Annotated in this window: 69 protein-coding genes and 1 tRNA gene; 27 read left to right on the top strand and 43 right to left on the bottom strand. The window is 39.8% G+C overall.

Annotated elements, in window-relative coordinates; genetic code table 11:
• Nucleotides 1–345: 345 nt before the first annotated feature.
• From NCWK1_RS19440 to NCWK1_RS19405, 8 genes are all read right to left on the bottom strand, one after another.
• A complete protein-coding gene (locus NCWK1_RS19440; RefSeq protein ID WP_103125857.1) occupies nt 346–972 on the bottom strand; it encodes a Uma2 family endonuclease in 627 nt (208 codons plus the stop codon).
• A 31-nt stretch (nt 973–1,003) separates the two neighbouring features.
• Complete coding sequence (locus NCWK1_RS19435) at nt 1,004–2,152, bottom strand: glycosyltransferase family 4 protein (protein WP_103125856.1); 1,149 nt, start codon at nt 2,150–2,152, stop codon at nt 1,004–1,006.
• 338 nt (nt 2,153–2,490) lie between these two features.
• Nucleotides 2,491–4,074 carry an MFS transporter gene (locus NCWK1_RS19430; RefSeq protein ID WP_096584482.1) on the bottom strand — a complete coding sequence of 528 codons (1,584 nt, stop codon included), beginning with the start codon at nt 4,072–4,074 and terminating at the stop codon, nt 2,491–2,493.
• The gene (gene recO / locus NCWK1_RS19425) at nt 4,061–4,972 is read right to left on the bottom strand and encodes a DNA repair protein RecO (RefSeq protein WP_096584480.1); all 912 of its coding nucleotides are present in this window, start codon (nt 4,970–4,972) and stop codon (nt 4,061–4,063) included. Before recO ends, NCWK1_RS19430 begins: the two co-directional genes overlap by 14 nt.
• 128 nt (nt 4,973–5,100) lie before the next feature.
• Nucleotides 5,101–5,781 (bottom strand): deoxyribose-phosphate aldolase, encoded by a 681-nt coding sequence (deoC, locus tag NCWK1_RS19420; RefSeq protein WP_096584478.1) that lies wholly within the window; start codon nt 5,779–5,781, stop codon nt 5,101–5,103.
• A gap of 179 nt (nt 5,782–5,960) precedes the next feature.
• Nucleotides 5,961–7,112 carry a DNA cytosine methyltransferase gene (locus NCWK1_RS19415; RefSeq protein ID WP_103125855.1) on the bottom strand — a complete coding sequence of 384 codons (1,152 nt, stop codon included), beginning with the start codon at nt 7,110–7,112 and terminating at the stop codon, nt 5,961–5,963.
• Nucleotides 7,113–7,140: 28 nt separating this feature from the next.
• Complete coding sequence (locus NCWK1_RS19410) at nt 7,141–12,765, bottom strand: trifunctional serine/threonine-protein kinase/ATP-binding protein/sensor histidine kinase (protein WP_103125854.1); 5,625 nt, start codon at nt 12,763–12,765, stop codon at nt 7,141–7,143.
• A 535-nt stretch (nt 12,766–13,300) separates the two neighbouring features.
• Complete coding sequence (locus tag NCWK1_RS19405; protein ID WP_103125853.1) at nt 13,301–13,951, bottom strand: response regulator; 651 nt, start codon at nt 13,949–13,951, stop codon at nt 13,301–13,303.
• Nucleotides 13,952–14,285: 334 nt separating this feature from the next.
• Here NCWK1_RS19405 and lipA point away from each other — a divergent pair, with 334 nt between their 5' ends.
• Nucleotides 14,286–15,191 (top strand): lipoyl synthase, encoded by a 906-nt coding sequence (lipA, locus tag NCWK1_RS19400; RefSeq protein WP_096584470.1) that lies wholly within the window; start codon nt 14,286–14,288, stop codon nt 15,189–15,191.
• 135 nt (nt 15,192–15,326) lie between these two features.
• Nucleotides 15,327–15,464: a photosystem I protein PsaX gene (psaX, locus tag NCWK1_RS19395; protein WP_096584468.1), complete on the top strand. Its 138-nt coding sequence runs from the start codon at nt 15,327–15,329 to the stop codon at nt 15,462–15,464.
• 20 nt (nt 15,465–15,484) lie between these two features.
• Here the strand turns inward: psaX and NCWK1_RS19390 are convergent, their stop codons facing one another.
• Complete coding sequence (locus tag NCWK1_RS19390; RefSeq protein WP_096584466.1) at nt 15,485–16,351, bottom strand: branched-chain amino acid ABC transporter permease; 867 nt, start codon at nt 16,349–16,351, stop codon at nt 15,485–15,487.
• A gap of 190 nt (nt 16,352–16,541) precedes the next feature.
• Here NCWK1_RS19390 and hrmK point away from each other — a divergent pair, with 190 nt between their 5' ends.
• Nucleotides 16,542–18,344: a hybrid histidine kinase/response regulator HrmK gene (hrmK, locus tag NCWK1_RS19385; RefSeq protein ID WP_103125852.1), complete on the top strand. Its 1,803-nt coding sequence runs from the start codon at nt 16,542–16,544 to the stop codon at nt 18,342–18,344.
• A 71-nt stretch (nt 18,345–18,415) separates the two neighbouring features.
• The gene (gene larE / locus NCWK1_RS19380; RefSeq protein ID WP_103125851.1) at nt 18,416–19,246 is read left to right on the top strand and encodes an ATP-dependent sacrificial sulfur transferase LarE; all 831 of its coding nucleotides are present in this window, start codon (nt 18,416–18,418) and stop codon (nt 19,244–19,246) included.
• Between the two features lie 26 nt (nt 19,247–19,272).
• On the opposite strand, the gene NCWK1_RS19375 is transcribed toward larE, so the two are convergent.
• Entirely contained in the window at nt 19,273–19,635 is a 363-nt protein-coding gene (locus NCWK1_RS19375) for a DUF4864 domain-containing protein (RefSeq protein WP_096584460.1), read from the bottom strand.
• 5 nt (nt 19,636–19,640) lie between these two features.
• Complete coding sequence (locus tag NCWK1_RS19370) at nt 19,641–20,783, bottom strand: SGNH/GDSL hydrolase family protein (protein ID WP_096584458.1); 1,143 nt, start codon at nt 20,781–20,783, stop codon at nt 19,641–19,643.
• A gap of 673 nt (nt 20,784–21,456) precedes the next feature.
• Between NCWK1_RS19370 and NCWK1_RS19365 the strand changes: the two genes are divergently transcribed.
• Entirely contained in the window at nt 21,457–21,669 is a 213-nt protein-coding gene (locus tag NCWK1_RS19365; protein ID WP_015113380.1) for a hypothetical protein, read from the top strand.
• A gap of 43 nt (nt 21,670–21,712) precedes the next feature.
• Here the strand turns inward: NCWK1_RS19365 and NCWK1_RS19360 are convergent, their stop codons facing one another.
• The 3 genes from NCWK1_RS19360 to NCWK1_RS19350 all read right to left on the bottom strand — a co-directional run bounded on the left by NCWK1_RS19360 (nt 21,713) and on the right by NCWK1_RS19350 (nt 24,165).
• The gene (locus NCWK1_RS19360; protein ID WP_096584456.1) at nt 21,713–22,618 is read right to left on the bottom strand and encodes a DNA-methyltransferase; all 906 of its coding nucleotides are present in this window, start codon (nt 22,616–22,618) and stop codon (nt 21,713–21,715) included.
• A gap of 199 nt (nt 22,619–22,817) precedes the next feature.
• Nucleotides 22,818–23,906: a DUF6745 domain-containing protein gene (locus NCWK1_RS19355; protein ID WP_245894948.1), complete on the bottom strand. Its 1,089-nt coding sequence runs from the start codon at nt 23,904–23,906 to the stop codon at nt 22,818–22,820.
• Nucleotides 23,872–24,165, bottom strand: coding sequence for a hypothetical protein (locus NCWK1_RS19350; protein WP_096584454.1), 294 nt, complete (start codon nt 24,163–24,165; stop codon nt 23,872–23,874). Before NCWK1_RS19350 ends, NCWK1_RS19355 begins: the two co-directional genes overlap by 35 nt.
• Nucleotides 24,166–24,603: 438 nt before the next feature.
• On the opposite strand from NCWK1_RS19350, the gene topA reads away from it, so the two are divergent.
• The 6 genes from topA to NCWK1_RS19325 all read left to right on the top strand — a co-directional run bounded on the left by topA (nt 24,604) and on the right by NCWK1_RS19325 (nt 32,832).
• A complete protein-coding gene (topA, locus tag NCWK1_RS19345) occupies nt 24,604–27,258 on the top strand; it encodes a type I DNA topoisomerase (protein WP_103125849.1) in 2,655 nt (884 codons plus the stop codon).
• Between the two features lie 359 nt (nt 27,259–27,617).
• Nucleotides 27,618–27,716, top strand: coding sequence for a DNA topoisomerase I (locus NCWK1_RS29660; RefSeq protein WP_162491113.1), 99 nt, complete (start codon nt 27,618–27,620; stop codon nt 27,714–27,716).
• Nucleotides 27,717–27,740: 24 nt separating this feature from the next.
• Nucleotides 27,741–28,193, top strand: coding sequence for a type II 3-dehydroquinate dehydratase (aroQ, locus tag NCWK1_RS19340; RefSeq protein WP_096584450.1), 453 nt, complete (start codon nt 27,741–27,743; stop codon nt 28,191–28,193).
• A gap of 132 nt (nt 28,194–28,325) precedes the next feature.
• Nucleotides 28,326–29,264 (top strand): ADP-ribosylglycohydrolase family protein, encoded by a 939-nt coding sequence (locus NCWK1_RS19335; RefSeq protein ID WP_103125848.1) that lies wholly within the window; start codon nt 28,326–28,328, stop codon nt 29,262–29,264.
• A gap of 202 nt (nt 29,265–29,466) precedes the next feature.
• A complete protein-coding gene (locus NCWK1_RS19330; RefSeq protein ID WP_103125847.1) occupies nt 29,467–32,178 on the top strand; it encodes an HD family phosphohydrolase in 2,712 nt (903 codons plus the stop codon).
• A 78-nt stretch (nt 32,179–32,256) separates the two neighbouring features.
• Entirely contained in the window at nt 32,257–32,832 is a 576-nt protein-coding gene (locus NCWK1_RS19325) for a Uma2 family endonuclease (protein WP_103125846.1), read from the top strand.
• Nucleotides 32,833–32,853: 21 nt separating this feature from the next.
• On the opposite strand, the gene NCWK1_RS19320 is transcribed toward NCWK1_RS19325, so the two are convergent.
• From NCWK1_RS19320 to NCWK1_RS19310, 3 genes are all read right to left on the bottom strand, one after another.
• Nucleotides 32,854–34,095 (bottom strand): DUF445 domain-containing protein, encoded by a 1,242-nt coding sequence (locus tag NCWK1_RS19320; RefSeq protein WP_103125845.1) that lies wholly within the window; start codon nt 34,093–34,095, stop codon nt 32,854–32,856.
• Between the two features lie 112 nt (nt 34,096–34,207).
• Nucleotides 34,208–34,900: a bifunctional demethylmenaquinone methyltransferase/2-methoxy-6-polyprenyl-1,4-benzoquinol methylase UbiE gene (ubiE, locus tag NCWK1_RS19315; RefSeq protein WP_103125844.1), complete on the bottom strand. Its 693-nt coding sequence runs from the start codon at nt 34,898–34,900 to the stop codon at nt 34,208–34,210.
• Nucleotides 34,901–34,980: 80 nt separating this feature from the next.
• The gene (locus NCWK1_RS19310) at nt 34,981–35,937 is read right to left on the bottom strand and encodes a response regulator (protein WP_103125843.1); all 957 of its coding nucleotides are present in this window, start codon (nt 35,935–35,937) and stop codon (nt 34,981–34,983) included.
• Nucleotides 35,938–36,179: 242 nt separating this feature from the next.
• Here NCWK1_RS19310 and NCWK1_RS19305 point away from each other — a divergent pair, with 242 nt between their 5' ends.
• Complete coding sequence (locus NCWK1_RS19305) at nt 36,180–37,265, top strand: RuBisCO accumulation factor 1 (protein ID WP_103125842.1); 1,086 nt, start codon at nt 36,180–36,182, stop codon at nt 37,263–37,265.
• A gap of 62 nt (nt 37,266–37,327) precedes the next feature.
• On the opposite strand, the gene NCWK1_RS19300 is transcribed toward NCWK1_RS19305, so the two are convergent.
• Nucleotides 37,328–38,983: a glycosyltransferase family 39 protein gene (locus tag NCWK1_RS19300; RefSeq protein ID WP_103125841.1), complete on the bottom strand. Its 1,656-nt coding sequence runs from the start codon at nt 38,981–38,983 to the stop codon at nt 37,328–37,330.
• 211 nt (nt 38,984–39,194) lie between these two features.
• On the opposite strand from NCWK1_RS19300, the gene NCWK1_RS19295 reads away from it, so the two are divergent.
• Nucleotides 39,195–41,627, top strand: a complete 2,433-nt coding sequence (locus NCWK1_RS19295; RefSeq protein ID WP_103125840.1) for an ATP-dependent helicase — start codon at nt 39,195–39,197, stop codon at nt 41,625–41,627.
• Nucleotides 41,628–41,923: 296 nt separating this feature from the next.
• On the opposite strand, the gene pruA is transcribed toward NCWK1_RS19295, so the two are convergent.
• On the bottom strand, nt 41,924–44,932 hold the full coding sequence (pruA, locus tag NCWK1_RS19290) for an L-glutamate gamma-semialdehyde dehydrogenase (protein ID WP_103125839.1): 3,009 nt from the start codon (nt 44,930–44,932) through the stop codon (nt 41,924–41,926).
• A 349-nt stretch (nt 44,933–45,281) separates the two neighbouring features.
• Here pruA and NCWK1_RS19285 point away from each other — a divergent pair, with 349 nt between their 5' ends.
• Nucleotides 45,282–45,599 carry a hypothetical protein gene (locus NCWK1_RS19285; protein ID WP_187308187.1) on the top strand — a complete coding sequence of 106 codons (318 nt, stop codon included), beginning with the start codon at nt 45,282–45,284 and terminating at the stop codon, nt 45,597–45,599.
• 219 nt (nt 45,600–45,818) lie between these two features.
• Here the strand turns inward: NCWK1_RS19285 and NCWK1_RS19275 are convergent, their stop codons facing one another.
• The 3 genes from NCWK1_RS19275 to NCWK1_RS19265 all read right to left on the bottom strand — a co-directional run bounded on the left by NCWK1_RS19275 (nt 45,819) and on the right by NCWK1_RS19265 (nt 48,287).
• Nucleotides 45,819–46,382 carry a hypothetical protein gene (locus NCWK1_RS19275; RefSeq protein ID WP_146034010.1) on the bottom strand — a complete coding sequence of 188 codons (564 nt, stop codon included), beginning with the start codon at nt 46,380–46,382 and terminating at the stop codon, nt 45,819–45,821.
• 139 nt (nt 46,383–46,521) lie between these two features.
• Nucleotides 46,522–47,307 (bottom strand): type I methionyl aminopeptidase, encoded by a 786-nt coding sequence (map, locus tag NCWK1_RS19270; protein ID WP_096584410.1) that lies wholly within the window; start codon nt 47,305–47,307, stop codon nt 46,522–46,524.
• 5 nt (nt 47,308–47,312) lie between these two features.
• Nucleotides 47,313–48,287, bottom strand: a complete 975-nt coding sequence (locus tag NCWK1_RS19265) for a Gfo/Idh/MocA family protein (RefSeq protein WP_103125837.1) — start codon at nt 48,285–48,287, stop codon at nt 47,313–47,315.
• 296 nt (nt 48,288–48,583) lie between these two features.
• On the opposite strand from NCWK1_RS19265, the gene NCWK1_RS19260 reads away from it, so the two are divergent.
• Nucleotides 48,584–48,883 (top strand): ferredoxin, encoded by a 300-nt coding sequence (locus NCWK1_RS19260; RefSeq protein ID WP_096584404.1) that lies wholly within the window; start codon nt 48,584–48,586, stop codon nt 48,881–48,883.
• A 203-nt stretch (nt 48,884–49,086) separates the two neighbouring features.
• Here the strand turns inward: NCWK1_RS19260 and NCWK1_RS19255 are convergent, their stop codons facing one another.
• Nucleotides 49,087–50,754, bottom strand: a complete 1,668-nt coding sequence (locus tag NCWK1_RS19255) for a SpoIID/LytB domain-containing protein (RefSeq protein WP_103125836.1) — start codon at nt 50,752–50,754, stop codon at nt 49,087–49,089.
• A 115-nt stretch (nt 50,755–50,869) separates the two neighbouring features.
• Between NCWK1_RS19255 and NCWK1_RS19250 the strand changes: the two genes are divergently transcribed.
• The 4 genes from NCWK1_RS19250 (at nt 50,870) to NCWK1_RS19235 (ending at nt 53,293) form a co-directional block, all read left to right on the top strand.
• Nucleotides 50,870–51,133 (top strand): ParB N-terminal domain-containing protein, encoded by a 264-nt coding sequence (locus NCWK1_RS19250; protein WP_015113358.1) that lies wholly within the window; start codon nt 50,870–50,872, stop codon nt 51,131–51,133.
• Nucleotides 51,134–51,229: 96 nt separating this feature from the next.
• Complete coding sequence (locus tag NCWK1_RS19245) at nt 51,230–51,721, top strand: Dps family protein (protein ID WP_015113357.1); 492 nt, start codon at nt 51,230–51,232, stop codon at nt 51,719–51,721.
• A gap of 77 nt (nt 51,722–51,798) precedes the next feature.
• Nucleotides 51,799–52,461, top strand: coding sequence for a nucleotide exchange factor GrpE (grpE, locus tag NCWK1_RS19240; protein WP_096584398.1), 663 nt, complete (start codon nt 51,799–51,801; stop codon nt 52,459–52,461).
• 505 nt (nt 52,462–52,966) lie between these two features.
• Nucleotides 52,967–53,293: an STAS domain-containing protein gene (locus NCWK1_RS19235; RefSeq protein ID WP_096585757.1), complete on the top strand. Its 327-nt coding sequence runs from the start codon at nt 52,967–52,969 to the stop codon at nt 53,291–53,293.
• On the opposite strand, the gene NCWK1_RS19230 is transcribed toward NCWK1_RS19235, so the two are convergent.
• The 4 genes from NCWK1_RS19230 to NCWK1_RS19215 all read right to left on the bottom strand — a co-directional run bounded on the left by NCWK1_RS19230 (nt 53,294) and on the right by NCWK1_RS19215 (nt 57,213).
• On the bottom strand, nt 53,294–54,430 hold the full coding sequence (locus NCWK1_RS19230) for a PP2C family protein-serine/threonine phosphatase (protein ID WP_103125835.1): 1,137 nt from the start codon (nt 54,428–54,430) through the stop codon (nt 53,294–53,296).
• A gap of 42 nt (nt 54,431–54,472) precedes the next feature.
• Nucleotides 54,473–55,240, bottom strand: a complete 768-nt coding sequence (locus NCWK1_RS19225; RefSeq protein ID WP_103125834.1) for a DUF1350 family protein — start codon at nt 55,238–55,240, stop codon at nt 54,473–54,475.
• 312 nt (nt 55,241–55,552) lie between these two features.
• Entirely contained in the window at nt 55,553–56,284 is a 732-nt protein-coding gene (locus NCWK1_RS19220; RefSeq protein WP_187308186.1) for a hypothetical protein, read from the bottom strand.
• 155 nt (nt 56,285–56,439) lie between these two features.
• Entirely contained in the window at nt 56,440–57,213 is a 774-nt protein-coding gene (locus tag NCWK1_RS19215; protein ID WP_103125833.1) for an MlaE family ABC transporter permease, read from the bottom strand.
• A gap of 606 nt (nt 57,214–57,819) precedes the next feature.
• Here NCWK1_RS19215 and NCWK1_RS19210 point away from each other — a divergent pair.
• Nucleotides 57,820–59,565 (top strand): fasciclin domain-containing protein, encoded by a 1,746-nt coding sequence (locus NCWK1_RS19210; protein ID WP_103125832.1) that lies wholly within the window; start codon nt 57,820–57,822, stop codon nt 59,563–59,565.
• 73 nt (nt 59,566–59,638) lie between these two features.
• Here NCWK1_RS19210 and NCWK1_RS19205 read toward each other — a convergent pair whose 3' ends face one another.
• The 8 genes from NCWK1_RS19205 to NCWK1_RS19170 all read right to left on the bottom strand — a co-directional run bounded on the left by NCWK1_RS19205 (nt 59,639) and on the right by NCWK1_RS19170 (nt 69,342).
• Nucleotides 59,639–61,030, bottom strand: a complete 1,392-nt coding sequence (locus NCWK1_RS19205) for a UDP-glucose dehydrogenase family protein (protein WP_096584383.1) — start codon at nt 61,028–61,030, stop codon at nt 59,639–59,641.
• Nucleotides 61,031–61,194: 164 nt separating this feature from the next.
• Nucleotides 61,195–62,130, bottom strand: coding sequence for a UDP-glucuronic acid decarboxylase family protein (locus NCWK1_RS19200; RefSeq protein WP_096584380.1), 936 nt, complete (start codon nt 62,128–62,130; stop codon nt 61,195–61,197).
• Nucleotides 62,131–62,476: 346 nt separating this feature from the next.
• The gene (locus NCWK1_RS19195; protein ID WP_103125831.1) at nt 62,477–64,612 is read right to left on the bottom strand and encodes a cation:proton antiporter domain-containing protein; all 2,136 of its coding nucleotides are present in this window, start codon (nt 64,610–64,612) and stop codon (nt 62,477–62,479) included.
• Nucleotides 64,613–64,758: 146 nt separating this feature from the next.
• On the bottom strand, nt 64,759–65,415 hold the full coding sequence (locus NCWK1_RS19190) for an HAS-barrel domain-containing protein (RefSeq protein ID WP_096584374.1): 657 nt from the start codon (nt 65,413–65,415) through the stop codon (nt 64,759–64,761).
• Between the two features lie 85 nt (nt 65,416–65,500).
• Nucleotides 65,501–65,701, bottom strand: a complete 201-nt coding sequence (locus tag NCWK1_RS19185) for an NAD(P)H dehydrogenase subunit NdhS (RefSeq protein WP_096584371.1) — start codon at nt 65,699–65,701, stop codon at nt 65,501–65,503.
• Nucleotides 65,702–65,903: 202 nt separating this feature from the next.
• Nucleotides 65,904–67,286 (bottom strand): rod shape-determining protein RodA, encoded by a 1,383-nt coding sequence (rodA, locus tag NCWK1_RS19180; RefSeq protein ID WP_103125830.1) that lies wholly within the window; start codon nt 67,284–67,286, stop codon nt 65,904–65,906.
• A gap of 275 nt (nt 67,287–67,561) precedes the next feature.
• Nucleotides 67,562–68,635, bottom strand: a complete 1,074-nt coding sequence (locus tag NCWK1_RS19175; RefSeq protein WP_103125829.1) for an Mrp/NBP35 family ATP-binding protein — start codon at nt 68,633–68,635, stop codon at nt 67,562–67,564.
• Between the two features lie 182 nt (nt 68,636–68,817).
• The gene (locus NCWK1_RS19170) at nt 68,818–69,342 is read right to left on the bottom strand and encodes an SRPBCC family protein (RefSeq protein WP_096584362.1); all 525 of its coding nucleotides are present in this window, start codon (nt 69,340–69,342) and stop codon (nt 68,818–68,820) included.
• A 441-nt stretch (nt 69,343–69,783) separates the two neighbouring features.
• On the opposite strand from NCWK1_RS19170, the gene hemF reads away from it, so the two are divergent.
• Entirely contained in the window at nt 69,784–70,827 is a 1,044-nt protein-coding gene (hemF, locus tag NCWK1_RS19165) for an oxygen-dependent coproporphyrinogen oxidase (RefSeq protein WP_096584359.1), read from the top strand.
• 400 nt (nt 70,828–71,227) lie between these two features.
• Nucleotides 71,228–71,596, top strand: a complete 369-nt coding sequence (locus NCWK1_RS19160; RefSeq protein ID WP_015136575.1) for an STAS domain-containing protein — start codon at nt 71,228–71,230, stop codon at nt 71,594–71,596.
• An 83-nt stretch (nt 71,597–71,679) separates the two neighbouring features.
• Here the strand turns inward: NCWK1_RS19160 and NCWK1_RS19155 are convergent, their stop codons facing one another.
• Nucleotides 71,680–72,297 (bottom strand): chromophore lyase CpcT/CpeT, encoded by a 618-nt coding sequence (locus tag NCWK1_RS19155; RefSeq protein WP_096584356.1) that lies wholly within the window; start codon nt 72,295–72,297, stop codon nt 71,680–71,682.
• A gap of 324 nt (nt 72,298–72,621) precedes the next feature.
• On the opposite strand from NCWK1_RS19155, the gene psb29 reads away from it, so the two are divergent.
• Nucleotides 72,622–73,329 carry a photosystem II biogenesis protein Psp29 gene (gene psb29 / locus NCWK1_RS19150; protein ID WP_103125828.1) on the top strand — a complete coding sequence of 236 codons (708 nt, stop codon included), beginning with the start codon at nt 72,622–72,624 and terminating at the stop codon, nt 73,327–73,329.
• A gap of 43 nt (nt 73,330–73,372) precedes the next feature.
• Here the strand turns inward: psb29 and NCWK1_RS19145 are convergent, their stop codons facing one another.
• Together NCWK1_RS19145 and NCWK1_RS19140 are read right to left on the bottom strand one after the other, a co-directional pair.
• Nucleotides 73,373–74,161, bottom strand: coding sequence for a hypothetical protein (locus tag NCWK1_RS19145; RefSeq protein ID WP_187308185.1), 789 nt, complete (start codon nt 74,159–74,161; stop codon nt 73,373–73,375).
• A 381-nt stretch (nt 74,162–74,542) separates the two neighbouring features.
• Nucleotides 74,543–74,842: a 30S ribosomal protein PSRP-3 gene (locus NCWK1_RS19140; protein WP_015113334.1), complete on the bottom strand. Its 300-nt coding sequence runs from the start codon at nt 74,840–74,842 to the stop codon at nt 74,543–74,545.
• 198 nt (nt 74,843–75,040) lie between these two features.
• Between NCWK1_RS19140 and NCWK1_RS19135 the strand changes: the two genes are divergently transcribed.
• On the top strand, nt 75,041–75,829 hold the full coding sequence (locus NCWK1_RS19135; protein WP_096584348.1) for a TIGR01548 family HAD-type hydrolase: 789 nt from the start codon (nt 75,041–75,043) through the stop codon (nt 75,827–75,829).
• A gap of 165 nt (nt 75,830–75,994) precedes the next feature.
• On the opposite strand, the gene NCWK1_RS19130 is transcribed toward NCWK1_RS19135, so the two are convergent.
• The 3 genes from NCWK1_RS19130 to ruvB all read right to left on the bottom strand — a co-directional run bounded on the left by NCWK1_RS19130 (nt 75,995) and on the right by ruvB (nt 79,118).
• Entirely contained in the window at nt 75,995–76,801 is an 807-nt protein-coding gene (locus NCWK1_RS19130; RefSeq protein ID WP_103125827.1) for a tetratricopeptide repeat protein, read from the bottom strand.
• A gap of 289 nt (nt 76,802–77,090) precedes the next feature.
• Entirely contained in the window at nt 77,091–77,933 is an 843-nt protein-coding gene (locus NCWK1_RS19125) for an Rpn family recombination-promoting nuclease/putative transposase (protein ID WP_096584343.1), read from the bottom strand.
• Nucleotides 77,934–78,017: 84 nt separating this feature from the next.
• Nucleotides 78,018–79,118, bottom strand: a complete 1,101-nt coding sequence (gene ruvB, locus NCWK1_RS19120) for a Holliday junction branch migration DNA helicase RuvB (RefSeq protein ID WP_103125826.1) — start codon at nt 79,116–79,118, stop codon at nt 78,018–78,020.
• A gap of 157 nt (nt 79,119–79,275) precedes the next feature.
• Here ruvB and hisF point away from each other — a divergent pair, with 157 nt between their 5' ends.
• From hisF to NCWK1_RS19105, 3 genes are all read left to right on the top strand, one after another.
• A complete protein-coding gene (gene hisF, locus NCWK1_RS19115) occupies nt 79,276–80,049 on the top strand; it encodes an imidazole glycerol phosphate synthase subunit HisF (protein WP_096584337.1) in 774 nt (257 codons plus the stop codon).
• 104 nt (nt 80,050–80,153) lie between these two features.
• Complete coding sequence (locus tag NCWK1_RS19110; RefSeq protein WP_015113328.1) at nt 80,154–80,345, top strand: hypothetical protein; 192 nt, start codon at nt 80,154–80,156, stop codon at nt 80,343–80,345.
• Between the two features lie 96 nt (nt 80,346–80,441).
• Nucleotides 80,442–80,514, top strand: a tRNA-Ala gene (locus NCWK1_RS19105).
• Between the two features lie 192 nt (nt 80,515–80,706).
• Here the strand turns inward: NCWK1_RS19105 and NCWK1_RS19100 are convergent.
• On the bottom strand, nt 80,707–82,068 hold the full coding sequence (locus NCWK1_RS19100; protein ID WP_103125825.1) for a TniQ family protein: 1,362 nt from the start codon (nt 82,066–82,068) through the stop codon (nt 80,707–80,709).
• Between the two features lie 102 nt (nt 82,069–82,170).
• Nucleotides 82,171–83,666 (bottom strand): TniQ family protein (locus NCWK1_RS19095; protein ID WP_222838801.1); only part of this gene is annotated, 1,496 nt, incomplete at its 5' end.

Below are 83,666 nucleotides of genomic sequence, written 5' to 3'. Positions count from 1 at the left end.
TGCAAAAGAGACTTAACGGGAAAAGTCAGTTGTATAAACAAATTGAAGCTTTAGCTGTCAAAGAAAATATTTCTATTGAACAACTGGTAGCTATTTCCTTATCAGCACAGTTTTCCGCATGGATGACTAAAGACTATTTAGAAGAAAAAGCTAAACGTGGTAGTTGGGAGAGATTTTAGCAAGTTTTGAGTAAATTTCCTGACGTAGAACCAGAAGAATAGGATAAACAACTGATGGACAGTTAGCTTGCAGCCACACCAAAATTCTTTCTAGAGCTTGTGTAAGTAGTGACATAATATATAGCATCAATTCGCTCCCAATCAGTTTGGAAGGATCGTGCTTCCATCACTCAATAACACAGTGAAAAATTTGCTGAACAGTGAGATTTAAATCTAAGAATGTTGGCGACTCTATACGGTCATCGCCTCTAAACTGTTTACCACGATATTCTCCCTCATCACTTAAAGAGTAAATTGTGATTGTTGGCTGTTTGGGGTCGCCTATCAATTCCTTACTACCCAAAGCTGCATAATCCACAATCCAATATTCTGGGATACCCATTTCTTCATAGTCAGCAAACTTTTTATGATAATCATCTCTCCAATTAGTGCTGACTACTTCAATTACTAATGGGATTGAATCTGGGTAACTCAGGACTGATTGTTTCTCCCACAATGGTTCATTGCTCAAGTTAGAAAAATTCATTAATAAAACATCTAGATAGTACCCTGATGTTTTATTTTCTGGCTTCACTGTAGCAGTTTTAGGTATACCGTAATTAAGTCTCAGACGAAGACACTCATACCCTAAAATCATTGTTAAAAATGCCACTATTTGCTCATGTTGCCCTGGTGGTGGCGGCATTTGAATAATATCTCCATCGTGTAATTCATAACGAATATTCTCTGGTTGCGTTGCCAAAAAATCTAAAAATTCATCAAATGTAAATATTTTTTGGAGAGATTGTGTCATGATTTTTACGTTGGTTTAGGGATGAACTTTTTTAAGCTCCCCAACTCAGATGTACAGGTTGCTGTAATAAAACTTCCTTATACAATTCTTCTAGCTGTGTAATATTTTTCGTGAGGGTATAGCGTTCTAAAACACGATTTCTCGCTTTTTGTCCTAGTAGAGTTGTTAACTCTGGATGATCTTGACACAGTGGTAAAAGGGTTTTTAATTGCGATCGCACTGTTTTCGTACTTAATACTATACCAGCCCCTTTTTCCAATACTTCTCCGTCTGCACCTACATCTGTCGCTATACAAGCTAGTCCACTAGACATTGCTTCTAATAAAGAAAGGGACAGTCCTTCTACTAAAGAAGGCAAAATAAATACATCTGCACCCCTTAATATATTGATACGTCGTTCTTCTTCAGCCACAAACCCTAACCAAAAGATGCCGTATTCTGCACCATAAAATTGCTCTAAAGAAGGTCTTAAAGGGCCATCTCCGACAACTAATAACTTACTTTCTGACCTCATATCTGACTGCTTCCAAGCCCGCAGTAAAGCTTCAACATTTTTTTCTGGGGCTATCCTTCCTTGGTAGACAAATAAGCGTTCAGCTTTAAATTCCGTTTTAATGGTGGAATATCCTGGAGAATATTTAACTGTATCTACACCATTGGGAATGACGGCGATATTTTCTTCCCGTACACCCATACGTGCAAGTAGTTCTCGCTGAATTTGCGAAAATACAATCACGCGATGATAGTTATCTAAAAAAGGTGCATACAACTGATAGGCTATCAGTTGGGTTCCTGATATGAGTTTTGCACCTTTCCCGGCAAATGGTGTGTGGAAAGTGGCAATTAAAGGCAAATTAAGTTGTTCGCAAATTTCTGGTAAAACAAAGTCAAGCGGCGATAAAGTTAAGGAAGCATGAACGATATCCGGCTTGATTTCTCTTAAAGATTCTGTTAAAACTTTTGTCGCTTTTAGCGCCGGAATTGTATAAACCTGAGATTTATAAATGAAGGGTAAAGATACTTCTTGGAATTTTGGCCAGTTGTCTGGTTCAGGTTCTTCTTGGGCAAAGTGAAGAAAACTAACTTCATGTCCCCTGTCTAGCAAAGCATTCGTTATCTCTCGACTGTAGGTGACATTGCCACAAAAGGGTGATTTTTTTCCAATCCAGGCTATACGCATTCTTTAAAGTTAGTTATAAGAAAGCTAGTTTTATTTATTAGTTTTGCGCCTTGGCTGTATTTGACTTGAGCCTGATTTTACTTGATAATGCTGAACTCAAAAATACCGATATAAGCTATTGTTCAAACTGCCTATCAGCTAATGAAAACAATAGATTTTCGGTTTGATTTATTTTAATGAATAAGTTGCTAATTTTTAACTTGGAATACAACTTAGTTCGGTGTAATCTCAGGTTTATTCCCAGCGAGTTAGGCACTAAATTATTGCTGAGTTCAGTTTACCATGAAATCAAAGTCAATAATAAATTCTTGCTTTTGTCAAGTGATGCAGAAATTTGTTTATGAATACTGACGGGAGTTATACCAGGTTAAGATACCACCAAAAAAGACGATCGCAGCTAATCCCAAAAAAACAGCTTTCAATCCGACAAAAGTTTCTGCTACACCCGCTAGTGCTAAAGGTAAGGTCAAAGCAATATTAATTACATTATTTTGCAGTCCAAAAACTTTACCACGCATTTCTGGGGGAGTTTCTGTTTGAATCGCCGTTTGCATCGGAATTCCCACTAATGACCCAAAAATTCCCAATATCGCGATAAATAATAAGACTAGCCATAATTGCGTAGTAAATAAGGCCAAACCAATTAAAGATGCTGCCATTCCTAAACAACCATACAAACCCAGTTGAGAATAGGAGAAGCGTTGCCCAAACTGTCCAAGAATTGTCGCTCCAGCAGCAATTCCCACGCCACCTGCTGCTAGTAAAAAGCCAAATTGTGAGGCTTTCAAGTTAGGAATTACTTCTGCCATCCGCACTGCTAAAACAGTTAAAGCGGCAAAGACAGAAAACAAAATAATCAGTCTTACTAACGCGTTACGAACGTGATGATTATCTTTGAGGTAAGCAAAACCATCCTTTAAATCTGAGAAAACGTGAGGAAATTCGGTATCGGGTGCATGGGGTTTTTCTTTTGTGGCTAACAACATTAAAATTATGCCAGCGATCGCATAACTGCCACCTACTAAAATTTCTTTACCCAAACCATTGTTACCACCAAACTGCGCCCATATACTATCTGCGATCGCTAAAATGGGTTCCCCTATAGCAAATCCAATAATCACCGATGCCATCATCGTTGTTGTGTAAAGGGAATTAGCCGACAGTAAATGCTGTTCTTCCACTACTAAGGGAATTGCTGCTTGTTCTGCTGGGGCAAAAAACTGTGTCAGTGTAGAAACTAAAAAAGTCACGCCCAAAATAATTGCAAAACCTACTGGCAAAACTCCGATGGGTTGCCAATCATGAGTTAACCACAACAAAAAAGGAATTGCTAAAACTAAAAGACCACGCCAAATATTTGTTGCTACCAAAACCGCTTTCTTCGACCAACGGTCTACAAATACCCCAGCTACAGAACCAAACAATACGGCTGGGATTGTAAATGCCATCATTAAAGTTGATACCCAAGCACTAATGCTTTGACTGCCTGCTTGAAAGTGAGTATTAATTAAAGCAATCATCAATACTAAATACACTTTATCAGCCAGTTGGCAAAATACTTGGCCACCCCAAAGTGCTAGGAAATTAGGGTTTTTTAACACAGGGAAGAATCCCTGTTGTACATTCTCTGATTTCGCTTCTCCACCAGAGCCATTCCAAGCTGCTTTTTCTGGTGCAGTGTCTACTGGCAAACTATGCTCTTTGTTGCTAGGGGCAACATTGATTAATTTTTCGGATGTCCGCTGTTGACCATTGCTCGAAATATCTGGTTTGGAAATTTCGTGATTGTAAATTTGACTATTTGTAGATGAAGGAACCGATTTCAAATGATTAGTCACAGCAGGAGTTGTTGGCCTACTCTGCTTTTTCGTATGGCTTGGTGATAAAGGTAGGATTTTTCTATCCAAATCAGATGGTTGCATCATGGTTGGCAGCAAAATAAGAATCGATCAGGGTTGCGGAGCGAATAGAGTGACCTAAATGATACTGAGCATACTGGCGTAAAATCTGCTCAATAGATAACCAGCCATTATCTCTAATTCCATCAATTTGCATTATCTCTGGTTGTGGCAGTTGTTGGAGCAGAGCGAATTCTCTGGCGCTCAGTCGATAAGAAATCACTGGGATTTCTTGTCGATGAACAACAGTCTCGTAGCTAGGGATAGAAGAATTTACTGATGGTGAAAACTCGGAATACTCTTTATTTTCCCATTTTTCTATCTCCCGTTTTCGGCGTAAACTTTCCCACGCCTCCAAACAAATCACACCACCAGTAGGAACACTAAATCCCACTTGCCAGTTGGGATTGGCAAAGTCTGGCTTTAGGGAGCCTTGAGTTAAACAACATACTTGGATTTGAGGAGTTAGTCCCGCTAAGACTAAAAGTTGAAATACTCCAAGAGCCAGGGATGCGTAAATAGCTGATGTTTCGGCTTTCGGTAGAATTTCTAACTGGTGAAGGTGTTCATTGAGTAACTCATAAAGTTCCTCTTGAGGTTGTTCACTTAAAGCCTGACACAAGGCTATTTCTGCTAAATACTGACCTGCGGCTAATTTCCCTAAGTCTTTAGCTAAACCGGGATATGTTTTTAACGTCTGTGCTTGAGTAATTTTATCGAGCGATCGCCCTTTAGCAATCAGTAGTTCATTGACCACAAACATTCCACTCCGACCACCAAGGCTAGAGTTGTGTTTGCGTGCGCCTGGCGCAACGGCTCGAATCAAACCGAACTCTCGTGTCAAAATTGTCACTATTCTGTCTGACTCTCCTAGCACCTGAGTTTTTAGATTAATACCAGTTGCTTTATAAGTTTTACTCATGAATCATTAGCCATCAGTCATTAGTCATGAGCCATTTGTTGTTAGTCATTAGTTGAGGAGGACACCACTTGCTACAAGCCGAGGAACCCGTCTAATCCAGTGGCTCATAAATGACAAAAAACAAATGACTATTCCCCTTTCTCCAGATTATCTCGCTGGCGGATCAAATCGATACCACGAGATGTCCCTAATCTTGTAGCACCTCCTAGAATTAAGTCTAGGGCTTGCTCGTGTGTCCGAATACCCCCAGAAGCTTTAATTCCTATTCTTTCTCGGACTACTTCTTTCAAAAACCCCACATCTGCTACTGTGGCACTACCATTCCAACCTGTACTTGTTTTGAGGAATGCTGCACCTGCATCCATACATATTTCTGCCGCTAGTCTTTTTTCGGCATCTGTCAGCAGGCTGGTTTCCAAAATCGCCTTGACTGTTTGCCCAGTTTCTTCACAAATCTCGGCAATTTCTTGGTGAACTTCCTTGGTTTTTCCCACCTTCAACCAACCTAAGTTAAGCACAACATCTAACTCAGTAGCTCCATTTTCCACCGCTTCTTGAGCTTCATACAGCTTAACGGCTGAAGTTGTTGCTCCATGAGGAAAGCCAATCACCGTACAAACTTTTGGCGTTTTCCCTTTGAGAAGTTCTGCTGCTTGCTTAACATAGGTGGGGTAAATGCAAACCGCCGCAAAGTTAAATCTATATGCTTGTTCACACCATTGCTCAACCTGCTCTGGAGTAGCCGTTGGCGTTAACAGGGCGTGATCGATAAATGGCGCAATATCAATATCTGGATAGTCTGCTGCCATTGAGCTTTTGCCTATGAATGATTATTAAGCTTTATAAAAAATTAAGACATTTATTATATATTAAACCACATTGACTACGAATTGATCCCCAAGCTAGGCTAATTATCTAGCTCAATAAGTAAAGTGATTTCAAGTTTATTTAATTATTGTAACTAATTCATTAACCTTGAGGCAGTTTACTATTGAGGTAAATCAAAAGTTTTGTCTGAGTTAATTCCAAAAAAATCAAGCATAGTTTTAGCTAATGCTTTGGATACCAAGTACGGTACACCATTGCCAATTGATTTAAACATATTAGTCAGAGACATCTGCTCAGGAAATACAAAATTTTCTGGTAAAGATTGTATAGCTAAAGCTTCTGCTACAGATATTCTTCTTGCTTTATAAGGATGTAAATGTACTTCATTATTGCCATAGCAAGCCGTCGGAGAGTAACGCCATCTGTGCAGACGTTTGAAAGATTTTTTAGAATCATCTCCTTCATTCACAGTTATAAATTTCTGAATGCCGGCTTTTGGTTGAAAATAATGTTCAGCGTTAGGATGATGCAGAACATTATTTTTTCTAAACCAGAATTCAACTGTTAATTCTTGAATAATGTTATCAGGACAAGGCAATATAGAATTTTCTTGAAATAATTGCGATCGCGGCCAATAATCGGCCAAAACTTTTGCTTGAGAATAGATAATTTGTTTTTGCCAATCAAAAATATTTTGATAATGTTTTATCTCGATTTTCTTAATACAATGATTGTGAAATCCTACAAGAATAATTCTGGCTCTATCTTGTGGTACTCCATATTCAATGGCATTAATCAAGCGTTCAGTTAAAAAATAACCGGCTTGCTCTAACCGTCTTTTTAATGATTCAAAAAATATCCGATGTTTTTTTGTTTTCCATAAACCCTTAACATTTTCAAATAAAAAGAAATCAGGCAGATTTTGACAAATAATTTGAATATAAATAGAAGAAAGCTTACCATTATTCCCCAAATATCCTTTATTCTTACCCCCAATAGAAAAATCTGGGCAAGGTGGCCCACCAATAAAACCTACAATCTGATGAGACTTGCGACAATCATGGACTAGTTCTAATAAACGTTGTGCTTGTACTCCTTCAACAAGCTGACTTACGTCTCCTGCTTCTCCATGATGATATCCATATTCTGGCAGGGGTAATTTGAGTAATTCTCTGGAATAACGATATGATGCCATGAAAGGGGAAAAAATTTCATTGACATAAACAATATTAAAGCCGTGAGCTTCAAAGCCTAAATCCAGGAAACCTGCACCAGCAAAAAATGATAAAATGGCAGGGCGATCGCTAGTCATGATCTATTTTAATTAGTACACATTAAATTTATCGCATTGGTATTTCAATTACAAACTCAGTTCCTTGATTTAATTCAGAATTACAAATTAAATTTCCTTGATGTTTGTCAACTACAATCTGATAACTAATGGATAAACCTAAACCAGTACCGCTTCCTACAGCTTTAGTGGTAAAAAATGGGTCAAATATTTTTTGACGAATATCTTCTGGTATTCCATTCCCATTATCAGTAATTTTAATTTTAATAGTCTGATATTCTGTTAATTCTGTACAAATCATAATTTGAGGATGATCATGATTTTGCTTACTTTGATTATTTGCGAAACTACCTCTTAAAGCATCAATAGCATTACTCAGAATATTCATAAATACTTGATTCAATTGACCTGCATAACAAGTTACTTGTGGTAAAACTGAATATTCTTTAATTAATTGTATTTCGGGTAAGTTGCTTTTTTCTTTTAATTGATTTTGCAAAATCATCAAAGTATTTTCGATACCTTCATGAATATCAACAGGTTTCATTTCTGCTTCATCTAAGCGAGAAAAATTACGCAAGCCTAAAATAATATCACGAATGCGCGAACTTCCCATTTTCATAGAATCGATAGTTTTTGGTAAATCCTCTACTAAAAAATCAAAATCTATTTCCTCAAATTTTTCAGTAACAATTGGTGTTGGATGAGGATATTCTTGTTGATATATATCTACTAATTCAAGTAAATCAGCAACATAGTCACTGGTATGAATAATATTGCCATGAATGAAATTAATTGGATTATTAATTTCATGGGCAATGCCTGCTACCATTTGACCTAAAGAAGACATTTTTTCACTTTGAATTAATTGTGCCTGAGTTCTTTGTAGCTCTTGTAATGCTTGTTGTAAGCTATAGTTTTTATCTTTAAGTTCGTTTGTTCTTTCTGCAACTTTATCTTCCAAATTATGGTTATATTCTTCTAATTGCTGCTTAGTTTGGTTTAAATTGTCATAAAGTTTAGCATTTTCAAGAGAGATTGTAGCCTGGCTAGTTAAAAGTTTGAGAACTTCTAAGCGATTATTTGTAAATGCACCAGTAGCCAAATTATTTTCTAAATAAAGTATCCCCAGCAATTGATTTTGATTAATCATAGGAATACACAACAGACTCTTAGGTTGTTCACGGAGAATATATGGGTCTGTTGCTAAAAATGCTTGAGTTATAGCATCATCAATCACTAATATTTCTCGACTACGTTTAACATAGTTGATTACAGAGATTGGAACATCATTGCAAAACTCTAAAGAAATTAAAGGAAATTCTGTATGAATAAATTCTAAATTAGTAAGAGAACTGATAGCACTAACAGTAAAGCCTGAGTTATCAGCTTCATTCAAAACTAAAACACATTTAGAAGCACCTGCATTCTCCATTACAACTGTCATCAAAGTTGACAACAAATCTTTAAGATTAATCTCTCCTGACAAAGCTTGCGAAGCTTTAATGACAGATGCCAAATCTAGCATATCTGAAATACTAGTGTGAGAACTAACAACAGTTTCATTACTGCTGAGAGAAGTTTGTATATTGTGAGTTAGAGATGTATGTAAATCTACTTCGCTATGTTGGTTGAGATATTGGCTGAGTTTTTCTTCTTGGATAATGCCAACAAGTAAATAAGGATAGCGTTTCTGCAAATATTGAGCTTTAGTTAATGCTCCCCAGCGCACATAAGCATAATAAGCATCAATCAAGTAAGGTTTAGCAATCTTTTCTTTACCCCAAACCAAATAAAAATTAGCAGCCAACTCATTCGCTAAAGCTTCTTCATGGATAAATTCATTTTCCTTTGATAGAGAAATAGCGAGATCATAGAAATCTATTGCTTCAAGATACTGGTTTAAAACTCGACATCTCTCAGCTTCTACTAAATAAAATTTATTTAAATAATTTGTTGGAGCATTGAGCGACCATTTCCGCATTTTTTCTTGACTAGCTGAAACCTTAGTCAATATTTGGGTTTGTTTAGATAGCTCAACATCATGATATATAGCCAACCAAGCTAGAGAATCATAAAAGAAAAATTGAGGCAATGCAAATTGACCTATTCCCCCACTTAAATACTGTTTCGCATTTACAGCATGATCAATTGCTTGAGTATATTCTCCTAGTAAATAACATAAATGCAGCTTACATAAATATAAATAGAAAAGAGCATTGATATCATTAGCCTGTACATGAAGAGAAATTAATTTTTCTTCATTGTAAGCATCACCAATTAAATAGCAAGGATTTTGAACATTATCTTTTAAATTTAAAATAGTTTGTCGATAAATTTCAATCCAGTAAAATACCCTATCTTGTTTGATTTGCTTGGAGGCATAACTGTAGTTTGCTATTTCCTTTTCTAGAGAAATTAGTGTTTTACCACTAAAGTAGGAAATATAGCAAGATGCCTTTAAAGAATATGCCGCAAATTCTAAATCTCCTACTTCTAAACCAGCAGAGTAAGCTTCTAAAAGAGGCTTTAAAGATTCACGAACAGGATCTTGCCAGTGTCTGACATGGGCAGAAAATGTCTGAATAACTTTAGCTTTTATTTCTTTGTTATTTAATTTAGATAATAATTTTGTAGCTAATTCCCCAAATTTATAGCCAGATTCAATATCTTCTATTACACCACATAATATGAGTCCGTAACAAACATACGCATAGGTAGAGAAAGAAGAGTTCCCATATTCAATAGATAAATTTATCTGTTTCAAAACCATTAAGGGAAAAAGTTCAGGAATTACAGTGTAGGCTAATGCAATAATACTAGATAAAATACGCATTATTGACAGTGCTTCTGCATCCTCCATATTTGGCAGATTTATTAAACTATCGATACTTCGATTAATAAAATATGTGGCTGTTTCATTGATTGCTTGTTCAATATCTGACGTGCTAGGTTCTTCTGGAAATTCAACTCTATATAACTTCAGAAAATCTAGTCCAGCTTTAACACCTTCCCATGCTTTGTTTTGCGCTCCGTATGCCTGAATAGTAATGTCAATTACTTTTACTTTATCTAGTATGGTTTTAGCATTTAACAAAACTATTTGAACAAGTTTCTCTGTTTGTTCAAAATCACCATTTAAATATGCCGCCTCTGCTGCTGTTTCGCAGAGAGCTAAAGTCAGTTCATATTGATTAGCCCAACTATTTTCTGGGAGTAGTTTAATTCCTGTATCTAAATATTTAAATGCTGCTGAGTAAGCTGTTGAAGCTAAAGCTTTACGTCCAGCAGTGAGATTCATTATGGCTAGTTCATCACGCTGGGTCTGATTGGTAATAAACTCTACTGCTATATTAAATTGATTAACCAGTTCAAAAATCTTTTCTTCTCTTTCTTCGATTGGGATGTTGTTTAATAGAAGCAAGCCAATTTTTAGATGAATTAATTGCTTTTGTTCCTTGGCAATTAAAGAATAAGCTGCTTGTTGTACACGGTCATGAACAAATTTATATTTAGGAAGTTGGTAATCATTAATTGTTGATTTATTTATAGTAGAATGGTTAATTATCTCTAATTTATGACAATCATCATTCGCTAAAAAAATATATCCATCATTTTGAGGTATTATTAGACCATCGATTAATGATGGCCATAAATCTGATGCAGTATCTATAACAGATTTTTCAAAGACAATTGCGAGAGTTTTTAAATCAAATTCATGACCAATACAAGCAGCAAGCTGTAGAATATTCTGAGTAGTTTGTGGTAATTTCTCTATTTGGATTGCCATAAACTCTACGACATCATCTGTAAATGTTATATTTTTAATTTTTCCTAGATCATATTGCCAATATCCAAGTTCAAAATTTAAACTTATAAGTCCATCATCATATAATCCTTTAAGAAACTGCGTAGCAAAAAATGGGTTTCCTTGAGTTTTAGTAAACACCATTTGTGTTAAAGGTATAGATAAGGCTTCAGAACAACGAAGCGTATCAGCAATCAAATAGTTTAAACTAGATTGATTTAATGGTAGAAGTTGAATCTGATTAAGTGTAGTTCCCGATTCACTAATTTCATTTAATGCCAAAACTAAAGGATGTATATTAGAAACTTCATTATCTCTATATGCACCAATTAGTAAGATATTACCTTGGTTTTCATCTATATCATGTGTTTCACTAACAATATCTGAAGAGTTATTTGCACTCATTAATAATTGAATAAATTTTAAAGAAGCATTATCTGCCCATTGTAAATCATCGAGAAATATGACTAGAGGATGGTCTTTTGTTGTGAAAATTTGAATAAATCTTTGAAATAATAAGTTGAAACGATTTTGGGCTGCACTGCCATATAGCTCTACAATCTGTGGTTGTTTACCAATAATTCTTTCTAATTCAGGAATCACATCAATGATTATCTGACTTTGTGTTCCTAGTGCTGACAAAATTTTATCTTTCCATTCTTGAATATGGGCATCATTTTCTGCCGATAATTGCCCAATTAAATTTCGTAATGCTTGGATTAAAGCTGATAATGGTATATCACGTTGAAACTGATCAAATTTACCTTTAATAAAATAACTACGTTGCCGAACAATTGGTTTATGGATTTCATTAATTACCGCAGTTTTACCAATACCAGACGACCCTGTGACTAAAATTATTGCTGTTTGATTACTAGCTACATGGTCAAAAGTACTCAGTAAAGTTTCGATTTCACGTTGTCGTCCATACAGTTTTTCTGGAATAACAAATTGACTAGATATATCCTTGAGTGCTAATGTAAAAGGCAAAATTTTTCCAGTTTCTAGCCATTGATTTTGACAGATTTCTAAGTCATGTCTGAGTCCATGAGCGCTCTGATAGCGATCTTCGGCATTTTTAGCGATTAATTTACTAATAATCTCAGAGAGAATTGATGGAATATTGGCATTAACAGTATTTGCTTTTGGTGGCTCTTTGGCAATATGAGAATAAACTAGCTCCATCGGTTCAGAACTGATGAATGGTAAATTTCCAGTCAGGAGTTCGAAAAAAGTTATACCTAAAGAATAAAAATCACTACGATAGTCAATACCTCGATTCATCCGTCCCGTTTGTTCGGGAGAAATATAAGCTAAAGTACCTTCTAAAATATTAGGGTTAGTAAGTGATTGAATTTCTTTTGGTAAAAGTGTAGAGATACTGAAATCAATTAGTTTGATTTCTCCAGTGATTGGGTGAATTAAAATATTAGCAGGTTTAATATCTTTATGAATAATCCGATGGCGATGGAGTAGTTCTAAAGTTTTTGTGACTTTAATAGCAATATCAAAAAATTCGTTTAATGAAAGAAAAATCTCACCGATTGCATATTTTGTTGAACGCCATTCTTTGAGAGATATACCACCAAAATCTTCCATGATCAAAACATAGCCGTTACGGTAGTTTTCGAGGCTATAGTGTTTGACTATTCCAGGAATTTCTAGATTTTGAGTAATAGTGTATTGATTACGAAATTGAGCAATTTCTGTAAATGTCGGATATTCATTCCGCATCAGTTTGAGAATAACAGCTTTTTGATCTTGTTCTCTAACACCACGATAAACTATGGTTTTGCTACCAGAGTATATTTGCTCAGTAATTTGATAGCCAACTATAGGATATATCGTGTCTGATACTGTTAACATCTCAGCTTGTGCCTAAGTTTAATTACTATTATTTCAGTATTCCCATAAATCAATTCTTAATCTCATAGGGAAAGCAAAATTGTTCTTTAAATTAATTATAAAAATTTTGGGTTATGCAATTAACACATAAACTATTAATAAAAACTAAAAAATATGTATTATTTAATAATATTTTTAATACCAATTTAATATAAGACTATACCAGATAAATCATGTAGAGACTTTGTATACAACGTCTCTACAACAACTGATAAATTGCATCTTTATTAAGGGTATAAGTTAAAATAAAACCAGCATTAAATAAATTTTTATCTTCAAAAATATAATTTAGTAGAGATAATGTATGGTAATACCTCTACTAAATTAAGAATCCCAAGCATTCGCTACTAGTAATGTTATTACTTTCAAGAAATTTACGCATTGCTAGTACTTATTCTAGTTTTTAACTAGAAAAGACTGCTCTTTTAACCCAAATTGAATGAGAATTTTGACAACAAACTATTAAATGTAACAGAGATAAAATTCAGTTTGAATTTTACTTAATTTTCTGTTTAATAAAGGTTACGACCTGAGCTAACTGCTTTTTCAAACCATCTATTTCAGCTTGCATTTGAACTATTTTCTCATTCAGCGCTTGAATTTCTGCTAAAGAAGCTGTTTCAACATTAGGTGTTGTTTGTAAAGGAGAGTTGTTAACATTAACCGTAGCTATTGTGTCATGATCAGCGATCGAACTTGTACTAGCTACACCTGTATTAACACCATTTTTAGCCGCAACGGCTCCCACTAAAGCTGGTTCTTGACGCGGTAGCTTGGCCTTAGCCATAGCTGATTTAATTGCATCAATCAATTGCTTTTTATCAAATGGTTTCCCTAGAAAATCAAAGTATTCAAATGGTTCCGGGATTTTTTCGGTAACTTCTTCCTTACGACCAGACATGATCACTAAAGGAATCTTTCTTAAATCAGGATGGGCTTGAATTTGTTGAAAAACTTCCCAACCACTCATTTTTGGTAGTAGGAAATCTAACATGATCAAGCTGAGTTTTTCTTGACGAATAAAATTGAGACCTTCCACCCCGTCTTTAGCTTCTAATACCTCGAAATTACCCGGAGGTAACATTTCTCGTACTTTTACCCTGACAACGGTAGTGTCATCGATAACTAAAATTTTGTTGCTGGCCACGACTGATTTCTCTAACAGAAACTTTAAGTTTAATCACGGCTATGCCGCTTGACCTTGAGAGTCATCCCACTATATCTAAATTTTTTATGGATTGGGGGATAGTATATTTCGGTATAAATAGCTTTGTTAACAGTATTTTCTAAAATTTGCTCCCGTACATGGAGTAGTTTATGTCGTGGTGATATTTAAACCTGGAAATTTGTTTTATTGATAAAACTGAGGCAGTGAGACGAAAAATCCAGGGGTGTGAGATTATCGGTGAGGAAAACCCGGAAACATCAGCCTGAATGTAGAAAAACCTACCTCAGCTTATCTTGGAATTTACTTAGGATTTATGACTTCGTTACAACCAGGCCAATTTAAGTCAGAAATTATAGCCATGCCTAGCTGGTTACGTCGCCCTATTGGCAAAGCCAGCGAAATTTCCACCGTTCAACATATTATTAAGCAGCGCCAAATTCATACCATCTGTGAAGAAGGACGTTGCCCTAATCGGGGAGAGTGCTATGCCCAAAAAACGGCTAGTTTCTTACTAATGGGGTCAACTTGCACCCGTGCTTGTGCTTTTTGTCAAGTTGATAAAGGCCATGCACCAATGCCGCTGGACTCAGAAGAACCACAAAAGGTAGCAGAGGCAGTGCAGCTTCTGGGATTGCGTTATGTAGTTCTGACTTCTGTGGCACGAGATGACTTGCCAGACCAAGGTGCTGGACACTTTGTCAAAACAATGGCAACTATCAGGCAGTTAAACCCAGAAACCCAGATTGAAGTATTAACACCTGATTTTTGGGGTGGCGCAGGTGCAACAGAGGTATTACAAAGTCAACGAATTGCCATAATTGTCGCAGCTAAACCCGCTTGTTTTAATCACAATATTGAGACAGTACAAAGGTTAACAGGCCCAGTGCGTCGGGGGGCAAAATACGATCGCTCACTACGAGTCTTGGCTATAGTTAAAGAAATTGACCCGACTATTCCCACCAAATCTGGTTTAATGCTGGGACATGGAGAGACAATAGAAGAAGTCATCCAAGCAATGGCAGATTTAAGAACTGTAGGATGCGATCGCTTAACTATTGGTCAGTATATGCGTCCTTCTTTAGATCATCTGCCAGTACAAAGATACTGGACTCCAGAGGAATTTGAGCAGATGGGCAGCCTAGCATGGAAAATGGGATTCAGCCATGTTCGTTCCGGGCCGCTGGTTCGCAGTTCCTATCATGCAGGAGAAGATACTTAACTCAGCACGGACTGAACGCCCCGCTACCGCTAACAGCACTTTTCCCTCGCTAGACAAATATTTTTAACGAATGTGGCTAATTGGTGCAGCTATTTGGTATTTCTGAAAAAGTCATGACATTTAGGAGAACCCTTTATGGCTACTCAAAGCAAGAATTCCCCCGTTGCAGACAGTGGAGCAAAACCGCCCTACCCATTTCGTACAGGTTGGGCATTGCTGCTTTTAGCTGTTAACTTCTTAGTAGCAGCCTACTACTTCAACATCATTCAATAGTCAGAATGAGTTGGTGCTGCTCAAATTGTGCCTTTAAATAAACCTTTAGGACGGATGAGCAGCACCAAAATCATCATCAGTAAGGCAATACCTTGTTTGTATTGAGAACCCAGCCAAATAGTGCTAACTTCCTGAGCAATACCAATGATAAAAGCTGCGGCGATCGCTCCGTAGGGATTCCCAATTCCTCCTAAAATTACTGAAGCAAACAAAGGCAAAATCAAAAACCATCCCATATTTGGACGCACAGCTGTAATTAAACCGTACATACTGCCTCCCAAAGATGTGAGCGTCCCAGCAATCAGCCAAGTCCAAAGGATCACTTGCTCAACATTGATACCCGAAACTCTGGCTAAATCTAAATCATCTGCCACGGCTCGCATTGCTTTACCAATCTTCGTGTTTTGTAAGAGATAATGCAGCCCTACAATTGCTAAAACGGCTAGACCTAACACCAACAATTGATTTTGTGGGATTTTGACACCAAACAAATCCCAAGCAGAGGTGACAGGAACATTGTAATTTTGGTTTTTGCCTCCCCAAAGCAAGATAATGCCATTGCGGAGGAATAAGGCTAGACCAATAGAAATAATGATCAGTGTTGTGGAAGTAGCACGAATCAAGCGCATCTTTGACCACAGCAACTTCTCTGATAACAGCATTGCAGCAACTGTTCCTACTACTGCCAAAATCATTGATAGCCAGATATTTACTCCAGCAGCATTTACCAACAAAGTCAAATAAGCACCTAAAGTCAGAAAATCACCATGAGCAAAATTCGATAACCGTAAAATCCCGTAGGTAAGAGTCAGACCAACAGCAGCTAGAGCAATAATGCTCCCCAAAGCAATACCATTAACAATTAGTTGTATAACTTGTGTATCCATGATTTTTTACGAAATAAGTTCCTCTAAAAAAATTAGACTTGAGTGATTTATTCAAAAACTATTGTTACGTCTGTTACCATAAACAGTAAAAGTTAGAGTTTGTGAACAATAAAGATTTGTGAGCTAATATACATAGAATCTTGTTCGCAATTTTGCGCCAGGCTAAACTTGTTCAGCGGTCTAGTTGACCATGCAGCAGTATTCAAGCTTACCAGAACAAAACTCACAGGTAGATACAACGCCAACACTGTTGGCAACAATTCAACAACTCCGTGCGGAGTTATGGTTAGAGAGCAGCTTGAACAAGTTGCAAAGTCGCCTGAATGATTACCTACTTTCAGCTTCTGCGTCTACTGTACAGGTAGAAGCTACAGAAGCTGAGATTTTTCAAACAGTGGTCGATGAACTCGACATTGCTTTGAACAATAGTAGAGTAGCGATCGCTCTACCTCAACCACAAACAACATCTGTTAAAGTTGGTTATATTTCTTCTTCTCCATCTCCAGTCGTAGAAGTCGTGCCTCAAAAAGGCAAAAAACTGCAATTAAAATTGACACAGGTGATGGAAATTGAGGATTTGCAACATCTTGTAAATCAGCAACCGCCTAGTGCTTGGCCTTTAACCATCGATTCTGACATTATTGGCTGGTTAATTATTGCTAAAGCACCGCGTGAACTGCTAACAGCATCACAGATACAACTTAAGTCACAATTATTCACCAGAGTCGCCCAACAGTGTACTGATGCTCTGGTACAACTTAAACAAATACAATCTTGGCAGCAATTCTCTCAAAATATAGGGAGTTCTAATCAAGAACTAGAAAGAACAAATCAACTCAAAAATCAATTTTTGGCCAATACCAGCCACGAAATTCGCACACCATTGAGTTCTATTATCGGGTTTACCCATTTACTGTTAGCTCAAGGTTACGAACCAACCAGAGAACGTCATCAAGAATATTTAAATATCATTCAGTCTAGTGGCAAACACTTGTTAGCACTGATTAATGACATTTTAGACCTCTCCAAAATTGAAGCCAATCAGTTAGAAGTACAACAAGAAGAAATAAATGTACCAGAACTGTGTCGTAATGTTTTGGCATTAGTCAAAGAGAAAGCGGCTAACAAAGGTTTAAAACTGCACTTAGAACTAGACTCTACAGTTAAAACTTTAATTGCTGACCCCTTACGGCTCAAGCAAATGCTGTTAAATTTACTATTTAATGCCGTTAAGTTTACTTGTACCGGAGAAGTGGGTTTACAAGTTGTACCTCAAGGTGAATTTGTCAGTTTCACAGTTTGGGATACGGGGATTGGAATTTCCAAAACAGACCAAGCGCAACTTTTTCAACCTTATTTTCAGATTGCTAACTCTGTAACTACTCGTGATGAAGGTACAGGCTTAGGTTTAGTTGTGACGAAGAAACTCGCGGAAATTCACGGCGGTTCTGTGGAAGTAGAATCGGATGTTAACTGTGGTTCGCGTTTTACTATTATCATTCCTGTTAGACCACTCACAGAAGTGGAGGAAAATAGGCAAGCTCAAATAGATGCAGAAGATATTACACCTGTATCTTCAGATGTCGTTCCTAGTTCTAACTTCAGCATTTTGTTAGTGGAAGATGATCTACCTAATGGTAAGTTGATGCAAACTTATCTGGAGAGGTTGGGTTATCAGGTAACTTGGATTAAAAATGCTACAGAAATGAAGGCGATTCTTTCACAACACAAACCAGGACTAATTTTAATTGATATTCAGTTACCAGATGAAAACGGATTGAAGGTAGTGCAGCAACTACGTCAGCAGTCTGAATATCGCATGATTCCGGTAATTGCTCAAACTGCAATGGCGATGAAAGGCGATCGCGAAATTTGCATAGTATCTGGAGTAAATGAATATATCTCAAAACCTCTGGACTTACCACTTTTGGCGGCTTTGGTAGCTAAGTATATTAAATTACCACCTCAAGAGTCAGCAACTGAGAACAGCTAAAACACAGATTTTCTTTACACCCCTAAAATGGAATTTGTGGGGAAATGTAAAGCTTTTGTCAGGAATTCAAAATGAAATTAACTGAAAAACTAGAGCAATTAAAAGCCTTATTTGGCGAAATGGAACGCGCCTTAATTGCCTATTCTGGTGGTGTGGATAGCACTTTGGTTGCCAAAATTGCTTATGATGTCTTAGGCGATCGCGCAATGGCTGTGACAGCAGTTTCGCCTTCGCTGTTACCAGAAGAATTAGAAGACGCAAAAATTCAAGCCGCAACTATTGGGATTTCCCATCAAATTGTTCAAACCTATGAGATGGAAAATCCTAATTACACAGCAAATCCTGTAAATCGCTGCTATTTTTGCAAAAGTGAATTACACGACACTCTCAAACCATTAGCTATCCAGTTTGGCTACCCCTATGTAGTGGATGGGGTGAACGCCGATGACTTACACGATTATCGTCCGGGAATTCAAGCCGCTAAAGAACGTGGTGCGCGATCGCCTTTAGCAGAAGTTGGTGTGTCAAAATTAGAAGTCCGCCAACTCTCACAACACCTTGGTTTACCTTGGTGGGACAAACCTGCTCAACCTTGCTTAAGTTCCCGCTTTCCTTACGGTGAGGAAATTACAGTAGCTAAATTACAAAGAGTTGGTAGAGCCGAAATTTATCTACGAAAACTCGGATGGGATAATTTGCGTGTACGTTCTGAAGGTGATACCGCACGTATTGAATTAGCACCAGAAAAAATCAAAGATTTTGTTTTAGCAATTGATTTACCAATTCTGGTTTCTGCATTTCAAGAATTTGGCTTTATTTACGTCACCCTTGACTTAGAAGGTTATCGCAGCGGCAAGTTAAATCAAGTCTTAAATAAAGAAATTTTAGGAGCTAAAATATAATCCAGGTTTGACTATTGACTAAATAATTAAATAATTTCCGCTTCTACCGATACTAAAATGCAACCGTTGATTCTCCAAGAATCATCAAGTTGCTGTTCCATAAAATACAATGCTCTCAAAGGTACACCATGAGGACTCAGCAATAACACAGGCTGAGTAATATTTTCTTGAATAGTAGTAATTTTTTCAAAAACTACTGAGCGAGGACGGTATACAGCCGGGTAATTCAGCATTACCATCCGCAGAAAGCTTTCTGGAGTTTGAAATTGTTCTTGAATTCCCGAACTGGCAAAAGTAAAAGCAGTTTGAGCATCATCTTTTTGAAAAGCTGCTAATTGGCTTTCAATTACAGCACGGATGGCAATAGCATCACTCTCATTAATTTCCATAAATTTTAAAACTGCGATCGCAATCTCTCATATTTACCCTGAGTCAGCTTATACTCGACTTGTTCTAGTGCCGAGCGCCAAACATCATACCCCTCTTGGGAAAGATGTAACCCATCTGTGGTTAACTCTAAACGTAAATTGCCTTCAAAATCCGTAAACCAATCATGAATATTTAAATAATTTGCTCCCTCTTGTTTAGCAATTAGGGAAAGTTGAAAATTAAGCCGACGAATTCGGCTATTAGAAATTGTTGGTAAGCTTGTAGGCAAAATTGATTGGACAATTATCTGCGTTTTTGGGTGTTCTTTTCGCAAACGGCGAATAATCTGGCGGTGATTTTGCAAAATAGTTTCATCGTTTACCCCTTTGCGTAAATCGTTAATCCCCGCCATGATGTAAATAATTTCTGGTCTGGTAGCTGAAAAAGCTGTCAATCTTTTTAAAATTCCACCAGATGTATCGCCAGATATACCTTGATTTAGCCAGAGTTTACCACTTGGTAGTTTTTCAGGGGGAAACCACAAACTTAAAGAATCCCCAACCATAATACTTAGATGATTGTTACCTTGACCCTTGGTCACAGCTTTAGCTTCTAAAGCTAATAAACTTTTCCAATCTTCGTAAGTTAATTGGTGCTGTTTATTCGACTCAGAAAAAGATGGGGATTCATCATATCTACGTGTATAAATTTGACCAGTTTTTAAGGCCGCTAGTCTTTGATAATACAGTTGATAACCAGAGGTTAGGGGCAGATTTGGTGATTGGGGACTGCGATTAAATAGTGATTCTATTGGTGCTAAAAATCCTGGTTCACTAATGGCTGGTAAAGATTCATCAAGACTGGACACGTTTTTATTATCAACTGTCAACGGCGAATTTTCTGATGAGATATCAACACTGGGAATAGTTTTTTCACCCACTGTTGAGTGCGAACTTTTTATATGTTGTAAAACTTGGTAGCGGAATTCTGGTAAAGATGTATCAACACTGGGAAGATTTTTTTGATCTACTGTTAACAGCGAATGATGTTTTGAATTCCACAGGTAACTAGAATTTACTGACAATATGTTTAACAGAGGTGGAAGCGTCGATGCTGGTATTGCCAATCCTGTTAACAAGCCTACTGCCAACAGATAATTGTGCCTCATCGCTTTGTATCTCCTCATACTTAGTACTTTCCCTTATGACAGCATTTGTTACCTGTGTTCAGGATGAATTTCTCTCGTTAAGTTATTATTTTTATTTACACTGAGTAGTACTGTAAAGCAGTTTAACAAGATTACATTTGGAATTCATAATCTCTTTAACGCAACTTTTTCTAAAAACAGAAGTTTCTGAGTAATTGCAATGACTTTACCGCAGCATTACAGAATTTCTAGAAATTAGTTAATTGGTTAGGTTAGCTCTTTGCAGATACTTTATATTGTGACTTAATCAGTCAATATATTTACTGTAGCTTACGATATTTTATCTAAGTATACCAAGATTTTAACGTAATTAAATACACGTAAATTGATTCTACTGCTGGATGACAGTATTCTGCCTAAGTGTTTGTTCAGAGAGATGTATTTAATCAGGTTGTTAGAGTTTTTTGCCAGCGATCGCCATTTTTGTACTGAGTTAAAAATCTAGCCATTAATAAATATATACTTATAAATTTAAAAAGCAGGCTGCAAAAACAGCTAAAAATACAGGGAAAAACTATTTAAAATAGCGGAGTTACGTTTAAATAAGTAATTATTCTTTTGGGTCAAGTTAAATCGAATAACAGATATATAGAACAACTTAGAGGGAAATGCTAAGATTTAGGCGGTGTCTTGAATGTTATATATTTGTTCTGTGGCTAGAGCTAGTACAGCGATCGGTGTTAGTCCGATTATTAAGGAGATTGTGCAAAAACAGGCACATTCAACTCGTTTAACTCTCAAAGAAGTCATCCTCATGGGGATGTTAGCGATTGATAAGCTTGACGATCAAAACCGTCAAGAATTGGCAGATCAGGTTCATAAAATGCAAGTAGATGGAGAGATTTAAGTAAAAATTAATAAGTTTTAACTTTGACTCTCAATAGATTTGGCTACTCAACAAACCGAAAACGACTCCCCACAACATAATCCTGATTAATTTCAAAAGAAATCCATTGGCGTTTTAAAGTCTCAGCTACAAAACCAGTTGTGTTGGAACCAGCAAATGGATCTAAAACCATATCCCCCTCATCAGTTAAAAACTTGATGAAAAATTCAGCAAACCCCTGAGGGAACCGTGCCGGATGGGGCTGAATTCCTCCAACTTTACAGCGACGTAAATAAAGACTATTTGACTCTGTGTTGGGAATTTCTAATAAATTTGGTGGAATTGCACCTTGATTGTCTTTTTGAAACTTACCCGAAATTTCATGTCCACTGGGGCGCATTTTCGCTTCATAGCCATTTTTGAGTAATCGCTGCATACTTTGGCTATAAGGCTTTAAAACTTTTCGATTATCTGCTTTGGGGTTTGCCGTTTTTGATAACCACCAAACAACATTAACCGCATCTTTTACCCGAATTCTTCTAATTGTCACCCACTCAGCCGGGGTAGGTAGTCGTGATGGGTTGTAATGGTAAAATTCTTGCGCTAAAAAAAAGCCGACTTCCTTACACAATCTCAGCAACAATTCGTATTGATAAAGACTCCGTACCGGATTACCTGGAAGATAAGCACCACCTAAATCTAAAATAAATGAGCCGTTATCTGCTAAAACTCTTTTAAACTCATAAGCAAAAGGCAGAAACCACTCAATATATTTTTCCGCGCTTTCATTGCCATATTCTTTTTTGCGAGTCAAAGCAAACGGCGGCGATGTCAAAATTAGGTTAACACTGCTATCTGGCAAAAATTTAATTAGTTGCAGAGTATCGCCTAAATAAATTGAGCCGTAATTTTGAGTATAGTAAGGTGTGAAATTAATAGATTGTGATGTATTCTCTGGTTCAGTTGCCAAAATTGATAAATATTAGTAACTATATTATTGATTAATTTAACGTTAGTTCCACAAATTTGTTAAACCCCTCTCCAAGCCTCTCCCCTGCAAGGAGAGAGGCTTTAAAATGTTATTTTCGCTAAACATAAACACTAATTATATTTAAGCCCCTCTCCGCGTCGGAGAGGGGTTGGGGAGAGGTTCATTAAATTTATACCTTTCAAGTTTCTATTATAAAATCATCTGGCTCAAGCCCCCAATTTATCCAGCGAATTGCGTCACGCGCTGACACCATATTTGGGGGAACACGTAAAACATGAATAAACCCTGTACTGGGACAAGTCATTTTTAATAACAAAATTGGTTCAATATCAATAAAATCATTATCAATTCTTAAAAGGGTATATCCAGCCCAATTATCTAATTCAATAGCTTGTAAATCTTGGCAAATGCGACTGTAACCAATTCCCTGAATTAACACGCGCCGCAGTTCAGCATTTGTTTCTGTTAATAGCCATTGAGCTTGCCATTCCTGTGGATGAATCTTGCCGTATTTTTCCGGCAAGGTGACACCGTTATAAGAGTAAAGGCTATAGCCATCAGCATATTCAATTGCTGGTTCACCTTCAGCGTGGAGGCGATTTTCGTTATCGAAGCGGATGTGAATTGGGCGATCGCATACAATTGCTATACGCTCATCAGGAAATATCCAACCACAATTTTTAATTAGATTTTGGTAAACAAACCATTCTTGCAGATGGGAATTACAATTCAACTCAGATATACAAAAATCAATATAACTAGCTTCAGCAACCCGTGATTCTGAGGCTATATAGTTTAAGTCAAAAACTCTAAATTCTTTATGATGAAGATTATAAATATCTTTATTAAATTTATCCAATATGAATACACTAAATATTGGACTTATATTTATCTTTAAATAATTAATAATTTCTAGATAAAGTGAAAAAGCTATTTTTTTACTTTCTATTTGAAAGTGTATCTGATTTCTGATTGAACGAAGTATTATGTTGTCTATTTTATAAGCTTTTTGGTTAAATGAAGACTTATATAATTGTAAAGAAAATTCTTTCAAAGCTGCATAAGGACTATCGAAAAACAAAATTTCAGGCTCATCGAAATCCATAAATTGATAAACAGCTTTCACAGCTTCAGCCGCTTTCTCTCTATCAATCCGTTCAGTAGAAAGCGCAATTTGTCGCCACTTATCTCGATAAACCGGAATCAAAGCCTCTTGCTCAGGTGTGAGTTTTTCAATCAGCGACATATCGCCAACCTTCCGGCTCATACTCACGCTGAATTTTGACTATCCAGTTACCTTGAGGGATAGGAATTGCCTGATGTTCTTCGTGAGTCAACAACGCTGTCTCCGACAAAACACGTAAATAAAGATTGCCATCCTTTTGCGATAATTCTGCCTGTCCTTGACTAATTCGATGCTTGTGTCCGGTCACTTCCCCTTCTGCCAAAGTTAAATGAGGTAGTTTTTGCCCATCAACTTGCTGCACAGGCAGTAAAATAACATCACCTTGACGAATCGCTTTCATAGTCTTAACTCTTAGTAACAGAGAATTAACCCTACCTTGTTTTCATCTCAAGTCTGATTTTGGCATAACCTATAAAAATATAAAGGGAGCAGCATACTACTCAGAGAAAATCAATTACTATCAATACTAATGCTTCAAACTCAAGGAACTCTAAAAAGTAGAGTAGCATTACATTTCAGCGGTATTTTGCCCACAGTAGTCGCCAATTATGCCTGAGATAAGTTAAAGATGGAAATAGTTGGAAATTTATATCCAACGTTTCTTTATCCTATGCTTTAGGAAAGACTGCACCTGAAGTTTGGCGATTTTCGCACTCACAAGCAGTTTGTGTAAGGATGAAATCAAAGCCCTCAAGCTCGAAATTTTCTCTTGACATTTCACAGAACTTGCCCCAACTTGACTGTTTAGCTTAACAGCTATCTTTTTTAAAAAATTTCCATGTCAACTCTCGTCATCGTCGAATCTCCCACAAAAGCTCGTACCATTCGTAACTACCTGCCAAAGGACTATCGGGTAGAAGCATCTATGGGTCATGTCCGTGACCTACCCCAGTCAGCAAGTGAAATCCCCACCACTATCAAAGGTGAAAAATGGGCGCAGTTAGGGGTAAATGTGGACGCAGACTTTGAACCGGTGTATGTTGTCCCCAAAGACAAAAAGAAAATTGTTACCCAGCTGAAAGATGCCCTGAAAGAAGCAACTGAACTCATCTTGGCAACTGACGAAGACCGCGAAGGAGAAAGCATCAGTTGGCATTTATACCAGTTGCTTAAGCCCAAGGTTCCTACCAAGCGGATGGTGTTTCACGAAATCACCCAAGAAGCGATTAAAAAAGCTTTAAAAAACTGCCGAAATATCGATGAGCAGTTAGTCCGCGCCCAAGAAACACGGCGAATTTTAGATCGGTTAGTTGGATATACCCTTTCTCCCTTACTGTGGGAAAAAATCGCCTGGGGATTATCTGCGGGGCGGGTACAGTCGGTAGCTGTGCGGTTATTGGTGAAAAAAGAACGCCAACGCCGCGCCTTCCGTGAAGGGACATATTGGGATCTAAAAGCGTACTTAGAACAGGGCAAAGCACCGTTTACATCCCAGTTAGTGACATTGGGCGGCACAAAAGTAGCGAACGGCAATGACTTTGACCCCAATACAGGGCAAATTGCGGCTGGGCGGAATGTTGTGTTGCTTAAAGAAGCGGAGGCTGTAGCGCTGAAAGAAAGACTGGCTGGGAAAACCTGGAATGTCACAGACATCGAAGAACGCCCGGTCACTCGCAAGCCTTCGCCACCGTTCACCACTTCAACCTTGCAACAAGAATCGAACCGGAAACTGAGGCTGTCGGCACGGGATACGATGCGGATTGCTCAAAACTTGTATGAGCAAGGGTATATTACCTATATGCGTACAGACTCGGTGCATTTGTCAGAACAGGCGATCGCAGCTGCCCGTGACTGTGTAGAAAAGCTTTACGGTAAGCAATATCTCAGTCCCCAACCCCGGCAATACACCACCAAATCTAAAGGCGCACAAGAAGCCCACGAAGCCATTCGCCCAGCAGGTAGCACCTTCCGCACACCCCAAGAAACAGGTTTAAGCGGTCGAGAATTAGCCCTCTACGACTTAATTTGGAAGCGTACCGTCGCTTGTCAAATGGCAGACTCTCGCCAAACTCAAATTACAGTCCAGTTGCAAGTTGAAGATGCTGGTTTCCGTTCCTCTGGTAAACGCATAGACTTTCCTGGTTACTTACGCGCCTACGTCGAAGGTTCTGACGACCCCGAAGCCGCGCTAGAAGACCAAGAAATTATTTTGCCCCACTTGAAAGTTGGGGATCATCCAAATTGTAAGGAACTGGAAGCAGTTGATCACGAAACTCAACCACCAGCCAGATACACGGAAGCAACTTTGGTGAAAACCTTAGAAAGTGAAGGTATTGGTCGTCCGAGTACCTACGCCAGCATCATTGGGACAATTATTGATAAAGGTTATGCCCAATTGGTGAGTAATGCTTTAATTCCGACTTTCACCGCCTTTGCAGTCACCAGCTTATTAGAAAAACACTTCCCGGATATTGTCGACCCCAGCTTTACTTCCAAAATGGAGCAAACCTTAGACGATATTGCTGACGGTGAAGCTAACTGGCTACCTTACCTGCGGGAATTTTATTTAGGTGACAAAGGTTTAGAAACCCTAGTCAAAGAACAGAAAAGTCAAATTGATGCGACTAAAGCAAGAACCGTAGAATTAGAAAATTTAGACGCGAAAGTCCGCATCGGCAAATATGGGCCTTATATAGAAGTGGAAAATGGTGAAAGTGTAGTCACCGCATCCATTCCGAAAGATTTAACACCAGCTGACCTCGACCCCAAACAGGTAGAAGTTTTGCTGAAGCAAAAAACTACAGGCCCTGACGAACTCGGTCGCCATCCAGAAACAGGTGAGACGATTTATATCAAAATTGGCACTTACGGCCCTTATGTCCAATTGGGTGACAAAACCGAAGAAAATCCTAAACCAAAACAAGCCTCCATTCCCAAAAATGTGCCGAAAGAAAATGTCACTCTAGAAATAGCTGTTGGTCTTTTAGCCCTTCCCCGCGTTTTGGGAACCCACCCAGCTACAGGTGGCAGAATCCAAGCTAGTATCGGCCCCTATGGCCCTTACATAGTTCATGACCAAGGAAAAGAAGGTAAAGATTATCGGTCGTTAAAAGCAGCGGATAATGTTTTAACAGTTTCTTTAGAAAGAGCATTGGAATTGTTATCAGAACCCAAAAAAGGGCGCAGTTCTGCTAACAGCAAATCTAAAGCAGCCTTACGGGAATTGGGGAACCATCCAGAAGATGATTCACCCGTGAATATCTACGATGGCCCTTACGGCCCTTATATTAAGCATGGCAAAACTAATGTGAGTGTGCCAGAAGGACAGTCGGTGGAAGATATGACACTATCTAAAGCTCTGGAATTGTTAGTTAGTAAAACTTCCTCATCTAAAAAATCTACCCGCAAAACCAGCAAAACAACTAGCTCAGGAGCTAAATCAACCGCCAAGTCATCCAAGACTGCTGCCAAAAAGAATGATTCATCCAATTAGTTATTAGCCAAGAGTCAAAAGTCTATAGTCCATAGTCTAGAAATCATAACTAATGATCAATGACTCTTGACCATTGACCATTGACTAATGACCCTTGACTATTTCCACAACATACCCATCCTTAGCTAAATGCAGTTCATTAGGTTGCTGATGTGATACTCTAAAAAGTAAGGGAAATCACAACTGGAAATTTTCAAAATGGCTAACGCCAGTAATCAAAAATTCTGGATTAGCCAATTTAGCAGCAAAACGTGTAAGATAAAGCCAATTTCCGCATGGCTTTTAATTACAATAGGTAGTAACTCAGGAGCGGTCAGTTCATGGACTATATAGAAAAGGTACTGGAAAAGCTGAAGGAAATGGCACGCAAGCTGATTGAAGCCCTGCTTGGGCCAGAAGCTGAACCGGAACCGGAACTGATTCCGATTCCTGTAAATGAACGCTCCCGTCGTCGTTAAACCGGAAGGGACTGAAAATTGAGGGTGCAACCTTTAAGCATTTTGGTACTGCATGGGCCAAACCTAAATTTGCTGGGACAGCGAGAGCCAGGAATTTATGGTGCTGTAACTTTAGCTGAAATTAACCGTTTATTACAAGAAAAAGCGGCGCAGGTACAAGCGAGTGTTTTTACCATGCAGTCTAATCATGAAGGAGCTTTGGTAGATGCGATTCATGAAGCTTTAGGTAAATACCAGGGAATTTTGATTAATGCTGGAGCATATACACATACGAGTGTGGCATTACGAGATGCGATCGCAGCAGTTAATTTACCCACAGTTGAAGTACACCTCAGCAATATTTACCGTCGAGAAGATTTTCGTCATCATTCTTATATCGCGCCTGTCGTTATTGGACAAATCAGCGGTTTTGGCGAACAAAGTTATTTGTTAGGCTTACAGGCTTTAGTGCATCATTTGCGAAAGGATGAAGTATAGCAAAGCGCTGAGTATAAATTCAGTTGCTGCTAAGTTTTGAGTAATTAAAAATGCCCTAATTTATGCTGCGACTGCTATAAATTGTAAAGGCTGAAATTTCAGACTTCACACTTTATACTTCATACTTTAGATATGCGCTATTCACTGTTCAGCCGATTTAGAGGTACTTTATTAGGGGCTTTATTAGGTGCAAATTTAGCCAAATCTGGAGAGCAAACACCTCAAGCTTTCTCTGAGATTGGCAAATTAATGGTTCTGGGGACGGAAAGTCTCATTGCATTAGGCAAATTAGATTTAGATGACTGGAAACAGCGTCAGCAAAAAGAACTACCTAACTTAAATCTTAGTAAGAGTATCATTTCAGAAATTATTTTAGCCACTTTGCCAGTGGCACTTTTTTTTCATGACAATCCGCTAAAGTTGCGATCTCAGTTGTTGTATACGTACCAACTTTGGGGAAATGACCCAGTTGTACGAGATGGAATATTAGCAGTAGGATATGCGATCGCTCTATCTTTAACTGAAAAATTAAATCCTCAAACCCTCATAACCCAAATAATTAGTTTTGTTGGCGAGACACCAACACTATTCCCAAAAAAATTATTACAAGTTAATGATTTGTTAACAAATCATGCTGGCTTAGAAAAAGTCAAAGCAGAGTTAAGTACAGAAGACAAAACTAGTACGGCGATCGCCATAGCATTTTACTGCTTTCTGAGTACCATAGAAGACTTCCGTTTGACAGTCTTGCGGGCAAATCACAATTCACTAAGAATTTTACCTGCGCCAATTATCGGTGCGATCGCAGGTAGTTTATCGGGAGCCTACAACAGTACAGCTGGGATTCCTCCCCAGTGGGGAGTTCTGCACTTATCAACCGATAACTCTACTGGGATACTGGTCAATTATCCACAAATGTTAGAATTGACCGATGCACTTTTAGCTGTATGGTCAGGAGTGTATAACCTATCCCTACATTCAAAACAATTTCCCCAAGAAGGATATATGATCCTTGACAAACAAAATTCTGTTTCTGTCTTTGCAGCGCCACGGGTTATTCGGACACGTTAATCTAGCGCCAAACAGCAATTAATCCTGATCAATCTCAGCAACACTAATACTGATTGTTTTTCTAGTTTCATTTCAATTTTTACCTCAACCTGATTCTGTCAGCAGATATTTCAAATTATCTTGGTCAACTAATTCCGACTCAAGCTTAAACGTTTATTAAAAAAATTTTGTTCTGACCTATCAAAGTCAGCAGCCAGAGGTAATGAAAAAGCAGCCATTTTTTCAGTCCTTAACCCAGCACTTAACTGACTGGCGGTGTTCTACAGCTAGATATCGCCCAGTGGGTTGGCTAGTTAAGAAACGTCAAAATAGCCAAAGCGGCCGAGGCCAACCTCAAACCAATATTCTCCATAATTTTCCTCGGTTTTTGTGCAAATTCAGCCACCACAGCAAACAACATAAACGAGCAACGGTATCCAGATCAATGGCAAAATCGATCAAAACTCAGACTGGAATTAATGCAGTCGGTTTAGGCTGGGTACATGAACAACGTTCTTCTGTGGTTTTTGCGATCGCAGTTGTATCTCTGACAGGAGTGCTAGGTCATAAGTTATACAACCAACCCCAACTGCAAATAGGAGCCTACGCACCACAAACTTTCAAAGCCCCCTACTCTATCAATATTGAAAATAAACAGCAAACTGAAGCTAGACGTAAAGCTGTTAGTAAAAGTTCTACATCAGTGTTAATGGTCGATACTTCGACCACCGCCAAGATTAACCAAGACTTGCAACAACTTCTCGACCAAGGTAATGAAATTCGCTCTGTTGCTGGGTCTTTTCCTTTTTTGGACACCGCAGCTTTATCCTTACCTACCCAGCAATATTTACGTGCTTGTTCTGACTCCGAATGGAAAGCACTACTAGCAGCCGTCGAAAATCAGAGTAAACAGAAATTAGAGCTTTTACCAAAAAATCAAACTAGACAAAAACAGAAATCTGTCAAATATCTTCCTTTATTTCCGTCAGCAACAGGTTCACCCATTGAGCAAAACCACTCTCTGACTGAACCTAATTCTCTCAACCTGACCCAGTCTCTAGCCTCTGAGCAACCTAAACCTAGTAATACCACCCAAAGTAAAGACTTTCAACTAGTAGTAGGAGAGTTAGACGCTTACCGAATCACCACCTCAGCACAAAACTTACTGTCATTGGTGCAGCAAATATCTCAAGTTCGCCAACGATATATCCAAGCAAAGGCGCAACTTTTACAGTTAGAAACTGCTAATCCACAAACAATTTATCAACAAACTGTCATCTTAGATTTATCAGATGATGATTGGTCATCTACATATACACAAGTTCGCCAAATTGCTGATCGCATTTTGACTCAAGGTATTCCCGAAGGACTACCAGATCAGATTTTACAAAAGGCGGTAAGTATACATGTCCAAGATTTGGTGCCAAAAGATGCTGAAGCTTTAACATCGAAGCTGTTATTGACAGTCTTAAAACCCAATTTAAAAAAAGATGAAGCAAAAACTCGCATCCAGGCGCAACAAGCAATGGAAGGAGTTTTACCTGTAATAGTCAATGTGAAGCAAGGTGAGGTAATTGTCCGTAAAGGACAAAAAATTACTGATTGGCAGTTTGATGTATTAGAAGAGTATAAATTAATTCGTCGGGAAAATAATTGGCTAGGGTTAACGAAGTTAGCAGTCATAATTACAGGTGCAATCGGGATTTTTGTGTGGGTAGAAAAGCACAACAAACATCGATTACGACAACGCGATCGCCTATTAATATTACTGCTAACTTTGAGTACCCCTGGCGCGCTCGCAATGGGGATAGTTCATACTACCTGGAGTGGCGTTGGTTTACTATTAGGGAGTTTTTATAGCCCGATTTTGGGTACAACAGTTATCGGACTGTTGTTGCTAGTTATACCCACAAGTTTGGAAGTCAGTAAGATAGCGTTGTTGGCTGGTGCAACTGGAGGAATATTAGGTAGTTGCATTGCCCAAAGATTGCGATCGCGGGAAGAATTAGCAATATTAGGTGTAGCAATTGCAGCAACTCAAGGCAGCCTTTACCTAATTTTGAGTTTATTCTTTGGTGGAGCATTTGGTACAGGCTGGTACATGGTCTTTCAAGCAGCCGGATTATTCACTTTATCAGGTTTAGCTTGGAGTATCGTCGCCTTGGGCGTAAGTCCCTATTTAGAAAAACTCTTTGATTTAGTTACTCCCATTCGGTTAGCAGAACTGGCGAACCCCAATCGCCCCTTATTAAAAAAACTCGCCACAGCAACCCCAGGAACCTTTCAACACACCCTATTTGTGGCCACTCTGGCCGAAGCTGCGGCGAAAAAATTAGGGTGTAATGTTGAATTAGTTAGGGCTGGGACTTTATACCACGATATTGGTAAAATGCACGATCCTTTAGGTTTTATTGAAAACCAAATGGGTGGGCCAAATAAACACGAAACAGAAATTCAAGACCCTTGGAAAAGTGCCGAAATTATTAAAAAGCACGTTAGTGAAGGGTTAGTGATGGCACGTAAACATTGGTTGCCAACAGCAATTCAAGCGTTTATTCCCGAACATCAGGGTACAATGCTGATTGCTTATTTTTATCATCAAGCACAGCAGCAAGCTCAAGCCGACCCCAGTATAAAATTAGATGAAGCGGATTTTCGCTACGACGGCCCAATTCCCCAGTCACGAGAAACCGGAATTGTCATGTTAGCAGATGCTTGTGAAGCCGCACTGCGATCGCTCAAAGAAGTTACACCAGAACAAGCTTTAACCACACTCAATAATATTTTGCGTGCCAGATGGCAGGACAATCAACTACAAGACTCAGGACTAACACGAGATGAAATGACCCAAATTGCCCAAATTTTTGTGGAAGTTTGGCAGCAATTTCATCATAAACGCATTGTTTATCCCAAGTTAAAAGTTAGCAATAAGTAGTCAATGGTCAAAATGATAAATGACCATATTAGCAATAATTTACTGTTAGGCTAAAGTTATCAAGATTGAGGAACAAATATGACTGCTTTGATTCTCAACCTCAGCCCCACTATTGAGTTAACAGACGATCAGTTTTTTGAAATTTGTCAAAATAATCAAGACTTACGTTTTGAACGGTCAGCCCAAGGAGAAATAATTATTATGCCGCCCACAGGATGGGAAAGTGGAAATCGCAATAGCCGTTTAAACCAAAGGTTGAGTAACTGGGCAGATATTGATGGTACAGGCTTAGTGTTTGATTCTTCCACAGCTTTCATTCTGCTTAATCGTGCAACACGCTCTCCCGATGCGGCTTGGGTACAAAAGGAAAGAATCACAGCTTTAAATCCCGATCCTGCCAAGTTTTTACCTATGGCTCCCGATTTTGTGGTAGAGTTACGCTCTGCTACAGACAGCCTGCAAATACTACAACGCAAAATGCAAGAATACATTGAGAATGGTGTGCGTCTAGGTTGGCTGATTGATCCGCAAAATCAACGGGTAGAAATTTACCAATTAGGGCAAGAAGTTAAGATTTTACAATCTCCGACTAGCTTGAGTGGAGAAGATATTTTGCCAGGGTTTATTCTGGATTTAGCCCAAATTTTGAGTTAGGCGTTCGCTTCAATTTTATATTTATAATGACTGCTGACTCAAGATTAAAAATACTGTCTGGAATAAACCGACTACAAAACCTAATACTCCTCCTAAAGTGACAATTGCCTGTAGTTCATTTTTGACAATTCCCTCAATTGCTGCTTCTAAATCAGCAGGAGAAGTTGACTTTACACGGTCAATAATTACTTGGTCGATTGACAAGATAGGAATCACTTGCGCCACAATCGCTTCTAAATCTTTTTCTAAATAACGTTCTAAAATCAAAGCTAATTCTAAGCTGACAACTTCTAGAGAAGAACTGACAACAGGTGAAGCACTCAGCCGATTTAGCAGGAGTGTAGCAATATTTTCCCAATTCACAGAATCAGTGAATCCTTGTAATAAATCACTACCACTAGTTTGAATATATTGACGGACAGTTTCGCGGGTGGTTTTACGTAACTGTCTGACTGTACCAATTGGTAAGTTTTGTAAAGATAAATTTTGCAGAATTTTTTTCAGGCGATCGCGCACTTGCAAATCTTGGGTTAATTCTTGCAAACGAGCATTAGTTGCTTCTTTCTCATCCAAGCAAAAAGTTCTCAGTCGGGTGAGGGTATTGCGTAAGCCAAACAAATTAGCTACTACCCAATAAGTACCGCTAGTTTTTTCGCGGAAGCTTTCATCGATAATTTGAATTGTGCGATCGGTTAAAAAATCAATTATTGCCTGACGCAAAACATCTGGAGGTAAAACTGTCTGCAATAACCAATCAGCTAAACGCGTAGCTTGTTCGTCAGTTAGTTGTAAATCTAGCAGGATTTGATCAAAAATTTGATTGATTTGTGCTTCTAAAAAGTCTTCCCGCCTTGCTAAAACTTTTAACAATCGTGGTAAAGACTCGCCTAACAAATCACGCAAAATTCCTGCCACAATTTTGGCACTTTTTTGGTCTTTATCTGCTTTTATTTGGTCAATTGCCAAACGTAACAACCACAAAATAGCTGATTGGACTCGCTCTGTTTGTAACAAGCGCCGTGCCAGATTTTGTAATTCATCTGGGGTTAGCAGCGACCCCATGATAGTACTCGAAATATTTTTAGCCAAACGTTCCTGGTTGCGAGGAATCAAACCAGGTGTGAAAGGCACGCGTCGTCCACCAATGTAAATTGCTCGGTAGGGACGAAATAACATTTTGATGGCTATATCATTTGTGAAATAGCCAATTACCCCGCCCAATATCGGGGGAGAGACATAAAGCCAAAGATGAGACCAATCCACAGGATTTTGGACTTGCCAATTTTGAATGTGAAAATTTAGACAAAGATGTTAATTTCTGGACAACTTGTGCTTCTTTGCCAGCAGAGCTAATTCCAAATTTCCCATCTCTCATCTAAAATTTACTGACTACCAGTACTCCCATCATACCGTTCACAATGGGGTAGTGTGTAACTGATGCAAAACCAGCTTGCAGGGCCAGTTCTTTTTGTTCATCTCCTCTAGGGAAACGATCTAAGCTGGGGCTAATGTAGGCATACTGCTCTTTTAATCCCAGATTTTCAGCCATTGGTACAACCATAGAATCCAAGTACCATTGTTGAAAAGCGCGTAACTGCGGATTATTCGGTCGATGAAAGTCTAAAATGGCAGCCTTAGCACCTGGCTTCAGCACCCTATGAATCTCTCTCAGGCTTTGGGGAATATCCGTTACATTTCTTAACCCATAACCCATTGTCGCCGCATCAAATTGGTTATCCTCAAAAGGCAAATTGAGAACATCAGCTTCTACCCAAGTTACGGCAGGTTGGGGATATTGTTGTTGAGAGCGTTCTTGAGCAGTCGCCAGTAGGTTAGGTGAAAAATCTACGCCATACACTTGTCCTGTGTTGCCGACACGCCTTGCTAAACGCAACGCTAAATCACCACTCCCACAACACAAATCGATACAAGTATGTCCCGCTTTAGCACCACTCCATTTAATCGCCATTTCCTTCCATATCCGGTGTTGTCCCAGACTCAACCAATTATTTAGCTGGTCATATACAGGAGCAATACTGTCGAAAATGGCGCGAATTTCATTAGTCATTGGTGAATAGTCAAAAGTCAATGGTCAATAGTCAAGAGTCAACATAACCTCACTCTGGACTATGGACTATGGACGCTTGACTAAATTTGCCCTTGATAGCAACGACTGCTAGTAAGGGCGATCGCTACTAATTGAGCTGATAAATTAATCAGGTTCAGTTCATCTTCTCGCAAAGAGCAAGGTTGTTGCCATTGGAGTGACAACACACCTAACATACCATTGCGGTAGGTAATTGGAATAACTAAATGTGCTTGGACACCTGTATCTTGATAGTGTGATATATCAGCAAGTTTAGGCTCTTTAGCTACATTTAAAGCTGTTTGGACTTTTCCTGTAGCGATCGCTTCACTTACCAAGGGGTCTTGATCTAGCCAGTTGACAGTAGTACCAACACGGCTATAAGAACCTTGAACAGACGCTAATTCATGTCCTTCCACTAGCTGCAAAATACAGCCATCAGCAGCGAAACTATCACTAAAGGCTGTAGCTATTGGTTCAAGAATTGACTCTAAAGTATCTGCGGCTTGGGTGACTTGGACTAACACAGACAATAACGCCATTTGAGCATTGGCGCGACGCAATTCTTCTGTGCGTTGCTTCAACAAGTCATAAGTTTCTGCGGCTCTTTGGACTACTGCCTTCAGTTCTCCTGGATCCCAAGGCTTGGTGATATATTTGTAGACTTGTCCCGCATTAATCGCTTCTACTAAGTCTTCAATATCAGTAAAGCCAGTGAGGATAATCCTGACTGTATCGGGAAACTGCGGCACAGTTTTGCTCAGAAACTCAGTACCTTTCATTTCTGGCATTCGCTGATCGGAGATAATAACTGCTACTTCTCCTTCCGTTGCCAAAACTTCTAGAGCATTAATACCGCTATCAGCTTTTAAAACATGAAAGTCGCGCCGAAAAGTCCGATAAAGTAAATCGAGATTATCTGGCTCATCATCGACTACCAATATTTTGAGTTTTTTTGCTCTTTCTAAAGTAGCTGTTTGCCGACGACTTGTATTTATTTCAAGCGTGGGATTATCCATGAGATAATTCCTGTAAATAATTCACTATATTGTTATATTCCACACCAAGCTTAGTTGATTTATAGTGCGTAAGCCTTGCGTGAAGGTACTGATCAGTTCTCATACAGAACTTATGTGTACTATTGATAACCTATAATTTTGTTTGACGGTAGAGTGATAGATAGTTCGCTGTTAAAGATTAGAATAAGACTTGCCGATCAGGTATCGGTACTTTTCTCTAGTTCAAGCTGCCACTCCAGATTATGACTGACTTACCACCCAACGCCCACAACCCTGACACCACTGGCAACGACAATGCACAGGAGTTACTGCGTAAGCTAAGGCAAAAACAAGGTAATTGGGTAGAATGGGGGACTGCGATCGCTACTTTGCAAAAGTCTGGTCATAATCCTCAAGAAATTTTTGAAGCAACTGGATTTGAGCCAATACAACAAAATCAGGTCATGGTTGGCGCTCAAGTTTACAATTCTATAGAAAAATTTGGAGCATCAGCAGCGGCGCGATCGCACTATACTACACGCGGCAGTGATGTTTTGTATGAATTACGCTTGCTTAACCACGAAGAACGGGCGGCGGCGGCGGAACTGACTTTTATTCACAAAGTTGATGTAGATGGGGCGAGAGAAATAGCCAAAGCAATTAAAGATTACTCTTGGTTACGCAATTTACCAGACGGGTTTTCAGATCATGTTGGGGATGCAGTGGCTTACCAAGCATGGAAATTGGCTCGGCAAAACTCAGACTTGGCAGAGCGATCGCGTTTGATTGCTAAAGGACTGCGTTTTGCTCACTCCGACTCAGCCAGGAAGCAACTAGAACAACTGCTGGTTGATTTTACCGTTGTCCCTAAGCGTCCGGCTCCGCTTCTGCCTTTCTATCGCTTTGACTCAGAAGATGAACTCCCGCGCATCCTACCTGTTGTGGGTAAGTTCCCCTTAACACCACAAGATTTACAGGCTGTACCGTTTATTACAGCTAGTGAACCATTTCAAATAGTCAAGTTTGCGGGGGAACAAGCTTGGGTTCCTTTACCTGGTTGGCAAGTACTGTTAAATGCAGAAGATCCAGTAGTGGTTTTGGCAAATAGCGATCGCCTTCCCAATCAACCGAAAAACAGACAAGAAGAAGTATTAATAGTTGTTGATCGCGCTCAAAGACAATGGGATGCTTCTAGTTATTTTGTCGTAGAGCAAGCTGGTGAATTAGATATTCAATGGTTAGAAACTGAACCTGACATTTCCATTTTGGGAAAAGTGATTGTCATTGTACGTCCGAAGCGAATTTTTGACGAAGAAGTCACCAAAGAACCTTGGCTAATTGACGAATAACCAACCACTGAGGCGCAGAGGATACAAAGAGAAGTAGAAAAAAGCCTCTGTTTGCCTCTGCGCTAACTTTTACTACAGCGATAAAGTTGATAGGGAATTCCTATCCGATAGTGATGTTTAGGATCTATATGACAAACTGTTTGCCCAGATAAAATTACCTGCTGTTGATAATCACGTCGTCGCCAGCCAGGAGCGACTATCCATAAATTTAGCTGAGATTGATCTGGAATAGGTAATTGTGAAAGTTTATCCCAAAAAGAAATGATATTAGAGTTTTGATTAATAAAGGCAAAATTATCTAATTTGTTGGCATCTCTCAGTGGTTCTAAAGCTAAAGCAAAACTTAATCCTAGTGCCACATCTTGATAACTACCATATCCTGTAACTAGCATAACTGGGATAGATGGCTCTAAATTCATATTTTGAGCCACTTTTTCTGGTAGAAAAGGCTTTTGAAAAGCTAGATTATTAACAACAAAAACACAACTAATAATACTAATAATTAAAAATATAGGGATTAATTTTTGCTTCTTTAAGCTAAAGTTAATCCCTGCGGCTAACAGGGCGCAAAAACTGGGATAATAAACAAAGTTATATCTCGGAACAACAGTAATATCTTTACCAAAAATATAAATAATAATTAAGAATTCTAAAATTACAAAAATAGTAAAAGTTAAAAGAGCAGTTGTCGATAGATTATTTTTAGGATTAGATAATAAAATCTTTAAACTTTGAAGTATTTGTCGAGACAGCCAAACAAAAAATCCTACCATTATCAAAACACCGACAATGGCTACTGCAAGAGGTTGGTGTTCTACAGGTAAAGCAATTACCATTAATACCCAGTTAATCAAAGTTTGATACAAGGGTGAAATATAGTTAGGAGTCGGCAACCAATTTGTTTCATTACGCTGAATATGATTGAATATTCCTAATATCCAGGGAATGAAACTAATAAAAACTGTAGTGCTAGAAATAAATAGAAATAACCAAGTTTTCCGGATAATTAAAATATTTAACTTATATTTATAAATTATTAAGATTAGAGTAGCAATTTCGGCAATTAATGCTAAAGCAAAAAAATAGTGAACATAAAGCCCAATGCTATTAATAATTGTCCACAATAGCCAAACCCAAAACCTGAAACGCGATCGCTCAAATATATCCTGCTGAATTTGGATTAGTCCTAACAACGATAAAGCAATCAAGAACATCGGCGCAGTATAGTGTCTTGCTTCTTGGGAAAGGTAGACAGCAAAGGGCGAAGTCGCCATGACTAAGGCTGCGATAATTCCCGATGACTGGGAAAAAGCAAGGCGATTTAGGTAATACATTGCTGGGATTGTGGCGACACCTAATAAAGCAGGAAGCGATCGCAATTTTGTAACCCACTCTGTTCCTAAAGGAGTCATCCAACTTAGCCACTGGTACATCCCACAAAAAAATAAGGGTGGATGGGTAGATTGTGTATCCACATTAGTGGCTATTTGCGAACAACTCACACCTGGATGGAAAGTAAAAATTTCCTGTACCCTTTCTAAGGGAAATAACAAATCTAATGGCAAATCATGATAATTTTTGCCTAAACTAAAGATAGAAGTAATTACTTCATCCATCCATAAGGGTTTTAAATCTAAATGCCAAAATCGCAAAATCGCACCAAGGGCGAACGCCCCAAATAAACTGACATAATGTAGAGAAATTCTGCTATTGATCATTAGTGAGATATGAAAAATTTTTCCAGTAAAGGTAAATAAATACAAACTATTATTCGTCTTTGTAGTTGAATAATTACGTTCATATTGTTGAGATATCAATAATTATTTTTGGGCTAAATATGAGGCAGAAAATTACATTATTAATAGACTTGATTTTTCTTAACATCAATCTGCTAGTTGTTGTCTATCTGCCCAAAGTATAAAATTTACTATGTCAGACACAAACTTTACTGCAACTGTACCTTTAGAATCTGCCCAAACGGAATTATCTCATTCATCGCCTGTTTTGTCTTTGGGCGAAAAAATATTAGCCATTCGCAACGGCTTACGCCAGGGACAACAACAGATGGCAGATTGGGAATCTGGGCCATTAGCGGTTTCTGCGGTTCCGGGTGCGGGGAAATCGACGGGGATGGCGGCGGCGGCGGCGATCGCGATCGCCCGTCAGTATGAACGTTTGGCGCAGTCTCGTTCTTCAGTTCACCGTCAATTAGTAGTTGTTACATTTACACGTTCTGCTGCGGCTAATATTAAAGCGAAAATTCGGCAATATCTCCGTGATGGTTTATCATTACCGCAAACAGGTTTTGCTGTCTATACATTACATGGCTTGGCGTTAAATATTGCCAGTCGTTATCCTGATTTATCCGGTTTAGAATTAGAAAATCTGACATTAATTACCCCTAGCCAAAGCCATCGCTTAATTCGCACAGCAGTCGAACAATGGATTAATAACAATCCTGAAAAATATTTCCGTTTACTCGAAGGACAACAATTTGACGGCGAAGAAACAGAAAGATTGCGTCGTCAATCTGTATTGCGAACAGAAGTTTTACCAGATTTAGCAACCACCGTCATACACGAAGCCAAAAGTTCGGGAATATCCCCAGAACAACTAGAACAGTGGAGTCAGCAAACCTCTGATCAGTACTCTATTTTAAGCATAGCGGCAGGGTTATACGAACAATACCAAAACTTAATGCGATCGCGCGACTTCATCGACTACGACGACATGATTCTCGCCGCCCTGCGCGTATTAGAAAATCACAGCGCCCGTCGCATTGAACAAAATCAAGTTTTCGCTGTCTTTGAAGACGAAGCCCAAGATTCTAGCCCACTTCAAACGAAACTGTTAGAAATATTAGCTTCTGATTCCGCCGAGGAAGCAGAGGAGCAGGGGAGCAGGGGAGCAAGGGAGCAAGGGAAGAAAATTTTACTTAGCAATCAGCACTCAGCACTTAACCTCGTCAGAGTCGGTGATCCTAATCAAGCGATTAACTCCACTTTTACACCAGCCGACCCAATTTATTTTCGGCAATTTTGTGAAGAGTGCGATCGCGGGGAAAAATTAGCCACAATGAATCAAGCTGGGCGCAGTACGAGAATTATTATTGCTGCGGCTAACTTTGCGCTGGAATGGGTGAATAGCTTTTATGGTGCTAAAAATCGCAAGTCGCCACATATCACCACTTCTTCTCCCTTCCGTTCACAGACAATTTACCCAGTAAGTACGAATGACCCGCAAAAAAATGCCAACCCAGCACCAGAAGGTAAAGGACTAGAACTATATACCCCCCACGATATTCATCACACAGTCGAACTACTAGCTAAAAGAGTAGTGGAATTATTCACACCAGACCCAGCAAATACCCGTGCGGCTGTGTTGGTGAGAGAAAACCGTCAAGGTCGATGGTTAGCAGAGATGCTGGCTCCTGTGTGCAAAGAGCATAAAATTACACTTTACGATGTCGGGGAACGCGATCGCCGTTCTCACGTACCGCAAGAAATATTGGGATTACTGCAATTTTGCGATCGACCCCACTCACCAGATTATCTGAAAGCTGCCTTAGAGGTATTGGTACAAAGACAATTAATTCCGACCCAAGACCTCAACGCCCTGGCTAGTTTACCAGAAGAGTTTTTATATCCCGGCCCCTTAGCCGCCCCCCAAGCAGAACCAGTCGAAAAAGCGGCTCACCTTTGTCGTAGCTTACTCCGCGCCCGTTTGGAATTACCGCTTTATCAATTAATTTCCTTTCTCGCTTTGGCGTTGAATTACGACCAAGCAGAATTAGCCACTGCTGACAAACTTGCAGAACGAGTCAATCAGCAAATAGCGGGTGGTAGTTCAATGGGTGCAATGCTGGCGGCTTTAAGCGAAATTGTCAGTTCCGAACGCTTTGAACCTGTGGAAACCGAAGATTTAGAAGCACATTACACCCGTCCGAATCAACTCACCATCATTACCATGCACAAAGCTAAAGGGTTAGATTGGGACTATGTTTTCATTCCCTTTCTGCATGAGAATTTGATTCCTGGTAGATTTTGGGTTCCACCACAAAGCCAGTTTTTAGGAGACTTCACCTTATCAGAAGTAGCCCGCGCCCAAATTCGCGCCGCCCTCCACGGAGAATCGGGTATACCGGATGTTAGCCAAGCTTGGGAACAAGCCAAACACTTAAAAACTGCTGAAGAATATCGTTTACTTTATGTGGCGATGACACGCGCCAAACGTTTGTTATGGATGTCTGCGGCGCAAAAAGCACCTTTCACGTGGAGTAAACCAGAGAATTTACAAGAACAAGCCCCTTGCCCTGTGTTTCCAGCTTTAAAACGCCAGTTTTCTGAGTCAATTGAAGTGTAAAGTCTGAAACTTCCTCTTGGATTTATGAATGATTTTCAATAAGTATGCGATCGCCTAGTATTTGATAGAAAAGATAAGCTTTTAACTGAATTTTCTTAACGTTTGTTCCCGATATTTTTGCCTATCTAAATAAAAAATCAGGTGTGTAATCGTCACCTGATTTTTATGCTGTAAAGTTCACCCGGAGGCGCAAAGGGCAGTGCGTTGGGCTGCTCGACTTGTACCCCTACGGAGAAAGCTACGCGCAGCGTCTCCGATTAAGAGAAGCAACTGCCGCGCGGAGAGCTTTTATGAGATTAATCTGCCCCTTCGATGGGGGCAAAGCCTTGGCGTTGGATATTTTCTGTGATTGTGCGCGGTTCAAGGAACTGTAGCAAGTAGTCGGGGCCGCCTGCTTTGGAACCTACGCCAGAAAGTTTGAAACCGCCGAAGGGTTGCCGAGCTACGATCGCCCCTGTAATATTGCGGTTAATGTACAAGTTGCCGACTTCAAATTCTTCCTGCGCTTGCTGAATATGGGAAGGTGTGCGGGAATATAAACCGCCAGTTAAGGCGTAATTTGTCCCGTTGGCAACTTGTAAGGCTTCGGCAAAATCCCTCACCTTAATTACAGCTAACACAGGGCCGAATATTTCTTGTTGGGCAATGATGCCATCGGGTGGCACTTCACTGAAGATAACAGGGCCGATAAAATAACCTTGGGCTGGCGATGGTAACTCTAGGGCTAGTTTTGCTTCTGCCTTACCTTTTTCAATATACTCGCGGATGCGATCGCGGGCGTTAGCATCAATCACAGGCCCAACTTGCGTACTGGGTAACTCAGCCTCGCCAATATTCAAGGATTTTGTCGCCTCAACCAACCTGGCGACAAACGCATCGTAGATTGATTCTACAACGATCACCCGCGAACAAGCCGAGCATTTCTGCCCACTGTAACCAAAGGCTGACTGCACAACCCCGACAACTGCTTGGTCTAAATCAGCACTTTCATCAACAATAATGGCATTCTTGCCGCCCATCTCTGCAATTACTCGCTTCATGTGCCTTTGTAATAGCTTCAGTGTTGCCGCCTCTGAGTAAATTCGACAGCCCACTTCCTGAGAACCAGTAAAAGCAATCACATGAGTATCAGGATGACTTACCAAATACGCCCCAACTTGGGAACCCTTACCAGGCACGTATTGAAAAACACCCTGGGGAATCCCCGCCTCAACTAATATTTCTGTGAGTTTGGCAGTAATAATCGAAGATGTTTCCGCAGGTTTGAGCAGTGTACAGTTACCCGTAACCAAAGCAGCCCCAGTCATTCCACAGGCGATCGCCAACGGAAAATTCCACGGCGAAATCACCACCGCAATTCCTCGCGGCTGGTAGATATAACGATTAGTTTCTCCAGGTACGTCATAATTAACACCTTGATATAACCGTTCCATCTCATCAGCGTAGTAGCGACAAAAATCTATCGCCTCCGACACCTCTGCGTCAGCTTCCTTAACAGGTTTACCCACCTCTAACACTATCAAAGCCGACAACTCCGCCCGACGTTCTTCCAACAAATCCCCCGCCTTGCGTAAAATATCAGCCCGTTGCTTCACAGGCGTTTTCTTCCACCCAGGAAACGCCGCCTTCGCCGCCTGCATCGCCTGTTCTGCTTGTTCCACACTAATCAACCCAACCTTACCAATCACCTGACTGTAATTAGAAGGATTAACAGAATCAATCACCTCCAGAGTATTCACATACTCCCCATTAATTAGAGGTAGATACGTCTTCCCAAACTCCCGACGCACACCCTCAAAAGCTTGCGCCGCCTTCCTTCTTCTCTCCTCCTCAGCATAATCAGTATCCGCCGCACCAATAAACCTTCCATTTTCTTCTTCTTTGCGCCTACCCTGCGGGAACGCCTCCGGCGAATGCGCCTTTGCGTGAGAATTCAAAATCGGCGGCGCTAGTAACTCCTCCACAGGCCGATTCTCCAAATTCTGCCGCAAGAACGAACTATTAGCAGTATTTTCCAACAACCGCCGAATTAAATACGCCATCCCCGGCAATAATTCCCCGTAAGGACAATAAACCCTCACCCGATAACCCTGATCCACCAAAGCCTTCGCTAACTTATCCCCCATCCCGTACAAAACTTGCATTTCAAAGCAACGACGGGGAACCTTTAAACTTTCCGCTATAGCAATTGCGCGGGCTTGCGATCGCACATTATGACTACCTATGGCAGCATAGACATATTGATGATTTTCTAACAACAACTGAGTTATCGTTTCAAAATTCGCATCTGTCGCCACCTTGTCATTGTAAACAGGTTGCGGCCAATGCTTCTGGGCTGCTTTAATCGTTTCCTGATCCCAATACGCACCCTTCACCAAGCGAACTGTCAAAGGATATCCGCGCTGTTTTAACCATGCAATCACATTTCTGGCATCTTGCTCACTGTCACGCAAGTATGCTTGAATTGTCATCCCGATATCTGTACGTTGACGAAACTCATCTTCTAACAATAACTTTTGCAAAATATTCAGAGTTAAATCTTTATACGCATACTGTTCCATATCAAAATGGATAGCTGCACCTAACTCTTTGGCATAACGTAATAAATTACGAATGCGATCGCTAACTCTGGCTTCACTACCTTCAGCATCTAAAGGGTCAAATTGCGAATAAAACGCCGTTAATTTTACAGAAACTTGGACTTTGGCTAACTGTTGACCATCTGCTTGATCAATCGCCGCAACATTCGTCCAATTTTTCGATGCTTCTACCAACTGGGCAATTAATTCTTGATAGCGTTCTAGATAAGACTGCGCCTCTACTTCTGTAATTACCGCCTCACCAAGTAAATCAATTGTGAACGCCATTTTTTCTTTCCGCAGGCGTTCAACTGTTTTGATAACTTGTTTAATGTTTTCGCCAGAAATATATTTATGCGCTAATGTTTCCACCGCCGTCGAAACAGTTGTTGCCGCCACCTGTCCCGGCATAGAATCAGGGTTAGCAAAATTGAGCATCCCTTTAAGGGCTGCTGGTAATTCTACAGTTTCATCGCCTAAATATTCTTGTAAATGGGCAGCAATTTCTGGTTTACTGCGTAACGCCGGGAGAGTATCAATAAAGCGAAAAAGCTGCACCCGTAAACCCGGATTACTCATTGCCCAAGCTAGTAATTTATCATCCCAGCGCATTTGGTCGCGCAAGGAAGCTAAAAACGAGCGATTTTCTTGGGTAGCGGTTAAGAGTTGTTTAGCAATTTCCTGGGTTTTAGGTTCGTAGATGCTTGTTTGTACTTGTAACACCACAGATATAATCTCCTTAATTTAGTGCATAACTGGTTGTTTACAGTCTGCGTCTTCCATTGTGACTCTTGAATTTTGGTTGTAGCAAAGTGCTAAGTGCTGAGTTTGGCTACAGCTATAGAAAGTTAGAATAGTTAAGTTTTTTTAGGACATTTTGGCACACAGTGTAAAACAGTATTACCTCGTTTATATATTGCACTGGGCGACTGGAAATCCCTAGGGGTAAGTTACTCAGCACTAAACAATTTGGAAAAATTCAGCCTTAACACTTTTAACCATTGCAATCATCTGGTTGAGAGGTTCCACAAACCAGCCAACAGATGAACCACTGGAAGTATGGAGCAAGGAAGCGATGTCCAAAGACAAGTCGCTTCTCCTATCGGAGACGCTGCGCGAACGCGTCTACGCTCGCAATGCGGAAATTGTGGCAGATAACGCCAAAAAAGCACAGCAAAGTCAGTGGAATTTGGTTATTCAAGGTGAAACAGAAATTAGCAAATCTCTCAAGTTAAATTGGCAAAAGTTACAGGCTTTAGCAACCAATCGTGTAAGAACAACTGATCCTCTGGATATCTTGCATTCTAACGAGATTTTTGATTTTTATGGTGTGCCTGTGTCCGCACTATTGCAACAGTTTGTGGTAGCCGATCATGTGATAAATATCACCTAATTAGCTACCTTGCTGCATTGATTCTCCAGTCATTGGTGATGCAGTAAATATCGCCTTTCGCATTGAAGGGCTGACAAAGCAATATAGTTGCGGAATTTTGGTGACTGAATCAGTGATTAAAAGCTTATCTTAACCAGAATTATTCTCATTGAAATTGGTAGATAAAGCTGTAAAGTTAACAGAAAAAGACGAAGCGATCGCTGAAATAAATTTTCATACTTATGCTGTTTTCAGTGGCAGCGGTTCGCTATTCTGAGAGTTTGGTATACGCAAATCATCAAATTGCGGAACTGTCAAAAGATAATAGAGCATCTGCTGACGTGCTTGCTCACAAATACTTTTAAGTGCAACGGCATCAATCTTCAGATTCCGAATATCACGACTACGATGCAGTTGTAAGAAGCAGCTTAAATTGTGGTTCAACTCAAAAATTGTCCGATTTATTTGCTCTGCTACGGTTTTTTCTGGGAAATAAATTCTATCCCTGTCTGGATATTCATAACCAGAGAAAATATGATAGTGTCCGTCATCTTCACCAAAGCAATCAAAACGCAAGATGTGATCACCTGAAACAATCAGTTCTAAAGCAGGCCCCTTGCCAATTGGCAGAATTTTCCAATAAACCTTGATCAGCACTTGGGGTTGAATTTCATAGATGACAATATCTTGCTCAGACGGATCGTGCTTTAATCTACCAAACTGCTGACGATACAATTGGCGCAGACGATACGAGAAGGTATAGGGCAGAACGGTATTGGAAACAGTTTTTATGAAACTCTTCATAAGAGCCTAGGGAAAAATAAATTAGGTAAAATCTTGGTTTAATCAGTGTATCAACTTGATACGCAACGGATGATATACCATGAGTTACCTAAATTTTCAATAGATTTGCCCGTCTTCATCTATTATTTATAATTTCCCATTAAATTTGAACAGTTTCCCCAACTTCGGGTAAAGTTAAAATTTCTACGCCATCTTCTGTTACCGCAATTGTATGTTCAAATTGCGCCGACAACATGCGATCGCGCGTCACCGCTGTCCAACCATCATTTAACATTTCTACTTCCCAAGTGCCTTCATTAATCATCGGCTCAATGGTAAATACCATTCCCGGTCTCAGGCGCTTACCTTTACCACGAGTACCATAGTGCGGCACGTCTGGGGCAGTATGGAAAATATTACTGATACCGTGTCCGACAAAATCTCGTACCACAGAAAAACCTTCAGACTCAGCATACTCTTGAATTGCTGCCCCAATATCCCCGATCTTCGCTCCTGGTTTCACCTCAGCAATACCCCGATAAAGGCACTCTTGAGTTACTTCTACCAATTTTTTTGCCTTCTCTGAAGGCTCACCCACAATAAAAGTTTTTGATGTATCACCGTGGTAGCCATCCACAATCGGCGTAACATCGATATTAATAATGTCACCTTCTTTGAGGATTTGTTTAGCATTGGGGATGCCATGACAGATTACCTCATTCACGCTGGTGCAGATTGACTTGGGGAAACCTTTATAACCAAGGGGGGCGCTTTTTGCACCGTGCGCCTGTGTCCAACGTTCAGCTTCATCATTGAGTTCCTGTGTAGTCACGCCAGGTTTCACTAGTGGCTCAAGATGCTCTAGTAGTTTAGCCGCCAAGCGTCCTGCCCGACGCATTTTGTCGATTTCTCTTGTGGATAAAATAACGATTAGTTCGGTTTTCATTGATGTTAATCTACAGCATCATTCAAAAACATAGTTAACCCTGTTTTTGCTGCTCTTTGGGCAGCATCAGCCACCTTGAGGGTGTATAAACTTTCTTCTGGGGTGACATATAAGGGCGTTCCATCAAACAAACGGTCTAACACCATAGTTGTGTCTTTGGCAAACAAACCCCGACGCGTTCCCACATCTATTGGTGTAGTTTCCCCTGATTGGATCAAGTATCCAGTATTACCATCAAAAATTAGAGCGCCTTTTTCGCCATGAACTTCAAATTTTCGCTCTGGCTGCCAAAGTGTCTCACCTTTGCCGTAAATTACTTGGGCTAACAGCCCACTGCTAAAGCATAGCTGACTTGTACACAAACAGGTTTGGTAGTATTCCGATTCTAATGCCCAATATCGCTGATGGCAGTTAACTGTAAAGACTTTACCGAACAAATCAACCAGACGATGTAATCGAGAAATTGCCCCAATCAAAGGAAAGCCAAATAATTCATGATTATAAGTCCATTTGCGTGGTGCGGGATTTTGGGGGTTGATGGTGCTGTAACGGACATAAAACACATCCCCAATTTTGTCTAAGTTTTGTTTTAAAGCTTGGTGTAAGCCACCCAGAAGTTCTATATGTTCTACGTGCAGCAATTTATTTTGGGCTTTGGCTAAAGCAATCAATTCTTCTGCTTCTGTGACATCCACAGACAAGGGATATTCTACAACTACATGTTTGCCGTAGGTAAGGGCAGCACGGGCGATCGCTCCATGATCTCGATTCACTGTGGAAATCACTACCAGATCCACATCTTTCCTTTCTACTAACTCTTGCCAAGAATTTACAGATGAGGTTTGGTATTCTTTGGCGAAAATTTCTGTTGTTTCTGAGGTATGTCCAACAACTGCGGCGAGATGCGTTCGCTCATCTTGCAGCAGTGCTGCTGCTCTGAGTTTTGCTGCATACCCAGTACCTACCAAGCCGACGCGCACTTATGCTTGTCCTAAAACTGCCTCTGAATTATACATGATCGTCAATGGTCATTAGTCATGATTTATTCTCCCCCCAACATCCGATTTTCTCACCTCGAAGTATAATTTAAACTTATTATTTCCATGTAACTAAATTTCATTACTAATCGCGGTCAATTTCAAGTTACATGATTTAGTTTTTCCCGTAGTATCAGAATTGAAGTAAATTTTCATGCGCGGCTAATCCTATAAGTTAAGCCGTAAGTATTGCTTTAGCATAACTTATACTGCCGTTTACAAAAGAGAGGAATACTGATATGGCGACTTACAAAGTTACACTGATCAACGAAGCTGAAGGCTTAAACACAACACTTGACGTTGATGATGATGTATATATTTTAGACGCGGCTGAAGAAGCTGGTCTTGATCTGCCTTACTCCTGCCGTGCTGGTGCTTGCTCCACCTGTGCTGGCAAAATCAAGTCTGGTACCGTTGATCAATCCGATCAGTCTTTTTTAGATGATGATCAAATCGAAGCTGGATATGTGCTAACTTGTGTAGCTTATCCAAGCTCTGACTGCACAATCGAAACTCACAAAGAAGAAGAACTCTACTAAGGCTTAGGTGTCTTAATCAAAAATCTCTTGCAAGAGTGATTAAAGTTGAAAAAGTTAAAGCAGCACATCGAGGAAAAGTTTTTTCCTTCTTCAATGTGCTTTTTCAACTTGAGTTGACAAAAAATTTAATTGAGTATTGTCACCCTAAGCAGGAACACAACAATTATCTGTGTTCCTGCTTCATTATTGGGCTTCAGCACTATCTAGCGTTTGATTTTGTCGTTAAAGATTTGAATTTTTGTACCAGGATAGTAAAATTGGAGAATTTTTGGTGTTTCCCAGCCCAACTTGGCTAAATTTTGTGCGCCAGTCTGACTCAAACCAACACCATGTCCCAGTCCACCACCGATAAAGGCATACCCCCACAATTCGGCTGTACCTTTGTTTAAAGGTTGTAAGTAAAATAATGTACTTACAGGCGCAGCAAAGGCACTACGTACTTCATCTTTATGTAGAGTAAATACGCCAATATCAGTTTTGATGGCTAAGTCAAGAATACGCCCACTATGACTACGCTTGGTAACAGAGATCGCTTCAATTGTTTTAAATTTGGAGTATGGGCTATTTTTGACGCGCAAGAATTTTTGTAAATCTTTGGCAATATCTTCGATGGAAGTTTCTTTGTTCCAGCGAAATACATCCCATTCACTTTCGTTGAAGCCTTGCTTCATATTGATAAATTTGCGGAAGTTATCTTCATCTGCCAAACTCTGTTGTGATAAGTTCCAAAAATTAATCGGCGCATCTACCACTGGCTGCAAATAAGGACGGTCTTCGCCATTCCAGACATCGCTAAAGAAGGCGGTGACACCACCAGTTGTGGAAGAGTACAAAGCATCAATTAGCTGGTTGTTATAAGTTACTACCATACCTCTAGTAGCAGCGATCGCTTGATCTGTTTTACTGGTTGCCCCACTCAGCCCATAATAAACTTGACAATGGGTATCAGCACATAATTGGTAGTTATCAACAGCAAATCTCCGCAAATTTCTTAAAGCATAAGTACGGGCTAAAATTGCTTGGGCTTCTAAGGCGGCTTTGGGCGCATTTGAGCCAATTTCGTTGGGGACAACCCCACGTAAATAAGTTTCTAAAGATACTTCATTGACTAATGTATATGTACCGTAAGCATTGGGCTGCAATGCCATTCGCCCGGCATATAAACGACCAGTTCCAGGTTTTTCACCTTTGTTGAGGCGAATTAAGTTTTTATCGGCACTGATGGCTAAATTTGTGGGGCTGTAACGTTTACCATTGACTACCCAACTAACTTTTGGTACTTCTTTCTGAATCTTGGTATCGATGGATGCCATTTTTGCACCAGATTCTTGCAAGTTCTGGAATAGCAATCGACGTAATAAAGGTGTACTGTAAACATCTCGCTTGGCCCACACTTGCCAGCGTTCTGGCTGGGAAATTTCAACTTCTATCCCTTGAGAACGCCATTTATTAGCACTATCTTCTGCTGTTTCAAAGGTACGATATGTCCCTAAAACCACCACTTCCTCAACTACAGGTTTTGCCAAAGCTTGCATGACTGTTTCGAGTTTGACAGGCTTGTCGGTGACGATGGTTTGTTGCTTGTTGCCTACTGGAAATCTTAACCGCAAGCGATCGCCTTTTGTCGGTTCTAGTTGCAGCTTGGCCGTGGATTTTTCGCCAAATCTCTGTACAATTCCTACTCTCAATTCTACGTCTGTGCTGTTGCTCCCAGGCCCTGATGCGGCTGTCAGCCCCAATAAGCAAAATGTCGTTACTACTGTGTAAGACAAACGCCAAAACGAAAATTCAATCGTGACTTGATTCTGCCTTTTCGTATTGCGCTGGGGCAGAGTTACCATTTGCTTTGTAGCGTAGTGGTTTTGTCGCATGAACGCTCCAATAGTACCATTCCCAATTTAGCTACCTAAATCACTTGCAAATCAAAGTCATAACGACTATGATTTACATATAGGCACAAAACAGAATTAGTTGGATCAACTCCTTATGGCCAAAGTCCAAGAAATTCCATTAAATCAAATTAAACGTCCCTTGCCCCGTATCAATGATCCACAGAAGGTAAGAGCCTTAATGGAATCTATTGCGGAAATTGGGCAGCAAGAACCCATCGATATTCTAGAAGTAGACGGACAGTATTATGGCTTTTCTGGCTGCCATCGTTATGAAGCTTGCCAGCGTTTAGGCCAAGAAACCATATTAGCCAGAGTCCGTAAAGCTCCTCGCAGCGTTCTCAAGATGCACCTAGCATAAAAAGTATGAAGTTTGAAGTATGAAATTTCATAATTCAGCTTTTAACTTCATCATTCTTAGTCCCTAATCCTCAAATAATAAGTTTAGGAGAAAATTATGTCATCCCAAGCAACAGTAAAAAATGTAAATATTGGCATCGACGAAGAAAATAGAACAAAAATTGCCGAAGGATTGTCTCGCCTGTTGGCTGACACTTATACACTGTATCTAAAAACCCATAACTTCCACTGGAATGTTACAGGGCCAATGTTCCAAACATTACATCTGATGTTTGAGACCCAGTATACAGAACTAGCTTTAGCTGTAGATTTAATTGCTGAACGAATTAGAGCCTTGGGTTATCCCGCACCTGGAACTTATAGCGAATATGCCAAACTCAGTTCGATTCCCGAAACTCCCGGAGTTCCCAAAGCCAAGGAGATGATTCAGTTACTTGTTGAGGGACAAGAAGCTGTAGTGCGAACTGCGCGGTCAATTTTTCCTGTGGTAGATGCAGTGAACGACGAACCCACCGCCGATTTATTAACTCAACGGATGCAAGTCCATGAAAAGACAGCTTGGATGTTGAGAAGTTTGCTGGAAGAATAAGGAATATGAAGGATGAAGTGTGAAGTCTAAATTATCAATTTCATCCTTCAACCTGAATTCTTCATCTTGAGTAGCCAATGCCAAATCCTGATTTCACCCAAAAGCTGCAAGATTTAGCCCAAAAAGTGGGAATTACAAGTTTTCAAGCTTTGAGTAAAGCCGCTGGTGTCTCAGAGAGACAAATATTGCGGTTGCGGCGGGGAGAGGTAGAGCAGATGCGAGTGGATGTACTGTTAAAGTTGTCTTCCGTTCTCCAAGTGTCGTTGAACGAATTAGTCACAACTTTTTCATTACTAGAGTTGAGTAAAGGTAATGAAGTATCGACTCAGCAGATGTTACAGGAGATTGCAGATTTAAAAAAAGAATACCAGCGATCGCAATTACAAATAGCACAACAGCGAGAGTTATTACTCCAAGAATTCCAGCAGTCGAGTTTACAACTGCTGGAATCTTTATTATTGCAATTTCCCGCCGCCGCCCAGAAAGCGCGGGAAAATCCGCAGTTTGAGGCGGTGAAGATACTCCCATTAGTGGAGAACCCCCTGAAAAAACTGTTACAGGCTTGGGGGATAGAAGCGATCGCACCAATAGGTGCAGAAATACCCTACGATCCCCAGATCCATCAATTAATGACAGGAACAGTACAGCCAGGAGAATTAGTCAAAGTCCGCTACAGTGGCTACTTGCAAGGCGAGAAACTGGTCTATAGAGCTAAAGTGAGTTTAATTGAGCCAGTTTGACGAGACTGTATTTAAATTTATAATTTTTTGCTGGACTAATTTGTGTGAAAAGAATTATAGATATTGGGAATAATAATATGGTCGAGGCGATCGCCTCTGAAAACCTGAATAAATTTATTCAAGGAATCACCATAATGCTAACTAGATTCTGGTGTGATTGATACAAAAATTACTTTTGGTTCTCAGTTATGTTCATATATCTACCGCTTGCACTAAAATTTTGAAAAAATTCATTGCCAAAATTTAATTTTGTAATTTACGTTACGGCAAGATGAATAAAACAATTTTTGCGTATTGATGAATCTGGCAAATGAAATTATGGATACTTCTTAATTAGGCTTGAAAATGTATTATCTACAAATCACATCTTGAAAAGATTGCCATAAATCTAGCGATTTCTAGTAATTAATGACTTTTGTTTTGCTATTTTTTTGCTCAAAATAGCTATTAGTATATAATACTAACAAAATCTGGATTTTTTCATATAGCAATGGGAGAAAATAGTATGGATAACCAAGTACAAATTGTTAAACTCAACGGCATTATCAACACAAACAATTCACAAAATCTTAGAGATAATATTACTGAACTTCAAGAAAGTGGCGCAAAAATTGTGCTAGTCGATTGTCAAGATGTAACATTTATGGATAGTTCAGCGTTAGGTGCCTTAGTATTAGCCTTCAAAGCATTAAGAGCAACAGGTACCAAACTAGTTCTTTGTTCTATTAATGAGCAAGTGAGAATTTTATTTGAATTGACTGGTATGGACAAAGTTTTTGAAATTTTTCCTAGCCAAGATGAATTTCATCAAGTTGTGCTTTCCAAAAATTAATTAATCAAATTGAATTTGTAAGATTGATAAGTCATCATCAAAAGTCTCTTTGGAGTTTAAAGCAATAAGGTAATTCAATACTTGTTCTAATGGGCAATCAAGCGTATTTTGTAAGCTGACTAATATCTGAATTAAACCATCTAAACTCCAAAGAGTTCCATCTGCTTTTGTAATTTCGTAAGCCCCATCACTAAAAATATAGAGATTACTAAATTTTTCAATTTGGCAACAAGCATCAACGTATTTGGCTTCAGGAAACATCCCAACTGGCATCCCAGGAGTTCTCAATAGCTGAACTTCTGTGTTTTTAGGAGATTTACCCGATACTAATACGGCTGGTGGATGACCAGCACTAGCATAAACTAACTGCTGGGTAATTCGATGATAAACACCATACCAAATAGTAAAGTATTTATCATTTTGATAATTCATCTGAAAAGTTTCATTTAATCCCCGCAGTACATCACTTGGTTGATAGTAATTTAAACTTTTCAGCGCCCGCGATCGCAGTAAATTTAATACAGAAATTGATGGGAGAGTCGCTTTGAGTCCATGTCCGGCTGTATCTAATAAATAAACTGCCAAATAATCATCATCTAACCAATAATAATCAAAACAATCACCACCAAGTTGACGTGAAGGAATAAAACAAGAATTTATATGTAGTGGTTCAGTTATTGGTAAAGGTAAAAGTGAACGCACATACTCAGCAGCTTGTGCCAATTCTGTTTCTAAAAGCTGCTTTTGGATTTGCAAATCTCGACTCAATTGATGTAGCCGTAATCCTGCTCTGACTCTAGCTTTTAATTCATTCTGCTCAATAGGTTTAGTGATAAAATCATCAGCCCCCGCATCTAATCCCTTAACGCGATCAGAGACAGAATCTAAAGATGTTAATAAAATAAAAAAACTGGTAGATAAATTAGGATCTGTTTTAATGTAATTACATACTTCTAGCCCATTTAATACAGGCATAATCCAATCACAAATAATGAGTGCCGGATGAGTAGCGATCGCCTTCGCAATTCCTTCTTCTCCATCACTAGCAGTAATTACCTCATAACCTTGTTTTTCTAACAGTCTTTTCAGAAATATTTGTATTGTTGAGTCATCGTCAATTACTAATATTTGGAACATAAAAAGTCGAAATCATTAATAATTATTCTATCTCATCAAAAATTACGGTGGTGATAAAGGATTCATCCACAAGAGGATAGCACGCTTGAGTTGGGTTAAATCGCGGTATACCTCTTGCTTAAACCATTGTCCCAAAGCGTCAAAAGGAGTAAACGAAGCTCCTGTTTGCCATTTGATATCTTGTCCTAGCGGGGTAGTATGAGTTCCAGGTAAGGTTTGTGCCGTTACCATATCTGGAAAGCGTTGCTGTAATATTTTGGTTAAACCAGCTGATTGGTCGAGGTTATCATTATTGAATTTGATTAATAAATTCCTGCGGATTTTATAGCCTTCTTGGACAATTTTATTGGTTTCTAATGGCGAGGGGGTAAACTCAATTGACAAAGTAGAATTTAATTGATCAACTAAGGGAATAGCATCCTTAGCCGCATAATTATTAAACGAGATTAAGATATTTCCGGCTCTTTCTACAGGGTACAAGCTACCGATGAGCAAATGAAGTTTGCAACCCATACTGTGTCCAATACCGTAGGTAGGAAGATAAAGCTTCCGCAATACAGCCGAGTCATGTAAGCGTTCTAGAGTGCGGTCGAAGTTTAATAAAACAGATTGGGCGATCGCTATATGATCTAGAGTATTCACAAAGGGAGTCGCAATCACAACATATCCCTTACTGGCTATCTGTTCGAGTAACCAACGGTAAGTTAGGTGGGGTGCAGTCGCCACAAATGCACCTCCCAAAAAATGGATAATACCTATAGGATTTTTGGGAATGAGTACCCAGTTACCTCTAATTTCTTTCCAGTCCATGCCTGTAGGCGATCGCTTAATTTACACTTCTTTATATTAGACTGGGAATTGGGACAGTGGGAAATCAAAACAGAAAAAGTATGCGATCGCAGATTTATTACACCAGTTTCATCCAATTCCTTCCCACCAAAATTTGTGCAGTACTCAAATCTAACTCTGAGAAAGTTAATAAAATGATAGATTTTTAGCGAGCGCCATCCTCATTGATGACTCAATAACACTTATTTTACACCTTTATTAATTGGCGGTTCATTATTTATATCAACCCAGTTTTAACAGATAAGATTTATCAGTCAATCTTGTCTATAAATTTCAACCTGGACTTTGTAATCTTTTCATTTCATACTGCACATCTAAAGCAATCTGCAAAGCTTCATTTAATAACTTGCCATGCTCCGTCGCTTTTTCTGTAACTTGCATTGTGGTTAAAGTTGCTAAATTATTGGCAAATAACTCAGTGTTGCTAATAATAAAATTCTGATTTTCTCGCAAAATTCTTTCTGTCTTCAAAGCTCGGACTAAATCTGCTCTAGTTAGTTGTAATGCAGCAATTACTTTTTCTCTTTTTTGGATACTAACTTCGGGATTGCCAGCCGCTTCTATTTGGTCATTAATATCTATTGCTTTTATTACTGCATTATATCGGTCAACATCTTCTAAGAGAATTTCTAGGGAGTTAGTCATATTCTCTTTTAAGATTTTCCGAATGTTGCGCCATAGTAAATAAAAAATTATCTGTATTGTAGCGCTACCAGCAAAACATACTATTAATAATAGTATCCAAGATGGCATGGTTAACCAGTTGGCAAATAACTTAATAATAATATCAAAAATTAAATAACTAAAAACAAATATAGAAAAGCTAATAAAAACTACTGTCGCTCCTTCTGAGCCTTTCATTTTATATATAAGCTGTTTACTAAATTCTTTTAGAGGATTAGTAATTAAAACTAGTTGATATTTGACAGGCAAATTAGTCAGTTGTTGTAATTCTTTTTGGCTAATTTCTAAACCATGTAAATCATCACGCACAGCTTTCCCCATAATCAGCTACATAGTTATTTAATACAATATAACAACCAAATTTAGAGATTGCTGAATCAAATGGCATTTTGGCAAGAATTTTTAACTTCGGAAAATACGTATAAAAACTATTAAAATATTTACGCATAAATACTTACTATGTCTCTTCATAATTATTAAAAGTTTGGCTGTCCAGATAGCAGCACAGTTAGCACAAAATCCATCATAAAAATTGATACCCAGGTCGTAACAACTGCTGTTGTTGCTGATTCTCCTACTTCTTTAGCTCCACCTTTGGTAGTTAGTCCCCAACTACAACCATTAACAGCAACTAGGGTTCCAAAAATGAATCCTTTTAACAAAATAATCATTAAATCTGAGGGTGCTAAAAAAGTTCTGACTGATTCTAAAAATACTTCTGGAACAATCTGGTAAAATTGCCATGCAGCAAATACACCACCAGTAATGCCTATCATCACAGCAAAAATCATCATGAAAGGCATCATTAAGCAGCAGGCGATGACTCTAGGAAGTACTAAATAATCTATGGGATCTGTTCTGAGCATGTAAAGTGCATCAATTTGCTCTGTGACGCGCATAGCACCCAGTTCTGCGGCAAAAGCAGAACCAACTTGTCCAGCCAGAATACTAGCTGTCAAAATTGGAGCTAATTCTCGGCAAAAAGCTAAGGCAAAAGCTCCCCCCACCGCACTAACAGCACCAAACTGGACTAATTCTCTGGCTGTTTGAATAGTAAAAATCATGCCAGCAAAACCACTTACAAGCAAAACTGGAGAAATAGAACCAGGCCCAGCCGTCACCATGTGTTCCAAAATTTTACGATAGTAAGCTTTTCCCTGACATAAATGGAGTAATACTTGACCAAACAGCAACACAGCAGCACCACAACGTACAATCCACAATTGCTCTAGATTTTGTTTTAGTGGCAACTTTCCCTTCCTAAAGACTGAGTTTCTTACACTAAATAATAGGAAATATAAATACATAAGGATGCACTTTGTTGGTAGCAAAGTACTTGTGAGTACTTCTGCACTAATATTCCCAGCCAATGGATTTTTTATTTGTTTTGAAATTTCGCAAAACACACCAAAAAACTATTTTTCCTACTGCGATACATCTTGAAAAGCTGGCAGCTTGATGGTTGCTATACTCTAATTATGGCAGATGAATTGCTGTTTTAGGCGAAAAAACTAGCAAATTCTCACAAATAGGCAACTATCTAAAGTAAGATAATTTATTTAATAAATGTAACCTTTTAGCTAGTTGTTGAAATCTAGTAATTTTTGAAATTATTAACTATAGATATACTATCGATTTTCCCGTTCTAAATATTACTAAATATCATGCAGCAGGAAGATTACGGAACTACTTAAAAAAAGTATCCTGATCAAATCAGTAACTGAGATGAGCTTCCTACTACTAAAGACCACTGTAAATTATCTGATTAATACATGGTTTTTAGCAGGAACTGAAATTGCCATGTCTTGAAATATTTAGATTTTCCATATTTCTATTTTGTTCTGGAGGAAATTTTCATGAATAATTTATTTGGTTGGTCATTAGCACATATAACTTTGCTGGTTTTAGGCGTAACAACCGCTACAGTTAGCCCGAACATCGTTTCGGCACAAACTACAGATCCATCTGTTACACCTGCGCCATCGAGTACACCTTCTCCATCTGCTATACCTTCTCCATCTGCTACACCTTCTTCATCTCCAACTGCTACAAGTAACTTTTCTGATGTAAGTTCCGACTATTGGGCAACTCCATTTATTCAAGCATTAGCCGCTAGAAATGTGATTTCGGGATTTCCTGATGGTTCATTTAAACCTAACCAAGCTGTCACTCGCGCCGAATTTGCGACGATGATTCAAAAAGCTTTTAATCAAAATCCAGTTCGGCAAATTAGATCAGGTGGATTTACAGATGTACCGGCTAACTATTGGGCTGCTTCGGCGATTCAAGAAGCTTATGAAACAGGATTTATGACGGGATATCCTGGTAATGTGTTTCAGCCAAATTTGCAAATTCCCAAAGTTCAGGCGATCGCAGCTTTATCCAGTGGTTTAAATTTAAATAGTAGTGGCACTGCATCAGATGTTCTCAACACTTATTACACTGATGCTTCGGCAATTCCTAACTATGCAGTGAACAATGTAGCTGCGGCAACTCAAGCTAACATTGTTGTCAACTACCCAGATGTTAAACAACTCAATCCCCAAGTTCCCTTAACTCGTGCTGAAGCCGCTGGTTTGTTGTATCAAGCCTTAGTCAGACAAGGACAGGCGCAACCTCTGGCTAGTAATGTGACGGCTGCTAATTATATAGTTGCAGGCAATACTGGCAGCACTCAAACTGGCAGCACTCAAACTGGTAATGATATTGTTTCCATCGCCGCGTCTAATAATTCTTTTAGCACTTTAACTACTTTATTACGGACAGCAGGTTTAGCTGATACTTTACAACAACCAGGCCCTTATACAGTTTTTGCACCTACAGATCAGGCGTTTGCAGCTTTGCCAGCTGGTACTGTACAGCAATTACAACAGCCAGAAAACAGAGAACTGTTGTTGAAAATTCTCAGATATCATGTGGTTCCTGGCTCATTAACTGCGAGTCAACTTCAGGCTGGTGAACTGAGAACATCGGAAGATGAATCTGTAAATATCAAGGTGGATAGCGCTAATAATCAAATTGCTGTCAATAATGCCAGAGTTATCCAACCAAATGTGCAAGCTAGTAATGGTGTAATTCACGTTATTAATGAAGTTCTGATTCCACCTAACTTGAATGTTAGTCAACAACCAGGAGACAATCAAACTACTCCTGGCGGAACTGGTACAACTAATATTGAAGCTGGTAGAGCGACTCGTGGTGGTTCTAGCTACATTGGAGTTGCTGGGAACATCGGTTTGGGTGGAGACTCAGCTTTAAGCGAAGGAAATATTGCGGTAATTAGCAAAGTAGGTCTAACTAACTACATTTCTGTACGCCCTTCCGCAGTGTTTGGCGACGATACTGTAGTTTTAGTACCCGTAACTTTCGATTTTCTACCTCGTTCAGTGAATCCTACAGGTGAGCAACGCTTCCCAGTATCTCCTTTTGTTGGTGCTGGTGTCGCTATCGAAACTAGTAATGATGCTGACGTTGGACTGTTGTTAACTGGTGGCGTGGATGTACCTTTAGGCGATCGCTTTACCCTTAATGGTACTGTCAATGCTGCTTTTTTAGATCAGACTGATGTTGGTTTGCTGTTCGGTGTTGGTTACAACTTTTAATTAATTCCCTTAATCTCAAATAAACAGCCGCAAATTATCGCGGCTGTTTATTTGAAAAATCAAGAATTAAGATCTATCTGCCAATACCAACGTATTGGAAGCCTGCTCTCACCATTGTTTCAGGGTCGAGAAAGTTACGACCATCAATCACGACAGGATTGTTCATGAGTTGTGCCATTTTGGCATAATCTAACTGGCTGAACTGCTGCCATTCGGTTACGAGTACCAAAGCATCACAACCATCGGCTAGTCTTTCAGCATCAGTTTCTACTAAAACGCCAGACAAACCATGACGCATCCCGGTTTGAGAAATAATGGGGTCGTAAGCTTTAACTTTGGCTCCTAAGCGGTTGAGTTGCTCAATTAAGTTGAGTGCAGGTGCATCGCGCAAGTCGTCGGTATCTGGTTTGAAGGTTAAACCAAGCAAGCCAACTGTTTTACCTTTGAGGATTTTCAGGACTTGCTGAAGTTTTTCCAAAGCAATCAAACGTTGGCGTTCGTTAACACTAACTGCTGATTTGAGTAATTGAGCTTCGTAACCATAATCATCAGCAGTGTGAATCAACGCTGAAACGTCTTTGGGGAAGCAAGAACCACCCCAACCAATGCCGGCTTGCAAGAATTTGTTACCGATGCGGGAGTCTAAACCAATACCTTTGGCTACTTGAGTCACATCAGCACCAACGCGATCGCAAATGTTAGCAACTTCGTTAATAAAACTAATCTTGGTGGCTAAGAAAGCATTAGCAGCGTATTTGATCATCTCTGCCGAACTGAGGTCTGTAGCCAGTATAGGTACAGGTGGCAAAGATTGGTCAGCCGCAAACTTGCGCTCGACAATTGGTGCATAAAGTTCCTGCATCATAGCGATCGCTTTTGAGCTATTACCGCCTAGGACAATGCGATCGGGGTTAAAGGTATCGAAAACTGCCGACCCTTCACGCAAAAACTCTGGGTTGCTGACAACATCAAAATGTGCGGCTAGTTCTGGCAATTTGTCATCGCTAGGCACACCACCTGCTGGTACCAGTGTTTTTTGACGTTCTGCAATTCCATCTAAAACAATCATTCGCACCCAGTCGCCAGAACCAATGGGTACTGTAGATTTGTTAACGACAACTTTATAGCCACCATTGAGGTTAGCTCCGATACCACGAGCTACAGCTTCAACATAACGGGTATCGCTTTCACCGTTGGGTAGAGGTGGTGTACCTACCGCAATAAACAGAATTTCACCGTGGGCAACCCCAGCAGCGAGATCTGTGGAAAACTCGATTTTGCCAGATTGAATGGCAGATTGCATAATTTCTGAAAGACCAGGCTCGAAAATTGGCGATTGCCCAGACTTCATGAGTTTAACTTTTTCTTCGTTGTTGTCTATGCAAACTACATCATGCCCAATGTGAGCCAAGCAAGCACCTGTAACTAAACCAACGTACCCAGTACCAATTACGCAAACACGCATTTTATTATCTCCTCGCTTTCTTGGGGTTATTCTGCAAAAATGAAGTCGTTAATATGACATCTACGCATCGTCTATTAACTAATCATTCCAGTGCAAGCTATGGCTAAAAGTTAGCTTGTACTATAGTTCAGAGCAGTTTTAGCAACTGCGGTGAAGCTTCAATCCTAGGTATCGCTGTTTATGCGATCGCGGAAATCCTCTATTGTCAGTTTTAACCCCTCTTGCAGAGGAATGGTAGGTTCCCAATTTAACCAAGTTTTTGCTCTGGTAATATCAGGGCGACGGCGGCGAGGATCATCTGAAGGTAGAGGTTCAAACTTAATCTCGGCATCGGGATTTACTTGCTTCTGAACAGCCTGCGCCAATTCCAAGATGGTGTATTCGTCAGGATTACCTAAATTTATCGGCCCAGTGAATTCACAATTCATCAACCGCATCAGTCCTTCTACTAGATCTGATACGTAGCAAAAACTACGTGTTTGTGTACCTTCTCCGTACACAGTTAAGGGAATACCCCGTAGTGCTTGGACAACCAGGTTGCTGACTACCCGACCATCGTTTTCTAACATCCGTGGGCCGTAGGTGTTAAATATCCGTGCTACGCGAATCTCAACTTTATTTTGTCTGTAGTAGTCAAATGCCAAAGTTTCAGCAATTCTTTTACCTTCGTCGTAACATGAACGCAGTCCAATAGGATTAACGTTACCTCTGTAGTCTTCGGTTTGGGGATGAACTTCCGGATCACCGTAAACTTCACTAGTTGAAGCTAACAAAAATCTTGCTTTTACACGCTTTGCTAACCCCAACATATTCAGTGTTCCCATAACGTTAGTCTTAACGGTTTTCACTGGGTTGTACTGATAATGTACAGGTGAAGCTGGACAAGCTAAATGGTAAATTTGATCGACTTCTAAACGAATTGGCTCAGTAATATCGTGGCGGATCAACTCAAAGTTGGGGTTCCCCATCCATTTGAAGATATTACGTTTAGTACCCGTATAAAAATTATCTAAGCAGATTACTTCATGCCCTTGAGGTATTAATCGGTCGATAAGATGGGAACCAATAAACCCAGCGCCGCCCGTCACCAAAATTCTCATAGTTTTCCTGATATTTACAGATACTAGTAGTGGCTGTTTAGCTTGTTTTTAGAGTACCCAGCCGAGATGCAAAAATGCAGGGCGCACAGAGCTAAATTAGTAATGTATTTTGGGATTGATTATTTTGTTATGTATGCAATTTTGTTACATTGACACTTAGTTGCTGGACAATTCATCTAGCAAAATAGCAAACATCACTTAAGGGTTGAGCGTTTCTGCCCTAGAATTCATGAAATCTTCAACAAAATAAAGTTTACAGTAAAACACTAATTATAATCAGTACTAACTTTTGATCTAGCTGAAGTTGCCAAATTACCCATCTTAAGTTGTGAGTTTCGCAAATGCCTTAAACAGTAGAGGTAGTGTTAGCAACACTTTTTGGTGTGGCGCTGATTTGAGTATTTTGTGCATCTCTCAGAATGACAATAGAGCAAGTAAGTTGCCTGGCTATCTGAGTGGTGAGATCACTCATAACTAAACCACCAGGGATAGTATAATTGCGTACGAAGGGTAACACTACTAAGTCATACAATCGTGCTGCCTGTAAAATTGCTTGGGCAACATTTTCATGAGCAATAATTTGAATTTCTGGGGGATTTGCCAGAGCTAATTGCGACACTAAAACTGCAAGTTGCGATCGCCTTGCTGCGATTTTACTAGAACTAATGCGGCGATCGCACACATTCAAAACTGTAACTTGGGCTTGGTTTGTATCTGCCAGCATTTGGGCAAACTGGACAGCAGGCAATACAGGGGAAGTTAAATTTTCTAATGGTACGAGAATGCGTTGAATTTTCTGGGGTGATTCCACCAGCCGAGTCACAGCTACAGAACAATGAGATGCCCATAGTACAGTATCAATTACATTGCCAAATAAACGCGATCGCAACCCAGTTCGTTGATCCCAACCCATCACTATTAAACTCGCCTTTTGCTCTCGTGCGGCTCTGGTAATTCCTGACGCAAAGGCATTATCAATTCGCAGTAGTGATAATGTTTCTATGCCCAAATTACGACTCTGGTCGTTAGCTTTTGCTAATAAGCGTTCACTCTGTTGCAGAGATGCTTCTAACTGTGGTGCATCCATTCGAGCCGCAGCAGTAGCAATACTTAACGCGATAATTTTGCTCTTTTCTGGATGAGCTAATAAGGCCGCCATTTCCATTAAGTATTGCTGTGTTTGAGGATTATATATAGGTACAACTATAGTAAAATTACTGTGTTTTTCTGCACTTTTTTGTTCAGGCAAATTTACTGTTAGTGCTTCTACCAGGGGTGTAGGTGTGACCGCAACAGCTAGGCCATTGGTGAGCAACGGCCCTAAAGTTGATGTAATCAGCATCAATGCCACAACACTATGTAATACTTCCATTGACAGCAAGCCAGCACGATACCCTAAAAAAGTACCAGCTAAGGTCGTACTGACTTGGGGCAGTGATATAGACCACATAGTTAACATTTCTTGCCAGTTGTAGCGATAACAGATTTTTGCTAACAACGCTGCTAAAAATTTGCTAACAATTACACCAATAACAACTAACAGCATTAACTTTAAAGTTGTCATACTGCTGCTCCACCCAGGTAAATCAATTAGCAAACCAAGCTTAACAAAAAAGACGGGAATAAATAGCACACTACCAACAAAGACAAGCTTGTCTTTGGTAGGGCTTTCACCTACTACTGTATTAACCGCCAAACCTGCTAAAAATGCTCCGACGATTTTTTCTATCCCAATGAGTTTAGCGCTAATTATGGCAATAAATACTGATAACAATACAAATAAAAGTTTATTCCCTTCATCATCTCCAGAACGGCGGAAAAATTCTTGCCCAGCCCAATCAAAACCCAGCAAAATAATTGTTGTGTAAATAATTAGCCTACCTAACAAGGTGAGTATGTAAGATAAACTCAATACATCTGCTTGTAAACTTAATAAACAAACATCTAAAATCAGAACAGCGCTAATATCAGTAAATATTGTCGCTCCAATGGTGGCACTAACAACTGGATTATTAATAACTCCTAGGCGGCTAAGAATGGGATAAGCTAAAAGAGTATAAGAAGTGAATAAGCTGCCTATTAATATAGATGTATTAATCGCAAAACCAAAAATCCTTCCTAGTAAGATTCCCATCAACAAAGGGATAACAAAGGTGAAACCAGCAAATCCCCAAGAGCGTTTCTGATTTTGGTGTAATTGTCTGAAATCCTGTTCTAAACCTACTAAAAACATCAAATAAATTAAGCCAATGTCAGATAGTAGGTTAATGATTGATAAATCACTATGGAATAGATTCCAACCTGATGGGCCTAGTACAATTCCAGAACCTACCAAACCAACTAACCCTGGTAGTCTGAGACGCTCAAACAGGATGGGGACGACTAAAATAACCAGCAACAAAATTGCTAAGGGAACGATTGGTTCCTGACCCAGAACTTGGGAAGTTGTTTCTAGAGCAAGAACTTGTAATACTGGTTCCATAGGAAATACTTAAAGGGGCGACGGCAAAGTAGCGATATCCTCAACGGCGATCGCTCAATCAAAATAAATAATTATAAAAGCCACCCTGACAAATGACAAAACAGTTTATTTCAAACTACTGAGGTAATTGTTGAGAAAATAACTACCTATGGATGGATTTGACTTAAAATAAACCGTAAGCGATCATAATCGTCTTTTAAAAGCACACTCAGCATCCGTCCTGCCTTGACTAGCCATTCTCGGTCAGCTTTGCGTAACTGGTAAACATCTCGAATGGCTGCTGCGGTTAAAGACTCAACTGGTGCACCATTTACAGACAATAATGTCCGTAAAAAATCTAATTCTTCTGTAAATTTAATAATTGCTTCCGCTTCGCATCGATAAACCGCTTGATGAATTTGCGGCGGGCGGGGTGGTAGATACTGATATATTCTGGAGATTTCGTGGGAATTGGGGGAAGGCGGTGCAAAACCAACAATCGCCGCCCGAAATTCAGTTTTGAGCATAGCAAATATCTGGGGTTGTTCCTCGCGTAAATCTTGCAATGACAACCCCAGCGCCACAGCCCGATGTATAGAATCTATCGGCATGGTTGTGGCATAAGACACCACAGCATACACTTGATTACCAGATTCTTCATCTACAGCACAAACCCAACTACCAAAAGGTGGCATCGCTGGAAAGCTCAAGTCTTCTGGTTCCAAGCATTGCGCCAGAAATTCAGTAGTGTTAGTCTCAATCACCTCCGCAATATGATTGGGGTGGCGATCGCTTGTTGCAAATTGTGGTAGAGGAAGACGCATAGAATCAAGGTTAAAAGGCAAAATGCAAAAGGTAGAAGACGAAAGGCAAAAGAGATTAATTATTTTTCTTTTGCCTTTTTACTTTTTACTTCTTACTTGCTTTACGTCCTGCGGTGGTGTCTACAGGTTCCAACTCTGACAGGCGAAAGGTAATTAGTTTATCCCAGTTGCCACCTTCAAACAACACAGCTACTTTGCCATCACTTACCCGTTGTACGAGTCCTTCATAGCGATAGTAGGTATCTGCGGGATTTTTGACGCGAACAGTTGCTCCAGGCAGAATCATGATTTTTACCCTCGCTGGTTTACTGTTAATAGCTTAATACTTGTCCTCTGTCATTGGTCATTTGTCTTTTGCACTAAAACTAGTGACCATTGACTATTGACTATTAACTGTGCCGATTTTAGATTTATTTCGTTCTTGCCCTGCTCTAGTGAGCAGAACAAATCCAAAATTTAAAATCCAAAATCTAAAATTGATTGACTCATTAATAATACTTCTGCTTTTGTCGGAAGTTTGCCACTGATTCTACTATTCCTAATGCGATGAAATTAGTCAGCATTGCAGAACGTCCATAACTCATCCAAGGTAGCGGAATCCCGGCTACAGGGGCTAAACCAACGGTCATCCCCACATTGACAATTAACTGAAACACAATCATCGACAAAACACCAATCGCCAATAACGAACCAAAGTTATCTTTAGCTGTTTGCGCTACGTGCAACAGACGGAAGCAAATCAAGCAAAAAACAAACAACACTACTAAACAACCCACAAACCCAAATTCTTCACCTACCGCTGAGAAAATAAAGTCTGTATGCTGTTCAGGGACGAAATTGAGTTGAGTCATCGGCCCTTTAAACAAACCCCATCCCCAAATTTCGCCAGCACCAATGGCAATGCGTGATTGAATCAGGTGATAGCCAGCACCCAAAGGATCATGATCGGGGTTAATAAACACAGTAAGTCGGTCTTTTTGATACTCTTTTAAGACGTGGTTCCAAGCAAAAACTCCCAGTTCACCACCCAAAATATTGAGAGTCCAAGCACCAATAGCCGCAAGACCTGATCGCCGCCAAGTTAGTGTTAGCCAGCCAACAAATGCCATTGCAAATGCCCAAAGAATGCCTAAAGGAGTTACAGCTATTTCTTTCAGGAATCCTAAAGACGCAAAACCTATTTCTTTAAATCCTAAAAACCCCAACCCAACAGCTAGTACCTTCGTTAAGTCTATTGGCTCAGATAAAGGCCAGTAAATACTAAACAAAATAGCAGAAATGACTGGAGAAATTAACAAAATTAGCCAGCCGGGATTGGCATTAGCCCAGTACAGCATCCCTAAAACGATCGCCCCAAATACCAAGGATGTCGCCAAATCAGGCTGCAAAAATACTAATCCCCACGGAACTGCTGTAATTGCCAAAGCCCGAAAAACGTTATCTAGGGAAGAAGCTGTGCGCTTGTGTAATAAAGCCGCTAGAGTGATAATTATCCCTATTTTGGCAAATTCTGACGGTTGAACATTAAAACCCGCAACGCTAATCCAGCGCTGTGCGCCTTTAGCACTAGTACCAGCCAGCATCACCGCAATTAAGCTGAAGTTAGTCAGACCGTATGTAATCCAATGCCACTGAAGTAAATTTTCGTAGCGAATTCGAGATAAAAACAACGCTATGAAAACACCAATCCCAGCTACTAACCAGTGCCACCACCAATCTGTAACTGGCTGTTTGAGTTCTGTACTCAGAATCATAATGCCGCCAAAAATACTGACAGCAACAGGTAAACAAAATAACAACCAATCTATTTGCTGCCAAGGCTTGACCCAAGATTTCCAGCGAACTTTGGGGAGCGAACGTTTTAACAACATTGTGCGATTTGAGAATTTAATTTGAAGAGTTAAATTTACTGAGTAAAAGAATTTAGGATACAGTAAGTAGAATTCAGGAGAAATTTTCTGAGATTGTATGAGTAATTGAGTTCACAAACCTTTGAATTTATTTTTCAAAATAAAATATTTTTCCCACATAGAATCCTCATACTGAAACTACGAGAAATACTGACTTCTGAATTTTAACTTCTAAATTCTCAATTCATAATCTGTATTCCCAGGCAACTGCCTAGGAATCAGACAAAAATTAAAATTTATGCTGTCAGTGCAGCGACTGATACTTTACCTGCAATGGTCAGGGCGATCGCTTTTAATGCTTTGGCAGAAGCCGAATCTGGTTCAGCCACAACAATCGGCACACCATTATCACCACCAACTCTCGTGGAAATCTCTAATGGTACGCAGCCCAATAAAGGAACTCCCAACTCGGTGGCGGTTTTTTCACCACCACCAGAACCAAAAATATCGTACTGTTTATCTGGCATATCTGGGGGAATAAAGTAGCTCATGTTTTCTACTATTCCCAAAACAGGGACGTTCATTTGCTGAAACATCCGTAATCCTTTACGAGCATCTAATAAAGCCACCGTTTGTGGTGTAGTCACAATTACGGCTCCTGCCATTGGCACGGCTTGGGTTAAAGTTAACTGGGCATCACCAGTTCCTGGCGGCATATCCACAATTAAATAATCTAGTTCACCCCATTCCACTTGATAAAGAAACTGGCGAATCACCCCATTTAGCATTGGCCCACGCCAAATTACAGGCTGATCTTTATCAATCAAAAAGCCCATAGAGACTAATTTGACACCATGATTAAATGCAGGTTCTAAAACTTCGCCTTTGTCTGTAGAACGAACGGTAATTTGAGCATCACCCAGTCCTAGCATAGTGGGATCGTTGGGGCCGTAAATATCCGCATCTAGCAAGCCGACTTTTGCCCCTGTTTGCGCGAGGGCAACGGCAACATTCACAGCTACCGTGCTTTTACCGACACCGCCTTTGCCACTGGAAACTGCCAAAATATTTTTTATCCCAGGAACACCGTTGCGATCGGGTACATTTTTTTGCTGTGGTGTTTCGGCTGTGACTTCTACCTTAACTTCTGTCACCCCAGGTAGTTTTTTCACAGCTTTTTCACAATCTTCGACAATAAATTCACGTAAGGGACAGGCGGGTGTGGTCAAAACTAAAGTGAAGCTCACCTTGCCACCGTCAATGTTAACGTTGCGAATCATATTCAGTTCTACCAGACTCTTGCGGAGTTCTGGGTCTTGTACAGGTCGCAATACTTCTAAGACAGAACGGGAATCAAGGACATCGTACATAGTGTTTTCAGCATTACCGCCGTAAAAAATTTAAGAAATTTTTATTCTTACCTAATAGAATCTTAACTTTCTTGGGAATAGCAAACTAGAGGCTAGAGGCTAGAGACTATGGATTAAAAAACAATTTTGGCAGTACCTGTTTTATCCGTAGCCTGTAACCTGTAACCTGTCACATCTATACTCTAAAAATCAAAGCAACTATCATTAAGAGATTTTTTCTTACTAGATACCGCTTGGACTGCGGCATTTTCTACGGATTCAACTAAAGAACGTGCTACTCGATCTGCATAAGGACGGGAAAATGACCAAATTAGCGGGGATAACCAGCCTTTTAGGGTCACAGAATAAGATAAACAAGTACCACAAACCGTAGATTCCACTTGATAAGTAATTCGTTCTTCCACGCCAGGAATAGCCAAAACTCTCACACTCAAAAGTTCTCTAGGATTGACTCGCTCGACAAAGATGCGAATAGGAAAGGGTGAAAAGCGTGTGACAGCTTGGTAAATTAATCCAGGTTTGGGTACTAATCCGTAGGGTACGTTGGTACTTTTTAGTAGGGGATGCCAAGAAACATCTGTTAAGTCAACTACCTTTTGCCATAGTTCATCGACAGAAGCATCACTAATCTCTCGATACGTCCGTACTAAAGATGCACAAAACCGACGACGTTTGCGGTGGATGAATTTCGATAACCAACCTCGCATTTGCCTTATCCTCCTCGCTACAGACTTGCTGGTAACTCTGGTATGGTGAGCAATCCTAGTTGCCCTTACTTAACATTTCTCAATATTTGGTTGTGGCATAGCAAGTAACGATTAGGCACAGATGGCAACAAGGTTGCTAAGGCTGAAAACCGAGGCTTGCGGGGCATCACCATCATCAGTACGGCATATACTAACTTGCCAGAAGTTGATATAACACCAGAATGTTCCCATCAAGAAGTACAAAAAAAACTGAGTCAATATACAAGCCTATACGCATTTGAGGGAAAATAACTCTAGTCATACACATCAATAGTGTAAAAGCGTGACAAAAAAACATTAGTTTGAGCAAGTCGAGCTAAAAAATGAGTTCGGATTGTCTACAAATTTTTAACTGAAAATTTCTGGCTTTTTGGCAATTGTAATTAAGGTTCGGGAATCTCTATGTTGACTAATTCGCACACCCCAACAGTAAAAGCAGTATCGTCCAAGTTCTTACCACCAACGGATGCTAAGGCGAGGGTGAGTCACTTTATGAAACAGCTGCAAGACGAAATTACCCAAGCATTGACCGAATTAGATGGTGTGGGTGAGTTTCAAGAAGATGCTTGGGAACGTCCGGAGGGTGGTGGTGGGCGATCGCGTGTGTTACGTGAGGGCAAAATTTTTGAACAAGCAGGTGTAAATTTTTCTGAAGTTTGGGGTTCTCACTTGCCGCCCTCGATTTTAGCCCAACGTCCCGAAGCCGAGGGACACCAATTTTATGCCACAGGCACTTCCTTGGTGTTACATCCCCGGAATCCTTATGTCCCCACAGTTCACTTAAACTACCGTTATTTTGAAGCAGGGCCAGTTTGGTGGTTTGGCGGTGGTGCTGACTTGACACCTTATTACCCTTTTGCTGAAGATGCTGCCCACTTCCATAAAACCTTTAAGCAGGCTTGCGATCAACACCATCCTGAGTATTATCCAGTGTTTAAGCTTTGGTGTGATGAATATTTTTATTTAAAACATCGCAATGAAACCAGGGGTGTAGGCGGTTTATTCTTTGATTATCAAGATGGTCAAGGTACTTTATATCGTGGCCCTAACCCCAAAGGCCCAGCAGCTAATTACAGCGACCAAGTAGGAGTAGTAGAGCAACGAACTTGGGAAGATTTATTTGCTTTTATCCAAGGTTGTGGTCGCACCTTTTTGCCAGCCTACGTGCCAATTGCCCAACGGCGACATGAAACAGAGTATGGCGATCGCGAACGGAATTTCCAACTGTACCGCCGCGGACGCTATGTTGAATTTAATTTGGTTTACGACCGAGGCACAATTTTTGGACTCCAAACCAACGGGCGCACCGAATCTATTCTCATGTCTTTACCGCCCTTAGTGCGTTGGGAATATGGTTATCAGCCTGAACCCAATTCCCCCGAAGCCGAATTATATAATACTTTCCTCAAGCCCCAAGACTGGATAAATTGGCAAGCAACCCACTAAGATCACATACAATGTAACCTCCCCTGGGTTAGATTAATTTGCTTGGCAATTTCAGTGTTGGGTGCGTTGTATAGGAATATAAAATTTTGCATATTCGTTACTTGGCACTCAGCGCTTTCAACTCAGCACTTTCATTAGCACTCTGCACTTTTTTAGTGAGTTACACTACTAAAGGTAAGCACCTAGTAAATAGGTGACTATTTTAGCTATAACTTGTTTATCTCAAGTGTCAGCACTGGATAGTCTGCTCAAGTGGTGAGTCAATTAATTTACCAAGTTTTTGGCAAGCTTTCGTGCCAACGAAAGTCAAGATTACCAAAAAAGTAAGTTCTTTGACTCACCAATCTCAGGGTTAATCCAGCAATAGTCAATTTGAAAATGAGTGCCACGGGGATTTTTAGTGATACAAATAGAACAAACAACCTATACAACCCAGGACGGTAATACCGTCATAGTTTTAACACCAGCTGGTCGTCTAGACATTACTACAGCTTGGCAATTTCGCTTGAAGTTGCAGGAATGTATTTCCAAGCTCAGTCGCCATGTAGTAGTGAATCTTGGTCAAGTAAATTTTATTGATAGTTCTGGTCTCACATCTTTGGTAGCTGGGATGCGTGATGCGGATAAAGTCAAAGGCAGTTTCCGCATCTGTAACGTACACCCAGAAGCCAAACTCGTGTTTGAAGTTACGATGATGGACACAGTATTTGAAATTTTTGAAACAGAAGAGGAAGCTTTAGAAGGTGTTCCTCGGAGTATCGCTAGTTAATCGAGTACTAAGTGCTGAGTAAAAAGACTAACTTTCAGCTTTAAGCTGTTTTCTCGTGCGTTGTTAGTAAATATTTTTCACACTCAGCACTCCCCACTCAAAACTGAGTAATGTTCCCGTTTAGTGTAGCGATAAGGCCCTAAAATCGCTCCCCAAGTTGCTTTGCCTGTCTCTGAGTCAATGCCTTTGTCGTAGCTATAAAATTCTGCTGCTGTGGCTGCAAACCCCAAGGAAACTTGTACATTGTTGCCTTGATAACTAAAGCAGCAACGAGCCTCGTTCGGTTGAGTAGCGATAAACTTGTAATTTTTAGGAGTCAATTCTTGCTGGGTCAGCGTGAGTATACACCCTGGCAATAAATCCAATTGTTCGACTGTGAGTGTCTTGAGTAAAGCAGGATTGCGGCCTGCGCCACTTAAGGCACTTGGATTTTTAGGCATATAGTACTGGATTTGCAAAGCTGCATCAACATCCTTACCTGCCATTAAGCGCAATATTCGTTGGCGATAAGGGCGGTCTAAGTTGACAATATTAGCTTGCTCGGCAAACAAGGTAATACTGTCTTCTGTGAATAAGTTAACTGGTCTTTGCCACATACGTAGGTGGACATACCAAGCAGGTTCTGCTAAAGCCTGTTCCCGATTGTCAAATTCCCCAGCGATGTATTTACCTAGAGTAATTAGAAGAGGTGAAAGGCTCATAAATTAAATTGAGATGCACAATTAAAAATATTTGATCAAAAATAATTCAATATGAAATGTGTAAAATTGGCTCATCAAGACTGCTTTAAAAGCTTACCTTGGTGGGTAAAACAAATTTCCTACACATTTTTTATTCCAACTCTCTGCTGTTTGGGTAGAGTAATCAGACTTCAGGATTCTGTTTCTAGACTGCACAAATAAAATTGATCCCCTTTATGCTACCAAATTAACCAAAGATTCTGATGAGAAACCCGAACTTGGCAAAGTAGCCTTTAAGGGAGACAATAAAATAACTTCGCCCTTAACATTCTTAATATTTTCTTTGTGAATAACGTCCGTACTGTCTCTGATACAAAGCGAACTTTCTACTCCTTACATACCCGTCCCATCAACACAATCTATCGTCGGGTAGTAGAAGAGTTGATGGTGGAAATGCACCTGCTATCAGTAAATGTTGATTTTAGTTACAATCCAATTTATGCCTTGGGCGTTGTCACAACTTTTGACCGCTTTATGCAAGGCTACCAACCGGAACGAGACAAAGAATCAATTTTTCATGCTATCTGTCAGGCTGTAGAGCAAGAAGCACAACGCTATAGACATGATGCTGAAAGATTGCAAACTTTGGCAAAAAGTTTAGCAGCTAATGATTTAATTGCTTGGTTGAGTCAAACTAATCATTTAAATCAAGATCCTGATTTACAATTACAGTTGCAAGCGATCGCTAACAATTCTCAATTTAAATACAATCGCTTGTTTGCTATTGGTCTATTCTCCTTACTGGAGCAGTCTGACCCAGACTTGGTTAAAGATGACAAGCAACGTACTGACGCAATCAACACTATTGCGGCTGGACTGCATTTATCTGAGGATAAACTCAGCAAAGACTTAGAGTTATATCGCTCTAATCTAGAGAAAATGTCGCAAGCACTGGTGGTAATGGCAGATATGATATCAGCCGACCGTAAAAAACGCGAACAACGCCAACAGCAATCTACCGCACCAGTAACTCCCCCTACTGCTAACGAATAATTAACAGTAATCAATAGTTCATTGCTAAAAATCTGTAGTTTATTCAATCCTTGGGAGGAAAAGTAATTTTGTTTCCTGTTGGGGTACTACTTACCGTTCCTCCCAAAGTCTCAATTTCTTTTACAACTCTTTTCCGAGTCTTTTCATCAACTCCATTATTTAAGACAATTGCCCAGGTGGCAATTCGTGCGTACCTGCTATCAGGATTTTGGCTCAAGAATACAGCAGTTTGATGAGAATTCTGAGCCATATATTTACTTTCAGGATCTGAATATTGATTAGCCCAATTTGCAGCCGTATTGAAAGAGTTTTGCGCGGCTTGAGAATTTCCTAAAAATAATAATTCATCAGTACCTTTATAACGCCATATATAATATGATTTTTCAGGAACTTGGGGCGTGATAGAATGCAAACCTTGCTGAATCAATTTGATAGAGCGTTCTGGCATCGCAGCATACATAGAAGTACTAGTAGAAAGACTTATATAAGCCCCTAAAAATCGTGGGTCATGTTTAATAATAATTTCAAAATATTCTGGGCTAAGACTGTAACCTGTTTTTTCTCGAACTTCGTCATCACCAAAGTACTGTAAGAAATTCAAATACACCCAATTGGCCATAAAATTGTCATAGCCAAAACTAGGTAACTTTTTTAATAAACTCAGACGCAGATGTTCAGCTTGAATGTCTTGTTCTAAAATTTCTAAAGAAGCAGCTTGTTTGTTAATTAACAGTGATTGTAGTCGCGGGAATTGAAGGGCGCTAACTCCTAATACACTCAAACAGGCTACTAAAGGGGTAATTAAAGCTTGGTAAGAGAAACGCAACAGCATACTGGGCTATGTTTTTGCACTTATGGTCAACCCATTGTATGCAATATTACTTGTATATAGTGGTGATTTTAAATAATTTATAAGTTGTTTTTTATACAAACAATTTATCTGGCGTGTATGAATAAAAAAAAGCTCATCAGCTGTAGAGAAGCGATTAATCACGTCTCTACAGATAATCTACTGTCCCATTCTTTTTTAGGTTGGGGAAGCAATACCAATTTGCTCAACAAAGTAAAGAGCAGTAAAAATTAAGTAGATAGAACCAACATTTTTTGCTGCTGTTTGTCAACCCTGTTGCCCAATTTTTGGATTGTGACAGCAGGGACAAGAGCAGCAAATTGTGAACATCTGAAAAGTAGCAAAACAGCTAATTATGCAGTATCAAGCACTACCTGTGAAAGCAACTTCGGGAAACTTCAATTGAGCTTCTGCCATTGGACGGTTTCTACCTTCCTCTTGCCAGTAGTTAATCACTTCTGTTGCTTTGTTAAGCAATTCAACGCGATCTAGCTCAGTAATCCAGTGCTTGGATTCGAGTTCCTTTTTTAACTCTTCCCAAGCATCATTTCTAGGCCAGAAAAAGTACTTCGTTAAAGGACTAGTACCTTTACCTACAACTTGGTCAACTGCTAGGGCAACGTTATCTTCCAACCAAAGAATTTTTAGAATGAACTTGGTCAATCACACCTCCGGGAAATATCCGGGCATTACTTACTAAGTTTGCGATTGCTTATTGTAACTTAATATCTAACTCAATGACTAAACCGTAATTAGCAATTAGCTTTTTCAAGGAGTGGGGAATAGAAAAGAAGTGTTTATTATGAATACTTATCCAATTTAAAATCTGAAAAGCTTAAATCTTTCTTTATCTACGCAACCATGACGGCACAAGCTTCAGCACGATCGCTCGTTGTTTTTGATATTGATGGTGTTGTGCGCGATGTCAGCGGTTCTTATCGCCGCGCGATCGCCGATACTGTAGAGTATTTTACTAACGCTGCATATCGTCCTACACCGTTAGATATTGACCGACTCAAATCTGAAGGTGTTTGGAATAATGATTGGGAAGCCTCCCAAGAATTAATTTACCGCTACTGTGAGTCTCAAGGACAACAACGAGATCAAAAAAAGCTAGACTACAACACTATTGTTGCTTTCTTTCAAGCTCGTTACCGTGGCCCAGACCCGAATAATTTCACGGGATATATTTGTGATGAACCTTTATTGTTAAGCTCAGAGTATCTCCAGCAGCTTACCCAGGCTGGGATTGCTTGGGGATTTTTTAGCGGTGCGACTCGCGGTTCTGCTAATTACATTTTAGAAAAACGTTTGGGTTTGCAATCTCCAGTGTTAATTGCGATGGAAGACGCACCCGGTAAACCAGACCCTACAGGATTGTTTGCTACTGTTGATAAGTTAGAGAATGGGCAAAGTAATACCGCGGTCATCTATGTGGGCGATACTGTCGCGGATATGTACACAGTCGGTAAAGCGCGAGAATTACAGCCGCACCGGACTTGGGTTGGTGTTGGAGTGTTACCGCCGCATGTGCAGGAAACAGCAGCACGCTCTCAAGCCTATAGTGAAATGCTCCAAAAAGCTGGAGCAGCAGTAGTTTTGAGTAATGTTCAAGAGTTAAATCCTGCCAAGATTGCAGAATTATTGTAGTGATGAAATACTAACTAGCTGGCCTTGGGAATATAAAGCTGAGAATGCGATCGCTTTTATTCCCAATCGCTCAAAATTTAGCTAATTATGGCAATCAATCATCAACCAATTTTAGATTTTGGATTTACTGCACCCATCAAAGGATGCAGCTTGGGGATTTTTTGATTACTGAAGTTTCAAAAATTTATCTAAAGCAGCCACCATAGTAGGCGGCCAGCGGCGGATATTTTTCACCCAGTCAATATCTTTGTAACGTTGATCTAAACCATAAGCGGCTACCCAATTGCTTTCGGCTTCACCTTTCTGGCCGTTTACCCAGTAAGCGGCGGTTAAAGCAGCACGCACATCCGCAAATTTGGGATATTTCCGGGCAATATTTCGCATTTCGCGGATTGCTTGCTCTATTTGGCCAGTTTCATATAAAGCGATCGCATAGTTAGCACGAGCAAAGGCAAAATTGGGTGCAACTTCGGTAGATTTTTTATAATCTGCGATCGCCTGATCCCAGTTTCCTAAACCTGCTTTGGCGTTACCGCGATTGTTATAGGCCATTGCATCTTTTGGATCTAATTCTAGGACATGGTTATAGTCTGCGATCGCCTGATCCCATTTTCCTAAACCTTCTAAAGCTGTACCCCGATTCAAATAGGGATCTGTCACATTCGGAGCTAATTCTACAGCTTTGTTGTAGTCTGCTAATGCTTCTTGCAGCTTATTCTGACTTACTCGCGAATTTCCGCGATTACTCCATGCACCTGCATTCGTCGGAAATTTTTCAATAATTTTTGTCCAATATTGTTCAGCCGTGGCAAAGTCACCCTGATTTGTCGCTGTAAATGCTTGATTTGCCCATTCTTCACCTTGTTGCAGTTCCTCTGGCGTGAAGTTGGGTTGTTGGGATTGTGCCATGACTGGTTGACCCCAGCCAAACACAAGTAACAGACAAAGAACAACACTAATTAACTTAATCATCTGGGTTTACCTGTGTCTATCTGCGGTGGAGATTCCACCATTTATCATGGCGAAAACTGTCTCATACAGCAAGCTAGTAAAACAAGGCAAAAGTAGAAAGTCAAAAGGCAAAAGAAATAATAGTCATACCACTAGCTTTTTAGCAATTCCAGATGGTCTTATTTATTTACGTCGACCTGTAAGTATAAAAACGAAAAGTCAAGGGTGTACACAAGGGTTGATGTATCCAAAACCCTCATACCCCTAAACCCAATCTCTACAGACAATCTTGGTGCGTAAGTCTTTTAGTTTATTTTTCCACCGCCTCTAACCAAACCTGTACATCAGCAAGGCTACCAAAATCTAACAGTGCTTCGCTCAAATCTTCCAGAACAGGTAAAGGTAAACCAGAAATTGATGAGCGCATTTCATCTGATAACTGTCCAAACCGCTTAGTTAATTGTCGGCTAATTAAGTTAGCAGCTTCTTCTGTTCGTCCTTCCTCTTTGATTTCACGGTAAACTCTCGTTTCTTGCAGTGTTATTCCTAACATCAACTCTACCTCGGCTCGACTTAATATTTCAAATTTGTACACCATAATTGTCGTAATCATCTCTATTATGGCGCGGCTGGCCTTTGGGGATGTTTCTTGACTGGCTCTGGTTAATAAATACCTTGCTTCTGTTGGTGCTTGTTCTGGCTCTACTGTAGTTAGCACCATTAACGCTACCCATAATGGTAATTGACGAATCTCACCTAACTCGTCTAAATACACCCGATGGACTTGCTCTCCATTTAGTAGCGTGCGATGAGGATAAATATCCTGTTGTTCAATGCTACGTGATGGGTAGATAACTACTGCTTGCCAATCTCTGAATCTGGCACGGTTGCGGTAGAAATATAACGAGGATTCCGCAAATACCCTTTCATAAAGTTCTTCGTCTCTCTGGAACTGTACCTCGCAAAAATACACAACTCCTGCACCTTCGGTTTCTGGTGGGAGAAATACGCCATCTATTTCAAATTTAGGTTCTTTGACAGCTACCGAGTCAAATCGATAAAAATCTGCATTGTTTGGTATATTTGTCAAGAGTTCAAATAATAAACTGGGGGATTGTTGAAAGAGTTTATAAAAGATTGAATCTCGGCGCATGAAGCATTCTATTTTTTGTTTCAGTCTGCGATCGCATCATCTCACATCCCCTGAAGCGTGATTATGCGATCGCACTCTGTCTCTTTACAAAATAGACAACTGCTCATTGGGTGGTTTGAATCCCAAATGTTGATATGCAGCTTTTGTGGCAATGCGACCGCGCGGTGTGCGGCTTAAATAGCCAATCTGCATCAAGTAAGGTTCATATACTTCTTCAATTGTCTGGGTATCTTCACCTGTGGCGGCGGCGATAGTTTCTAAACCCACAGGGCCACCATTGAAATTTTCAATGATCACACTTAGCATTTTGCGGTCTGTCCAATCTAAGCCGCAGGGGTCTACTTGGAAGAGTTGGAGTGCTTCAGCAGCTATACTTTCAGTAATTTCTGTTAGTTTTTTGACTTCCGCAAAATCACGTACTCGTTTAAGTAACCGATTAGCAATTCGTGGTGTACCTCGTGAACGGCGGGCGATTTCCGTTGCACCATCGGCTGTGACGTTGGTTTGTAGTAGTTGAGAACTGCGGAGAACAATTTGGCTAAGTTCATCCACTTCATAAAAGCGTAACTTCTGCACTAAGCCAAAGCGATCGCGTAAAGGTGAAGTCAAAGCACCAACGCGGGTTGTCGCTCCTACTAAAGTAAATTTCGCCAAGGGTAAACTTCTAATGCGAGCGCTTGTACCCTTGCCAATGGTAATATCTAAGCGATAATCCTCCATAGCTGGATACAGAATTTCCTCAGTCATCCTGGAAAGACGATGGATTTCATCGATAAATATGATGTCTCCGGGTTTAAGGTTAACTAATAGCCCGACAATATCTCGTGGACGTTCTAGCGCTGGCGCACTCGTAATTTTATAGTTGACCCCCATTTCTGATGCTAAAATCATTGCCATTGTCGTTTTACCCAATCCTGGTGGGCCATATAACAACAAGTGATCCAGGACTTCGCCCCGTAATTTTGCGGCTTTGATAGCAATTTCTAGCACATCCTTTAAGTCTTTCTGCCCAATGTAATCGGCAAATCGCTGTGGTCGGATACTCTCTTCTGGCTTTCCTTGTTCATCAAAAGCGGCTTCAGGCTGCAATATATTTTCTTGGGAAGATGCTTTTACTGATTCCCGCGGCTCTTTGGGTGGTTTGTTGGGTTCGGGAGGCTGTTTTTTCGAGGAGATTATCGCCATAATTCAGCTATTAACTTTGACTTGAGGACTGGTTGAGCGCCATCGACATCGCAATATTTGAGAATAAACCTCAGATGCGAAAATTTTGGGTTGGGAAGACACGTACCAATTTAAAATTTAAATTCCAGACATTGAAGCAAGGAGTTGAGAATTTACTATGTTGTCTAAAAGGATCTTACCCTGCTTGGATGTGAAGGCGGGACGGGTTGTAAAAGGAGTTAACTTTGTTAATCTCCAAGATGCAGGTGATCCGGTTGAGTTGGCAAAGGTTTACAACGATGCTGGGGCAGATGAGTTAGTGTTTCTGGATATTACAGCGACTCATGAAGACAGAGATACAATTCTCGATGTGGTTTACCGCACTGCCGAGCAGGTCTTTATTCCGCTAACTGTAGGCGGCGGTATCCAAACCTTAGAAAATGTTAAAGCTTTGTTACGGGCTGGAGCAGACAAGGTTAGTATTAACTCTGCGGCAGTACGTGACCCAGACTTGATAAATCGGGCGAGCGATCGCTTTGGTAATCAGTGCATAGTTGTTGCAATTGATGCCAGACGCAGAGTTGATACTGAAAATCCTGGCTGGGATGTGTACGTGCGTGGTGGGCGGGAAAACACAGGTTTAGATGCCCTCAAGTGGGCTGCTGAAGTTGAGCAACGCGGTGCAGGAGAACTATTAGTTACAAGTATGGACGCTGATGGAACTCAAGCAGGGTATGACTTAGAGTTAACCAAAGCGATCGCCCAATCAGTCCAAATCCCCGTAATTGCTTCTGGGGGTGCAGGTAATTGTGAACATATCTATCAAGCAGTAACAGACGGTAAAGCAGAAGCTGCATTATTAGCATCATTACTGCACTACGGGCAATTAAGCGTCTCAGAAATTAAAAATTATTTGCGCGATCGCCACATACCAGTACGTTTGTACCCATAAGCCGAAAGATATTATTAAATCCTTGTGACTGCCACCCAAATTGAGTCCAGTTCTTGAAAACGATGTTAATATTATTTTACAAGTATTAATATATATTAAGAAATATGTTGATTCCTATTTTATTATTTGATGTAGCACTGGTGGCATGGTCGCTACATCTTATGGAAAAAGCCTACGAGAATAAAGAATTTTCTCTGATGTTAGCAGGGACATTGGTAGCGCTTGCCGCTGCTGCTATGTTAGTAGTTTACTTTCTCATGGGTCACTGTATGACCTACTTATTACAAGTTTCATAGATAGTTCTGTGTAATAAATTAAGTATTTATATTCATTACACAGAGAAGACTTGACAAATAAGAAATTATTAAGGCACAATAAAAGATGTTTTTTTCGGGGTTATAGCTCAGTTGGTAGAGCGCTGCAATGGCATTGCAGAGGTCAGCGGTTCGAACCCGCTTAGCTCCATAATAATTTTTCAAAAGAAAGAGACTCTGAATGTAAGTGGAACGATAACTTTGCCGCAATGGCAAGCTTATGCTTCTAATTAAAATCGGCAAAGTTATGCTTCCAATTTATGTCATAGTCTCTCAATCTGATTAAAATGGGAAATCTCTTAGACTATAAGTAGTTAATGTTACATAAACTTTATTGTCTTGTTTATATGCCTAATTCATGCCGGATTTGACCTAAAGCAGCACGTACTATTTTATTTCGCAAGTACCCTGGTTTAGACATAAATTCTGAAACACGAGCTTCAGTTGGGTATTGGCCTAGATTGTGAAGTTTGAGCGTAATATCTCGTACTTCCTTACAGCATATCTCTACGTTTTCTAAGTAACAAGCCTTTCGATATTGAATGTACTTAGCAGAAATTGCAGAACATAAATCTCGAAAATGCCTAAAAATAGCCCTTCTGTCACAACTAAGCCTTCTAGCTACCTCTTCCATTGATGGTGGTGGAAACTCATTACTTATCAGCATTGTTTTAAGATATTGTTCAACTTTATCAGCATCAAAAGCCTTGCTGTTTACTCTAGGTTTGGATTCAACTTGAGTAGGTGGTAGTCGATGTGTCTGAAAAAAATTAGTCGACTCTACTCCTTCCATTAGGAAATTCAATATAGATATTTTTAAGCAGTAGCAAATTTTCAATAGTGACTTCAGCGAAGGTAAACTCTGACCTTTACACCAAAGCCATAAAGTATTTTTGGGAATTTGAAGCTGACGGGCGAATACAGCCATATTGCCTTCAGTTGCTTGCTCTATATAAGCATACAAAGCTTTAGCAATCCTGTCTTTTGGTAGCGGAGACTCTAAAGATGGGGTATACGCTAGTAATTCTCCAATGGTGGTCGCTATCCAAATCTCAAATTCTAGCTCAGCTTGGGATATAACTTGGTGAGTGCAGAATTCTATCTCAGTTTCTGCTCCTAGCCACTCTTCGCATTTAGAGCAGTATCCAGGTCGCGATCGCCAAGCCAGAGTATAGTTCTTATGGCCACAATGAGGACACTGTTGGCTTAATTTTTGCTTGTGAACTGAACAAAATTTGACCACTTCTAGTGACCATAGTAAAGGTTCATAAACTACTTGATTGGTTTTATACCAATTTTTATAACAAGCCGGACACCAAGCTCGGATAGAGCGAAGCAAATTCCTAGAAGTAAGCAGTTTAGACCAGCTAAGCAAGGTCAAAAAATGAAGATTCTCACATAAAGTAAGATTTTGTAGGGCTTGGCTCAAATCAGCAGCCATGACACCTGTACCATTTAATGCCCCTGTAAAGCGGTAGATTTTGTGTAAATTTGTACATCCATAAGCCTTATTTAAAACTGATGCTAGTTCTCTTTCTAACAAAACTCCTGGACGTAAACAGTGGGCCTCAGCCAATCGAGCAACGTAACCAGTCAGGCTTTCCACTAATAGTGTTCCAACTCCAACAGGCTCAATATGGTACAGTCGGCTCCGGGGTGGAATTAAAGGCAACTTCAAGTCCCACAACTGCTCTATGGTCAGCACGTTTGCTCCTAAACTTTCTTAATTCTCATTGAATCTTTTACCAACCACACTGAAAAATCCAGCATAATTCAAGATTTAGAATTCAGGCAGAATTTTCTCTTTTTATTCTTCTAAATTGAGTTCAAATCTTACTTCCTGTACTGCCGCAATAGCCTCTTTCTGTATAATTGAACCAGGCTTTTTCAAATGTACTGAAATCCTGCTGGCAGTTGGTTCTATTCCTTGAGAGTGAAGCTGAAATGCTACGCTTCTAATTTCTTGGCTTAAGTTTTCTACCCTTCTTTTTTTGCATTCTTGGCGATAAATAGCGTATCTTTCAGAAATAATGCTACATAACTCTGGGAAATGGTTATCTAAGCTGTGTACAGATTTTTTATCTAAACGCCTGGCAATTTCCTGTAAAGATGGTGGTGGATACTCATAGCTCCTAACTACTTCTTCCAAGAAGTGCTGCAATTGTTGTAACCTTATAGCTTTTTCATACTCAGCATGTCGTGCGGCTATCGCTTTACACAAATCTGAAGAGTGAAAGTATAAAGTAGTAGTTCGTCTATATCCAAGCCGCTCAGCTACTTCTATTAAGGATGGTGGGGGGTTTTCAAGGAGAGCATTTTTTAATGATTCTAAGACTTCTTGCGAGGTTTGTAATTGTTTGTAATTCCTTTCAGCTTTTCTAATTGGTTGATATTGATTTTGTTTTTCTATGCTGTTATTACAATCATCTGTTATAACTACTTCTTTAGTTAGAAAATCTACTAAAGATGTCTCAAGTTTAAAACAAATTTTCAAAAGAGTATCGATTGTTGGTTGCGATTTTCCTGTACACCATCTATGGGTTTGAGTATGTCCTTGAGCTATCTTTTGAGCAAAGACAGCTATATTACCCTGTGTATAAATATTTAAATAAGCTGAAAGATTAATAGAAATTTTTCTGTAAGATGAAGGGCATATATTGAATGAAGCTGCTACTAAATCTCCAAGATTTTGTGTAACCCATGTTTGCCACTTTATTTCATCTTCGTTCAAACCTATCTCGGATACTGATTTAATATCTTGAGGTAGCCCAAGCCACTTTCTACATTTTGAACAGTAACCAGGTCTTGAATGCCAAGCCAAAAACCTATTTTCTTTCCCACAGTGTGGACAATTAGTGCAGAGTTTCTGACAATGAAGCATACAAACTGTTAGCTCATTAAGTGACCAAAGAAGTGGTTCATAGATTATTTGATGATTTACACGCCAATGTTCATAGCAAATTGGACACCAAGCTCTTACAGAGCGAAGTAAATTCCTTGGAGGAATTAATTGTGTCCAATTGAGCATTGTTAAAAAACGCAAATCATTACGTAGAGTTAATGATTCGATGGCTGGAATGAGCTTTTCAACCCATTTGCCCATTCCGTTTAGAGCTTTTGTCTGATTAGCAAAAATTTGGTCTAAACCTCCATCTTTACCTTGAAAGATGTATCCTTCTTTCAGAACAGGTGCAAGTTCACTTAAAACTAAAATTCCTGTGGGGATACAATGTTCTTGAGCTAATCTTGCAATGTAACCTGTTAGGCTCTCTACATAGCCCTCTTCTGTCACTTTCCGGATAT

The organism is Nostoc cycadae WK-1 (assembly GCF_002897135.1).
Classification (GTDB): domain Bacteria; phylum Cyanobacteriota; class Cyanobacteriia; order Cyanobacteriales; family Nostocaceae; genus Nostoc_B.
This window is presented reverse-complemented; position numbering and strand designations above follow the sequence as displayed.

Bases quoted from the DNA above. Each gene is read 5' to 3' on its own strand.
- NCWK1_RS19235 (WP_096585757.1), top strand. From the start codon at position 52,967: ATGGATAACCAAGTACAAATTGTTAAACTCAACGGCATTATCAACACA.
- rodA (WP_103125830.1), bottom strand. From the start codon at position 67,286: ATGTTGTTAAAACGTTCGCTCCCCAAAGTTCGCTGGAAATCTTGGGTC.
- NCWK1_RS19300 (WP_103125841.1), bottom strand. From the start codon at position 38,983: ATGATCAATAGCAGAATTTCTCTACATTATGTCAGTTTATTTGGGGCG.
- NCWK1_RS19415 (WP_103125855.1), bottom strand. From the start codon at position 7,112: ATGACTAGCGATCGCCCTGCCATTTTATCATTTTTTGCTGGTGCAGGT.
- NCWK1_RS19125 (WP_096584343.1), bottom strand. From the start codon at position 77,933: ATGCGCCGAGATTCAATCTTTTATAAACTCTTTCAACAATCCCCCAGT.
- NCWK1_RS19410 (WP_103125854.1), bottom strand. From the start codon at position 12,765: ATGTTAACAGTATCAGACACGATATATCCTATAGTTGGCTATCAAATT.
- ubiE (WP_103125844.1), bottom strand. From the start codon at position 34,900: ATGACTAATGAAATTCGCGCCATTTTCGACAGTATTGCTCCTGTATAT.
- NCWK1_RS19110 (WP_015113328.1), top strand. From the start codon at position 80,154: ATGTTGATTCCTATTTTATTATTTGATGTAGCACTGGTGGCATGGTCG.
- NCWK1_RS19195 (WP_103125831.1), bottom strand. From the start codon at position 64,612: ATGGAACCAGTATTACAAGTTCTTGCTCTAGAAACAACTTCCCAAGTT.
- NCWK1_RS19175 (WP_103125829.1), bottom strand. From the start codon at position 68,635: ATGTACGATGTCCTTGATTCCCGTTCTGTCTTAGAAGTATTGCGACCT.
- lipA (WP_096584470.1), top strand. From the start codon at position 14,286: ATGACTTCGTTACAACCAGGCCAATTTAAGTCAGAAATTATAGCCATG.
- NCWK1_RS19130 (WP_103125827.1), bottom strand. From the start codon at position 76,801: ATGATTAAGTTAATTAGTGTTGTTCTTTGTCTGTTACTTGTGTTTGGC.
- NCWK1_RS19225 (WP_103125834.1), bottom strand. From the start codon at position 55,240: ATGGACTGGAAAGAAATTAGAGGTAACTGGGTACTCATTCCCAAAAAT.
- hrmK (WP_103125852.1), top strand. From the start codon at position 16,542: ATGCAGCAGTATTCAAGCTTACCAGAACAAAACTCACAGGTAGATACA.
- NCWK1_RS19220 (WP_187308186.1), bottom strand. From the start codon at position 56,284: ATGGGGAAAGCTGTGCGTGATGATTTACATGGTTTAGAAATTAGCCAA.
- NCWK1_RS19145 (WP_187308185.1), bottom strand. From the start codon at position 74,161: ATGCTGTTGCGTTTCTCTTACCAAGCTTTAATTACCCCTTTAGTAGCC.
- NCWK1_RS19365 (WP_015113380.1), top strand. From the start codon at position 21,457: ATGTTATATATTTGTTCTGTGGCTAGAGCTAGTACAGCGATCGGTGTT.
- NCWK1_RS19245 (WP_015113357.1), top strand. From the start codon at position 51,230: ATGTCATCCCAAGCAACAGTAAAAAATGTAAATATTGGCATCGACGAA.
- deoC (WP_096584478.1), bottom strand. From the start codon at position 5,781: ATGGCAGCAGACTATCCAGATATTGATATTGCGCCATTTATCGATCAC.
- larE (WP_103125851.1), top strand. From the start codon at position 18,416: ATGAAATTAACTGAAAAACTAGAGCAATTAAAAGCCTTATTTGGCGAA.
- NCWK1_RS19155 (WP_096584356.1), bottom strand. From the start codon at position 72,297: ATGAGCCTTTCACCTCTTCTAATTACTCTAGGTAAATACATCGCTGGG.
- NCWK1_RS19355 (WP_245894948.1), bottom strand. From the start codon at position 23,906: ATGAGCCGGAAGGTTGGCGATATGTCGCTGATTGAAAAACTCACACCT.
- NCWK1_RS19335 (WP_103125848.1), top strand. From the start codon at position 28,326: ATGCGCTATTCACTGTTCAGCCGATTTAGAGGTACTTTATTAGGGGCT.
- NCWK1_RS19275 (WP_146034010.1), bottom strand. From the start codon at position 46,382: ATGAAGAGTTTCATAAAAACTGTTTCCAATACCGTTCTGCCCTATACC.
- NCWK1_RS19375 (WP_096584460.1), bottom strand. From the start codon at position 19,635: ATGGAAATTAATGAGAGTGATGCTATTGCCATCCGTGCTGTAATTGAA.
- NCWK1_RS19210 (WP_103125832.1), top strand. From the start codon at position 57,820: ATGAATAATTTATTTGGTTGGTCATTAGCACATATAACTTTGCTGGTT.
- topA (WP_103125849.1), top strand. From the start codon at position 24,604: ATGTCAACTCTCGTCATCGTCGAATCTCCCACAAAAGCTCGTACCATT.
- hisF (WP_096584337.1), top strand. From the start codon at position 79,276: ATGTTGTCTAAAAGGATCTTACCCTGCTTGGATGTGAAGGCGGGACGG.
- NCWK1_RS19200 (WP_096584380.1), bottom strand. From the start codon at position 62,130: ATGAGAATTTTGGTGACGGGCGGCGCTGGGTTTATTGGTTCCCATCTT.
- NCWK1_RS19255 (WP_103125836.1), bottom strand. From the start codon at position 50,754: ATGCGACAAAACCACTACGCTACAAAGCAAATGGTAACTCTGCCCCAG.
- NCWK1_RS29660 (WP_162491113.1), top strand. From the start codon at position 27,618: ATGGCACGCAAGCTGATTGAAGCCCTGCTTGGGCCAGAAGCTGAACCG.
- NCWK1_RS19190 (WP_096584374.1), bottom strand. From the start codon at position 65,415: ATGCGTCTTCCTCTACCACAATTTGCAACAAGCGATCGCCACCCCAAT.
- NCWK1_RS19350 (WP_096584454.1), bottom strand. From the start codon at position 24,165: ATGAAAGCGATTCGTCAAGGTGATGTTATTTTACTGCCTGTGCAGCAA.
- NCWK1_RS19325 (WP_103125846.1), top strand. From the start codon at position 32,257: ATGACTGCTTTGATTCTCAACCTCAGCCCCACTATTGAGTTAACAGAC.
- NCWK1_RS19170 (WP_096584362.1), bottom strand. From the start codon at position 69,342: ATGCGAGGTTGGTTATCGAAATTCATCCACCGCAAACGTCGTCGGTTT.
- NCWK1_RS19260 (WP_096584404.1), top strand. From the start codon at position 48,584: ATGGCGACTTACAAAGTTACACTGATCAACGAAGCTGAAGGCTTAAAC.
- map (WP_096584410.1), bottom strand. From the start codon at position 47,307: ATGAAAACCGAACTAATCGTTATTTTATCCACAAGAGAAATCGACAAA.
- NCWK1_RS19330 (WP_103125847.1), top strand. From the start codon at position 29,467: ATGAAAAAGCAGCCATTTTTTCAGTCCTTAACCCAGCACTTAACTGAC.
- NCWK1_RS19135 (WP_096584348.1), top strand. From the start codon at position 75,041: ATGACGGCACAAGCTTCAGCACGATCGCTCGTTGTTTTTGATATTGAT.
- recO (WP_096584480.1), bottom strand. From the start codon at position 4,972: ATGAGTAAAACTTATAAAGCAACTGGTATTAATCTAAAAACTCAGGTG.
- NCWK1_RS19185 (WP_096584371.1), bottom strand. From the start codon at position 65,701: ATGATTCTGCCTGGAGCAACTGTTCGCGTCAAAAATCCCGCAGATACC.
- NCWK1_RS19230 (WP_103125835.1), bottom strand. From the start codon at position 54,430: ATGTTCCAAATATTAGTAATTGACGATGACTCAACAATACAAATATTT.
- NCWK1_RS19310 (WP_103125843.1), bottom strand. From the start codon at position 35,937: ATGGATAATCCCACGCTTGAAATAAATACAAGTCGTCGGCAAACAGCT.
- grpE (WP_096584398.1), top strand. From the start codon at position 51,799: ATGCCAAATCCTGATTTCACCCAAAAGCTGCAAGATTTAGCCCAAAAA.
- NCWK1_RS19430 (WP_096584482.1), bottom strand. From the start codon at position 4,074: ATGCAACCATCTGATTTGGATAGAAAAATCCTACCTTTATCACCAAGC.
- NCWK1_RS19285 (WP_187308187.1), top strand. From the start codon at position 45,282: ATGTCCAAAGACAAGTCGCTTCTCCTATCGGAGACGCTGCGCGAACGC.
- NCWK1_RS19370 (WP_096584458.1), bottom strand. From the start codon at position 20,783: ATGAGGCACAATTATCTGTTGGCAGTAGGCTTGTTAACAGGATTGGCA.
- hemF (WP_096584359.1), top strand. From the start codon at position 69,784: ATGTTGACTAATTCGCACACCCCAACAGTAAAAGCAGTATCGTCCAAG.
- psaX (WP_096584468.1), top strand. From the start codon at position 15,327: ATGGCTACTCAAAGCAAGAATTCCCCCGTTGCAGACAGTGGAGCAAAA.
- NCWK1_RS19205 (WP_096584383.1), bottom strand. From the start codon at position 61,030: ATGCGTGTTTGCGTAATTGGTACTGGGTACGTTGGTTTAGTTACAGGT.
- NCWK1_RS19250 (WP_015113358.1), top strand. From the start codon at position 50,870: ATGGCCAAAGTCCAAGAAATTCCATTAAATCAAATTAAACGTCCCTTG.
- NCWK1_RS19440 (WP_103125857.1), bottom strand. From the start codon at position 972: ATGACACAATCTCTCCAAAAAATATTTACATTTGATGAATTTTTAGAT.
- NCWK1_RS19435 (WP_103125856.1), bottom strand. From the start codon at position 2,152: ATGCGTATAGCCTGGATTGGAAAAAAATCACCCTTTTGTGGCAATGTC.
- NCWK1_RS19295 (WP_103125840.1), top strand. From the start codon at position 39,195: ATGTCAGACACAAACTTTACTGCAACTGTACCTTTAGAATCTGCCCAA.
- NCWK1_RS19390 (WP_096584466.1), bottom strand. From the start codon at position 16,351: ATGGATACACAAGTTATACAACTAATTGTTAATGGTATTGCTTTGGGG.
- NCWK1_RS19305 (WP_103125842.1), top strand. From the start codon at position 36,180: ATGACTGACTTACCACCCAACGCCCACAACCCTGACACCACTGGCAAC.
- ruvB (WP_103125826.1), bottom strand. From the start codon at position 79,118: ATGGCGATAATCTCCTCGAAAAAACAGCCTCCCGAACCCAACAAACCA.